The sequence below is a fragment of the Roseococcus thiosulfatophilus genome, from assembly GCF_017311575.1.
Classification (GTDB): domain Bacteria; phylum Pseudomonadota; class Alphaproteobacteria; order Acetobacterales; family Acetobacteraceae; genus Roseococcus; species Roseococcus thiosulfatophilus.
The window spans coordinates 1-105,614 of the sequence record NZ_JAFFQY010000006.1 but is presented as its reverse complement, the minus strand read 5'-3'; the positions used below and the strand labels follow the sequence as shown (position 1 = coordinate 105,614).

Sequence of the window (105,614 nt, the reverse complement as noted above, 5' to 3'; positions counted from 1 at the left end):
CAACAAGGAGGGAGGGGAGGATGCGCTTCAAGGACAAGGTGGCGGTGGTGACCGGGGCGGCCAATGGCCTCGGCCTCGACGCCGCGCAGGGCTTCGCGCGTGAGGGTGCGCGCGTGCTGCTGGTGGACCGTGACCCGCTGGTGCACGACGCCGCCGCCGCGCTGCGGGCGGAAGGCCATGACGCGCAGTCGCGCATCGCTGACGTCACGCGCGCGGCCGATGTCGCTTCCTATGTCGCCGCCGCCGTGGAGACCTGGGGCGGCATCCACTGCTTCTTCAACAATGCCGGCATCGAGGGCCATGTCCGCCCGCTTGTGGAGCAGGAGGAGGAGGTCTTCGACGCCGTCATGGCCGTGAACGTGAAGGGCGTCTTCCTCGGCCTGCGCGCGGTGCTGCCGGTGATGCTGCGCCAGGGCGCGGGCGCGGTGGTGAACACGGCCTCCACGGCGGCTCTGGCGGGCTCCATGGGCCTTGCCCCCTATGTGGGCTCCAAGCATGCGGTGCTGGGCATCACCCGCTCGGTGGCGGGCGAGGTGGCGCGGCAGGGTGTGCGGGTGAACGCCGTCTGCCCCGGCCCCACCGAGACGCGGATGATCCATTCCCTGGAAGAGCAGGCCGGGCTGCGCGGCGTGAACGACGCGGCCGAACGCTACAAGGCCAACATCCCGCTGGGCCGCTATTCCACGCCGGCCGAGGTCACGGCGGCGGTGCTGTTCCTGTGTTCGGACGCGGCCTCGGCCATCACGGGCGCGCATCTGCAGGTGGATGGCGGGCGCACCGCCTGCCCGGTGGCCAGCGCGCTACGGTAGCGCGGCCCCCCCGCGCAGCACGGCCTCGGCCGCGGGCGTGAAGGAGCCGTCCGCGGCGTGGAGGACGAGGCCGGGCAGAACCTCATCCCCGCCCCGCCCGCCCCGCCGCGCCCGGATCAGCACGCGCTTGGCCGTCACCCCCGCGCGCGGCCAGAGCGGCAGCAGCCGCACCGACCCGCAGCCCGCGCCGCGCAGCGCCGCCGCGGCGGCGGCGAAGCGGCTCGCGGGCAGCACCAGCGTCAGCGTGCCCAGGTGCCGCAGCGGTCGCGCGAGCATGGCCACCCAATCCTCCAGCGCCGCATCCTCATGCGCGGCGTCGCGCCGTCGCGGCTGGGGCGAGGGCGTGCCGCCTGGCCAATAGGGCGGGTTGGCGAAGGCGTGGTCGCAGCGGGGCAGGGGGGTGGGGGTGCGGATGTCGGCGACATGGATCTCCGCCGGCGCGCCATTGGCCTCCGCGTTGCGCCGCGCCAGGGCCGCCATCTCGGCGTCCCGCTCGATCGCGTGCATGGCCAGCCCCGGCACCCGGGCGTTCAGACACAGGAAGGCCGCCCCGCTGCCGCAGCCGGCCTCCAGCACCGTCTCGCCGGGCCGGGCGGGGATGAAGGCGGCCAGCAGCACGGGGTCGAGTGCCGCGCGAAACCCTTCGCGCGGCTGGGTCAGCCGCACCCGGCCGCCCAGCAGCGCATCCTCGGTGAAGGCCTCGTCGGGCGGGTCAGACCCCGGCATCGGCCAGGATGCGCCGGGCGCGCGGCCGATCCTCGCGCCGCACGGCCAGGCGCCGGGGGAAGACGGCCAGCCCCAGCCCCGCCAGGTTCGCGTCCAGCATCACGGGCTCGATGCCGGCGTCGCGCAGCAGGGCGGCCAGGAACTGCATGCGAACCGGGTCGCCATCCTCCGCCACCACCTCCATGCGCATCCCCTCCAGCGGTGCCAGACCCTTGCCAGGCCTTGCCTTGCCGCCATCTGTGCCGGGGCCTATCCTGCGGCGCGGCGCGGAACGGTCAAGCCGTGACATCCGGTTGAGCGGCCCTGGGCTGGCCGCGCCTTTTCTGACCATTGGCCATCGCGCGGGACAGGGCGCGTTTCGGGGGCATGACAGCGTGGGTGGTGTGATCGAGGCGAAGGACCATGGCGCGGCCGGGCATGGCGAGGACGCGCTGAAACGCCTCACCGCCCTCGTGGCCGAGGACCTAGCGCAGTGCAACCGCCTGATCATCGAGCGCATGCACAGCCCGGTGGCCCTCATCCCGCAGCTTGCCGCGCATCTGGTCGGCTCGGGCGGGAAGCGGCTGCGGCCGGTGCTGACCCTCGCGGCGTCGCGCATGTGCGGCTATGAGGGGCCGCGCCATGTGGCGCTCGCCGCCTGCGTGGAGTTCATCCACACCGCCACCCTGCTGCATGACGATGTGGTGGACGAAAGCGCCCTGCGCCGCGGCCAGGCCTCTGCCAACGCCCTCTTCGGCAACAAGCCCTCGGTGCTGGTGGGTGACTTCCTGTTTGCCCGCGCCTTCCGCCTGATGGTGGAGGATGGGAATCTGGAGGTGATGCGGATCCTGTCCTCGGCCGCCGCCACGCTGGCGGAGGGGGAGGTGCTGCAACTCCTGATCCAGAACGACCTGGGCACCACCGAGGCGCAATACCTGGAAGTCATCGAGGGCAAGACCGCCTCCCTCTTCGCCGCCGCCACGCGCCTGGGCGCCGTCGTCGCCGACCGGTCCGAGGCAGAGGCCGAGGCGCTCGACGCCTATGGCCGCAACCTCGGCATCGCCTTCCAACTGGTGGATGACGCCCTCGACTACGCGGCCGAGCAGGAGAAGCTGGGCAAGACCGTCGGCGACGATTTCCGCGAGGGCAAGATCACCCTGCCCGTGCTCGCCGCCTTCCATGCCGGTGACGCGGCCGAGCAGCAGTTCTGGCGCCGCACCATCGAGGAACGCCAGCAGGACGACAGCGACTTCGCCGAAGCCCAGCGCCTGATGACCCGCCACGGCGCCGTCGCCAAGACCATCGCCCGCGCGGAAGCCTATGGCGAGGCCGCCCTGCAATCCCTGGCCGGCTTCCCGGACAACCCCTTCCGCCACGCGCTGGCCGAGGTGGTGCGGTTCTGCATCGCACGGGCGCGGTGAGGCCCGGCGGGGGCTGCCGCCCCCTCCCCGCGGCACCACCTCACCCCGTGAGTTGCAGTCCCCGCAGCACTGCCTCGCGCGCGGCGACGACGTTTGCGAAGGCGGCGGTGGCTTGATCGCGCGTGGCGGCGGGGGCGGTGCGGGGGTGGCCGGCCTGGAAGGGCGGGTGGGGGTCGTACTGCATGTAGAGCTGGATGAACTGGGCGGCCTCCGGCCCACGCAGCTTGGCGGCCACGTGCAGGGCGCCGTCGAAGCCCGAGGTGACGCCGGCCGCGGTCACGAACTTGCCGTCTTCGACCACGCGTTCGTCCACCGGCGTGGCACCGAGCAGGGGCAGCAGATGGTGGCTGGCCCAGTGGGTGGTGGCGCGGCGGCCGCGCAGCAGCCCGGTGGCGCCCAGCAGCAGGGAGCCGGTGCAGACGGTGAAGACCAGTTGCGCCCCTTCGGCCTGGCGCTTCAGCCAGTCCAGCAGACGCGGGTCACGCATGGCTGCATCCACGCCGAAGCCGCCCGGGACGTGCAGCACGTCGAGCTGCGGCGCGTCCTCCAGCACCGCGTCGGGCAGGATTCGCAGGCCCTTCATGTCGGTGACGGGGTCGAGGCTGGGCCCGTAGAGGCGCCAGGTCGAGTCGGGCAGGCGGGACAGGATCTCGTGCGGCCCGGTCAGGTCCACCTGGTCCAGGTCCGGGAAGATCACGCTGCCGATGGTCAGATGTGTCATGGAACGGGCCCCCTTTGTGGTTGTCCCGTCATTGTCGGGCTTTCCCGGGCGCCGTCCAGGCCGGAGGTCAGGAGGTGGTGAGCGCGACCTCGATGAGGCGTTGCAGCACCTCGCCCTCCTGGGCGCCGGCGATGGCGTGCTGCCCGTCCACCAGGAAGCAGGGCACCCCGTTGATGCCCAGGCGATGGGCGCGGAGGTTTTCCAGGTGGACCCACTCGGTCTCGGCGGGGCTGGCCAGGAACTGGCGGGCCTCGACGGGGTCGAGCCCCTCGGCGGCGGCCAACGCGGCCAGGACGCTGTGCTGGCCGATATCCTGCCCCTCGCTGAAATAGGCCTGGAAGATGCGCTCCACCAACCCGTCCAGCGGACCCTGGGGGGCGGCCCAGCGCAGCAGCCGGTGGCCGTCCAGGCTGGAGGGGATGCGGCGCATCAGCTCGAAGCGGAAGGCGATGCCCTCGGCCTGGCCCAGCTCGGCAATGGTGCCGTGCAGGCGCCGGGCCCGTTCCTCGCCGCCGAATTTCCGCGTCAGCCAGTCCTGGCGGGGGACGCCGCCGGGAGCGATGTCCGGGTTCAGCAGGAAGGGGCGCCAGAGCAGCTCGGCGTGGAGGTCCGGCCGCTCCGCCAGCACGCGCAGCAATCGGCGCACGCCCAGGTAGCACCAGGGGCAGACGAGATCGAAGACGATCTCGACGGAAAGCCGCGGCCGGGGTGGTGCGAGGACGTTCACGGGGCCATTCTACGCAGACCACCGCAAAACGATAGGGTTCCGTATGGAAAGCAAGGACTCAGTGGCCCGGCTGATCGGGCTGCTGGCGGCGGGCCTGCTGGCGCTGGCCTGCTTCCTGGTGCTGCGGCCCTTCATCTCGGCCCTGCTGGGGGCCGTCATCCTGGTCTTCTGCACCTGGCCCATCTTCCGCTTCCTCACCAACAGGCTGACCCTGCGCCCGGGCTATGCGGCCACGGTGATGGTGGTGCTGGAGTTCCTGCTGCTGGGCCTGCCCCTGCTGCTGGCAACGCCCGTGACGCGCGAGGATGTGGACGGCATCCGCGCCTGGATCGAACGGGTGCTGACCGACGGCCTGCCGGACCTCTCGGGCGTCCTTCTGCCCATTCCCCTGGTGGGGGAGCGGCTGAACGCCTTCTGGGATTCGCTGGCGGGCGACAGTTCGCAGCTCACGGCGCTGGTCGGCCCCTATGCCGGCACCATCGCGCAGCAGGCGCTGGGGCTTCTCCTGCTGCTGCTGTCGGGGCTGGTCGAGGTGCTGGTGGCCATCATCCTCGCCTTCTTCATCTACCGCGACGGGCCCGCCATCGCGGCGCATTGCTACCGGCTGCTGGAGCGCCTGGCGGGTGAGCGCGCCCTGCACCTGTGGGAGCTGACGGGCAATGTGACGCGCGGCGTGGTCTATGGGCTGCTGGGCACGGCCTTGGCCCAGGGCTTCCTCACGGCGCTGGGCCTCTGGATCTCGGGCGTGCCGCAGCCGGTGCTGCTGGGGGTGGTGGCGGGGGTGATCTCGATCTTCCCCGTGGGGGCGCCGCTGGTGTGGCTGCCGGCCTCAATCTGGCTTTTCGCCACCGATTCCTGGGGGTGGGGGCTGTTCATGCTGCTCTACGGGGCGCTGGGCATCTCCTCGGTGGACAATGTGATCCGCCCCTGGCTGATCGCCCGCGGGGCGGACCTGCCCCTGCTGCTGACCCTGCTGGGCGCCTTGGGGGGCGTCTTCGCCTTCGGTTTCCTGGGCCTCTTCCTGGGGCCGGTGGTGCTGGCGGTGGGCTATGCGCTGCTGCTGGACTGGGGCGGGGTGAAGCAGGCGCCCCCGCCGTGAACGAGGGCTTGCCTTTCGGCGCTTCCTGCCGGACACCCCGCCCAGGCCATGCCTGACCGCGCGGCCTCCCATCCGCAGCCCAGGAGACTTCCCATGAACGTCCCCCGTCGCGCCCTGCTCGGCGCGGCCCTCGCGGCACCGCTGGCCGCCCCTGGCCTCGCCCGCGCCCAGGCCGCCTGGCCCTCCCGCCCCATCCGCATCGTCGTCCCCTTCGCGCCCGGCGGCGCGGTGGACATCACGGGCCGCCTGCTGGCCGAGCGGATGCAGCCGCTGCTGAACGCCAGTGTGGTGGTCGAGAATCGCGGTGGCGCCGGCGGCAACCTGGGTGGCGACATGGTCGCGAAGGCCGAGCCCGATGGGCACACCATCCTTCTCGGCACCGCCTCCATGCTGGCGGCGAACAAGTTCCTCTATCGCCGCTCCATGCCCTTCGACCCCATCCGCGACCTCGCCCCCGTGACGCGGGTGGTGACGGGGACCGTGCTGCTGGTGGTCAACGCCCGCCGCCCCTGGCAGAACTTCAATGAGTTGGTGGCCGCCGCCCGCGCCAATCCCGGGCGGATCAGCATGGGCTCCTCCGGCACCGGCACGATCAGCCACCTGACGCTGTCCAGCATCAACCGCGCGGCGGGCATGGACATCACCCATGTGCCCTATCGCGGCGGCGGCCCGGCCATCGTGGACCTGGTGGCCGGTAACATCGACATGATGTTCGACGTGATCCCCGCCCTGATGCCCCATGTGCGCGAAGGCCGCTTCCGCGCGCTGGCCGTGGGCAGCGCCGAGCGCGTGACCTATGTGCCCGAGCTGCGCGACGTGCCCGGCATAGCGGAGCTGCTGCCGCAGGCGGGCATCGACATGCAGTCCTGGTATGCCGTGAACGTGCCGGCGCGCACGCCGGCCCCGGTGATCGCGCGGCTGCACCAGGTGCTGACGCAGATCGCCCGCTCGGACGAGTTCAAGGGCCGGATGGAGCCGCTGGGCTTCACCCCCGTGACCGACGAGAGTCCCGAGGCCTATGGCCGCTACCTCTCCGAGCAGGAGCGCGTGTGGCAGGGGCTGGTCGAGGCCTCGGGCGCCACGCTGGACTGATGCGATACCCCTGGAGCGGGCGGGTCAGCCCGCCCGCTCCAGGATGCTGACATAGTTGGCGACGGCCGCGCCGCCCATGTTGAACACGCCGGCCACGTCGGCGCGGGGCAGCTGCATGTCGCCCGCCTCGCCGCACAGCTGCATGGCGGCGAGCGCGTGCATGGAGACGCCCGTGGCGCCGATCGGATGGCCCTTGGCCTTCAGCCCGCCCGAGCGGTTGATGGGCAGCTTCCCGTCCTTCGTGGTCCAGCCCTCCAGGATGGCGCGATGGCCCTGGCCCTCCGGCGTCAGCCCCATCGCCTCGTATTCGATGAGTTCGGCGATGGTGAAGCAGTCATGCACCTCGGCGAAGGAGAGGTCCGACAAGCCCATCCCGGCGGCCTCGAAGGCGCGCGCCCAGGCCTCGCGCGGGCCCTCGAAGCGGGTGATGTCGCGGCGCGCGATGGGCAGGAAGTCCTGCACATGGGCGGTGGCGCGGAAACGGGCGGCGCGGGGCGCGGACTTCGCCACATCGCCCTCGGCGATGATGATCGCGGCCGCACCATCGCTCACCAGGCTGCAATCGGTGCGCTTCAGCGGGCGGGCGACGAAGGGGTTTTTCTCGCTCTCGGCGCGGCAGAACTCATACCCCAGGTCCTTCCGCATCTGCGCCCAGGGGTTGTCCACGCCATTCTTGTGATTCTTGGCGGCGATGGCGGCCAGCGCGTCCGACTGGTCGCCATGGCGCTGGAAATAGGCCTCCGCGATCCGGGCGAAGACGCCGGCGAAACCCGCCTCGATGCCGCCCTCGGTCTTGAGGTGGCTGGCCGAGAGCAGGATTTCGCCCACGCGGGGTCCGGGGGTGGCGGTCATCTTCTCGACGCCCACCACCAGCGTGACCCGGCCGCGCTTGGCACCCAGGAAATCCAGCGCGCCATGGATGGCGGCGCTGCCGGTGGCGCAGGCATTCTCGTAGCGGGTGGCGGGGCGGAAGCGGAGTTCCGGCACGGCTTGGAACATCAGCGATGCCGGGAATTCCTGGGGCGTGAAGCCGCCGTTGAACTGGCCGAGGAAGACCGCGTCCACATCGGCAGGCTCCAGCCCCGCATGCTCGATGGCCTGGCGGGCGACGAGGCCGATCAGCGCCTCGGCGTCCGGCGCGTCCTCGATCTTGCCGAAGCGGCTATGGGCCCAGCCGATGATGGCGGCGTCATGGGTGTGTCCGGTCATCGCATCCTCCGTGTTGGGGAGAGGATAGCGGTTGCGGGGCGGGCGCGAAATCACCGCCTGAGAATGGGTTGAAACTTCGTTGTCATGGAAATTTTGTTAGGCGATGCATTATCGAAAGGGTCTTGAAGAGGACCGGATTGGTCCCATCTCAGGTAGGTCGGTGGGGCCGAGGCCCTCCCGACAGCTTTGCCTTCCTCAACCTTGCCTTGGCCGCTCCCGAAAGGGGGCGGCTTTTTTTTTGGTCAGGCCGGCACCAGCAGGCTCACGGCGGTGTGGCAGGCAATCCCTTCGCCGCGGCCGGTGAAACCCAGCCGCTCGGTCGTCGTGGCCTTCACCCCGATGCGGCCGATGTCCACGCCCAGCAGCTCCGCCAGCCGCGCGCGCATGGCGGCGGCATGGGGGCCGATCTTGGGGCGCTCGCAGATCAGCGTCACGTCGGCATTGACCAGCATGCCCCCGCGCGCGGCGATCCTCCCCGCGGCATGGACCAGGAACTGGGCGCTGTCGGCGTCCTTCCACTTCATCTGGGAGGGCGGGAAGAAGGTGCCGATATCCCCCTCCGCCAGCGCGCCATAGATGGCGTCGCATAGGGCATGGATGCCCACATCGGCGTCCGAATGCCCGTCGAGGCCCATCTCATGCGGCACCACCACCCCGCACAGCACCAGCGGCCGCCCGGGCACGAGGCGGTGCACGTCGAAGCCCGTCCCCACGCGCGGCAGCATCCGGGCGGTCATGTCGTGTTCCATGCGGGGCAAATCCTCCGGGCGGGTGATCTTGATGTTGCGCTCCGACCCCTCGACCAGGGCGACGGGCAGCCCGGCCGCCTCCAGCAGGGCGGCGTCGTCGGTGGCGTCCTGGGTGGCGGCGCGGTGGGCGGCCAGGATCGCGGGGAAGCGGAAGGCCTGGGGCGTCTGGGCGCGGAACAGCCCCTCGCGCGGGACCGTGGCCGCGATCACGCCGCCCGCGCCGCGTTTCAGCGTATCGGCCACCGGCACGGCGGGGATGGCGCCGGGGTGGCTTTCCAGCGCCGCCAGCAGGGCCGGGATGATGCCGGGCGGCAAATAGGGCCGCGCGCCGTCATGGATCAGCACCGCGTCGGGCGCATGCGCGGTCAGTGCCTCCAGCCCCGCCCGCACGCTCGCCTGGCGGGTGGCGCCGCCGGCCACGACGGGCAGGTGCGGCAGGCCGGCCAGCACGGGGGCAATGGAATCGGCCTCGCCCACGGGTTGCAGCCAGGTCACCTCGCCGCCGGCCAGCAGCGCCTCGGCCGCGTGGCGCAGCACGGGCCGCCCGGCCAGGGGCGCGAACTGCTTGGGGATGGGGCCGCCGAAGCGTGAACCCGTCCCGGCGGCCAAGAGGAGAGCGGCGATCTTCATGGCGCCTCGCTACCCCGCTTTGCGCCACCTGCAAATCACCCGGGGACGGTGCAAAGGCGACATGGACGCCGCGCGCGGATTTGCGTATGGCTGCCCAAATGATGAGCAACCCCCCGCCGCGGCCCCTGGCGCCCATCACCCTGGCACCTGGCGTGTGCATCCAGACGCCCGTCATCCTCGCCCCCATGTCGGGCGTGACGGACCTGCCCTTTCGCCGGCTGGCTCGGGCCGAGGGCACGGGGCTGGTGGTGTCGGAGATGATCGCGTCCGCCGCGATGATCCGGGAGAACTGCCAAAGCCTGAAGATGGCGGAGGTCGAGGGCTTTGGCGCCCCCAGCTCCGTCCAGCTGGCCGGCTGCGAGCCTTCGGTGATGGCCGATGCCGCGCGCCTCGTGGTGGACCGGGGGGCGGCCATCGTGGACATCAATTTCGGCTGCCCGGTGAAGAAGGTGGCGGTGGGGCAGAGCGCGGGCTCGGCCCTCATGCGCGACGAGGTGCGGGCGGCCGCCATCCTGGAGGCCGTGGTGCGCGCGGTGCCCGTGCCCGTCACGCTGAAGATGCGGATGGGCTGGGACCACAACAGCCTGAACGCGCCGCGCCTCGCCCGCATCGCCCAGGAATGCGGCATCCGCCTCGTCACCATCCATGGGCGCACGCGGCAGCAGCTCTACACCGGCACGGCCAACTGGGCCTTCATCGCGGAGGTGAAGGCGGCGGTGGACATCCCCGTCATCGCCAATGGCGACATCCTCACCGTGGACGACGCGGCCGAGGCGCGGCGGCTGTCAGGTGCGGATGGCGTGATGATCGGGCGCGGCTGCTACGGGCGGCCCTGGTTCCCACGCCAGGTGGCGGCCTTCCTGAACGAAGGGCTGCGCCTGCCCGACCCCACGCTGGCCGAGCAGCACGAGATCCTGCTGCGGCATTACCGCGCCATCCTGTCGCACCATGGCGTGAACACGGGGGTCCGCATGGCGCGCAAGCACATCGCCTGGTATTCGCGCGGCCTGCCCGGCAGCGCCGAGTTCCGCGCCCAGGTGAACCGCGTGGACACGCCGGAGGAGGCCGAGGCGCTGATGGAGGGCTTCTATCGCCCCCTGATCGAGCGGGGCGTCGAGGCCTGCCGCGACGCCTTCCGCGAGGCGGCATGAGCAGGCGGGCCCTGGCCATGCCCCGCGCCGGCTCCGGCGGCGACATGCCTGACGCGGTGACCATCCTCTCCGCCTTGCCCATGCCGGCCGTGGTGCTCGATGGCGCCGACAATTTCCGCTTCGCCAACCCGGCGGCCGAGCTGTTCTTCCAGCACTCCCAGGCCACGCTGGCGAGCCTGCCGCTGGGTGAGCTGCTGCCGCCCGACAACCGTCTTTTCGCCCTGCTCCAGCAGGTGCGCCGGACCGACAGCCCGGTGGCCGACCACGACCTGACGCTGGAAAGCCCGCGCCTGCACCGCTCCGGCGTCTCGGCCTATGGCGCGCCCATGCCGGAGATGCCGGGCGGCGTGGTGCTGATGCTGCAGGATGGCTCGACGGCGGCCATGCTGGACCGGCAGCTGCACTTCCTGGGCGCGGCGCGCGGCGCCACCGCCATGGCGGCGATGCTGGCGCATGAGGTGAAGAACCCGCTCTCCGGCATCCGCGGTGCCGCGCAGCTGCTCGAACAGGGTGCCTCGCAGGGCGACCGGGACCTCTGCATCCTCATCCAGGAGGAGGCGGACCGCATCCGCACCCTGGTGGACCGGATGGAGATGTTCTCCGACCGGCCCATCACGCCGCGGCCCGTGAACATCCATTCCGTGCTGGACCATGTGCGCCGCGTGGCGCAGTCGGGCTTCGCCTGCCACCTGCGGATCACGGAGGACTACGACCCCTCGCTGCCCGCCGTCTGGGGCGACCGCGACCAGCTCATCCAGATCATGCTGAACCTGGTGAAGAACGCGGCCGAGGCGGTGGACCCCCGCGAGGGCGAGATCCAGCTCGGCACCGCCTATCACCATGGCGTGCGCATCGCCGTGCCCGGCTCCACCGAGCGCGTGCACCTGCCGCTGACCGTCACTGTGCGGGACAATGGCCCGGGCATTCCGGAGCCGCTGCGCGCCACCCTCTTCGAACCCTTCGTCACCACCAAGCGGGGCGGGCAGGGGCTGGGTCTTGCCATCGTCGCCAAGCTCGTCGCCAACCAGGGGGGGCTGATCGAATGCGACAGCCGCCCCGGCCGCACCACCTTCCGCCTTTCCCTTCCCGCGCCCCCGCCAGGCGAAGACATGACCGAGACCGATGAATGACCGAGACGCGCACCATCCTGATCGCCGATGACGACCGGGCGATCCGCACCGTGCTGTCCCAGGCGCTGTCGCGCGCGGGCTACAATGTGCGCGCCACCTCCTCCGCCGCCACGCTCTGGCGCTGGGTGGAGGATGGGGAAGGGGACCTCGTCATCACCGATGTCGTCATGCCCGACGAGAACGGCCTGGACCTGCTGCCGCGCATGAAGCGCGTGCGGCCGGATCTGCGCGTGGTGGTGATGTCCGCGCAGTCCACCTTCACCACGGCGGTGAAGGCGGCCCAGCGCGGCGCCTTCGAGTACCTGCCCAAGCCCTTCGACCTGAAGGAATTGCTGGCGGTGGTGGAACGCGCCCTCGCCCAGCCCGCCACGGCGCTTCCGCCCGAGGACGGGCAGGAGGCGGGCGAACGGCTGCCCCTGGTGGGCCGGTCGCCCGCCATGCAGGAGATCTACCGGACGGTGGCGCGCCTCACCACCGCCGACCTGACAGTGATGGTCACGGGCGAGAGCGGCACGGGCAAGGAACTCATCGCCCGCGCCCTGCACGACTACGGCAAGCGGCGCACCGGGCCCTTCGTCGCCATCAACATGGCCGCCATTCCGCGCGAACTCATCGAGAGTGAGTTGTTCGGCCATGAGCGTGGCGCCTTCACCGGCGCGCTCACCCGCGGCATCGGCCGCTTCGAGCAGGCGGCCGGCGGCACGCTCTTCCTCGACGAGATCGGCGACATGCCGCCCGAGGCCCAGACCCGCCTGCTGCGCGTGCTGCAGGAGGGCGAGTTCACCACGGTGGGCGGCCGCAGCCCGGTGAAGGCCAATGTCCGCATCGTGGCCGCGACCCATCGCGACCTGCGCGCCGCCATCCGCGCCGGTCTGTTCCGCGAGGACCTGTTCTACCGCCTGAACGTGGTGCCCATCCGTCTGCCCCCCCTGCGCGAGCGCACCGAGGACATTCCCCTCCTGGCCCGGCACTTCCTGGAGCGCGCCCGTGCCTCCGGCCTGCCCGCCAAGTCGCTCAGCCCCGAGGCGCTGGAACGCCTCAAGCGCCATGCCTGGCCCGGCAATGCGCGAGAGCTGGAGAACCTGATGCGGCGCCTGGCCGCCCTCTACCCCCAGGAGATGATCGGGGAGGAGGCCGTCTCGGCCGAACTGGCGGAGGCCGACACCCCCGCCGATGGCGCGCCCCGCAGCGCCGAGACCCTGGAACAGGCGGTCGAGCGCCACCTCAAGCTGTTCATGGCGGCCCACAAGGACGGGATGCCCGTGCGCGACCTGCATGAGCGCGTCATCAGCGAGGTGGAGCGACCGCTGCTGCGCCTCGCCCTCAGCGCCACGCGGGGCAACCAGATCAAGGCGGCGGCGCTGCTCGGCCTCAACCGTAACACGTTGCGCAAGAAGCTGAAGGACCTGGATCTGCCCGTGGTGCGTGGGCTGACCTGATGGCCGTGGCGGCCCGCCCCCGCGTGCCCCTGCTGCGGCGGCTGGCCGACATGCTGCTGGGCCGCGGCGTGACGCTGGGCCTGGCGCTGGCCGCGCTGGTCATGGGGGTGGCGACCTTCGTCGTGCTCTCCGACGGTTCGCCCTTCGGGCCGACCAGCCCGGGGCAGCTCGCGGCCATCTTCCTGGGCAACACCGCGGTCGTGCTGCTGCTGCTGGCCTCGCTGGCGGGGCGGCTCGTGCGGGTCTGGGCGGAGCGGCGGCGCGGCTCGGCCGGGTCGCGGCTGCACACGCGGCTTGTGCTGCTGTTCTCGGTGGTGGCCGTGGTGCCGGCCATGCTGGTGGCGGGCTTCTCCGTCACCTTCTTCAACCTGGGCATCCAGGCCTGGTTCAACGACCGGGTGCGGACGGCGCTGGAGGCCTCGCTGGTCGCCTCGCGCGCCTATCTCCAGGAACACCAGAACGCCATCCGCGCCGATGCGCTGGCCATGGTGAATGACCTCAACCGCGCCGTCGTGCTGCTGCCCGAACAGAACCTGGCCTTCGCCCGCGTGCTGGGCGGGCAGGCCAGCCAGCGCGGCCTGACCGAGGCCGTGGTCTTCGAGCCGCTGCTGGGGCGCATCGTCGCCCATGCCGGCATCACCTCCGCCTTCATGCTGGCGCCCCCGCCCGGCTGGGCCATCGACATCGCCCGCAATGGCGAGGTGGCGGTGGTGGCGGGCGAGGAGGAGGGGCGGGTGCGCGCCGTTCTCACCCTGGCGCCGCAGACCGGACTGATGCTCATGATCGGCCGGCCGCTCGATGGCACGGTGCTGGAGCATATCAGCCGCACCGAGGCCGCGGTCACCGCCTACCAGGCGCTGGACCGCAACCGCGACGGCCTGCAGATCACCTTCATCATGATCTTCGCGGCCGGCGCGCTGCTGGTGCTGCTGGCGGCGGTGCTGATCGGCCTCGTGCTGGCGAACCAGCTGGCGCGGCCCATCTCGCGCCTCATCACCGCGGCCGAGCGGGTGCGGGCGGGGGACCTCTCGGTGCGGGTGGAGGAGGGTGATGCGGATGACGAGGTCGGCAGCCTGAGCCGCGCCTTCAACCGCATGACCAACCAGCTTGCCGCCCAGCGCAGCGAGCTGATGGAGGCCTACCGCCAGATCGCGGACCGGCAGAGCTTCACCGAGGCGGTGCTGGGCGGGGTTTCGGCGGGCGTCATCGGCCTTGATGCCGATCTCAGCATCAACCTGCCCAACCGCGGCGCCAGCAAGCTCCTGGGCCTCGACCTGGAGCGCGAGATCGGGCGGCGCTTGGCCGAGGTGGTGCCCGAATTCGCGCCCCTGCTCGCCGGCCCCGCCGGGCGCACGGCGGAAATCAAGCTGGGCTCGCCCTCGGAGCGCCGGACCCTGCTGGCCCGCCTCTCGCCGGAGATGGAGGGGCAGGGCTTCGTCGTCACCTTCGACGACATCTCGGCCCTGCTGACCGCCCAGCGGCAGGCGGCCTGGGCCGATGTGGCGCGCCGCATCGCACATGAGATCAAGAACCCGCTGACGCCCATCCAGCTCAGCGCCGAGCGCCTCAAGCGCCGCTACCTTAAGCAGATCACGAACGATCCCGAGACCTTCACCGCCTGCACCGACACCATCGTGCGCCAGGTGGGCGACATCGGCCGCATGGTGGATGAGTTCAGCGCCTTCGCCCGCATGCCCCAGCCCGTGATTCGCGAGGAGGAATTGTCGCGCATCGTGGAGGAGGCGCTGGTGCTGCCGCGCACCGGCAGCCCCGAAATCGCCTATGAATGGTCGCCGCCCGGCATGCCCGTCCATGCCGCCTGTGACCGGCGGTTGATCCAACAGGCCCTGGCCAACCTGATCCAGAACGCGGCGGACTCCATCCGTCTGCGCGCCCAGGCGGAGGCGCCGGCCGAGGGGGAGACCCCCATCACGCCCTCGCGGTCCCAGCCGCTCGGCCATATCCGGGTCAGCCTGGCCCCCGCGCCCGGTGGGGCGGGCATGGTCGCGATCCGTGTCGAGGATGACGGTCTCGGCCTGCCCGATGGCGAGGAGCGCGAGCGTCTCACGGAACCCTACGTCACCCACAAGGCGAAGGGCACCGGCCTTGGTCTTGCCATCGTGAAGAAGATCATGGAGGACCACGGCGGTCGCGTCCTGCTGGGGGATGCGGCGACCGGGCGCGGCGCGCGGGCGGAGCTGTTGCTGCCGCTCCGGCCCGCCGAAGGCAGCCCCGCGGAGGTCCGTGGGGCCGAGGCAGGCGGGGATGTGGTGATGGAGCGCGGCCATGGCGCATGACATCCTGATCGTGGATGACGAGCCGGACATCCGTGCCGTGATCGAGGGGATTCTCTCAGACGAGGGCTATGACACGCGCCAGGCCCACAACAGCGACACCGCCTTGCAGCAGTTCCGCGCGCGCAAGCCCTCGCTCGTGATCCTGGACATCTGGCTGCAGAATTCGCGGCTGGACGGGTTGGGCATCCTGGAGGCCATGCACCGCGAGGAGCCGCAGGTGCCCTGCGTGATGATCTCGGGCCATGGCACCATCGAGACGGCGGTGCAGGCCATCCAGCAAGGCGCCTATGATTTCATCGAGAAGCCCTTCAAGTCCGACCGCCTGCTGCTGATCGTCGAGCGCGCGCTGGAGGCCGCCCGGCTGCGGCGCGAGGTGAATGAGCTGCGCCTGCGCGCCGGCCCCGAGACGGAGCTTCTGGGCGTCTCGCCCCACATCGCGCAGCTGCGCGGCGCCATTGACAAGGTGGCGCCCACCAATTCGCGCGTGCTGATCACGGGCCCTGCCGGCTCGGGCAAGGAGGTGGCGGCGCGGATGCTGCACGCCCGTTCGCGCCGCGCGGGTGAGCCCTTCGTCGCGCTGAACTGCGCCACGCTGAACCCCGCCCGCATCGAAGAGGAGCTGTTCGGCGTCGAGGCCCAGGGCGAGGCCCCGCGCCGCATCGGCACGCTGGAACGCGCCCATGGCGGCACCCTGCTGCTGGACGAGGTGGCGGACATGCCGCTGGAGACCCAGGGCAAGATCGTGCGCGCCCTGCAGGAGCAGGGGTTTGAGCGGGTGGGGGGTGCCACGCGCATCAAGGTGGATGCGCGCGTCATCGCCACCACCAATCGCGACCTCCAGGCCGAGATCGCGGCGGGACGTTTCCGCGAGGATCTGTTCTACCGCCTCTCCGTCGTGCCGCTGCGCGTGCCCGCCCTGCGCGAGCGGCGCGAGGATGTGCCCGTGCTGGCGCGGCATTTCGTGGCGCGTTCGGTGGAGGCGTCGGGCCTGCAACCGCGCGAGTTGGCCGAGGACACGATTGCCGCGTTGCAGACCTACGAATGGCCCGGCAATGTGCGCCAGCTTCGCAACCTGATCGACTGGCTGCTCATCATGGCGCCGGGCGAGGCGCAGGCGCCCATCCGCGCCGAGGCCCTGCCGCCCGAGATCGTCTCCGCCGCGCCCGCCATGTTGCGCTTGGATCGCTCCAGCGAGATCATGACCCTGCCGCTGCGCGAGGCGCGCGAGATGTTCGAGCGGCAATATCTCGAAGCGCAGCTCATGCGCTTCGGCGGCAATATCAGCCGCACCGCCAATTTCGTGGGCATGGAGCGCAGCGCGCTGCACCGGAAGCTGAAATTCCTGAACGTGCAGGCGGAGGACAAGGCGGGCGGAACCGCCTAGACTGCGCCCACCATTTGCGGAAAGCCCTGCATGTCCCGGATTGCCTATGTGAACGGCGCCTACCTGCCGCAGCGCGACGCCAGCGTGAACATCGAGGACCGCGGCTACCAGTTCGGCGACGGCATCTACGAGGTGGTGCACCTCCACGCCAACCGCTTCATTGACGAGGACCGGCATCTGGACCGGCTGGAGCGCAGCCTCAAGGAAATCGCGCTGCCCATGCCGATGCCGCGCGCGGCACTCCGCATGGTGCTGGTGGAGGTGGCGCGGCGCAACCGCGTGACAGAGGGGCTGCTCTACATGCAGGTGACGCGCGGCGTGGCGCGGCGCGACCATGCCTTTCCCACCAAGCCCGTGCCGCCGGCGCTGGTGGTCACCATCCGCCGCATCCCGCCCTATCCGCGTGACATCGCGCGCTGGACCATCAAGGCCATCACCGCGCCCGACCTGCGCTGGGCGCGGCGCGACATCAAGAGCGTGAACCTGCTGCCCAATTGCCTGGCCCGCCAGGCGGCGCGCGAGCAGGGCGCGGGCGAGGCCATCCTCTACGACCCAGTGACCGGCATGGTGACCGAGGGGGCGGCCACCACCATCTGGATCGTGGATGCGGAGGGCGTGCTACGGACCCGCCATCTCGATTCCGTGATCCTGCCCGGCTGCACCCGCGGCGCGCTGATTGCGGAGCTGGACGCGGCGCGCATTCCCTACAGCCTGGAGGAATTCCACCGCGACGCGCTCGCCTCCGCGCGAGAAGTGTTTCTCACCTCCGCCACCTCCTTCGTGAAGCCCATCGTGGCGGTGGATGGCGTGACCGTGGGCGATGGTACGCCGGGACCGATGACGCGGCGGCTGTTCGACCTGTTCGCGCGCCATGTCCACCAGCAGGCGGGCAACGCGGCATGACGCCGCGCGCGCTGCTGTTCGACTGGGACAACACGCTGGTGGATGGCTGGGCCGCGATCCAGTACGCGCTCAACACGACCTTCGCGGCCTTCGGCAAACCCGCCTGGTCGCGCGAGGAGGTGCTGGCGAATGTCCGCAAATCCCTGCGTGACTCTTTCCCCATCCATTTCGGGGATGAGTGGGAGCGCGCGCGGGACATTTTCTACGACGCGATCCATGCCACGCACCTCGACGCCGTGCGGCCGCTGCCCGGCACGGCGGTGATGCTGGAAGCGGCCTCATCCTGGCCGCTGGGCGTCGTCTCCAACAAGCAGGGCGCGCTGCTGCGCGAGGAGGCCGCGCATCTCGGCCTTGCCCAGCATTTCAAGGTGCTTGTGGGCGCGGGTGACGCGGTGGCGGACAAGCCCAGCGCGGCCCCGTTGCTGATGGCGTTGCGCGCGCTGGACCTGCCGCCGGGCCCCGACATCTGGTATGTCGGAGACACCGCGATCGACATGGAGGCGGCACGTGCGGCGGGGTGCCGCGCGGTGCTGCTCGGTGATGCGGCACATGACGGCGGCGTCACGCATTGTGCCCCAGATATGGCATTTGCGGATGGCGCCGCGCTGGCGGCGCATCTCTCAGCCCTGGACAAGCCTGCCGCAACCCGCGAGACTCAACCCGGTTGAGCGACGAGCGGGCCTGCCCGCCATGAACAAGAGGAAGGAGGCCGCTATGGCCGAGAAGTCCCAGAACGTGCAGGACGTGTTCCTGAATCACGTGCGGAAGAGCAAGACGCCGGTGACGGTGTTTCTCGTCAATGGCGTGAAGCTTCAGGGAATCATCACCTGGTTCGACAATTTCTCCGTCCTGCTGCGGCGGGATGGGCATACGCAACTGGTCTATAAGCACGCCATCAGCACCGTGATGCCCGGCGCGCCCATCATGCTGTTCGACCCGCAGGCGGCCGCCCAGGCGGCGCCCGCGGCCGGCGGCGCCGCGCCCGTGCGCGAGACCACATTGACCATGAACCGGGAGCCCGCCACTGCCCGCGACGAGTGAGGAGACCGCGGCGCCCCCGACCCGCGCCGCCGTCATCCTGCCCTATGGCCGCACGGCACGCGGCTCCGTCACCGAATTCGCACCGCCCGGCGCCATGCCGCGCGCGGCCGAGGCACGTCTTGCCGAAGCCGTGGGCCTTGCCGCCTCCATCGGCGTGACCATCGTCCACCAGGCCATCCATCCGCTGCGCGCGCGCCGGCCCTCCACCCTGCTGGGCGAGGGCCAGGTGGAGATGGTGCGCGCCGCGCTGGAGGAGCAGGAGGCCGGCCTCGTTGTCGTGGACGCGGCGCTGACCCCCGTTCAGCAGCGCAACCTCGAGCGCGCCTGGAAGGCCAAGGTCATTGATCGCACCGGCCTGATTCTGGAAATCTTCGGCGAGCGCGCGCGTACGCGCGAGGGCACCTTGCAGGTGGAGCTCGCGCATCTGGAATACCAGCGCACACGTCTTGTTCGGTCGTGGACCCACCTCGAGCGCCAGCGCGGCGGCTTCGGCTTCCTGGGCGGCCCCGGCGAATCGCAGATCGAGATCGACCGCCGCCTGATCGGCGAGCGCATCGTGCGCCTCAAGAAGGAGCTGGAGCAGGTCCGCCGCACCCGCGGCCTGCACCGCAAGTCGCGTGAGCGCGTGCCTTACCCGGTCATCGCGCTGGTGGGCTACACCAATGCCGGAAAATCCACGCTGTTCAACGCGCTGACTGGCGCGGGCGTCATGGCGCAAGACCAGCTCTTTGCGACGCTCGACCCGACCATGCGGCAGATCACGCTGCCCTCCGGCCGGCCGGCCATCCTGTCGGACACGGTGGGCTTCATCAGCGAGTTGCCCACCCAGCTTGTCGAGGCCTTCCGCGCCACGCTGGAGGAGGTCGCCTCGGCCGACATCATCCTGCACGTGCGCGACGTGGCCCATCCCGACAGCGCGGCCCAGCGTGCCGATGTCCACGCCGTGCTGGACGGCATGGCGAGCGGCGAGCACCCGTCCATGGGCGATGACTGGCGCGCGCGCACCATCGAGGTGCTGAACAAGGCCGACCTTCTGGGCGGGCCCGAGGCGGTGGCCGCGCGCATCAAGGGCGGCCTCGCGGTCTCGGCCATGACGGGCGAGGGGCTCGACCAGCTTCGCGCCGCGCTGGACGAACGGCTTTCCGCCGGCATGGTGACGGCGGAACTGACCCTCGCGCCCTCCGATGGCGCGCGCCTCGCCTGGCTCTACCGCCATGGCGAGGTGCTGGAGCGCGTGGAGGAGGAGGGTGCCGTGCGCCTGACCGTCCGCCTCTCGCCCGCCGACCGCGCGCGCTTCGGGCAGCTCCCGTGAGGATTTCCGCGACCGCGGCGCGGGAGGTGGCGCAGCTTCTGCGCGCGGCCGCGCGCGCCGAGATCCTGCCGCGCTTCCGCCGGCTGGCTTCCGGCGATGTGCGGACCAAGTCCGGCCCGCTCGATCTTGTCACCGAGGCCGATGAGGCGGCGGAGCGGCATATCGAGGCGGGCCTGCGCCGCCTCTTCCCCGAGGCCGTCATCCTGGGCGAGGAGGCCGCGGCCGCCGACCCCACCAAGCTCGCCAACATGGCCGAGGCGCGGCTGTGCATCGTCGTGGACCCTGTGGATGGCACGGCCAATTTCGCCGCCGGCGTGCCGCTCTTCGGCGTGATGGCGGCCGCGATCTACCAGGGCGAGACGATCGCCGCCTGGATCCATGATCCCATGGGTGACGACACGCTGATCGCCCTCAGGGGCGAGGGGGCCTGGGTGGAGGGGCAGGAAGGCCACCTGCATGACTGCCGGGTCTCCGTCCCCGCGCCGCTCGCGCGCATGGTGGGCGCCATTTCCTGGGGCTTCATGCCGCGCGACCGGAAGGCGGCGGTGCTGCCCAAGCTCGCGGGCTTTGCCGCGGTCATGAATTTCCGCTGCGCGGCCCATGAATACCGCCTTGTGAACACGGGCGGCGCGCATGTGCTGGTCTACAACAGGCTGCTGCCCTGGGATCATGCAGCGGGCGTATTGATCCATGCGGAGGCCGGCGGATACTCCGCCCAGTTCGACGGCGCCCCGTACTCTCCGCTTCGGCACACGGGCGGCTTGATCTGCGCGCCCGACCAGACCGGCTGGGAGGAAGTGCAGGCCTGGCTGCTGGGTTGAGGCTTTCCACGTTACGGTGATGGACAAGCGCCGCCCAGCGCTTATTCTGCGCCGCAACACGGCGCGTGGCGAAAGAACCGGCGCCCCTTGTTCTCAGGAAGGTAGCAGCATGAGCGGCAGCAACGGCTCCATCACGATCACCCTGGACGGCACCAACCGGAGCACGACGCTGCCCCTGCTGTCCGGCACCGAAGGCCCGGATGTCGCGGACATCCGCAAGCTCTACGCCAATCTGGGGATCTTCACCTTCGACCCCGGCTATGGCGAGACGGCCAGCTGCGAGAGCAAGATCACCTATATCGACGGCGATGCCGGGGTGCTCATGTACCGCGGCTACCCGATCGAGCAGCTGGCCGAGCAGAGCGACTTCACCGAGGTCTGCTACCTGCTGATGAATGGCGAACTGCCGACGGCCGCCCAGCTGAAGGAATTCAGCAATGGTGTGACCTATCACACCATGGTCCATGAGCAGATCCGTAACTTCTTCAACGGCTTCCGCCGCGACGCGCACCCCATGGCCATCCTGTGTGGGGTGGTGGGCGCGCTGGCGGCCTTCTACCACGACAACCTCGACATCAATGACCCCGAGCAGCGGCGCATCGCGGCCTTCCGCCTGATCGCGAAGGTGCCCACCATCGCCGCCATGGCCTACAAGTATTCGCTGGGCCAGCCCTTCGTGTATCCGAAGAACGCGCTGTCGAGCGGCCCGCAGGGCTATGCGCGCAACTTCCTGCACATGCTGAAGTCCGTGCCGGCCGAGGAATATGACGTCCCCGACGTGCTGGCGAAGGCGATGGACCGCATCCTGGTCCTGCACGCGGATCATGAGCAGAACGCCTCCACCTCCACGGTGCGCCTGGCGGGTTCGACGGGCGCCAACCCCTTCGCCTGCATCGCGGCGGGCATCGCGGCGCTCTGGGGCCCCGCGCATGGCGGCGCGAACGAGGCCGTGCTGAAGATGCTGGCCGAGATCGGCGATGTGAAGAACATCCCGGCCTTCATCGAGGGCGTGAAGGACAAGAACAGCAACGTCAAGCTGATGGGCTTCGGCCACCGGGTCTACAAGAACTTCGACCCGCGCGCGAAGATCATGAAGGAAAGCTGCGACGAAGTGCTGGCCGCACTCGGCGTCGAGCATGAGCCGCTGCTGGAAATCGCCCGCGAACTGGAGCGGATTGCGCTCAGCGACGAGTATTTCATCTCGCGGAAGCTGTATCCGAACGTGGACTTCTACTCGGGCATCATCCTCAAGGCGATGGACATTCCGACCAGCATGTTCACCGTGATCTTCGCCGTCGCCCGCACCGTGGGCTGGGTGAGCCAGTGGAAGGAACTGGTGGAGGACCCCGCGCAGCGCATCGGCCGCCCCCGGCAGATCTACACGGGCGCCTCCAAGCGCGACTACAAGCCGATGTCCGAGCGCGGCTGACCCTCCATGTCCGACCAGTTCCAGCCCGTCATCGGGATCATCGGCGGTTCCGGCATCTATGACATTGACGGGCTGGAGGGGCGCGAATGGAAGCGCGTCTTCACCCCCTGGGGCGAGCCGTCCGACGAGATGCTCTTCGGCACGCTGGGCGGCGTGCGCTGCGTCTTCCTGCCGCGCCATGGCAAGGGGCACCCGCTGCCGCCCTCCGCGCTGAACTACCGGGCGAACATTGACGCGCTGAAGCGTTCGGGCGTGACGGACGTGATCTCGCTCTCGGCCGTGGGTTCGCTGCGGGCGCAGCTGCCGCCCGGGCATTTCGTGGTGGTGGACCAGTTCATCGACCGGACCTTCGCCCGCGAGAAATCCTTCTTCGGACCGGGTTGCGTGGCCCATGTGTCCGTGGCGCACCCGACCTGCCCGCGACTGTCCGACGCGGCCGAGGCGGCCGGCGCGGAGATCGGCCTGCCCATGACCCGCGGCGCCACCTACCTGGTCATGGAAGGCCCGCAATTCAGCACCAAGGCCGAGAGCGAACTCTACCGCGCCTGGGGCTGCGACGTGATCGGCATGACCAACATGCCCGAGGCCAAGCTCGCCCGCGAGGCGGAGCTTTGCTACGCCTCCGTCGCCATGGTGACGGATTTTGACTGCTGGCACCCCGACCACGACCATGTGACGGTGGACCAGGTGGTGAAGGTGCTGCAGGGCAATGCCGAAAAGGCCCGCGCTTTGGTCAAGGCGCTGATCCCGCGCATCGGCGCGCCACGCGGCGCCTGCCCTGCCGGCTGCGACCGCGCGTTGGAGTATGCGCTGATCACCGCGCCGGACAAGCGTGACCCGGCGCTTCTGGCCAAGCTCGACGCCGTCGCGGGCCGGGTGCTGAACGCGGCCTGATCCGGTGCAGGCCGCCTTTGGGTTGATGTGCAAGGCGCCGCGGCCGGGCGTCAGCAAGACGAGGCTCGCGGCGATGGTGGGGCCGGCGCGCGCGGCGCAGCTGGCGCGTGCCTTCCTGCTGGACAGTGCCGATCTCCTGCGCTTCCTCGCCCCGCGCTACGCCGCCACGCTCACCGCCTTCCACGCGCCGGCCGACGCGCAGGCAGAGATGGCCGCGCTGTTGCCCGGCTGGGCGTTCATGCCGCAGCCGGAGGGGGACCTGGGCGAGCGTATGGGCGCGGCTTTCGGCACCCTCTTTCGTCCCGGCATCGGCTGCGCCCTGCTGACCGGCACCGACGCCCCGACCTTGCCGCCCGCCCTTCTGGAATTGCTGCCCGCCGCCATCGCGGGGGGTGCGGATGCGGCGCTGATCCCCGCCCTGGACGGCGGCTATTGCGCCATTGCCATGGCGCGGCCGTTGCCCGCCCTGCTGGAGAACATGCCCTGGAGCGCGCCTGGCCTGCTCGACGCCACCCGTGCCCGCGCGGCGGCGGAGGGGCTGCGCCTCGACGTGCTCCAGCCCTGGCATGATGTGGACGCCGCGGCGGATCTGGACCTTCTGCGCCTCAGCCTTGCTGCCGCGCAGCCGCCCGGCTGTTCGCCCCTGCCGCCCTATCGCGCCAACCACAGCCGGGTGGCGCTGCAAGCCGGTTGATCAGGCCTTGGTGGCTCCGCGCCGGCAGAGGCCGCCTTCCTTCGCGGCACGGCGCAGCGCGCAGAGGCCGACCACGCCCGCCGTGCCAGCGACGGCGCCCAGGGTGAAGGCGCCGCGTACCGCCATCTTGGTCAGCACGACCTGCGCGCAGAGCAGCTTCAGGACCATTTTCGCCTCCTCTCGGAAGGCCTGGAGATGGGCCTGAAGCGCCAGGGTCGCAAGCGTCAGCCACGCACCAGCGGGCAGCCGCCATCGGCGAGGGGGCGGAAGGCCTCCTCGGCGGGGACGGTCGCGCGCAGCTTGTAGAAATCCCACATGCCGCGGCTCTCGGCGGGCGACTTCACCTCGAAGAGGTAGGCCGGGTGGATCTTGCGGCCATCCTCGCGCACGCGGCCGGGGCCGAAGGCGTCGTCATCCGTGGGCATGCGCTTCATCACGTTGATGACCTCGATGCCCGAGGCCTTGGCGCGGGCGGCCCCCACCTCGGCCACGGCCTTGAGGTAGTGGATGGCGCAGGAATAGGTGCCGGCGTGTTCCTGGCTGGGCATGTTGTCCGGCGTGCGGCGCAGGATGCGCTGCGCGAGGCCGCGCGTGCGGTCGTTCAGGTCGTGGTAGAAGACCTCGCTCATCACCATGCCCTGGGCGGATTCCAGCCCGATGGTGCGGATGTCCTGTACGAACATGATCATGCCGGCCAATTGCTGGCCGCGCCGCGTCAGGCCGAATTCATGCGCCTGCTTCACGCAGTTCTGCATGTCGCCGGCCGCCATGGCGAGGCCCACCACCTTGGCGCGGCTGGCCTGGGCCTGGAGCAGGAAGCTGCTGAAATCGGTGGTGCCGGGGAAGGGGTAGCGCGCACTGCCCATCACCCGGCCGCCCGCGCGCGTCACGAACTGCCCTGCGTCGCGCTCCAGCTGGTGGCCGAAGGCGTAGTCGGCGGTGATGAAGTACCAGGAATCCCCGCCGGAGCGCACCGTGGCGCCCCCCACCACATTGGCGAACATCCAGGTGTCATAGGTCCACTGCAGGGTGTGGGTGCTGCATTGCGGCCCCGTCAGCGCGGAGGATGCGGCGCCGGAGGCGAGTTGCACCTTGTCGCGCTCCCGCACCAGGTTGGCGACGGCGAGCGCGATGGCGGAGTTGTTCACCTCGCAGATCATGTCCACGCCCTGCGTGTCGATCCAGCGGCGGGCCAGGGCGAGGGCGGCATCGGGGCGGTTCAGGTGGTCGCCCTGGATGACTTCAACGTTGATGCCGCGCTGGGTGATGCCCAGGTCCTCGATGGCCTGCTGCACGGCGGCGACGGAGGTGGGGCCCGAGGTGTCGCGGTAGGGGCCCGAGAAATCGGCCAGCACGCCGATGCGGATGGTGTTGTCGCGGCTCTGGGCGCGGGCGGCGACGGGGAGGGCGGCGACGCCCAGCGCGCCGCCCATGGCGGTGCGGCGGGTGATGCTTGTCATGGTTCGTTTCCTCGGCACTGATGGCCAAGGGATGCTGCGCGGCGCCGCGACGCCGCGCAAGGGGAGGCTTTGAGGCCGGTTGAAAACGCTGGCGTGTCGGCTGCGCGGATCTTTTCCGCCCCCGATGCGTTGCCGGGCTTGCCGATGCTGCCAGCATCGGCCGCGCCCGGCGCCTTTCAGGGACGAAAAATCCCGCGCGCATCCTCCGCCGCCAGCATTCCCAAACGGCCTCTCACCGAAACACGAGGTGCGGCAGGAACAGCACCAGCGTCGGCACATAGGTGATGACCATGAGGCAGGCGAAGACCACGCCGATGAACACCACCAGGTAGCGCATCATCTGGTCCACGCCGCACCCCGCCACCTGGGCGGCGGCGAAGAGGTTCACGCCGAAGGGCGGGGTGATCATGCCCAAGGCCAGGTTCACCACCATGATGGTGCCGAAATGCACCGCGTCCACGCCCAGCCGCCCCGCCGCCTCCTGCAGGATGGGCGCGAGCACGATGATGGAGGCCGAGGTCTCGACGAACATGCCCACCAGGAACAGGAACAGGTTCACCACCAGCAGGAATTGCGCCGGGCTGTCGAAGGAGGTGGCGAGCCAGGCCGCCGCCGCGTCGGGCACGCCCTGGCGGTTCAGCAGCCAGGAGAACAGCCCCGCGCAGGCGATGATGAAGAGGATGACCGCCGAGGTGATCACGCTCTTGCGGAAGATGGGAAACAGGTCCGGCAGGCGGATCTCGCGGTGGATCACCACGCCCACGATCAGCGCGTAGACGACCGCGATGACCGAGGCCTCGGTCGGCGTGGTGATGCCGCCATAAATGCCGCCCAGCACCACCACGGGCATGAGCAGCGCCCAGCCCGCCTGGCGGGTGGCGGTGAGGAAGGGCAGCCGCCCCTCGCCATCCTGCTTGCCCCAGCCCTTGAGGCGGCACCAGACCAGCACCGTCACGATCAGCGCGCCCGCGATCAGGATGCCAGGGCCGATGCCGGCGATGAACATCTCCGGGATGGAGGTCTGGGTGGTGACGCCGTAGAGGATCATGGGAATGGAGGGCGGGATGACCACGCCCAGCTCCGCCGCCGTGGCCTGGAGGGCGGCCGCGAAGCCCACCGGATAGCCCGCCCGCACGAGTGCGGGGATCATGATGGCGCCGATGGCGAAGGTGGTGGCGACCGAGCTGCCCGAGATGGCCGCGAAGATCATGCAGGTGACGACGCATGTGGCCGGCAGCCCGCCCTGGATGCCACCGACGATGGACCGTGCGAATTCCACGAGGCGCCGCGAGATCCCGCCCATCTCCATCAAGGCCCCCGCCAGGATGAAGAAGGGGATGGCCGCCAGCGGGAACTTGTCCAGCGCCACGAACAACTGCTGCGCCGCCACGATCAGCGGGAAGGAGGTGAAGCCCGCGATCCCCACCACGGCCGCGATGCCGATGGCCACCGCCACCGGCACGGCGGCGGCGAAGAGCACCAGCATCACGGTCAGCATCATGCCGCTCATAGGGCGGTCTCCAGCTCGTCGGCGGGTTGTCGGTCGAGGAAATGCGCCACCGCGCCGATCATCGCGAAGCAGGCGCCGATGGGAATCGCCGCATAGCCCCAGGACATCGAAACCTCCAGCCCCGCCATCTCCTGGAACTTCACACGCTCGGCCATCATCCAGCCGAACCAGAACATCACGCCCAGGATGGAGAGGATGGAGGCCAGCGAGGCCGCCTCCAGCGCGCGGCGCACCGCGCCCCGGGTGAGGCGGCGGGCCACGTCAATGGAGACGAGCGCCCCGGCTCGCAGCGCCACGGCGACGCCGATGAAGGCCATCCAGATCACGGCGGTACGGACCAGCGCCTCGGACCAGACCGAGGGTGTCTCGGTGGCGAAGCGTGCCACCACCTGCCAGGCCCCCGCGGCCACGGCCACGGCCATGGCCAGGGCGGCCAGGATGGCCGCTGCCCCGCTGGTGAGGCGATCCACCCCCAGGAAGGCGCGACGCACCTGCGCGCGTGCGCCCGTCTCGCCCGAGCCGGCCCAGAGGGCCAGCGCCACGGTCAGCACCGTGGCCACCCCCATGATCTGGAGCGGCAGGACATTCATCGCATTCATGAAAAACCCCCGGCGGGCAGACGAAAGGGGCGCGGCGGAACCGCGCCCCCGGACAGTTGAGGCTCAGCCCTGGCTCAGTTCGGGCGCCAGTCGCGGATGCGGCGCAGCAGGGCCGCGTCCAGTGTGCGTTCCCATTCGGCGAAGGCCGGCGCCAAGGCCTCCTGGAAGGCCGCGGTGTTGACCGTGGTCACCACGGTCATGCCGCGGCTGCGCAGCAGTTCCACGCCGTTCGCGTCATCCTGCGACACGCGGTCGCGGTTGGCGCGCTGCGCGGCGCGGGCCGCGGTCATGAAATGCTCACGGTCGGCCGGGGTCATGCGCTGCATCAGGGCCGGGTTGCAGATCATGACGGAGGGCGAATAGACGTGATTGGTCAGCGTCATGTAGCGCTGCACCTGGTTCAGGTTGTTCGCCACGATCACCGAGATCGGGTTTTCCTGCCCATCCACCGTGCCCTGTTGCAGCGCGGGCACCAGTTCGCTGAAGGCCATCGGCGTGGGCAGGGCCCCCAGCACGGTGAAGGCCCGCATATGCACCTGGTTCTCCATGGTGCGGACCTTGAGGCCGCGCAGGTCGGCCGGCAGGTTCACCTCGCGGCGGGAATTGGTGAGGTGGCGGAAGCCATTCTCGGTCCAGATCACGCCGTGCAGGCCGCGCGCGCTGAAGCGGGACAGCACCTGCTGGCCGATCTCGCTGTCCAGCACGCCGCGGGCATGGGCGGTGTCGCGGAACAGGAAGGGCACGTCGAAGATGCGGACCTCGGGCACGAAGTTGCCGACGGGGCCGGTGGAGGTGAAGGTGCAGTCGATGGTGCCGATCTGCACGCTCTCGACCATCTCGCGCTCATTGTCGTTGCGCTGGGCGACGACGCGATAGCGGCCATTGGTCAGGCGCTCGAACACCTCCTTGATGGCGGCGGGGCCCACGCCGGTGTGGCTGTTGGCCGGAAGGGCGTGCTGGATGGTGATCTGCGTCTGGGCGATGGCGGGGCCGGCCAGGAAGGCGGCGATACCCGCCGCCAGCGCCGAACGTCGGAACATGGACATTTCGTTTTTTCTCTCCCTGAGTATCAATTGCATAGGGCATGTTCCGGCCCGGTTGCAATCGGACAATCAGCGAGGGGCGCGTGATGAAAAAGGGGGCACCGGTCGCCCGGCACCCCCCTTCGATTCGCGCCCGAACCAGGGCTCAGTTCGGCTGCCAGTCCCGGATGCGGCGCAGCAGGGCCGCGTTCAGCGTGCGCTCATATTCGGCGAAGGCGGGGGCCAGGGCTTCCTGGAAGGCGGCGGTGTTCACGGTCGTCACCACCGTCATGCCGCGCCGGCGCAGTTCCTCGACGCCCGATTCCTCATCGGCCGTCACGCGCGCCCGATTGGCGGCCACACCCGCGCGCGCCGCTTCCTGGAAAGCCGTCCGGTCGGCGGCCGACATGCGGGCCAGCATGGCCGGATTGCAGATCAGCACGGCCGGCGAATAGACGTGGCTGGTCAGCGTCAGGAAGCGCTGCACCTGGTTCAGGTTGTTGGCCACGATGACGGGGATGGGGTTCTCCTGCCCGTCCACCGTGCCCTGTTGCAGGGCGGGCACCAGCTCGCTGAAGGCCATCGGCGTGGGCAGCGCGCCCAGGGTGGAGAAGGCGCGCATATGCACCTGGTTCTCCATGGTCCGCACCTTCAGCCCGCGGATATCGGCGGGGTTGTTCACCTCGCGCCGGGAATTGGTCAGGTGGCGGAAGCCGTTCTCCATCCAGGCCACGCCCGCCAGGCCCCGGGCGTTGAAGCGGCCCAGCATTTCCTGGCCAATCGGCCCGTCCAGCACGCCGCGGGCATGGGCGCTGTCGCGGAACAGGAAGGGCACGTCCAGGTTCCGGGTGTCGGGCACGAAGTTGCCGACCGGACCGGTGGAGGTGATGACGCATTCGATCGTGCCGATCTGCACGCTCTCGATCGCCTCGCGCTCATTGTCGTTGCGCTGGATGACGACGCGGTAGCGGTTGCCGGCCGCGCGTTCGAAGGCCTCCTTCAGCGCGGTCGCGCCGGCGCCGTAATGGCTGTTCAGCGGCAGGGGGTGCTGGATGGTGATCTGGGTCTGGGCGGCGGCGGGGCCGGCCAGCAGGGCGGTGAGCCCGGCGGCCAGGGCGGTGCGGCGGAACATGGGCATTTCCTGATTTCTCCCTCTTCTGGGGCATGGATTAAGTAGCATCCGGTGCCTTTGCAATCGGGCCGGCGGGTGGTTGGCGCGGGCCGGTCCCGGGTTCATCCTGGGGGCCGATTCCGCTTCAGATGAGGTTCCGCCCATGCCCCTGCGTTGTGATCTGGTGATCCGGGACGCCACGGTGCTGGATGGCACCGGCGCCCCCCGCTTCACCGCCGATGTGGCGGTGGAGGGCGACCGTGTGGTGGCCGTGGGCGACCTGGGCTCGGCCTCGGGCCAGGCGGAGCTGGACGCCAAGGGCCTGGCCCTCGCCCCCGGCTTCATTGACGCCCACACCCATGACGACCGCGCCGTGCTCTGCGGCCCGAACTGCCTGCACTGCAAGTCGAGCCAGGGCGTGACCACCGTGGTGGTGGGCAATTGCGGCGTCAGCCTTGCCCCCACCCGGATGTCCAAGCGCCCGCCGCCGCCGCTGGACCTGCTGGGCGATGAGAGCTGGTTCACCCTGGGCAGCTTCGGCGAATACGCGGAGGCGCTGGCCAAGAACCCGCCCGCCGTGAACACGCTGGCCTTCTGCGGCGCGCAGTCGCTTCGCGTCGAGGCCATGGAGGGCGATGTCTACCGCGCCGCGAAGGACCATGAGATCGCCCGCATGCAGGACCGCCTGCGCGAGAGCCTGCGCCAGGGCGCCTGCGGCTTCACCACCGGCCTCTACTACGCCCCCAACGCCCAGGCGACGACGGAGGAATGCATCGCCATCGCCTCCGTGCTGGCGGAGGAGGGCGGCCTCTACGCCACCCATATGCGCGACGAGGCGGACCATGTGCTGGACAGCATCCGCGAAACGCTGCGGGTGGGCCGCGAGGCAGGGCGTGAGGGGGCGCCGCTCGAGGTCGTCATCAGCCACCACAAATGCTCGATGAGCGAGAATTTCGGCCGTTCGCGCGAAACCCTCGCCCTGATGGACACGCTGGGCCAGGACCAGCCAGTGGCCTTCGACGTCTATCCCTATCCGGCCGGCTCCACCGTGCTGATGCCCGACAAGCTGCGCCAGGATGTGAAGGTGCAGATCACCTGGTCGGTGCCGCATCCGGACCAGGCGGGACGGGACCTGGACGACATCGCGCAGGACTGGGGCATGACGCGCCGCGCGGCGGCCGAGAAGCTGCAGCCCGCCGGCGCCATCAGCTTCATGATGGACGAGGCCGATGTGCAGCGCATCATGGCCCACCCGCGCAGCATGATCGGCAGCGATGGCATCCCGCATGACGAGAAGCCGCATCCGCGCCTCTGGGGCACCTTCCCGCGCGTGCTGGGCCGCTATGTGCGCGACTTGCAGCTGTTCAGCCTGGAGACCGCCATCCACAAGATGACGGGCCGCACCGCGCAGATCTTCGGCATCCCCGACCGCGGCGTGATCCGCGCCGGCGCCTTCGCGGACCTGGTGCTGTTCGACCCCGCGCGGGTGCGTGACCACGCCACCTACAAGAACCCCACCGCGCTGTCGGAAGGTGTTGTGAAGGTGTGGTGCAACGGCATCCCGACCTTCGAGGAAGGTGCCGAGACCACCACCGCCGCCGCCGGCCGCTTCCTCGGCAACCCGAGGCTGAAGGCCGCCTGATGGGCGTCGAGCCCGAGGTCGCGCGCGGGCGCATGTGGCAGTCCGGCACGCTGCCCAGGGCGGGGGCGATGGCGCTGCTGCTGGGCGCCATGCTGCTCTTCCTGTCCTGGCTCTCGCCCGACCGTGCGCCACCCACCGATGTGGACCGCTACCTCCGCCGTGGCGAGGTGGCGGGGGCCGAGGCGCTGCGCGCCGATCTGGTGCGGCTGTCCCCGCAGGGCACGGATTCCGGGCCGGCCGTGCAGCACCTCATCGCGCTTGGGTTCAACTGCGTGGCGCCCATGCTGCCCAATGGCAGTTGGAGCTGCCTGCACCGCCGACCGGCGGAAGGGCGGGTGCTGCGGAGTTTCGAGGCGCGTGTGCGCCTCGATCGCGGCAGCACGGCCGAGATCACGACCCGGATCTGGGACGAGCCGATCCGCTGACATAGCCCTCCCAGCCGGCGGCGCGCAGTTCGCAGGCCGGGCACTCCCCGCAGCCATGGCCCCAGGGGTGCAGCACCTCGCGCACGCCCTTGTAGCAGGAATGGCTTTCGCGCCGGATCAGTTCCACCAGCGCTGTGCCGCCCAGGCTTTTCGCCAGCCGCCAGGTGGCCGGCTTGTCGCGCCACATCAGCGGCGTGTGCAGCACGAAACGCGACGCCATGCCGAGATTGATCGCCACCTGCAGCGCCTTGATGGTGTCGTCGCGGCAGTCGGGATAGCCGGAGTAATCCGTCTCGCATACGCCGGTGACGATGTGGCGCAGGCCCCGCCGTGCCGCCAGCGCGGCGGCGAAGGTCAGGAAAATCAGGTTGCGGCCGGGGACGAAGGTGGTGGGCAGCCCGTCCGCCCGCAGCGCGATCTCGGCCTCGCGCGTCAGCGCCGTGTCGGAGAGGGCACCCAGCACGCCAAGGTCCATCAGGTGGTCCTCGCCCAGGCGGGGGCTGGCCATGCCTTCGCGCAGAGCGCCGCGGCAGTCGAGTTCGATGCGGTGGCGCTGGCCATAGTCGAAGCCCAGCGTCTCCACATGGGCGAAGCGGTCCAGCGCCCAGGCGAGACAGGTGGCGCTGTCCTGCCCGCCGGAGAACAGGACAAGCGCGGCATCGTCTCTCATGCGGGAAGCCTCTCCAAAGCCCAGCTGGCGGCCTCGGCCAGCACGGGGTCGGGGTCATGCGCCAGGGCCTGCGCGGCCGGGCGCAGCGCCGCATCGCCGCTGTTGCCGATGGCGATGGCCACGTTGCGGAGGAACCGGTTGCGGCCGATGCGCTTGATGGGGCTGCCCGCGAAGCGCGCGCGGAAGCCGGCGTCGTCCAGGGCCGCCAGCTCGGCCAGCGGCGGCGCCACTTCGCCGCGCGGGTGCAGCGCGATTTCGGCGGCGCCGCGGGCGAATTTGTTCCAGGGGCACGCCGCCAAGCAATCGTCGCAGCCATAGATGCGGTTGCCCATGGCGGCGCGGAACTCCCGCGGGATGGGGCCGCGGTGCTCGATGGTGAGGTAGGAGATGCAGCGCCGCGCATCCAGCACATAGGGCGCGGGGAAGGCCGCGGTCGGGCAGGCGTCCAGGCAGGCGCGGCAGGTGCCGCAATGGTCCCGCTCCGATGCATCGGGCGGCAGGTCGAGCGTGGTGTAGATCTCGCCCAGGAACAGCCAGGAACCCCATTCCCGGCTCACCAGGTTGCTGTGCTTGCCCTGCCAGCCCAGCCCGGCCTGCTGCGCCAGTGGCTTTTCCATCACCGGCGCCGTGTCCACGAAGACCTTCAGCGGTTCGCCCTTGAAGCGTTGCGCCATCCATTGCCCCAGCGCCTTGAGGCGCTTCTTCACCACGTCGTGATAGTCGCGCCCCTGGGCGTAGCAGGAGATCGTGGCGCGGGAGGGCCGCGCGAGGCTCGCCAGCGGGTCGTAGCCGGGGCCGTAGTTCTGGCCGAGGCTGATCACGCTGACCGCCTCGGGCCAAAGGGCGCGGGGATGGGCGCGCTGTTCCACGCGGCGTTCCATCCATTCCATGCTGCCATGTTGGCCGGCGGCGAGGCTGGCATCGAGCCGCGCGCGCGCCTCCTCCGGCAAATGGGCGCGGGTGAAGCCCACCGCGTCGAAGCCCAGCCGCAAGGCTTCGGCGCGGATTTCCGCCGCGGAGTTCACGGCGCGTCGGCGAGGATGGCGGTGGCCTCGATTTCCAGCAGCGCCTCGGGCTCCACCAGCCGCGCCACCTGCACGAAGGTCATGGCGGGGAAATGCGGACCCATGACCTCGCGCCAGGCATCGCCCAGCGCGGGCAGGTTCGCCTGATAGTCGCGCAGGCTCAGCACGAACCAGGTCATGCGCGCAATGTCCGGCGCGCCGCCGCCGGCTTCGGCCAGGACGGCGAGCACGTTCGACAGAGCCAGCCGCGCCTGGGCCACGAAGCCCTCGGCGAAGCGGCCCTCCGCATCGCTGCCCACCTGGCCGCCCAGCACCACGAGGCGCCCGGACCCGGCCCAGCCATGGGTGTGGCCGCGCGGGCGGGGCCAGCCTTGCGGGTGGAGCTTGGTGAGAGCCATGGCCCCGGGCTTTCGCAGCGCCGGCGCCTCCTGTCCAGCGTGATCTGTGCGGGGCGCCCGGCGCGTGGCATCTTGCGCCGCAAGCACGAGGAGGGGAGGGCATGACGGCACCGGTGCTGATCGCGGGCGGGGGCGTGGGCGGGCTGACGCTGGCCCTCTCCCTGCATGAGCGCGGCATTCCCTGCGAGGTGTTCGAGGCCGCGCCTGAGGTGAAGCAGCTCGGCGTGGGCATCAACACCCTGCCGCACGCCATCCGGGAATTGTCCGCGCTGGGATTGCTGGAGGCGCTGGACGCCATCGCCATCCGCACGCGCGAACTGCGCTACCTCGACCGCTTCGGCAACCGCATCTGGACCGAGGCGCGCGGGCTGCATGCGGGGCATGAGGCGCCGCAATTCTCCATCCATCGCGGGCGGCTGCATGGCGTGTTGTGGCAGGCGGCCATGGAACGCCTTGGCCCCGCGCGCATCCACACCAACAAGCGGCTGCAGGGCTATATGCAGGACAGCCGCTCGGTCACGGTGCGCTTCACCGATGGCAGCACGCGGCGCGGCAAGGCGCTGGTGGGGGCGGATGGCATCCATTCGGCGCTGCGCGCGCTGATGCACCCGCAGGATGGCGGCATCCGCTGGAATGGAATCCAGATGTGGCGGGGCGCGGTGGACTGGCCCGTCTTCGAGGGCGGCGACGTGATGACGGTGGCTGGCGACATGCGGGAGAAGCTGGTGCTCTACCCCATCGCCGCCGGCGCCACGCCGCAGACGCGGCTGACCAACTGGGTGGTCTGCGCCCAGATCGGCGATGCCACGCAACCGCCCCCGCGCCGCGAGGATTGGTCGCGCCCCGGCCGGCTGGAGGACGTGCTGCCCCATGTGCAGCGCTTCCGCGTGCCCTGGCTGGATGTGGAGGCGCTGGTCCGGGCCACGCCCGAATTCTGGGAATACCCCATGTGTGACCGCGACCCCTTGCCGCATTGGACCGAGGGGCGCGTGACGCTGCTGGGCGATGCCGCGCACCCTATGTATCCAGTGGGCTCGAACGGCGCTTCCCAGGCCATATTGGATGCGCGGCTGCTGGCGCGGCTGCTGGCGGAGATGAACGTGCCATGGGCGCTCGCCGCCTATGAGGCCGAGCGCCTGCCCGCCACCCGTGAGATCGTGCTGGCCAATCGCCGTGGCGGCCCGGAGCGCGTGGTGGATGTGGTGAGCGAACGCGCGCCGGAGGGTTTTTCCGACATCACGCAGGTGATCGCGCAGGACGAACTTGCCGCCATCGCGCGCGGCTATGCGCAAATGACAGGAGCGCGCCGATGAGCCGCATCGAGATCGAGGAACGCGGCGATGTGCGCCACGTCATCGTGGCCAATGACGCCAAGCTGAACACGCTGAACTCGCCGCTGCTGGAGGCGCTGGCCGAGGCTTTCGCGGTAAGGCCGGACACGCGCGCCGTGGTGCTGGCGGGGGAGGGGCCGCGCGCCTTCATCGGCGGTGCCGATATCCGCGAGATGGGCGCCATCACCACGCCCGAGGGCGGGCGCCAATTCATCACCCGCGTCCATCGCGTGAGTGCCGCCATCCGCGCCTGCCGCGTGCCCGTCATCGCGCGCATCCAGGGCTGGTGCCTGGGCGCGGGGATGGAGATCGCGGCGGCCTGTGACATGCGGCTCGCCTCGACGGCGGCGAAGTTCGGCATGCCGGAGGTGCGCGTGGGTATTCCTTCGGTGGTCGAGGCCGCGCTCCTGCCGGGCCTGATCGGCTGGGGCCGCACCCGCCGCCTGCTGCTGCTGGCCGAGACCATTGATGCCGCCACCGCCGAATCCTGGGGCTTCTGCGAGCGGGTGGTGGAACCGGACGCGCTGGACGGCGCCCTGGACGAATGGCTGCACCTGCTGCGCGAGGCCGGCCCCCGTGCCATCGCTGACCAGAAAGCGCTGATCCGCGCCTGGGAGGATCTGCCGCTGAGCCAGGCCATCGCCGCCGGCATCCCCGCCTTTGCCCGCGCCTTCGAGACGGATGAACCACGGCGGATGATGGGGCATTTCCTGAATAGAAGGCGCTGACCCGCAGGACACATGCCCGGAGGGGTGAATCGCGCGCCAAGATATCAGCCCCGCAGCGCCTTGATCTGCGCCGGATAGCTGGACGGGTCCGTCCGCACGTCAATCAGGCGGGGCCCGGGCGTCGCCTCGGCCTCGGCCAGCGCGGCGCGAAGCCCCGCCGCATCGGTCACGCGCCAGGCGGCGCCGCCCATGCCCCGCATGACCTGCGCGAAATCGGCCTCGGGCCAGTCGAGCGCGCCGTCCGGCAGGTCGCGCGCGCCTTTCTTGATATCAATGAGCGAGAGCAGCGCGTCATTGAACACCACCACGGTCAGGTTCAGCTTCATGGCGGCGGCGGTCGCCAATTCGCCCAGGCACATCATCAGCCCGCCATCGCCCGTAAAGGCCAGCGCGCCGCGCGCGGGGTCATGCCAGGCCGCGGCGATGGCGGCGGGCAGCGCATAGCCCATGGTGGCGAGGCCGTTGGAGATCAGCAGGTCACCCGGCGCGAAGCATTCCCAGAAGCTGGTGCAGGGGAACATATGCGCCCCCGCATCCACCGCGACGCGCGGATGGCCGGACAGCGCCGCCTGGGTGGTGGTCACGATCTCGGATGGCGCCATGCCGCGATTGCCGCCTGCCGTGTTGCGCAGCGAATCCGCCCAGACCTGGCGGCGCCGGGCCACCTCGCCCGCGGGCCAGGGGCGGGCGGGGCAGGTGCCGGCCAACTCTTCCGCCGCCGCCTCCCAGGCGCCGTGCAGGGCGAGGGCGGGCGGCGTATAGTCCAGCCGGCGCGGGGCGGTGGCGAAGTCCAGCACCGGGGCGGCATAGCGCCAGGCCTGGCCGATGAACTCCACGGGGTCGGCGCCCAGAAGAATGATCAGGTCCGCCTCGTGCAGCAGCGGCGCCTCGGCCTCGCCGCCCGTGAAGACGCCGCCAAACAGGGGGTGGCGGTCCGGCACCACGCCCTTGGCCTTGTAGGTGACCAGCGCCGGCGCCCCCAGCGCCTCCACCAGCGCCCTGGTGGCGGCCGCGCGGGCGGGGAGGGTGGCCTCCAGCCCGATGACGACGGCGGGGCGCTGTGCCTGCGCGATCATCCGGCGCGCGGCGGCGATGGTCGCGGCGTCGGGGGGGGGCAGTTCGGGCCAGCGGAATTCCGGCGCGGGCGCGGCCGCCCCTCCGGCCACATCGCCCGGCAGTTCGAGATAGGCGGGACCGCACGGGGCGGCCAGCGCGGCTTGAAGGGCGGCGCAGGTGGCCTCGCCGGCCGGCACTTCCTGCGTGAGCAGCCGGGCGGAGGTGACGGGCGCCATCATCGCCGCCTGGTCGAACCATTGGTGGGTGGTGAAGCGCGCCTCGGCCGCGGGGAAGCCATCCGCGAAGAGGATCACGGGCGCCCGTTCCAGCGCCGCATTGGCCATGGCATTGGCGGCGTTGGACACGCCCGGGCCCCGCGTGGTCAGCAGGCCGACGGGCCGGTGGGTGAGTTCCGCCAGGGCCGCCGCCATGATGCCCGCCCCACCTTCCGTGCGGGCCAGCACGAAGGGGATGCCCTGACGCTTGGCGGCGGCGATGAGGTCGAGGCTCGATCCACCCCCCGGAACGCCGAAGATGGCCGGCATGCCCGCCGCCGCGCAGCAGGCCATGACGGTCTCTGCGCCCGTGAGGCGCTGTGGCGTCTGGTCCATGGATGTCGTTCCCCCCGAGGCGTGTCGTCCATCATACGCCCCGTGCTGCCACGGCCCAGCCCGGCGCTGCCTGTCCGCGCGGCAACTCCGTGCCGCTGCCCCGCTTTTTGCGGCGGGCTGGCTTGCGCCGGGCGCAAGGCCTTGGTCAATTCGGCGTTATGAGTCAAAGCCAGTCCCAGGGCGCCCCCCGCACCCCCCCCGCCGCCTTCGACGAGCTGGGCCAGGGCGCCGAGATCCGCGCCGCCTATGCCGCCGTCGCCGCCTGGCTGGAGCGCACCCCGCCCTCCGAGCTCGAAGCCAAGCGCGCGGAGGCCGAGCTGCTGTTCCGCCGCGTCGGCATCACCTTCGCCGTCTATGGCGAGGGCGGCGACCCGGAGCGGCTGATCCCCTTCGACATCATCCCCCGCGTGCTGGCCCGCAGCGAATGGGACCGGCTGAGCGCCGGCCTCTCGCAGCGCGTCCGCGCGCTGAACGCCTTCCTGGCCGATGCCTATGGCAAGCAGGAGATTCTCAAGGCAGGCGTGATCCCGGCAAGCCTCGTCACGGGCAATGAGCAGTTCCGGCCCGAAATGCAGGGCTTCCAGCCCCCCGGCGGCGTCTACACCCATATCGCGGGCATTGACCTGGTCCGCACCGGACCGGACCAGTTCTATGTGCTGGAGGACAATGCGCGCACGCCGTCGGGCGTTTCCTACATGCTGGAGAACCGGGAGGCCATGCTGCGGCTCTTCCCGCGCCTGCTGGCCCGCCACCGCCTGGCCCCGGTGAACCGCTACCCTGAGGATCTGCTGACCACGCTGAAGGCCGCGGCACCTGACCGCGCCGGGCCGAACCCCACCGTCGTGATCCTGACGCCGGGCGCCTTCAACAGCGCCTATTACGAACACTGCTTCCTGGCCGACGAGATGGGCGTGGAGGTGGTGGAGGGCGCCGACCTCTTCGTAGACGAGAACGTCGTCTTCATGCGCACCACGGCCGGCCCGCGCCGGGTGGACGTGATCTACCGCCGCATTGACGACGATTACCTCGACCCGCGCGCCTTCCGCCCCGACTCCATGCTGGGCGTGCCGGGCCTGATGGCGGCCTACCGCGCGGGCAATGTCGCGCTGTGCAACGCGCCCGGCTGCGGCATCGCGGATGACAAGGCCATCTACCCCTTCGTGCCGCAGATGATCCGCTTTTACCTGGGCGAGGACCCCAAGCTGGCCAATGTCCCCACCTATCTCTGCGAGCGCGACGCCGACCGCGCCTATGTGCTGGACAATCTGGACCAGCTTGTCGTGAAGCTGGCCCAGGGCTCGGGCGGCTACGGCATGATGATCGGGCCGCACGCGACGGCGGCCGAGCGCGCGGAGTTCGCCGCCCGCATCAAGGCGCGGCCTGCGGACTACATCGCCCAGCCCACGCTGGCGCTGTCCACCGTGCCCACCCTCTGCGCGAACGGGGTGGCGCCGCGGCATGTGGACCTCAGGCCCTTCGTGCTCTCCACGAAGGATGAGGTGCGGATCGTCCCCGGCGGGCTGACACGCGTGGCGCTGCGCGAGGGGTCGCTGGTGGTGAATTCCTCCCAGGGCGGCGGCACCAAGGACACCTGGGTGCTGGACACCGATCCGCAGGACGGAGCCGTCGCATGCTGAGCCGTTCCGCCGACAGTCTCTTCTGGCTCGGTCGCTACACGGAGCGCGCGGCCAATGTGGCGCGCGGCCTGTCCGTGGCCCTACGTATGGCGGGGCTTTCCGCGCAGCTCGGCGCGGAGGGCGATGAATGGCGCTCCCTGCTGATCGCGACGGGCTGCGAACCCGCCTTCTTCGCCAAGCATGAGGAAGCCAGCCAGGAAAACGTCGTGGACTTCCTGGTGCGCGATCCGGACAACCCCACCGGCATCATCTCCTGCTTCGCCGCCGCCCGGCACAATGCGCGCAGCGTGCGCACGGCGCTGACGGTGGACATGTGGGGCGCGCTGAACGACAGCTGGAACGCGCTGCGCCACGCCGAATTCCAGGGCGAGCGGCTGCCCGGCTTCCTCGAATGGGTGCGCGAGCGCGTGCTGCTGTTCAACGGTGCCGCGCAGGACACCATGCTGCGCGGCGAGCCCTGGCTTTTCGTGCAGCTCGGCACCGCGCTGGAACGCGCGGACAACACGGCGCGGCTGCTGGACGTGAAGCACCACCTGCTGGCCCCCGCGCAGCAGGCAACGGTGGAATACGCGCAGTGGCAGGCTATCCTGCAATCCGTCTCGGCGCTGCGCGCCTACCACTGGGTCTACAAGGACCGGCTGGAGCCGGCCAAGATCGCCGAGCTGCTCATCCTGCGGCCCGAATTGCCGCGCAGCCTGACGGCCTGCCATGGCCGCGTGCTGGAGGTGCTGGACCGCATCGCGGCCGGCCAGGCGGGCCGGCGGGGCGAATGCCACCGCATGGCGGGCGAGCTGCACGCGCGGCTGCGCTACGGCCGGATCGAGGAAATCCTCTCGGCCGGGCTGCATGAATACCTGACGGACATGATCATGCGCACGGCCGAGCTGGGGAACGAGATCGAGGCCTTCTACATCCGGGCCTGAGGGCGCGAACCCTTCAGGTTTGCGCGCCGCCGTTCACCTGCAGCATCTGCCCGTTCACATAGGCGCCGCCCGGCGCCACCAGCAGGCGCAGCACCGCGGCGACCTCGACGGGCGTGCCCTCCCGGCCCACCGGCACCTTCGCCACGGCCGCGGCGCGGTAGGCCGCGCCCTCGCCCGTGGCCGGGTCATCGGCCGCGATCGGGCCAGGGGAGATGGCGTTCACCGTGACGCCCCGCGGCCCGAATTCCTTCGCCAGCGCCTTCGTCAGCCCCCAGACCCCATGCTTGGCCACCGAGACGGGCGCCCGCCCGGCATAGCCATGGATGGCATTCATCCCGGTGAAGTTCACGATCCGCCCCCAGCCGCGTTCCAGCATGCCCGGCAGGCAGGCGCGCGAGAGCCACACCGCCGCATCCATGTCCACGGCGATGACCCGGCGCCACTCCTCCTCGCCCATCTCCAGGAAGGGCTTGGCGGGGCGCAGGGCGGCGTTGTTCACCAGCACATCCACCCCGCGCGAGAGCGCCATCGCCTCCTGCGCGATGCGGGCGCATTCCGGGGCGCTGCCCACATCGCCCATCACGACCTGGGCGCGCACGCCATGCGCGCGGGCCGCTTCGGCCACCGCCTCGCAGGCCGCGCGGTCGCGCGAGCCGTTGATGACCACGTCGAAGCCATCCTGCGCCAGGCCCAGCGCCACGGCGCGGCCGATGTTGCGGCCGGCGCCGGTGACGAGGGCGGTCTTGCGCGTCGCGGACATGGGCATCCTCCTGATTTCTTGAGGTTGCCATCCAGCCATGGGCGGGCGGGGCGCGCCAGCCCCGGCCCGTCAGTGCATCAGGGCCGGTCGCGCGGGGCCGGGCAGGCGCAGCCCCTGCGCGGCCAGGATGGCGGCGAAGCGTTGCGCGCTGGCCAGCGCAGGCGTCACCTGGCCTGCCGGCAGCCAGTCCGTGAGAATCCGCACCGGCATGAAGGCATCGCCCTGCTGCAAGGCGCCCATGAGGGAGAGCATATGCACCTCATCCTCGCCAAGGGCGGGGCAATGGCAGCAACGCACCTCGATCAGGCGCCGGGCATGGCCGGCCACCACCTCCATCAGCCGGTTGAAGCCCTGCGCGCCTTCGCCGGGCACGCCGGCCAGGCGCAGGATCTCGCGCCAGTTCGGGTGCTCCTGGCCGGGCTTGACCAGGGGCGCCACCCAGGCGCGCATCGCGCCCACCACCAGCAGGGCGGGGACGTCCAGCGCGTTCACGGGCTGGTCGGTGCCGGGATGGCCGTCCGGGCAGGGAGGGGTCGGGGACATGGGGCCTTCCTTCAAGCTATCTCTTTCGGAGCGCGCGGAGGCTATGCTAAATGAGAATGCGTCGCAATTACATTCAATCCAGCCCGGAGCCCCCATGCCTGACCACAACCCCCCCAACACCGCGTTGGCCATGCTGCTGGGCCGGGCCTCCATCTCGCCCTCGCAGCTCCGCCCCCCCGCGCCCGATGCGGCCGCGCTGGAATTGTCGGTGGCGGCGGCCTTGCGCGCGCCCGACCATGGCGGGCTGCGCCCCTGGCGCTTCCGCATGATCGCGGGGGAGGCAAGGGCGCGCTGGGGCCACATGCTGGCGGACTCACTGGCCCGCCGCATCCCCGAAACCCCGCCCGAGCGGCTGGAACTGGAAGCACGCAAGCCGCTGCGCGCGCCGCTGGTCATCGCGGCGGGGGCCGCGCTGCGGCACAACCACCGCATCCCGGTGTGGGAGCAGGAGGCGACGGCGGCGGCCGGCGTCATGAACGTGATGAACGCGCTGCACGCCCAGGGCTATGGCGCCATCTGGCTCTCCTCCGGCGCGCTGGAGGACCCGGTGGTCAAGCGCGCCCTGGGTCTCGGTGAGGCGGACCTGCTGCTGGGCTGGATCTATGCCGGCACGCCGGCGGGCCCCGTCGCGCCCGTGCCGCGCCCGGACCCCTCCGCGTTCTGGTCGGCATGGGAATGAGGTTCCGGATTTCGCGACGGGCCCTGCCGGCCTTCGGAGTGGCCCTGGCCGCCCCCGCCGCCGCCGAGGACTGGCGGCTGGAGGCGCCTGGGGGTGCCCTCCACGGCACCCTTCTGCTGCCGGCGGGCGAGGCTCGGGTGCCGGCCGCGCTGCTGCTGGCCGGCTCTGGCCCCAGCGAACGGGATGGCGACGCACCCCAGATGCGCCACGCGGCGCTGCGGCGCCTGGCCGAGGATCTCGCCGTCCAGGGCATCGCGACGCTGCGCGTGGACAAGCGCGGCGTGGGCGAGAGCGCCGCCGCCGGTCCGGATGAGGCCGCGCTCACGCCCGACATCTATGCGCGGGATGCAGGCCTCTGGCTTGCGCGGCTCGCCGCGCATCCGCGCGTAGAGGGCGTCTCGGTCATCGGGCATAGCGAGGGCGGGCTGATCGGCGCGCTGCTGGCCCAGCCCCCCGCACCCGAGGCCATGCGCGGCCTGGTGCTCCTGGCGACACCGGGGCGCAGGCTGGGCGTGATCCTGCGCGAACAGCTCGCACCCCTGCTGCCCGCGGACACCCTGCCCATGGCCCTCGACATCCTCGCCCGGCTGGAGGCGGGCGAGAGCGTGGCCGAGGTCCCCCCCGTGCTCGCGCCGCTGTTCCGGCCCTCCGTCCAGCCCTACATGCGCGCCGCCCTGGCACTCGACCCGCCCGGCCTGCTCGCGCGGGTGCAACTGCCGGTGCTGATCGTGCAGGGCGGACGGGACATCCAGGTGCGCGAGGCGGACGCACGGGCCCTGGCGGGCGCGCTTCCCGCTGCGCGAAGCTTGATCCTGCCGCAGATGAACCATGTCTTGCGCGACGCGCCGGCCGACCCGGCCGGGCAGATCGCCCTCTACAATGACGCCGCGGCGCCCTTGGCCCAAGGCCTCATCCCCGCCATCGCCGCTTTCCTGCGTGGCCTGACCTGAGGAGAGAGTGACCATGTATGTCGCCTGCAACCGCTTCCGGGTGATCCCGGCCACGACCGCCGAGTTCGAGGCCATGTGGCTCAACCGTGAGAGCCACCTGCACGAGGTGGACGGTTTCATGACCTTCCACCTGCTGCGCGGCCCGGCGGCGGAGGACCATGTGCTCTATTCCTCCTTCACGCTCTGGGCATCGCGCGAGGCCTTCGAGGGCTGGACGCGCTCCGAGCAGTTCCGCCGCGCCCATGCCGGCGCGGGTGGCTCCAAGCCCACCACCATCGGCCCGCCGCAGTTCGAGGGGTTCGAGGTGCTTCAGACCATCGGCGCCACGGCCCCCGCGGGCTGAGGGCGCTCAGGCCGGGCGCCACCCGTAGGTGTCCAAGGCGATGCCGCGCGGGCGCGGGTCATGCGGCGGGTGCGCCATGGCCTCGCCCGTGTCGAGCTCCAGTCGCACGAAGGCGCGCGCGGGCCGGTGCGGGATGACCAGCCGCTCGGCATGGCCGCGCAGCGGTTCGAAGAGGTGCGGGGCGGGGGCGCCGTCCACCCGCACCGCCAGGCGCCCGCGCTGCGCCGGGTCGGCATAGCCGCGCACCCAGACCAGCAGCTCGATGGGCTGCCCCCGCGGCACCGGCATGTAGAGCGTCAGGACCGGCCCCGGTCCCGACCAGAGCGAGCGCCTGGGCGTCCCCGCGCCATCGCGCGGGTGGAAACCGCGGCCGATCAGCGGGCCTCGCACGCTGAAGCACACCGCCTCTCCGTCGAAGTCGCCGCGCAGCAGGGAGGTGGTGGTGGCGGCGTCGCGCGCTTCGAAGGCCTCGTCCGTCCAGGCCTCGGCGGTGGCGCGGTGGCGCGCCTCGAACAATTCCCGCGCGCGGGCGTAGAGCTTGGCGTCGAAGCGGGTCAGCGCCGCCAGGTGCTCGGCGGCCGCTTTCCCCTCGGCCGACATCACGCGGGCGGAGGCGCTGTCGTTCAGCCGGGGAAAATGCGGGATCGGCGGCAGGCCCAGCCGCTCGGCGACGGCATTGCGCGTGAGGTCCAGTTCCTCCGTCAGGCCCACCACCTCCGCGTCCTGGTCGAGGCAGTCCAGTGCGGCGCCCAGCAGAAGGGAGGGGTCCGCCGCCTCGCAGAAGCCCTTGTCGAGCCGGCTGGAGGCGAGCATCCGCGTCATCGTATTGTCCAGATAGTACCGATAGGGGCCGCGCCAGTGGCGCTGCAGGAACTCCAGCAGCGGCAGGCTCTGGGCGTCGGCCACCATCTCGCGCAGGTCGGCCGGCGAGGTTCGCGTGGCCATGTCGTCGAGCCGGCGCCAGTCGGAGATCTGGGAGACAAGCCGCGCCACCGGTTCGCGCAGCACGGTCATCCGCAGCGTGCCCGGGGGGGCATGGGCCATGAGGTTGCGGTGGCCATGCAGCACCGCCGCCCCCTGGAAGGCCAGGCGCGTGCGGGCTAGGCTGCCTTGCATGCGCGCATCCCAGACGCGCTGGTCGCCGGCGAGCGTGTTGAGCCAATTGTTCAGCGACGTCCCGGCGCATTTCTGGATGTGGGTGTGCAGCACCCGCTGCCAGCGCGGGCTCGGCAGCCCCGATGCGGCCTGGAAACCGCCCGGCTGCAGTCCGGCCTCGCCCTCCGGGCCGATTCCGGGCGCGTCAGGGCGGCCAATTTCCAGCAGGGTGGCCACATGGCTCAGGCTGGTGGCGACGGCGAGCGCGGGCGCGGCCGGGATGGCGCCCTCCAGCATGTCCTCGCGGGTGGGCCCGCCATGGCTCGCGATGTGGTCCAGGTGGGGAATGATCTCGGGCGCGCGCGCCAGCGTCGGCAGGGCCCGTCCGAGTGCGGCGAAGCATTCGGCCAACCCCTGCGCCGCTTCGGCCTCGCCAAGGGCCATGGCGATGCGGCTGATGGCGCGGGCCAGGGGCGGATAGGCCTGGACCGCGATCGTCGCGGGCAGGAAGGGCCGGTGCGCCGCCACCAGCGCGATCCAGTCGGCCAGCGCGGCCTCGTCCGAAGCGCCGTCGCCCGTCGCCATGATGCGGGCCGTGGCGGGCCCGAGCGCCTCGGCGAGCGCCGTGGCCCCTTCCGCGGCGAGCCGCGCCTGGGCCGCGCGCGCCGCCGCGCAGAAGCCGGGCATGTCTCGTGGCGGGACTTCCAGGTCGGCCAGCGTCGCCGCGTGCATCGCGGCCTCGCCGAACAGGGCGAGCCAATCGGGTCCGTGACGTTCCATGTGCGTCAATGCATGTGGTCGCGCACGGTGCGGGCCAGCAGCAGGCCGAGCAGCGCGCCCAGCAAGGCGAGCGCGGCCGCCGTGCCCAGATGCTCCAGCCGGCGCGGATGGGCGGCGGAGCGGGGCAGGGTGGGGCGCACGACCTCGGCCAGATAGAGCTGCTGGCGGCTCGCATCGCTGCGCGCGCGTTCGAGCGAGCCCAGCAGCGCCTCATAGGACCGCAGCGCGAGCATGGCCTCGGTCTCCAACGTCTCATAGCCGCGCAGGGCGCCGACCAGCGCTTCGGCGTTCTGGCCGGTGGCGCGCTGCGCGATCTCGCGCAACTGCCCCTCCAGCGCCGCGATGCGCTGCCGCAATTGCACGATGGCCGGCGCGTTGTCGGCGGTGAAGCGGCGCATCTGCGTGAGGCGCGCGCGTTCCTGCGCGATCTCGGCCTCCAGCCGGGCGCGCAGCTCGTCGCTCGCCTCGGCGGTGCGGCGGGGGTCCAGGATTTCGTTGGCCTCGCGGAAGCGGCGCAACTCGTCCCGGGCGCGGGCGAGGCGGTTTTCGGCATCTGCCACCTCCGCCTCCACCGCGTCCAACAGGCCGCGCCGGGCGGCGAGCGACATGCGGTTCACCAATTCTTCGGCAAGGGCGCGGGTGGCCTGGGCCAGCGCCAGCGCGTCCTCGGCCGAGAAGGCGCGCGCCTCCACCGCCACGATGCCGTTGGTGTGGTCGAAATACGGGCGGAGCTGGCTGGAGAGGTAGCGCCGCAACCGCTCGGGCGAGGCATCGGCGGGCAGCCGCGCCAGCGGATCAATCGAGGGCGCGCCGAACATCCGCCGCAGGTCGAGCCGCGCCTCCAGCGCCTGCAAGGCGTCATGGCTGCGGAGGAACTGCACCACGGCGTTGCTTTCGGTGACGGTGGCGAGCATGGGCGTGCCCATCATCGGCATGGCCCCCTGCACCCGCGGCTGGTCGGCCTGGCGGACGGCGAAGCGGACCTCGCTGACATAGACATCGGAGGCCCAGAGGAAGAGGTAGGCGGCGTAGGCCATGAAGCCCGCCAGCGCCGCGAGCAGCCACCAGCGCGTGCCGCCGCGTGGCCGGGCACGCCCCAGGGAGGGCACGGCGAGCGGCGGTGGCGCCGCGGGCGCGGGCGGGGCCGGCGCCTCGCGCCGGGCAGGGGTGCGTGCGCGTTCCTCAAGCATGGGAGACCCCCATCAACGCCGCATAGGCGGCCATGGCCTCGTCCACCGTGTCATAGGGGGTGAGGGAACCGCCATCCAGAATGGCGCAGCAATCGCACAGCGCGCGGATCGTGGCGCTGCTGTGGGAGACGAGAATGAGCGAGGAGCGCGTCAGCCGCTCGCGGAAGGCCTGGGAGGATTTGGCGCGGAAGCGCGCATCGCCCACCTCCGTGATCTCGTCCACCAGGTAGACGTCGAAATCTATGGCGAGCGACAGCCCGAAGGCGAGCTTGGCGACCATGCCGGAGGAATAGGTCTCGATCGGCATGTCCAGCCAGGGGCCGAGTTCCGCAAAGTCCGCCACGAAATCCAGCACCTCCCGCGGGGAGGCGCCGTAGAGGCGGGAGAGGAAGAGCAGGTTCTCCCGCCCCGACAGCCCGCCATGGAAGGTGCCCGAGAAGCCCATGCTGAAGGAGACGCGGCAGCGGCGCTCGATCCGCCCGGCATCGGGCGCCTCGCTGCCGGCGATGAGACGCAGCAGGGTGGACTTGCCCGCGCCGTTCCCGCCCAGGATTCCCACATTGCGACCGGGCGGGAAGGCGATGCTGACATCGCGCAGGATGGGCTTGCGGCTGCCATCGCGCGCCCGGTAGGCCTTGCTGACACCATCCAACACGATCATGTCGCCCCCCGCAGCCGGCGATGGAAGGCCGCCACCAGCAGCCCCCCCAGCAGCAGCGATGCCAGCGCCCAGCGCAGCAGGTAGCCGGTGTCGAGATAGGGCGAGACATAGAGCGGGTAATAGGCCTGCCGCACCCATTCGAGCGCGTGGATCAGCGGGTTCCACAGCACCCATTCGCGGATGCCGGCCGGCATCATGTTCGGGTGGTAGAAGATGCCCGAGACGAAATAGAGGCCGCGCAGCGACACGGTCCAGACCCGCTCCGGCAATTCGCTCAGTTCGCTCAGCACCATGTTGGCGAGCGCGATCCCGCTTGCCAGCAGGAACAGCACGACATAGGCCGCGACCAGCGAGAGCGGATCATGCGGCAGCTGCGCGAAGCCCATGGCCATGAAAGCCGTCAGCGTCACCAGGAAGACCAAGACATCGGTCGCGGCGCGCAGCAGCAGGCGCGCGGCCGCGATGTCGCCCAGCGTCACGACCGGCACCGAGAGCAGCACCCGGCTGTCGCGCGCCATGTGCATGCCGCGCTCGGTGACATGGCAGAAGAAGAGGTAGGGCAGCACGCCCGTCATGTAGAAGACGGGCAGGCTGTCGCCGATGGGCGCGCGGCCGCCGCCCATGATGCCGATGGCCACGAACAGGATGAAGACGTGGGTGATGGGCTCGAAGAGGGACCAGGCATAGCCCAGCCGGCTGTGGGTGAACTGCGTGCGCGCCTCGCGCAGCATCAGCGCGTCCACGATGCGCGCGCGCGTCCGCAGCAGCGGGCCCAGGGCGATGCGGGGCGGCGGCGGCAGGCTGGCGGGCAAGCGCGCCCAGGCGGGGGTTTCGCGGCCCGGCCTCTCGATCTGGGCGGGCGGGGGCGCGTGTTCGCGGTTGAGCGCCTCGGCGCCGCTGGAGACCAGCACCTCCTCCGCGAAGCCCACCTGGTCCGACGAGAGAGCGGCCGCGCGGCGGCTGGCGGCGATGGCCTCCTCCACCTGGCCCAGCGCCAGGTGGGCGGCCGAGGCCATGCGCCAGGCCACGGCATGCTCCGGTGCCAGGCCGATGGCGCGCCCCGCCGCCAGCAGCGCCGCGCCGGGTGCCCCCTGTTGCAGGCGCAGCCCGGCCAGGTGGATGAGATACTCCTCCGCGCGCGGGTCCAGCCGCACCGCCGCCTCCGCCGCCTCCACCGCCTGGCGCTGCCGGCCCAGCACGGCCCAGATGCCGCTGAGCACGCGGGCGAAGAGCGGGCCGGTGCCCGCCTCGGGCCAGAGCGGCAGCATGGCCTGCTCGGCCCAATGCGGTTCCTCGGCCTGGAGCAGCAGGCAGGCCGCCTCGATGCGGGGGAACTCCGCGCCCGGGGCCTCCGCCATGCGGTCGAGGGCGCCAGCGAGACGCCCGGTGGGCTCGGCGGGGAAGGGGGTACGCAGCAGGGGCGCCAGCGCCTCGGGCGTCCAGGCCTCGTCCTGCGGCACGGCGGCGCCCAGCAGCAGCGCGACGAGGCGCAGGGCGGGCGTGTCCTCGCCCCGCGCCCGCGCCGCCGCGATGCGCGCGCGCGCCTCGTCAGCACGGTCCTCCCGCACCAGGGATGCGAGTGCGGCGGGGTCCTCCTGGCCGGTGCCGTCGCGGATCACACGGGAAGTCTCATCGGGGGAAGGCCCGCACCAGCCCGCCCGGCTTGCCGTCGAACTGCGCCGGCGCCTCGGGGCCATAGTCGTGCCAGCCGGGTGGGGCGCCGGGGACGTTGTACTGGACGTGGTACAGGTCGCGCGGGATGGCGGCGAAGAGGTCGGCGGCACTCTGGCCGAACTGGGGCAGGAATTGCGGGTGGACCTCGATGAAGATGCGCGGCCGGCATTCGCGCAGCAGCCGCTGCGCGCCCATCAGCGCCCCCGCCTCAGCGCCCTCCACGTCGAGCTTGAGGAAGGATGGGCGCGCATCCAGGTAGTCGTCCAGCGGCTCGATCGCGAGCGGGAAGGAGCTGGCCGCACGCTGGATGGGCTTGGCGCCGCTGGTGATCTGGGCTTCCAGCTCGGTCATCACCGTCTCGTGCTTCACGCCCACGCCGGTGCGCGTGGAGGTGAGCCAGGGCGTGTCGTTCAGGATGGCCTGGGCCTCCACCTGCAGGTAGTTCTGCGGGAAGGGGTCGAAGGCGATGACGCGGCCGGCGGGGCCGGTGGCCTTGGCGAAGAGCAGCGCGATCTCGCCCGCATGGGCGCCGCAGTCGAGGATGGTCTCGCCCGGCCGGGCATATCCCTCGGTCAGGTAGAAGCCGCCGTGATGCTGCGTGCTCTGCGCGTACCAGGACAGCGAATTGGGCGTCCCGATCAGCATGGGGAAGCGCGGGTCCACCCCGCGCTCGACGAAGCAGGGCTTGAGGAAGCATTGCCCGCCCCGGTAGTCGTGCTGCGCCATGGCGGCCTCGGCCGTCCGCAGGAATTCGGCCCGCGCCTCCCGCATGCGGCCAAGGTCGGGCGGGCCGGTCAGCGCGGCAAGCTTCTCGTAGTAGGGGTTGAAGCTGTAGGGCGCGTAGTCCTGCCCGGCGAAGCCGCGGGCGAAGCGCAGCGTGACCTCGCCCTCGAAGGGCTTGACCACCGCGACCAGCTGCAGGCTGGGGGATTGCGGCCGGGCGGCGATGCGCGAGGCCACGGAAAGGTGGCTCACGGCCCGCACCGGCATATGGCCCGCGAAGAGGAAGTCCTGCCCCTCGGCGATGCCCAGCGCCAGCCCTTCCACCGCGGCGATGCGCCCGCATTTGAGCGAGAGTGCGGCGATGGTGCCGTAGCGCGGGTCTTCCACCGCCTCGGGCAGGAAGGGCAGGCGCAGGATGAGGTGGCCGTTCTTCGTGGCCGTCCCGGCGCGGCGCAGGGTGATGGAGAGGTCCACCACATCGCCCCGCGCGCGCCGCGCGGCAGAGACCGCGTGGAAGGTGACGCTGGCCGAGGGCCGTTCCTCCTCGCCCAACCCGTTCCAGGTGAGGTCCATCAGCAGCGGGTGGCAGCCCGGCTCATGCGTGACACCCGTGAGGTCGAGGCCGCTTGCGTTCACCTCCGGGCCGCTCAGGAGGAAGACGTCGTCATGCCGCACCAGGAAGCGGGCGGCGACGGCGTCGGGGACGCCCTCGGGCAGGGGATGTTCCATGGGGTCAGCCTTTCACGCGCGCGGCGCGCGCCGGACAAGTGAGGAGGGCATCAGTGGTCATGGCGGCGATAGACGGCGCAGATGTTCTGCGGGGCCTCGGTCTGGTGCAGGATGTCCACGCATTCGGCCATCTCATCCAGCAGCTCACGCGCGGCGGTGGTGGTCTTCCACTGTGCGTCGTCGAACAGGATGATCCCGCCCGGCCGCACCCGGCGGCCATAGCGCAGCACATCCTCGGCGGCGGCGAGCCGCGCGTGGGAGCCATCTATGTGCAGGTAGTCTATGCGGGGAAAGAGGTGGTCCACCGCGGCCGAGGGGGCCTCCAGGATGCCCACCTCGCGCACCAGGTCGTGGTCGGCCAGGAAGCGCAGGAAGGCGCGCTTGATGGGCCCGAAATCGAGCCCGCCCCACCATGCGTCATTGGCGTCGGTGGTGCGGTCGTGCACCGCCAGGGTGCCGGACCAGCCCTCCACGCCCCAGATCCGCCCCTGGCCCAGATGTCGCAGTGCCGCGGCGCAGGGGATGAGGGAGCGTCCGCCATAGACCCCCACCTCGACGCAGACGAGGGGCCGTTCCTCCAGCACCAGCCGCGCGATGAAGAGGGACTTCTCGCGGTAGCACCAGCCTTCCAGCTGCGCCTCCGACGCCTCGATGAGCGCCAGCACCGAAGGAGGGACGCCGGCGCGTATGGCCGGCCCGGTCAGCGCCGCGGCGTCGCGCAGGACCGAGGCGGTGTTGCGCACGAAATCGGCCAGCACGAGCGGGGTGTCGGGCAAGGTGATGCCCCGCTCATGCGCCTCGTAGGCCTCGTGCGCCAGGAGATAGGCGTGGTGGCGCGCCAGCTCCTGGCACAGGGCGGGCGGCAGGGCGGGCGTGGCGCGCGCGAGGGCGTCCGGCAGCGACTTGACCAGCGAAGCGAAGTCCTGGGGCGGCTCGGTGCCCAGCAAGTCTCGCCAAAGCCCCGCCAACTCGTCCGGCAGGGGAGGGAGGGCGGCAAGGGGGAGAGATGCGTCGTCGGCCATGGGCTTCGGCTCAGCGCCCGGCCTGCGCCGCGGCGGGGGCCGCGTGCAGGCGGACATACATCTCGGCATTCGTACGGGTGTTGAAGGGCATTTCGACCCCGCGTCGGTCCCGCATCGGCTCGGCCATCACGCGCTGGGCGAGTTCGGCGTAGTTGCCGATGTCGAAGAACTCGATCTCGTCCGGGAAATAGCGGGCGAGCTGGAGGAAGGCGCGCGTGCGGCTGGCCACCACCCGGCAGCCCATGTTCAGCGCCAGCGCGATGGCGCCGCTGCTGGTCTGGCCCACCTCCAGATAGGGCATCACCACCGTGTCGCAGATCGCCATGGCGCGCGCGAAGCCCGCATCGTCCAGCACGCCCATAAAGTGGATGCGCGGGCCGAGATCCTGGGGGTGCGCCTCCATCACGCGCGCGGCATCGGCCTCCAGCCGCAGCCCGCCCGCGCCCTCCTCGCGCAGCACGTCCAGCACGGAACGCCCGACGCGCCCCTCGCGCAGCAGCTGTTCCAGATAGGGGTCAATGGCGGCGTACCGCTTGATGGCCTGCGGATGCACGCCGCCGAAGACCAGCAGGTGGTGGTCGGGCGGCAGCAGGCGCAGGGCGTGGACCGCCGTCTCGAATCCCTTGTAGGGCGAGAGGAAGCCGAAGGTCCCGATCAGCTTCGCATCCTCAGGCAGGTGGCGCAGCTGCGGGAAGTCATGCCGGCGTGCCACGGCGCGGATCGCCTCGCTCTCCGCGGCGCTGACGAAGCTGAGCGGGTGGTGCGAGACATCGCCAAAGCCCAGCACCTCTCGCAGCAGGCGCGCATCCCGCCGGTTGTGGGCGATGAGGCGCAGCGTCTTGCGCCGTTCCGTGCGTCGCAGCAGCGCATAGGCGCGGCGGGCCAGAAGGTCGTCGCGGAACCCGCCCACCATGGCCGCCACGGCGCGGTGCGGCAGCAGTCGGGCCAGCGCCGCGCCGGCCTCGCCCCAGCGCAGGCCGGTGTTCACTTCCAGCATGGTGTGGAAGGTGATGCTGACCGCCGGCGCCGCGTCCAGCAGCCAGCCCAGCCGGCGCAGGATGCGTTCCGCGGTCAGTCCCAGCGTGCCGTATTCCAGCTGGATGTTCACGAAGTCGAAGGCCGGCAGGGCGCGCGCGATGTCCTGGATGTGCCGGTCCGCCTGCTGGCGCACGCGGCGGTGCGGGCTGCGCAGCAGGAACTGGTCGAGGTCGAACACCGTCACGTCCATGTGCGGCGAGAGCTGCTTCTCCAGCGCGCGGGTATAGCCCGCGATGCCGCAAAGCTCGTCGAAGGTGCTGATGATGGCGAGCCTGGTGCGCCGGGGCGTGATCTGCGGCAGGTCCATCCGTGCACTCCCCGAAGTCGGTGGCCAGCCATGTGCCGGGCCGAGAAACGACTGATCTTCCTTTGCATGCAACTTGAACGGGAAAAAGACTTTACGCAAGAGGATACGGAACTTAGAGTTCAACTCGTCAGGGAGCTTTTCGCTTTTGAGCACGCAGTCGAAAGCGCCAGAAGAGCGGGTAGGGAGGATGAATTGACCGTCGTGAGCTCCGTTGACGGAATATTAACGACACCTTCGCAGCATGTGTCGATGCTTGCGCTGGAATCGTTGCCACCGGTTCTCCGACGCCAGGTCAACCCAGGATCGCCTCCGGTGGTCTGGCTCGACGTCTCGCGGCTTCTCTGGCGCGTCTTCCGTGGAAATCTTACGGGTATTGATCGGGTCGAACTCGCCTATGCCGAGCATCTGCTGGATGCGGAGGGCGAGGTGGAGACCCATCTCGTGGGCTTCGACTACCGGGGCGGATTCCGGCTTCTTCCGGGCGCCCAGGCGCGCCGTCTGGTTCGCGCCGTCCGCCCGGCCCTGGCCGCCGGCCGCCTGTCGGAGCTTCGACGGCAAGCCTTGGGGCTGCTGACGGCGGGCGTGACGGGCGTGCTGCCGCATCCTTCGGCGGGGGGGCGGGCCGCCGTCTACCTGAATGTCTCGCACCACCCCCTGCACCATGGCGGGGCCATCGCGCGGCTGCTGCGCCGCACGGGCGCGCGCTTCGTGCCCCTGGTGCATGACCTGATCCCGCTGGACTGGCCCGAGTTCTCGCCGCCCGCCGAGGTGGCGCGGCATCGGCGCCGCCTGGACACGGTGAACACCCTCGCCGATGCGGTGCTGACCAATTCCGCCGCCACCGCGGCCGTGCTTCGGCCGCGACTGCGGCCAGGGCTGCCGGTCGTCGCGGCGCCGCTTGGAGTGACCCCGGTGGTGCCCGAAGCTGGCGCGGCCGGGATGGCGCAGGGGCGGCCCTACTTCCTGGCGGTCGGCACCATCGAGCCGCGCAAGAACCACCTCTTGCTGCTCCATGCCTGGCGGCGGATGGCGGCGGCGGCGCGCGGGCCCACGCCGCTGCTGGTGCTGGTGGGGCGGCGCGGCTGGGAGAACGAACAGGTCCTCGACGTGCTGGAGCGCGGGCCGCTCGCGGGGCGGGAGGTGCGTGAGCTGGGCGGGCTGAACGACGGGGAACTGACCGGCCTGATGAAGGGCGCGCGCGCCCTCCTCATGCCGAGCTTCGCCGAGGGATTTGGTCTGCCGGTCGCCGAGGCGCTGGCGCAGGGCGTGCCCGTGATCGCCAGCGCCATCCCCGCGCACCGTGAGGTGGGTGCCGGCGTGCCGGAATTCCTCGATCCCGGTGACCTGCCGGCTTGGCAGGCGATGATCGAGAACTACGCTGCCCCGAGCAGCCCCTTCCGCGAAGCACAGATGCTGCGGCTGCGCGGCTGGTCGGCCCCGCGCTGGGAGACGCACATGCGAACGGCGATCACCCTGCTGCGCGAGGTGGCGGAGGAAGGGCCGCGCCTGCCCGCGCCGTCAGTGGCGGGCCTTCGCCTGCACGGCGGCGGCTAAAACGGGCCGGGGCAGGCCGCCTGGACGCGGCATGCGTCACGCGGCTCACGAGAGGGCGCCCGTGGCCTTGGTCAGCCCTTGGCCTCGGGCATATGGCCCAGCGTGCCCTCGTATTTCTCCGCGGCCTCCGCGGGCAGGAACTCGGCCTCCAGCTCGCGGATGCGGTCGAAGCCCGCGAAGCCGTGCAGATTGCCCATCGGGTGCTGCTTGAATCGGGCGTCCAGCGCCGCCTCCGCCATGGTGCCATGTTCGTGGATGCTGGTCGCGAAATCGTGCACGGCCATGATGGTCGCGCGCATGGCCGCGCCCGGCAGGATGCACAGGCCGATGCCCATGCGTCCCATGTCGGCCTCGGAGAGGCGGGGCGAGATGCCGGTCATGTTGTAGAAGATGGGCCCCTTCACCTCCCGGCCGATGCGCGACACCTCCTCGACATTGGCCGGACCTTCCACGAAGGCCATGTCTGCGCCGGCATCGAGGAAGGCATTGGCGCGCCAGATGGCCTCCTCCAGGGAACCGCCATGCGCGCCGCGCGCATCGGTGCGCGCGATCAGCACGAAGTCGGGGTCCAGCGCGTCACGCGTGGCGGCGGCGGCACGGATCTTCTGGATGGCCTCCTCGCGCTGCAGCACCTCGCGCCCCGCGACATGGCCGCAGCGCTTGGGCGCCACCTGGTCTTCCAGATGGATGCCGGCGACGCCCGCGCGCAGGAATTCCTCCACCGTGCGGACCACGTTGATGGCATTGCCATGGCCCGTATCGGCATCCGCGATCACGGGCACGCGCACCGCGCCCGCGATGCACTTCGCGTTGAAGACCATCTCGGTGAGCGTGGCGAGGCCCGCGTCGGGCAGGCCCAGCAGCGAAAGCGAGGTGCCATAGCCCGACATGTAGACGGCCGGAAAACCCGCGTGCTCCAGCACGCGGGCGGAGAGCGCATTGTAGCAGCCCGGCACGATGAGCGGCTTGTTGGCCTGCATCAGCGCGCGCAGGCGCGTGGTCGGGCGTTGGGATTCCGCAGTGCCGAGGCGCATCAGAGGGGTGCCCCTTCACGGGGTTTGCACGGCGCCATGTCACTCTCCCGAACCCGTTGATTGGGCAGGATGGTAGTCACGCGGCGGCCGCGCGAGTCAACCCGGCGGGGGCCTCACCCGGCGCGGCGCAGCGCGGTGGGGTAGAGGCGTCCACCTTCCTCCGCGCGCATCGCCTCCAGCACGAAGCCGCCCGGCGCTTCGAGCGTCTCGCGCCGTGGCGGCGCATCATCGGCGGCACGGAAGGCGGCGCGCAGCGCGCGTCCCTCCATGCCCTCGCCCGATAGGCCCATGCCGTGCAGCAGGGTGGGCGCGATGTCGGTGAGGTCCGCGGGCTCCTCGGCCACCACGCCCGCACCAAAGGCGCCGCCCTGCATCACCAGCACGGTGGCGAGTTCTGCGCGGTGCAGGCCGCCATGCATGCCGCCGCCATCGGGCACATCGGGCGCGTCGAAGGGCGCGCGGCCAGGCAGGCCCCAATGGTCGGGGCCTTCATCGCCCGCGAAGGTGACGACGAGGTCGGCGCTGCGCGCATGCGCGCTGCCGAGCAGCGAGAGCGGCAGGGCGCGGCCCGGGGCCAGGATGCCAGAGTCGCGCGCCAGCAGCGGCCCGGCCCAGGACTGGGTCGCAAGGTAATCCGCGATCTGCGGGGCGAGCGCCGCGTCCCGCAGCCACAGCCCGGGGGCCGAGGCGGGGGCCACCACCACATCCACATCCGCCGCCATGCCCGTGCCGGCGCGGAAGCCCGCGCGGCGGAGTTCCTCGCGCAGCGACATCTTCCCGTGGCCGGTGACATGGCCGTGGTCGGACAGCACGATGAGGCCGATCTCCGCCGCATCGGGCTGCACATCGCGCCAGGCGATGATGCGACCCAGCACGGCATCCGCCGCGCGCAGGGCCTCCAGCGTCGCTTCGGAACCCAGGCCGGCCCAGTGAAACGCCACATCCGGTTCGGAGAGCCAGATCAGCGCCACATCCGGCCGGTGGCGCGGCAGGACGTGTTCGAGCAACACGCGGCCCGCGAATTCCACCCGAGCCGTGTTGGGCGTGCCGTGCGGGGGCGTGGCGCCCAGCGCGTCGCGCACCTCGGCGGCGGTGGCGCCTTCCGTGTCCTCGACATTCCAGCGGAAGCTGCGCAGGCGCTCGGCCGCGGGGTGCAGCAGCCGCGCGGCCCCGGCCGTGCCGGCACTGACCAGGGCGAAGGTCTTGCCCTGCCGGGCCAGGCGCTCGCCCAGGCTCGGGCGTTGCAGCGGCGTCTCGCCGCCCGCGGCCATGGCCAGCACGTCCTCGACCAGCTTGGTCCGCAGCAGCCGGTCCGGCGCCACGGAGGCGTCGAACAGCGTGTTCGCCACCATGCCATGCCCGCCCGGCCGGCAGCCGGTGATGAGGGAAGGCGTGGCCACCCGCGTCTCCGAGGGGAAGACGCTGCGCGCATTGGCGAAGCGCGTGCCGCGCGCCGCCAGGGCCGCGAGGTGGGGCGTATTGGCGGCATTGACCATGTCCGGCCGCAGCCCATCCAGGGCGACCATGAGGCAGCGTTTCATCAGGCGTTCCTCGCGCATCTTCTCAGCGCAGTGTGGGGTCCAGCCGGTCGCGCAGCCAATCCCCGATCAGGGAGACGGAGAGCGTGGTCAGCACGATGACGACGGCCGGCGCCAGCAGGATCCAGGGCGCGCGGGTCAGATACTCGCGTCCGAAGCCCACCATGTTGCCGAGCGAGGTGGCCGGCGGCTGCACGCCGAGGCCCAGGAAGGAGAGGCCGCTTTCCAGCAGGATCACCTCCGGGAAGGCCAGTGTCATGGAGACGATGAGCGTGGAGGCGATGTTGGGCAGGATGTGCCGCCCATAGACGCGCAGCGGCCGCGCCCCCAATTGCCGCACCGCCCCCGCATAGCCCTGCGCCGAGGCCGAGATGGCGAGGCCCCGCGCGATGCGCGCATAGCGTTCCCACGCATGCAGCCCCAGCAGCAGGACGAAGAGCAGCATGGAGTTTCCGAAGAAGGCCAGCACCGCCAGCGCCAGGATCAGGAAAGGGATGGAGGCGGAAAAATCCACCAATGCCATCACCGCATTCTCCACGATCCCACGGAAATGCGCGGCCAGGAAGCCCAGCGTGGTTCCCAGCACCGCGCCCACGATGGTGGCGCCGAAGGCAATGATGAGGCTGGTGCGGATGGAGTAGATCAGCCGCGAGAGGACGTCGCGGCCCAGCTCATCGGTCCCGAGCGGATGCAGCCAGTCGCCACCCATGAAGACGGGCGGGGAGAGGCGGTTGCGAAGGTCCAGCGCCGTGTAGGCGAAGGGGCTGATAAGGTCGGCTGCCAGCGCCACCACCAGCATCAGCCCGATCCAGATCAGGCCGAACATGACCAGCGGCGGGGGCAGTTCGCGCTTGCGGGCAGGCGGCGCGCCGAGGGCGACTTCGCTCATGGGGGCTTCGGGCATGGCTCAGGCCTCCGCCTTGCGCGCGCCGCCGCGCAGCCGCGGGTCCAGCACGCCGTAGAGCAGGTCCACCACCAGGTTGGCGGTGATCATGGTCATCGCCACGAGCAGCAGGATGCACTGCACCACCGCGAGGTCGCGGTTGGCGACGGCCGTCACCAGCAGCCGGCCCACGCCGGGCCAGGAAAAGACGCTCTCCACCACCACCGCGCCCGCGATCAGCGAACCGAACATGAAGCCGATGATGGTGACAGTCGGGATGGCGGCGTTGGGCAGGGCGTGGTTGGCGACCACGCGCCGCCAGGCCACGCCCTTGGCCGAGGCCGTGCGGATATAGGGCTGGCCCAGCACCTCCAGCATCGCGCTGCGGGTGAAGCGGGCCAGCGCCGCCGCCCCGCCGATGCCCAGCGTGATCACCGGCAGGATGGCATGGCGCCAGCTCTCCTGCCCGCCCGAGGGCAGCCAGCCCAGTTGCACGGCGAAGAGCAGCACCAGCAGCAGCCCCAGCACGAAGGAGGGGATGGTGAAGCCCGCCACCGCGAACATCATCACCGCCCGGTCCAGCGCCGAGTTGCGATAGAGGGCCGCCAGGATGCCCGCCGGGATGCCCAGCGCCAGCTTGATGACCAGCGCCGGCACGGTCAGCGCCAGCGTGGCCGGGATGCGCTCCAGCACCAGCACGATGGCCTCGCGCCCGTCGCGCATGGAGCGCCCGAGATCGCCCGAGAAGATGGCGCCGAAATAGGAGATGTATTGCACCCAGAGCGGCTCATCGAGACCCCAGGCGGTGCGGAAGGCATCCACCGCCTCGGGCGGCGCATCGGCGCCCATGATGATCTGCGCCGGGTCGCCCGAGAGGCGCAGCACGACAAAGGCGAAGGTGACGACCATCACGATGGTGATGGCCGCGCGCACCAGGCGCGTGGCGGTGAAGCGCAGCATTCAGGCGACCCTTTCGAGGGGCGTGGTCCAGGCCTCGGCCGGGAGGTCGTCATCCGCGCGGTGGCAGGCGACGGTGCGGCCATCGCTGGCGCGTGGGGCGAGTTCCGGCACCACGGCGCGGCAGATGTCGGTGGCGAAGGCGCAGCGGGGATGGAAGGCGCAGCCGGAGGGCCGGTCCGCCGGGTTGGGCGGGTCGCCCTGCAGCACGATGCGCGGCGCGAACCTCGCCCCCGCCCGCCGCGGCTGCGGAATGGCCGAGACGAGGGCCCGGCTGTAGGGGTGGGCGGGACGGTGCAGCACGGCATCCGGCTCGCCCTCCTCCACGATGCGGCCGAGATACATCACGGCGACGCGGTGGCTCACCTGGCGCACGGCGCGAAGGTCATGGCTGATGAACAGCATGCCCACCCCGCGCTCGGCCTGGATGTCGGTGAGCAGGTTCATCACCTGCGCCTGGATGGAGACGTCCAGCGCGCTGATCGGTTCGTCGCAGACCAGGAAGGCCGGATCGGTGGCGAGCGCGCGGGCCAACACGGCGCGCTGCCGCTGCCCGCCGGAGAGTTCATGCGGGTAGCGGGCCGCATGGTCACGCCGCAGCCCCACGCTTTCCAGCAGCGGGATCACGCGCGCGTTGTCGAGGCCATGGATTTCCAGCGGCTCGGCCACCTGCGCGCCGATGGGCAGGCGGCGGTCGAGCGCGCCCAGCGGGTCCTGGAACACCATCTGCATGCGCGCGCGGCTGCGGCGCCATTCGGCGGAGTTGGGGCTGGGCATGGGCGTGCCGTCGAAGCGGACCTCGCCGCTGTCAGGGCGTTCGAGCCCGAGTGCCAGCCGCCCGGTGGTGGACTTGCCGCAACCCGACTCACCAACAAGGCCAAGCGTGCGGCCGCGTTCAATGGTCAGGGAGACATGGTCCACCGCGCGGACCTCCACGCTCCCGCCCAATATGCCGCGCCGCAGCCGGTAGCTGCGCGAGACGCCGCGGGCTTCGAGCAGGGCGCTCATGCGTGCTGCATCGCGGTCATCCGCGCCGGTGCCACGCGCAGGCAGGCCGCCCGGTGCGCGGGGCCCACGGGGACATCACTTGGCATCTCCGCCTCGCAGGCGCCCATGCGGGCGGGGCAGCGCGGGGCGAAGGCGCAACCCTTGGGCATGGCCCAGGGCTCCGGCACGCCGCCCGGAATGGCCGAGAGGCGCCGGCGCGCGCCATCCAGCGGCGGCAGCGCACCCAGCAGCCCCTGGGCATAGGGGTGGGCGGGGCCGTCGAAGAGGCGCTCGACGGGTGCTTCCTCCACGATACGGCCGGCATACATGACCGCCACGCGCTCGCAGCTGTCCGCGACCACGCCAAGGTCATGGCTGATCAGCACCAGGGCCATGTTCCGCTCGCGCCGCAGCGCGCGCAGCAGTTCCAGGATCTGCGCCTGGATGGTGACGTCCAGCGCCGTGGTAGGTTCGTCGGCCACCAGCATCTCGGGGTCGCCGGCCAGCGCCATCGCGATCATCGCGCGCTGGTTCTGCCCGCCGGAAAATTCGTGCGGGTAGGCATCAATGCGGCGCGCGGCGTCAGGGATGCCTACCAGGTCGAGCAGGCGCCGCGCCTCGGCCCGCGCCGCCGCGCCCGTGATGCCCCGGTGCAGCGCCAGGGCCTCCATGATCTGCGTGCCCACGCGGTGCACGGGGTTGAGGCTGCTGGCCGGGTCCTGGAAGATCATGGCCACACGGCCGCCGCGCACGCGCTCCAGCGTGGCGGGCGGCGCGCCAAGCAGTTCCTGCCCGTCCAGCTTTACGCTGCCGGTGACGCGGGCCTTGCCGGGCAAAAGGCCCAGCGCGGCAAGCCAGGTCACGGACTTCCCGCAGCCGGACTCGCCCACCAGCCCCAGCGCCTCGCCGCGCGCCAGGTCGAGGTCAATGCCGCGCAGCGCGGGCTGCCCGTCGAAGCTGACATGCAGGTCGCGGAGCGAAACCAGCGGCGCCGTCATGCCGGGAAGGCCAGGTTGCCGGCGCGGAAGTCGAGCGGCCAGCCGCGCGACGCCTTCCATTGGATGTCGCGCCGCTTGGCCACGAAGGTGGCTGCCGTGTGCAGCACCATGTAGCCGGGGTCCTCGCGCTCGATGATCGCCAGCATGCGCTGGAACACCACGCGGCGACGGGCGCGGTCGGTGCTGCCCTCCAGCTCGACCGAGAGGCGGTTGAACTCCTCATTCGTCCATTCGCGGTTGCGCTGGAGCGGCCCGCCGGGGCCCATGGCGCGCGCCAGCGAACCCACGGGGTCGCTGAAGACATGGGTGTTGGACCAGTCGCGCACGCCACGCGTGGGGCCCGGCTCCTGGATCTGCGACCAGTTCTCCATCATCTGGAGCTGGACGTTCAGGCCCGCGGCCCGCCACATCTCCACCATCACCTGCGCGGTGGCGGTCTGGTTGATGTAGTAGTTGTTCAGGCAGCGATAGGGGATGGGCTCGCCGCGATAGTTGGCCTCGCGCAGCAGGCGCCGCGCCTCGGCCAGGTCGAAGCGGGGGTTGTCCCACTCGCGCAGATACATGTCGCCAAAGAACTCAAGCTGCATGCCGCGCGGGATCTCGGTGCGGCCGGCCCAGAGCGCCTCCACGATGGCGCGGCGGTCAATGGCGTGCGTCATGGCGCGGCGCACCAGCGGGTTGCGCAACATCGCGTGGTTCTGGTCGAAGACGATCAGGCGGATATTGTTGATGGGGCTGCCCAGCACCTCGAAGCGCGCGTTGCGCTCGACGGCCGCAACCTGGTCGGGCGGGATGTCGGTGGCGAAATCCACCTCACCCGAGATCAGCGCGTTGATGCGCGAGGAGACCTCCGGCACCTCCAGGATGCGGACGCGCCGCGCCGGCGGGCGCCCGCCCCAATAATCGTCATGCGCTTCGAAGGTCAATGACTGGTCGGGGCGGAACTCCACCACGCGATAGGGGCCGGTGCCCACCGGCTGCCGCGCCCAGGCGAGCCAGTTGCCCGCCGCCTCGAAGGCCGCGCGCGAGAGGATCACGCCCACATTCTGCGCCACCCGCCCTTCGATCGTGACATCGGGCGTGCGGTTGATGAAGCGCACCACGCCCTCGCGCACGATCTCGACGCGCTCCAGGCCGGGGAAGGTACGGCGGGCGGTGGCGATGACCTCGGGCTGGGGTTCGAGGCCGTCCTGGCCGGCCGTGATGCCGCCGCGCGTGCGGCCCTCGCCGCTGCCGAAGAGGCGCGCACCCGCCAGCGAGAACTGCACATCCTCGGCCGACATGGTGCGGCCGTCATGCATCTTGACGCCCTGGCGCAGGTCGAACTCAACCGTGCGATCATCCACGCGGCGCCAGGCGGAGGCGAGTTCGGGCACCTGGCCCATGTCGCCCGTCCAGTTCGTGCCGATCAGGCTTTCGGCGTAGAGGGTGGAGATGCGGAAGCCCACATTGGACTGCTCCCGCGGTGTCTCCAGCGTGTTGGAGTTGGAGATCTTCTGCACGGCCACCGTCACGGTGGGGCGCTGGTCGGACTGCGCCAGCGCGGGGGCGGCGAGGCCGATTGCGGGCAGCAGGGCAAGGTCGCGACGGCGCATGGGGTCAGGCCCTCCAGTTCGTGGCGCGGAAATCCATGAAGAAGCTCTGCGAGGCGCGCCATTCGATGTCGCGGCGCTTGGCGGTGAAGCTCGCATTGCGGTGAAGCACGACGTAGCCGGGGTCCTCGCGCTCGATGATTTCGAGCATGCGGCGCCACACCACGCGGCGGCGTTGCTGGTCCATGCTGGTTTCCAGCTCCGCGGCCAGGTCGCCGAATTCCTCGTTGCGCCACTGGTTGCGCAGCCAGGGGGCGCCGGTGCGGCCCCAGCTGCCCGACATCTGCACCGAGGGGTCCGGTACCACGGCCGAGGCCGACCAGTCGTGCACCCCGCGCGTCTCGGGTTCGCCCGCCAGGATCTGGCTCCAGTTCTCGACCATCTGCATCTGGATGTTGAGGCCCAGCGCGCGCCAGCCCTCGGTCATGATCTGCGCGGTGGCGGTCTGGTTGGTGTAGTAGTTGTTCAGCACGCGGTAGGGGATGGGCTGGCCGCGATAGCCGGCCTCGCGCAGCAGGCGGCGGGCCTCGGCGGGGTCAAAGCGTGGCACCTCGATGTCGCGCAGGTACATGTCGCCGTAGAATTCCCATTGCAGCCCGCGGGGCACGCTGGTGCGGCCGGACCAGAGGGCGGCGATGATGGCCTCGCGATCAATGGCGTGGGACATGGCGCGGCGCACCAGCGCATTGGCCAGTACCGGGTGCGACTTGTTGAACAACAGGTAGCGGCTGTTGTTGATGGGGCCTCCCACCACCTCGAAGCGCCTGTCACTCTCAACGGAGCTGATCTGGTCGGGGGGAATGTCGCTCGCGAACTGCACCTCGCCCGAGAAGAGCATGTTCAGGCGGGACGACACTTCCGGCACCTCGGCGAAGCGCAGGCGGCGGATGGGCGGGCGGCCCTGCCAATGCGCGTCATGGGCCTCCAGGGTCAGCATCTGGTCCGGGCGGTGCTCGGCCACGCGGTAGGGTCCGGTGCCGACCGGGTGGCGCGCCCAGTCCATCCAGCCGGACGAGGCCATGAAGGCGCCGCGCGGCGCGATGACGGCGATGCTGCGTGCCATCCGCCCTTCCAGGATGATGTCGGGCACGCTGCTGTGCAGGCGGATGCGGTGCGGGCCCAGCACCTCGATGCGCTCGAAGCCAGGGAAGGCGCGGCGGGCGTTCTGCACCACGGCGGGCGGCACCTCGCGCGCGCCACCGCCCCACATGCGCTCCGGGCCGAAGGAGAAGGCCACGTCATCGGCCGTGAACGGCTGGCCGTCGTGGAAGGTGACGCCCTCGCGCAGGTCGAACTCCACCACGCGGTTGCTGATGCGGCGCCAGCCGGTGGCAAGACCAGGAATGAGCGACATGTCGCCATTCCAGTCCGTGTCCACCAGCGGTTCCACGAAGTTGCGGAAGATGCGCGTGCCGACGTTGGACTGCTCACGCAGCATCTCCAGGGTGTTGGAGGTGCTGATGTTTTGCACCGCCACCGTTACCTGGGGCCGACTGTCGGACTGGGCCACGGCCGGGGCGGCGAGCCCCAGTGCGGGCAGCAGGGCGAGATCGCGGCGCCGCATGCTCAGGCCCCCCAATTGCCGGGACGGAAGTCCATGGCAAAGGCGGGGCTCGCCTTCCAGCGGATGTCGCGGCGCTTCGCGGTGAAGGTCGCGTTCTGGTGAAGCACGGTGAAGGCTGGGTCCTCGCGCTCCGCGATTTCCAGCATGCGGCGGAACACCACGCGCCGGCGGGCGCGGTCGGTGCTGGTCTCCAGCTCGCCCGAGAGGCGGTTGAACTCCTCATTCGTCCACTCGCCGACCTGCTGCTGCTGGCCGCGCGGTCCGTGCTGGTTCACCAGCGAGGAGACGGGGTCGTTGAACGGCGCCGAGTTGGACCAGTCGCGGATGGCGCGGGGCGTGCTGCGGTCGAAGATCTGCGCCCAGTTTTCCACCGTCTGGATCTGCACGTTCAGCCCGGCGGCGCGCCACATCTCGACCAGGATCTGCGCGGTGGCGTTCTGGTTCGTGTAATAGCCGGCCAGCAGGCGGTAGGGGATGGGATCGCCGCGGTAGTTGGCCTCGCGCAGCAGGCGGCGGGCCTCCGCCAGGTCGAAGCGCGGCACCGACCAGTCGGCGTGGAACATGTCGCCGTAGTATTCCCATTGCAGGCCCTTGGGCACCACGGTGCGGCCGGCCCAGAGGCTGTCCACGATGGCCTGGCGGTCAATGGAATGCGTCAGCGCGCGGCGCACGCGGGCATCGGCGAGCGTCGGGTGGTTCTTGTCGAACACCGTCAGGCGGTGGTTCAGGATGGTGCCGCCCTGCACCTCGAAGGTCCGGTTGCGCTCGATGCCCTGGATCTGGTCGGGCGGGATGTCGCAGGCGAAGTGGTACTCGCCGGAGAGCAGGCCGTTGATGCGCGAGGAGACCTCGGGCACCTCCACGAAGCGGATCTGCCGCAGCGGCGGGCGGCCGCCCCAGTAGTCGTCATGCGCCACCAGCGTCAGCGACACGTCGGGGCGGAATTCCGCGACCATGTAGGGACCGGTGGTGATGGGCTTGCGCGCCCAGTCGAGCCAGGTGGCGGCCTCGCTGAAGCCACGGCGCGAGATGATGTCGCTGCCATAGCGCGCGAGGCGCCCTTCCAGCGTCACGTCGGGCGTGCGGTTGACGAAGCGCACGCGGTGCGGGTTCACGATCTCCACGCGCTCCAGCGCGGGCCAGATGCGGCGTGCCACGGCGGGCACCTCCGGCGGCGGCTCACGCCCGCCACGGCCGGCGGCCGGGATCTGCTGGAACAGCGGCGTATTGGCGTTGGCCTCCCCGCCGAACATGCGTTCGCGGCCGAAGGTGAAGGCCACGTCCTCGGCCGTCATCACATCGCCATTGTGGAAGCGCACGCCCTCGCGCAGGTCGAGTTCCACCGTGCGGTCGTCAATGCGGCGCCATTCGGTGGCGAGGCCGGGCACGCTTTCGAGGTTGCCCATCCAGTTGCGCCCGATCAGCCCCTCCCACAGCGAGGAGTAGAAGACGCGCTCGCCCACATTGGACTGCTCGCGCAGCACCTCCAGCGTGTTGGAGTTCACGATCTTCTGGACCGCGATGGTGATGGAGGGGCGCTGGTCGGACTGGCCCAGCGCGGGGGCGGCCAGCAGCGCGGGCGGCGCGATCAGCAGCGAGCGGCGGTTCAGCATGGCGGTGTCTCTCCTGGTCACTGCGCGGCCAGCGGCAGCGCGGGGCGGGAAGGGGTGCCGCGTTCCTCGAGGCCCGAGGGGGTGGCGCGGAAATGGGTCAGCGTGCGTTCGGCGTGCCGCATGCGGTGGGAGAGGGCGCGCTGCGCCCAGTCGCGCACCTCGGCCGCGTATTCGGGCTTGTCGGCCAGGTTCTCGAACATGTGCGGGTCACGCTCGAGATCGAAGAAGAGCGGCGGCAGGCCCGAGAAGTGCACATACTTCCGCGTCCCATCCTGGATGGCGCAGAGCGCGCAATCATCCATGGCGAGGCCCAGCGAAGTCTCGGGGCGCGAGTAGAAGACGTCACGGAAGTCGTATTCGGTGAAGGCGAAGCGCCGCCAATCCTGCGGTGGCGCGCGGTGTATCAGCGGCATCAGGTCGTGGCCGTCCGAGGCGCGTGGGATCTCGCCGCCCAGTGCCGCGAGGATGGTGGGCATCACGTCCACGCTCTCGGTGAAGGCGGCCTCGACCTCGCCCGCGCGGGCGTTGTGGCCGGCGTCCTTGATGACCAGCGGGATGCGGAAGCTCTCGTCGTGATAGCCGATCTTGCCCAGCAGCCAGTGGTCGCCCAGTTGCTCGCCGTGGTCGGAGGTGAAGATCACCATCGTCTCCTCCCACTGGCCCGTCTCATCCAGATAGGCGAAGACCTGGCCCAGGCAGTCGTCGATCTCGGTGATGAGGCCGCAATAGGTGGCGCGCATCTGGCGGATGGCGGCTTCGTCGAGCTGGTTCGCCGCCCCCTCCGCACCGCGGAAGAAGGAGCCCTGCGCGACATGGCGCAGGTAGTGGTCGAGCAGCGGGTGCTGCGCCGCTTCCTCCTGCCAGGTTCCGCGTCGGATGGGCGCTGGCATCTCGTCCGGCGAATACATCGCGTTGTAGGGCGCGGGCGCGATGAAGGGCGGGTGCGGGCGATAGTAGCCCAGGTGCAGGAACCAGGGGCGCTTGCCGCGACCCTTCAGGTAGGTCAGGGCGCGTTCGGTGAAGTAGGCGCTGTCCGACAGCTCGCGCGGGATGCGGCAGGGCAGGGCGGTGACGCCGGGTTCGGCGTCCATTCCTTCAGGAAGCCAGATGTTCTCGCGCGGCTCGGGCAGGGTGTAGCCCTTGTGCGCCAGCCAGCCGAAGTAGCCGTCCATGGATGGCTCGAAGGCGCCCACGCTGCGGAACCCGTCCATCAGGTCGCCCAGCGTGGTGAAGCGTGGGTCGCGCGGACCCGTGGTGCGGGGGTCGGGCGTGGTGGTGGTGTAGCCGATCAGCGCCGGATCATAGCCGATGAGGCGCAGCGCCTTGCCCAGGTTGAAGTGGCGCGCATCGAGCGGCACGGTGTTTTGCACCGCGCGGTGGTTCATCAAATAGAGGCCTGTCAGCAGCGACGCGCGCGCCGGGCCGCAGGGCACGGTGTTGGTGACGTGGTTGCGGAAGGTGACGCCCTCGCGGCACAGACGGTCCAGGTTGGGCGTTCGCAGGAAGCCCGCGCCCAGGTGGGGAATGAAGTCCGCCCGCCACTGGTCCACCACGATGAGCAACACATTCTTCCGCCGCGCCATGCTTCGTCATTCCCCGTTCGTCGGGGCGGAGCGTTAGCCGCTGTCTGGCCACAGCTGCGTGACGGAGCGACGGAGGTTCCGTGACAATGCGCGGCGGTGCCGAATGCACTCAAACTCAATCTTGGCAATGGCCTGGCCTGCGCGACGACGCATCGGCACGGATGTCATGGCGCAGTGGTCCAGCTGAATGTTGCAATGGGACGACGCGGCCGTGGGCGTGGCGTGACACTGTCCCACCAGCCACAGGGGCACCCATGCCGCGGCGCCGCCGAGTGGAGGCGCTGGTTCGACAGCCTGGCCTGAGGCAGGACGCCGGCTTGCCAGCCCTGGGCGGCTGCGCCATATCTGGTCGTCCGGGAGAGACGCAGGGCACAAGCCCGCGGGAGATGAGATTGCAAGCAAGGCTGTTGTGCGGCCCCCTGCCTGGAGGGGCCGGCCAGTGACGCCTGTCCTGGATGTGGCGGGCCTCTCCATCCGCTTCCCCAATGGGTTGAAGGCGGTGGACGGGCTCTCGCTCCGTGTCGGCGCGGGACAGACCCTGGCCGTGGTGGGCGAGTCCGGCTGCGGCAAGTCGGCCACCGCGCTTGCGATCATCGGGCTGCTGGCCGAGGGCACGCAGGTGGGTGGCGCGGTGCGCCTCTCCGGACAGGAATTGCTGGGCCTCGCCGCGGACGAGATGCGCCGGCTGCGCGGCGGCGACGTCGCCATGATCTTCCAGGAACCCATGACCAGCCTGAACCCCGCCTTCACCGCGGGTGACCAGGTGGCGGAGGCCATCCGCGCCCACCGCGCCATTTCCAAAGCCGAGGCGGCGCGTGAGGCGGTGGCCATGCTGGAGCGCGTGCGCATCCCCGACGCCGCGCGCCGCGCCCGGCAATACCCGCATGAAATGAGCGGCGGCATGCGCCAGCGGGTCATGATCGCCATGGCGCTGGCCTGCCGCCCCAAGCTGCTGATCGCGGACGAGCCCACCACCGCGCTGGACGTCACGGTGCAGGCGCAGATCCTGGCCCTGCTGGACGAGTTGAAGCGCGAGACGGGCACGGCCGTGCTGCTCATCACCCATGACCTCGGCGTGGTGGCCGACCATGCGGACCACGTGGCGGTCATGTATGCCGGGCGGGTGGTGGAGCACGCGCCCGCCGCGCAGCTCTTCGCCCGACCGGAGCATCCCTACACCATCGGCCTGCTGGGGGCCCGGCCTTCGGCAGCCTCGCCCACGGCGCTGCTCGCTTCCATCGAGGGCACGGTGCCCGACCTCCGCACCCCACCGCCGGGCTGCCGCTTCGCGCCCCGCTGCCCCTTCCGCATCGCACGCTGCGAGACCGAGGCGCCGGCGCTGACCGCCCTCGGCGCGGAGCATGGCGTGGCCTGCCACCGCGCGCCGCTGGAAGCGAGCCTCGCGGCATGAGCGACCTGCTGACCCTTTCCAGCGTCGTGAAGCACTTCCCCGTGCGCGACGGCATGGGCCGTTCCCGCGGCGCGGTCCGCGCGGTGGATGGCGTGACGCTTTCGGTCGCGGCGGGCGAGGTGCTGGCCATCGTGGGCGAGAGCGGCTGCGGCAAGTCCACGCTGGGCCGCGTCATGCTGCGCCTCATCACGCCCGACAGCGGCCAGGTGCGCTTCTCGGGCGAGGACCTCGGCACCCTCTCGCCACGCGCGTTGCGCGCGCGGCGGCGAGAGATGCAGATCATCTTCCAGGACCCCTTCGGCAGCCTCGACCCGCGCATGACGGTGGAGGCGGCGGTGGCCGAACCCCTGCGCCTGCATGGCATCGTCCCGCCATCGCAGGAACGCGCGGAGGTGGCATCGTTGCTGGAGCGGGTCGGCCTGCGCCCCGAGCACGCGCGCCGCTGGCCGCACGAGTTCAGCGGCGGCCAGCGCCAGCGGATCGCCATCGCGCGCGCGCTGGCCTCGCGCCCGCGCCTCATCATCGGCGACGAACCAGTGTCCGCGCTGGATGTCTCGGTGCAGGCGCAGGTGGTGAACCTGCTCTCCGATCTGATCCGCGACCTCGGCCTCACCTTCGTGCTCATCAGCCATGACCTCGGCGTGGTGCGTCACCTCGCGAACCGGGTGGCGGTGATGTATCTCGGCCAGATCGTGGAGGAGGGTAGCGTGGCGGAGATCTTCGCCAACCCGCGCCACCCCTATACCCGCGCGCTGCTCGCGGCCATTCCGGGCCATGGCGGCGGCGCGCCCATCGCGGGCGATGTGCCGAGCCCCATCGCCCCCCCCTCCGGCTGCCGTTTCCGCACGCGTTGCCCGCATGCCGAGGCGCGCTGCGCGGCCGAGATGCCGGCGCTGGTGGGTGGCGTCGCCTGCCATTTCGCCGACAGCCTGCCGCCCGTGCCCGTGCCCGCGCCCGCCCCCCGCATGGCGCCCGATGCACGGCTGCTGCACCTGCAATCCTTTTTCCAGCCGGCCTCATCACAGGGAGAAACAGCATGAGACGCCATTTCGTCGCCGCGGCCTTGGCCGTGGGGGTCGCGCTCGGCACCGGGCTCGCGGCCCAGCCCGCCGCCGCCCAGCAGCACCTCCGCATCGCCCTGCGCGAGGACCCGGACATCCTCGACCCGACGTTGGCCCGCACCTATGTCGGGCGCATCGTCTTTGCCTCGCTCTGCGACAAGCTGTTCGACATCAATGAGCAGCTGGAGGTGGTGCCCCAGCTCGCCACTGGCTATCGCTGGGAGAACCCCACCACCCTCATCATCACGCTGCGCGACGGCGTGCGCTTCCATGACGGGGAGCGGATGGACGCGGAGGCCGTGGTCTATTCGCTGAACCGCCACGCCAATTTCCAGGGCAGCTTCCGCCGCAGTGAGCTGGCCGGCATGGAGAAGGCCGAGGCGGTGGACCCGCTGACGGTGCGCATCACGCTGCGCGCGCCCTCCGCGGCCTTTCTCTCGGTGCTGACCGACCGCTCGGGCATGATTCTGAGCCCGCGCGCCGCCGAGGCCGCCGGGCGCGACTTCGGCCTGCGCCCCGTCTGCGCCGGCCCCTTCCGCTTCGTGGAGCGGGTGGCGCAGAGCCGCATCGTGGTGGAGCGCTTCGCCGACTACTGGAACCCCTCCGTCATCCACCTCGACCGCATCACCTACCTGCCCATCCCGGATAACAACGCCCGCATCGCGAACGTGCAGTCGGGTGCCGTGGAATTCGCCGAGCGGATGGAGCCCGACCATGTCGAGATGGTGGCCCGCAACAACCGCCTGCGCGTGGTGCAGGTGCCGGAGCTCGGCTACCAGGGCATCACCTACAACCTGAACAACGGCGCCCGCGCCCAGACGCCCTTCGGTCAGAACCCCCGCGTGCGCGAGGCCTTCGAACTGGCCATTGATCGCGCGGCCATCAATCAGGTGGTCTACAGCGGCGCCTATACGCCGACCGCCCAGGCCGTGCCGCCCGCCAACCCCTTCCACATCCGCGACTTCCAGCCGGAGGCGCGCAACGTTGCCCGCGCCCGCCAGCTGCTGCGCGAGGCCGGCGTGCAGACGCCCGTGCGCGTGGAACTCACGGTCCCCAACAACCCGGACCTTCGCCAGGTGGGCGAGGTGATCCAGGCCATGGTGCGCGAGGCGGGCTTCGAGCTGCGCATCAACGCCATGGAATTCGCCTCCTCCCTCCAGGCGGCGACGCGGGGCGAGTTCGAGACCTATCTGCTCGGCTGGTCGGGCCGCGTGGACCCGGACGGCAACATCTACACCTTCGTCCACAGTCGCGGCCCGGCCAATGATGGCAAGTACAGCAACCCCGAGGCCGACCGCCTGCTCGACGCCGCCCGGGTGGAGCTGGACGCGGACCGCCGCCGCCAGCTCTACGCGCAGCTGAACCAGGTGGCGCTGCGGCAGGACCGTGCGCGCATGTATCTCTGGCACCGGAAGAACATCTTCATCCACTCCACGCGGCTGCAGGGCTATGTGCCGGTGCCGGATGGGATGATCCGGGTCCAGGGCCTGCGGCTGAACTGACCCATGGGCATCTGGCTGCTGCGGCGGGTGGGGCAGATCATCCCCACCCTGCTCATCCTCTCCGTGATGATCTTCGGGCTGCAGCAGCTGATGCCCGGCGACCCCGCGCTCATCCTCGCGGGCGAGGAGCGGGGCGACCCGCAGGTGCTGGCGCAGATCCGCGCCGAGCTGCTGCTGGACCGCCCCCTCCATGAACAATACCTGGCCTGGATGGGCCGGGTGCTGCAGGGCGATTTCGGCTTCTCCTGGCGTATCCGGGTGCCGGTCTCGGAACTCATTCTGGAGAAGCTGCCTGTCACCTTCCAACTGGGGCTGATGGCCTTCATCATCGCGGTGCTGATCGGTGTGCCGCTCGGCATCCTCTCCGCGGTGCGGAAGGACCAGCCGGCCGACTGGGCGGCCAATGGCGCGGCCTTGTTCGGGATTTCCATGCCGAACTTCTGGCTGGGCATCCTGATGATCCTGTTGTTCAGCGTGCAGCTCGGTTGGCTGCCGCCCTCGGGCTATGTGCCGATCACCGAGGATTTCTGGCAGTCCATCGCCACCACCATCATGCCGGCCTTCGTCCTCGGCACCGGTGTCGCCGGCGTGCTGATGCGCCACACCCGTGCCGCCATGCTGGGTGCGATGAGCCAGGACTACGTCCGCACCGCCCGCGCCAAGGGCCTGCGCGAGCGCGTGGTGGTGTGGAAGCACGCGCTGCGCAACGCGCTGATCCCGGTCGTGACGCTCGGCACGATCGAGTTCGGCCGCCTGCTCTCGGGCGCGGTCCTGACCGAGCAGATCTTCTCCATCCCGGGCTTCGGCAAGCTGGTGGTGGATGCGGTGTTCAACCGCGACTACCCGGTGGTGCAGGGGGTGGTGCTGGCCACCGCCCTCATCTTCGTCCTGCTGAGCCTGCTGGCGGACATCCTCTACATGGCCATCAACCCGAGGCTGCGCCGCGCATGAGTGCCGTGATCCAGGCGGGCGAAAGCCCCACGCAACGCGCCATCCGCCGCTTCCTGCGGCACCGCCTCGCCATGGCGGGCCTCGTCGTGGTGGTGCTCTTCGTGCTGGTGGCGGCCTTCGCGCCGCTGCTGGCGCCACAGGACCCGAACCAGACCTCCTGGTCCGCCATCCGCCAGGCACCCTCCGCCGCGCATTGGTTCGGCACGGACGAGAATGGGCGCGACGTGCTCTCGCGCGTCATCTGGGGCGCGCGCGCCTCGCTGATGGCGGGCGTGCTGGCGGTGCTGGGCGCGGTCATCATGGGCGTGCCGATCGGGCTGCTGGCGGGCATGGCGGGCGGCTGGGTGGACGCGGTGATCTCGCGCATCGCGGATGCCATGTTGTCCGTGCCTTTCCTCATCCTGGCCATCGCGCTCGCGGCCTTCCTGGGACCGGCGTTGGAGAATGCGATGCTCGCCATCGCCATCTCTGCCTCGCCGGTCTTTGTCCGACTGGCGCGCGGCATGGCGCTGGAGGCCATGTCCACCGACTGGGTGGAGGCCGCGCGCGCCCTGGGCAACCCGCCCTGGCGCACGGCCATCGTGCATGTGGCGCCCAACATCGTGCCGCCCCTGATGGTGCAGGCCACGCTCTCCATCGCGGAGGCCATCATCGCCGAGGCCTCGCTGTCCTTCCTGGGCCTCGGCATGCAGCCGCCGGACCCGTCCTGGGGCTCCATGCTGAACTCGGCGCAACGCTTCCTGACGCAGGCGCCCTGGCTCGCCATCTTCCCGGGGCTTGCCATCTTCCTGGTGGTGCTGGCCTTCAACCTGGCGGGGGATGGGCTGCGCGACGCGCTGGACCCGCGGTCGGATCGCAAGTAGCCGGCTCAGGCCGGCTCCCGCATGGCCTCCGGGTCGAAATGCGGGATGGCAGCCAGTAGTTCCCGCGTGTAGTCGGCCTGGGGTGCGGCGAAGAGGGCGGCGCTCGGTCCCTGTTCCACGATGCGGCCTTGGCGCAGGACGATGGTGCGCTCGCACATCATCCGCACCACGTTGAGATCGTGGCTGACGAAGAGATAGCCCAACCCATCCTCGCGCCGCAGGTCGTCCAGCAGCTTCAGGATCACCGCCTGCACCGAGACATCCAGCGCCGCCGTCGGCTCGTCCAGCACCAGCAGGCGCGGGCGCGTGGCGATGGCGCGCGCGATGCCCACCCGCGCCTTCTGCCCGCCCGAGAGCTGGTGCGGGAAACGGTCTAGCAGGTCACGCGGCAGGCCGCAGCGTTCGGCGCATTCCTCCACACGGGCGCGCAGCGCGGTCTCGGATGGCAGGCGGTCCAGCCGGCGCAGCGGGTGGGCGATGCTGTCGAAGGCGCTGAAGCGCGGGTTGAGGCTGTCCGTCGGGTCCTGGAAAACGATCTGGATGTCACGCCGCTGCGGCGCCTTGTGGAAATGCCGTGCGGGGGTGGCCGCGATGGAGTGGCCGTCGAAGATGATCTCGCCCGCCGAGGGGTCGATCAGCCGGCAGATCAGGCGCGAGATGGTGCTCTTGCCCGAGCCGCTTTCGCCCACCAGGCCGAGGCTCTCGCCGGGCTCCAGCGTGAAGGAGACATCATCCACCGCGCGGGTGCGGGCATATTGCTTGGACAGCCCCTGCACCTCCAGCAGCGGCGGCGTGCCGGGGGCGCGGGGCATGCGGCGCGGCGGGGGAGGGGAGTCGCCCTCCACCAGGTCGGCCACGGTGGAGGTGCGGGTGGGCGAGGCCGCGATCAGCCGGCGCGTGTAGGGATGGGACGGCGCCTGGAACAGCCGCGCCGCCGCGCCTTCCTCCACCACCAGGCCACGCTCCATCACCGCCACGCGGCGGCAATATTGCGCGGCGAGGCCGAGGTCATGCGTGATCAGGATCATGGCCATGCCGCGCTCGGCCGTGATGCGGGCCAGCAGGTCCATCACCGTCTTCTGCGTGGTGACGTCGAGGCCTGTGGTAGGCTCGTCCGCGATCATCAGCGCGGGTTCGCAGGCGATCGCCATGGCGATCATCACGCGCTGGCACATACCGCCCGAGAGTTCGTGCGGATAGGCGTCGAGATTGCCCTCCGGGTCACGGATCAGCACGGCGCGCAGCAGATCGAGCGCGCGCGCCCTGGCTTCGGCCGCGGACACTTGGTTGTGCGCACGTAGCACATCGCCGATCTGGCGTCCCACGGTGCGGATGGGGTTCAGCGCCCCGCGCGGGTTCTGGAAGATCATGGACATGGCACTGCCGCGCAGCTCGCGCAGTTCGTGCCGCCCGGCGCGGGTGATGTCGCGACCGCGGAAGCGGATGCGCCCCTGCGTGATGCTCCCCGCGCGGTCGAGCAGATGCGTGACCGCATAGGCCGTGACCGACTTGCCCGAGCCGCTCTCGCCCACCACGCCCAGCGTCTCGCCAGGCGCCAGTTGCAGGGAGACGCCGCGCACCGCGTCCACCGGCCCGCGCCTGGTGGAGAAGCGGATGTGAAGGTCCTCGACCTCGAGCAGCGGCGCGGTCATGTCCGCATCCTGGGGTCGAGGATGTCGCGCAAGCCATCGCCCAGCAGGTTGAAGCACAGCACCGACAGCATCAGCGCCAGGCCGGGAAAGACCACCAGCCACCATTGGCCGGAGGTGATGAAACGCGCGCCCTCGGCGACCATGATGCCCCATTCCGGCGTGGGCGGCGTGATGCCGAGCCCGATGAAGGAAAGCCCCGCCGCGTTCAATATCGCCCAGCCGAGGTTCAGCGAGATCTGCACCGCCATGGCCGGCAGCACATTGGGCAGCAGGAAGCGCAGCACCACCGAGAGGTCGCTGTCGCCCGAGGCGCGCGCGGCCTCCACCCAACCCAGGTTGCGGCGGACATTCACCTCCGCGCGGGCGAAGCGGATGTAGAAGGGCAGGTTGATGAAGGCGGTGGCGAGGATGATGTTCTCGATGGAATTGCCCAAAGCCGCCACCAGCGCCATCGCCAGCACGAAGAGCGGGAAGGCCATCAGCACGTCCACCAGCCGCCCCACCACGCGGTCCAGCGTGCCGCCCACATAGCCGCAGAAACTGCCCACCACCGCGCCGATCACGAAGGAAAGGCTGACCGCGGAAAACGCGATGGCGAGGTCCACGCGCGTCCCGTAGAGGATGCGGCTGAACACGTCCCGGCCCAGCTGGTCGGTGCCCGCCCAATGCGCCGCACTCGGCGGTTGCAGCGCGTTGGGCACGTTGGAGGCGATGGGGTCGTAGGGCGCAAGCCAGGGGGCCAGGAAGGCCACCAGGATCAGCAGCGTGGCCCCCGTGGCCGCCGCGGCCGTCACCAGGTTGCCGCGCAGCACCCAGCCCACATGGCGCAAGGTGGCGCTCATGCCACCGAAGCCCGGGGGTCAGCCACGCCATAGAGAATGTCGATCAACAGGTTCACCATGACGAAGATGGTCGCCATCAGCAGCACGAAGCCCTGCACCGGCGCGTAGTCCGAGGCCAGCAGCGCGTCGAGCGCGTAGGAGGCGACGCCCGGCCAGGAGAAGACCTTCTCCACCAGCACATTGGCGCCCAGCATGGTCGAGAAGACGATGCCCGAGATGGTCAGCACCGGCAGCAGCGCGTTCCGCAGCGCATAGACCACGATGATGCGCCAATGCGACAGCCCGAGGGACTTCGCCGTCCGCACGAAATCGCTGCCCAGCACCGCCAGCATGGAGGCCCGCGTCATCCGCGCCAGCGGCGCCAGCACGAAGAGCGCCATGGTGGACGCCGGCAGGATCAATTGCCCCGCCGCCGCCCGCCATCCTTCCCAGTCCCGCACCAGCGCGAAGTCCACCAGCAGGAAGCCCGTGATCTCGGGCGGCGTGGCCGCGAAAATGTCGAGCCGCCCCGTCGGGTCCGGCGCCCAGGCCAGCAAATAGTAGAAGACATAGATCAGCAGCAGGCCGGAGACGAAGGTCGGCACGCAGACGCCCAGCGTGCAGAGGAAGCGCACGACATGGTCCACCAGCGTGCCCGGCCGCAGCGCCGCCACGATGCCCAGCGGGAGTGCGAGGCTCAACGCCAGCAGCAACGCCGAGAAGGTGAGTTCCAGCGAGGCCGGCAGCCGCTCGACCAGATCCGTCCGCACGGGCTGCCCCGTGGTCATGGAATTGCCGAGGTTGCCCCGGGTGATGTCCCAGAGGTAGCGCACCAGCTGCTCATGCATGGGCCGGTCCAGGCCCATCTGCTCGCGCACAATGTCGATCTCGGCCTGGCCGGCGTTGGCGCCGGCGGCGAAGAAGACCGCCGGGTCTCCGGGCAGGACGCGCATCAGCAGGAAGGTGAAGACCAGCACGCCGAACAGCGCCGGCACGGCGGAGAGCAGGCGCACGCCCACCCGCCGCCCCACCGCGCCCCATTTTCCCCCGCGCGGCGCGGGTGCCGCGATCTCAGACACGCTTGAGGTCGCGGAAATCCGCCTGGCGGTAGAACCAGTAGGTGTAGCCGTCCACGTTGCGGGCCATCACCGCCTCATGCAGCGGCTGCCAGGCGAGGATGAGGGGCACCTCGGCGGCGAGGATCTCGATCATGCGCTTGCAGGCTGCGTCGTAGCGGGCGGCGTCCGTCTCGAACTGCGCCTCGCGTGTCAGCGCGTTGATTTCCTCGTTGTTGAAGCTGGCGAAGTTCCAGCGCTGCGGCCGCGTGAAGTAGAGGCGGAAGAAGTAGTCCGGCGCCGGCAGCCAGGCGGTGCCGCCCTCGGTGTAGAAGGGCAGGGTGCGCTCGGCCTGGCCGGTGTTGAACTGCGCGTCGGGCAGCTTGCGGATGTCCACGTTGATGTTGATCCGCGCGAGCGATTCCTTCATCAGCGCCGCCATCGGCTCCGCCCAGGCCGAGACGCCCGTGCCGATGGTGAAGGTGGTCGAGAACCCGTTCGGGTGCCCCGATTCGCGCAGCAATTCGCGCGCGCGCTCGAGGTTGGTGTGCAGCGGCATGGGCTGCGGGAAGTCGGAATTGGGCGGCGTCGTGGTCCAATCCGCGCCGAACAGCGCGCGGCCGCGGCTGAACAGCGCCGCCTGGAACATGTCCTGGTAGGGCAGGGCGGCGGCGATGGCCTGGCGCACCTTCACATCGTCGAAGGGCGCCATGGTGTTGTTCATGGAGATGTGCGTGAAGCCATTGGTCTGCGGCACCGAGACCACCTTCACCCGCCCGCGCTGCGCGAGTGCGGCCACATCGCTCGGCTGCAGATCAATGGAGAGGTCGGCATCGCCGCGTTCCACCAAGTTCGCGCGCGTCGCCACCTCGGGCACGGTCTGCACGATGACGCGGCGGAAGCCCGGCTGCTCGCCGCCGCGCCAGTTGTCGTTGCGGCGCAGGATGGTCTGGGTACCCGGCCGGTGCTGCTCGACGATATAGGCGCCGCCGGCGGCCGAGTTGTCCTTCAGCCAGTTCAGCGCCCAGGGGTCGTCCGTGGTGGCGTGGCGCTTGGCGAGCGTGGAATTGATCATGATGGCGTAGGGCACGCACATGTTGGACAGCGCCAAGCGGTCCGGCCGCTCCACCATCATCTCCACCACGCGCGGCCCCGCGATGCGGAACTGGTCGGGGCTGGTGATGGAGCCCGTGGACATCTGCGGCGGCGCCAGCGAACGCGCGGAGACGGCGCGGTCCAGCGACCACTTCACATCCTCGGCGGTGACGGGCGTGCCGTCATGCCATGTGGCCCCCTGCCGGATGTGGAAGGTGAAGGTGCGGCCATCGGGGCTGCGGTCAATGCGCTCGGCCAACTCGCCGCGGATCTCGTTGTGGTCGAAGACCCAGTTGTCGCCCAGCCGCTTGCGGCCGAAGGCGGCCAGACGGTCGTAGACGTTCATGCTGAGGCCGAAGCTCTCGCGCGTGGAGCCGGGCACGCTCGGGTCGAGCGAGTTGACGGTGTTGCCCGTCACATAGCGCAGCGTCTCGGCGCGCGTCTGGGCCGAGGCCTCGCCCGCGGGCAGGGTTGCGCCCATGGCAAGTCCGCCCGCGGCGGCGAGGCCCTGTCTCCGATTGAATTCCATGCTCGTCCACCTCCGGTGCGTGGCCGGTGCGTGGCGTCGAACTCCCGGTGCGGAGGTTAGGACGTTGTCGGGCGGAAGCACAAGCAAGGGCGGGGGCCCTCAGGCGTGGCCGACCGGCCCCAGGCTGTCGGTGCTGGTGGCCCGCACCACGGAGGCGAAGAGGCGCAGCGCATCCGGCCCGCCGCGGTCCTGCAACATGCCGCCCTCCATCTCGAAGGCCAGGAGCTCGGCATGTTCGGCCAGGGTTTCCGCGGCGCGGCGAAGGGCTTCGCGCGCGAGGACGAGCTGGAGTTCGTCGGGCAAATGCTTCCAGTCCGGCGAAGACATGGGGGGCTATTCCTGCTGCCCGCCCTTCTGGCGGCTGGTCACGCGGGCCGGTTCGGCCGATTGCGCCCTTATCCCCCGCAAAACCTTAACAGGGGGTAAATGCGCCTCAGGTGAGGCGCAGCGTCACCCGGCCCAGCAGGTCGAACTCCACCTCCACCGCGCAGGGCCCATCCAGCCAGATGGGCGGCGTGACCGAGCCCAGCCACACCACCTGGCCCGCCTTCAGCCCGCCGAATTCCCGTGCCGCGCCCGAGCCCGCGAGCCAGGCCAGCGCCTCCAGCGGATGGCCCAGCAGGTCCCGCCCGAAGCCCGACCCGCGCACCTGGCCGTCCACGCGCAGCTCGCCCCGCGCGGCGCCCAGGTCCAGCGCGCGCCAATCCCCGACCGGCGCGCCCAGCACGCCCGAGGCATGGAACACCTGGTCCGCGATCAGCGTGGGGGTGCCAAGCTGTCCCAGGTCGCCATAGCGCTTTTCCACGATCTCGATGGCGGCGAAGACCTCGGCCACCGCCTCGGCCGCGGCCTCGCGGGTGGTGGGGCGGGCGGGCATGTCGCGGCCGAGTCGCACCGCCACCTCGCACTCCACGCCGGCATTCAGGAAATCGGCGTAGGCGACGCTCAGCCCATCGGCGTTGATGGAGCTGGCCGGGACGAAGCCCGCGGCCGGCCCGCCCAGACCCAGGATCTCCTGCATCTGCCGCGTGGTGGCGCCGATCTTGAAGCCGGCGGGCGGAATGGCGCCCTGGGCCTCGGCCACGCGACGCTGCACGGCATAGCCCTCGGCCTCCGTGCGGGGGGCGGCGCTTCCCAGCGGGGCCAACACCCGCTTGGCGCGCCAGGCGTCGAGGATCATGGCGGCGGCATCGCTCATTCGGTCATTCCCTCACCAGTTCATAAAGTGCCACGGCCGCGGCGGCCGAGACGTTCAGGCTTTCCATCGCGGGCATGATGGGCAGGCGGACCAGCTCGTCGCAATTCTCGCGTGTCAGGCGCCGCAGCCCCTCGCCCTCGGCCCCCAGCACCAGCGCGACGCGCCGCCCCTGCAAGCCCGATTGCGCGAGGGTGACGGGCCCCGCCGCCTCCAGCCCCACCACCCAGAGCCCGGCCTTCTTCAGGGCCTGCAGGGCGCGGGAGAGGTTCACCTCCCGCAGGATGGGCACGACCTCCAGCGCGCCCGAGGCGGCGCGGGCGAGCGAGCCCGTCTCCTGCGGGGCATGGCGGTCCTGCATCACCATCGCCGCCGCGCCGAAGGCGGCGGCTGAGCGCAGGATGGCGCCGACATTGCGCGGGTCGGTCACCTGGTCCAGCACCAGCACGGGCCCGGTCGAGCCTTCCAGCACCTTCTCCAGCGACAGCGTGGGCAGCGGTTCGACCAGCAGGGCCGCGCCCTGGTGGACGGATTCGGGCGGCAGCAGCGCCGCCAGCCGGTCCCGCTCCACCAGTTCGGGCGTGATGCGCCAGGGGTTGGGCACCCGCTCAGCCAATTCGCGCTCGGCCTCGCGCGTCACCAGCAGGCGGCGCAGGCGGCGGGCGGGGTTGGCCAGGGCGGCGGCGACCGGGTGCAGGCCGTGCAGCCAGACGCCCTCGGCCCCGCCCCTGGAACCCTCGGCCGCACGTTGGGGGGGCGGGCGATGGGCGGCGGGGCCGCGCGGGCGCGGCGATGGGCGGTTGGGGCGCATGACCCCCATGAAGCCCGCCCGTCGCCTGCTGACAACCCATGGCCCCCTGCCGTAGAAGGACGCGCCTGGCCGGGTTAGCTCAGCGGTAGAGCAACCGCCTTGTAAGCGGTAGGTCGTCGGTTCAATCCCGACACCCGGCAGGGCACGGTCACATTTCCTCACCTCCCTGGGCCGGCTTCGCCACGCGGGCGTTACAATGGGGGTGCATGGTCTGCTCATCGGACGGAACATTCCGCCCGGATTTGAGGAGACCACCATGGCCCAGTTTCGCATTCCCTCCCTGTTCGGTGCCGCCATCCTGGGCGCCGGCCTGCTCGCGGGTGGCGTCGCCTTCGCCCAGCCCGCCCCCGGCGCGGGTCCGGGCGGTGGTCCGGGCGCCCGCATGTTCCAGCAGCTCGACACCAACAATGACGGCCGCATCACCTGGGACGAGGCCTGGGGCGTCGTCACGCAGCGCTTCCAGGCCGCGGATGCCGACCGCAGCGGCGGGCTGACGCCGGAGGAGTTCGCCAACATGTATCCGCAGCGTCAGGGCCGCCAGCAGCAGGAAGGCCGGGGCCAGGCCACCGGCCCGCGCGCCGAGCGGATGCAGCAGCACCGCGCCGCCATGTTCCGCGGCCTCGACGCCAACCGCGACGGCGTCGTGACGCTGGAGGAGATGCGCGCCCCCGCCGAGATGCGCTTCCGCATGGCGGATGCGAATGGCGATGGCGCCATCACCCGTGACGAACTGCCCCAGCGGCGCGCGCGCGGCGAGGGCCGCGGCCCCGGCCAGCCGGGGGCGCCGACCGCCCCCGCCACGCGGTAAGGCAGCTACCCGCCGAGCGCCAGGCGCTCGGCGATCAGGAAGGGGGCGCCGGGGCCGGCCTGGGTGAACAGGCAGACCTCGCGCACCCGCCGCGCCCGGCCGGCCACGGTTGCGAAATGCGCCGCGGCCGCCGGGCGCACCACTGCGGTTTCCTCGGGCGTGAGGCGGCGCGTCAGCGTCACGTGGAACTGCCAATCCTCTTCCAGATAGGGGTAGCCCCAGCGCGCCAGCATCGCCTCCTGCCGGGCGGAGAGCCCGGCCTTGCGGCGCCGTGCAAGCTCCTCCTCCGTGGGCGGGGCGCGATGGGCGTCCAGCGCGGCCACCGCGCCATCGGTCAGCGCGCGCAGCGCCGGGCAGGGGGCGATCTCCCGCAGGGCCAGGAAGCCCTTCAAATCCATCACCGCCAGCGGCGGCAGCTCGAAGGGCGCCATGCGGGCCGCGAAGGCGGCCGCATCCTCGCGCAGCGCGGCATAGGAGGTGGCGAGGCGGAAGGGCGGCTTCAGCGTCGCGTGCAGCCCATAGCCCCGCGCATCGGCCGTGATGGCATGCAGGTCGGGGACGGGAGGCTGGGGCAGGGTGGCCCCCGTCTCGGCATCGCGCCCCAGCCAGGTGCTGCCGGCCGCGTGCAGAGGGTCGTCCAGCTCGGGCGCCCAGTAGAGGGCGGCGCGCATCGTCACGCCACCCGCTCCCCGCCGCGCCACACCGCGCGGATGACGGGAATGCCCTGGTGCGGCAGCACGCGGACGATGTCGGCGCGTTGCCCGGCCGCCAGCCGCCCGCGATCCTGCAGGCGGCACATGTCGGCGGCGTTGGCGGTGATGGTGGCGATGGCGGCGGGCAGGCCCGTGACCTCCGCCATGGCGAAGGCGGCCTCGATCAGCGCGGGGGGCACGTAGTCGCTGGCCAGCACGTCCACGGCGCCGGCACGGACCAGGTCCATGGCGGCCACATTGCCCGAATGGCTACCGCCGCGCACGATGTTGGGCGCGCCGGCGATGACGGCGACGCCCAGCCGCGCGGCCTCGGCCGCCGCTTCCATCGTCACCGGGAATTCGCTGACCATGATGCCGTCGGCCGCATTGCGCGCGACTTCGGCCGGCATTTCGTCGTCATGGCTGGCCAGCGGCACGCCACGGCCGGCGAAGCGGTCCAGCACCATGCGGCGCTGGGGTTCGCGCAGCCGGGCCCGTTGCTCCAGCAGTTCGGCGATGCGCGCCTCGATCTGCGCCTCGTTCATCCGCGTGGTCCTGAGGCGCATCGCACGATAGCGCACCAGGTCGCGGTATTGGCCCACACCCGGCGAATGGTCCATCAGGCTGACCATGGCGACCAGCGGGTGCTCGGCCACCGGGTCGAGCAGCACGGGCATGTCAGCCGCGGGCAATTCGCAGCGCAGGTGCAGCAGGTGCTCCACCTTCAGCACGCCCTCAGCGGTCAGCGCGGTGATGTCGCGCACCCCGTCCTCGAAGGTCTTGCCGCGCTCCACGTCGAAGCCGAGATCGCCCAGGCAGAGCGCGTCCAGCACCGTCGTCACGCCCGCCACCGCGCATTGCGCGTCATGGCTGAGGAAGGCCGAGCGCGAGGGCCAGCGGGCGTTGCTGCGCGGCATCACCTGGCGTTCCAGGTTGTCGGTGTGCACGTCCACGACGCCGGGCATCAGCACCTCGCCGCCGCAATCCACGGCGGAGGGGTGGTGGGCGCGGCCGGGCTGCACATCGGCGATGAGGCCATCGCGCAGCACCAGCGTGCCGTCCAACTCCTGGTCGGGCAGGATGAGGCGCGCATGGGTCAGGATGGTCTCGCGCGCGGCGGGGGCGCGGTGAAGGATGGCGCTCATCGGGCCTCGCTGTGGGATGTATGGTGGATGTGGGCGCTCATGCCGCGTCTTCTAGCGGCCGCACCTCATGCAGGCGATCCGCGACGCGGGCGCGCACCTCGCTGTCATGGAAAATTCCCAGAATGGCCGCGCCCCGGGCCTTTGCCTCCGCGATGAGGGCGATCACCACCTCCCGGTTGGCGGGGTCGAGGCTGGCCGTGGGCTCGTCCAGCAGCATCAGCGGGTAATGGGCCACGAAGCCGCGGGCGATGTTCACCCGCTGCTGCTCGCCGCCCGAGAAGGTGGCGGGCGGCAGGCCGTGCAGGCGTTCGGGAAGGTTCAGGCGCGCCAGCAGGGCGGCGGCCTGGGCTTCGGCCTCGGCGCGCGGGACGCCGCGGAGGCGCAGGGGTTCGGCCACCACCTCCAGCGCTGGCACGCGCGGGATCACGCGCAGGAACTGCGAGACATGGCCGAGGCTCTCGGCCCGGATTTCCCGCATCAATCGCGCATCGGCGGTGACGAGGTCCACCATGGCGCCGCGATGCCGCAGCCGGATATGGCCGGAATCCGCGCCGTAATTGCCCGCGATGCAGCGCATCAGCGTGGATTTCCCCGCGCCCGAGGGCCCGGTCAGCGCCACGCATTCGCCCGGCCGCAGCACCAGCGCCGCATCCTCCAGCACGGGAAAGCTCACGCCGCCGCGCAGGTGCAGGGTGAAGCGCTTGGACAGCGCCCCGACGTCCAATGCCATGTCGCTCATGCCGCCAGCACCGAGGCCACGAGAAGCTGCGTGTAGGGGTGCTGCGGGTCATCCAGCACGCGGTCGGCGAGGCCCTCCTCCACGATCCGCCCATGGCGCATCACCACGATGCGGTGCGCCAGCAGCCGGGCGGCGGCGATGTCATGCGTGACGAACAGCACGGCGAGGCCAAGCTCCGCCACCAGCGAGCGGATCAGGTCCAGCAGCCGCGCCTGCACGCTGACATCGAGCCCACCCGTGGGTTCGTCCATGAAGACGAGGCGCGGGCGCGTCACCAGGCAGCGCGCGATCTGCAGGCGCTGCTGCATGCCGCCCGAGAAGTTGCGCGGGGCCTCGTCCATGCGGGCGGGGTCCATCTCGACGCGTGCCATCCATTCGGCGGCGGCCGTGCGGATATTGCCGTAGTGCCGGCCGCCGGCCGCCATCAACCGTTCACCGATATTGCCGCCGGCCGAGACGCCCATCCGCAGCCCGTCGCGGGCATTCTGGTGGACGAAGCCCCAGTCGCGGCGCATCAGCGTGCGGCGCTCGGCCTCGCGCAGGGCGTGGACATCCTGCGCCGCGCCGTCCGCGTCGTGGTAGAGAACCCGGCCGGCCTGGGGTGCCGCGAGCCCCGCCAGCACGCGCAGCAAGGTGGACTTGCCCGATCCGCTCTCACCCACGATGGCCACCACCTCGCCGGGCCAGAGGGCAAGCGACACATCATCCAGCGCCCGCACCGCGACGAAGCGCAGCGCGAGGTTCTGGCCTTCCAGGATCGGGCTCATTCCGCGGCCTTCCGCGCCATCTGGTTCTCGGCGCAATGGTCGGTGTCGGAGCAGACGAACATCCGCCCGCCCCGGTCATCGGTGACGATCTCGTCCAGGTAGCTGGTCGTGCTGCCGCAGGCCGCGCAGGCATGGGGCGCGCGCACGGGCCGGAAGGGGTGGTCGTCGAAGTCGAGGCTGACCACGCTCGTATAGGGCGGGACGGCGTAGATCTTCTTCTCGCGCCCCGCGCCGAACAGCATCAGCGCCGGCGACATGTGCAGCTTCGGGTTGTCGAAGCCCGGGATGGGCGAGGGCGACATGAGGTAGCGGTGGTTCACCATGACCGGGTGGCTGTAGGCGGACCCGCCCTCGCCCTGGCGCGCGATGTCCTCGTAGAGCTTCACCTGCGCGAGGGAGTAGTCGCCCAGCGCGTGCAGGCGCCGGGTTTCGGCGAGGCGCGGTTCCAGCTTGAACAGCGGCTCGGGCATCGGCACCTGGAAGACCATCACCTGGCCCTCGGTCAGCGGGCGTTCGGGAATGCGGTGGCGGGTCTGGATGATGGTCGCCTCGGCCGTGCGCGTCGTGACCTGCACGCCCGCCACGCGATGGAAGAAGCGACGGATGGAGACGGCATTCGTCGTGTCATCCGCGCCCTGGTCAATGACCTTCAGCGTGTCGTCCGGGCCAAGGATGCTGGCCGTGACCTGGATGCCGCCCGTGCCCCAGCCATAGGGCAGCGGCATCTCGCGCGCGCCGAAGGGAATCTGGTGGCCAGGTATGGCGATGGCCTTGAGCAGCGCGCGACGGATCATGCGCTTCGTCGCCTCGTCCAGGTAGGCGAAGTTATATCCTGGATCGGTCATTCCGCGGCCTCCGGCACGCCATCCCGCGCCGCTTCCCACCGCGCGCGGATGCTCCGCAGCTTCTCCAGCTCGCTCTGGAAATCCACGTGGTGCGGCAGCTTGAGATGTTCCACGAAGCCCGTCGCCTCCACATTGTCCGCGTGCAGCAGCACGAATTCCTGGTCCTGCGCGGGGGCGGTGACCTCCTCGCCGAGGTCGCGCGCCATCAGGGCGCGGTCCACCAGCGCCATGGCCATCGCCTTGCGCTCACTGTGGCCGAGCGAGAGCCCGTAGCCGCGGGTGAATTGCGGCGGCGTGTCGGCCCGGCCCGCGAACTGGTTCACCATCTGGCATTCGGTGACGGTGATCTCGCCCAGGCTGATGGGAAAGCCCAGCTCCGGCGGGGTGATCAGCACCTCCACCTCGCCCATCCGCAGCTCCGCAACGAAGGGGTGGGCGTTGCCGTAGCCGCGCTGGGTGGAATAGCCGAGGCCGAGCAGGAAACCCTCGTCCCCGCGCGCGAGGGATTGCAGGCGCAGGGCGCGCGGGGCGGGAAAGGGCAGGGGGTCGCGCGTCAGGTCGGGCGGCGGGGCGCCGTCGCCGGGCGGTTCGCGGCGCATCAACCCCTCCTGCGCCAGGATTTCGCTGACGCGCGGCATGGGGGCGCCCGTGGCCTCGGCCTCCTCGGGTGCCAGGGGCGCCTCGCCCTCGGCCAGCAGGGCGAAGTCCAGCAGGCGGTGGGTGTAGTCGAAGGTCGGGCCCAGCACCTGGCCGCCCGGCATGTCCTTGTAGGTCGCGCTGATGCGCCGGCGCACGCGCATGGCGCCCGTGTCCACCGGCTCCGCCGCCGGGAAGCGGGTCAGCGTGTTGCGGTAGGCGCGCAGCAGGAAGGCGGCCTCGATCAGGTCGCCACGCGCCTGCTTGATGGCGAGCGCGGCCAGTTCCCGGTCGTGGCAGCTGCCCTCGGCCATCACCCGGTCCACCGCGAGGCCCAGCTGTTCCTGCAACTGCGCGGCGGACAGTTCAGGCAGGGCCTTGTCGCCCCGCCGCTGCTCGGCCAGCCAGGCATGGGCGGCGGCGATGGCCGCATCGCCGCCCTTGACCGCGACATACATCAGCCACCCTCCCTGAGCGCCACGCTGCGCGGCAGCGCGGCCAGGGCCGCACCCGCGCAGAGCACCACATCCACCCCGCAGGGAAAGCGCGCCGCATTGGCGCGCCATTGCGCGGGGAAATCCGCGGGCATGCCCGTGGCGCAGAGGCGGTGCTCATGCGCGATGCCCGGCCCCGTCAGCCGCCAGCCCGACCCTTCCGAAAGCCCCGCCACCTGGCGAATGAGCGTGGCGCCGTCCTGCGGCGTCTCATCCTCGCCCGCTTGCAGCGTGGCCAGTTCGGGCATGGTGGCCCCGGTGTTCAGCAGCAGCATCGCGGAAGCCGGTTCCGCCACCAGCGGCGCCCCGGTGTGGAAGGCGATCCAGCCGCGCGCCTCCTCGCCCGCATCGGTCCAGAGCGGCGTCTCCGCATCGGCCAGCGTCAGGATGGCGGCGGCGGCGGCGGGTTCCAGCCCTTCGGGCAGGTCGGGCGGCGAGATGACCTGCTGGACGCAGCCTGGCCGGGCCATGGCCTCCATCAGCGCGCGGAAGCCGGCCTGGGCGTCCAGCACGGGGTCGGTGAATGCAGGCTTCATCGCCCCCTCCTCATCGCATGGCCGCCAGGGTGGCGAAGCGCACCTCGGTCGCGGCGGCGCGGCGGGCGTCACGGGCGGCGGCGGCGCGCTGGGCCTCGGCCAGGGGCATCACCACCTGTGCCAGCCATGCGTCCCTTCGTGCCTCGTCCTGCAGCAGCGCGTCCAGCACCGCGGCCCATTCGGCGGCGCGCTTGCGGCGGCCCAACCGCCAGCCATGGCCGAGCGTGCCATCCTCCAGCGCCACGGTGCAGCGCGCGACGGTCGCCTCGCTCAGGTTGAAGGCTTCGCCATCGCCGCCGGCGCGGCCGCGCAGCATGGTCAGCCCCACCTCGGGGCCGCGCACGCGGCGGTGCGGGGGCAGGGGCGGGGCGCCGGCGAGGGCGGCCTCGATCTCGGCTTCGGTAGCCCGTGCCAGCACGGCCATCCAGGAAGGGCGGTCCATCATTGGTCTAGACAGCTACACATCTTTCCGGCAGGGTCAATGCCAATGACGCCATGCAGACATCCATGGGGCTTGAAGCTTCCGTGACACTTGATCCCTATCCCCTCCAGCGCGGCGCGGGGCTCGCGCTGTGGCGGCAGATCGCGGCCAGCCTCGAAGCCACCATCCGCGACGGCACGCACCGCCCGGGCGCGCGCCTGCCCACGGAGGCCGAGCTTTCCACCCGCTTCGCCGTGAACCGCCACACCATCCGCCGCGCCATGGAGGAGCTGGAGGGCAGGGGCCTCGTCCGCATCGAACAGGGGCGCGGCAGCTTCGTGGCCGAGGATGTGCTGGACTACCCGCTCGGCCCCCGCACCCGCTTCAGCGAGATCATCCGCGCGCAGAACCGCGAGCCGGCGGGGCGGGTGCTGCGCATGGCGGAGGTGCCGCCCGAGGGACGGATCGCGGAATTGTTGGGCCTGCGCCGCGGCCGCACCGTGCTGCAGGTGGAGCGCCTGGCCCTGGCCGATGGAAGGCCGCTGGCCATCGGCCTGCACCACTTCCCCGCCCAGCGCTTCCCGCAGATGGCGGCCCTGCTGCGCGAGGATGCCTCCATCACCCGCGCGCTCGCCGCCTGTGGCGTGCCGGACTACCGCCGCAAATCCACCCGCATCACCGCCCGCATGCCCACCGCCGAGGAGGCCGCCCTGCTCCAGCAATCCCGTGCCCGCCCGCTCCTGGTCAGCGAGGCGCTCAACATCGACCGCGAGGGCGAGCCCGTGGACGCCACCATCACCCGATATGCCGCCGGCCGCGCCCAGCTGGTGGTCGAGCCATGAGCTGGCGCATCACGGGCGGCGAGGTGCTGCGCGAGGGCCGGCTCGTCCCGGGCGAGGTCCATCTGTCCGGGGGCGTCATCGCCGAGGGCGGGGCGGGGCGGGGCTTCGACGCCACGGGCCTGTGCGTCATGCCGGGCCTGGTGGACATCCATGGCGACGCGCATGAGCGCGCGATCCAGCCGCGGCCCGGCGTGGCCTTCCCCACGGACTTCGCGCTGCGTGACGCCGCCGCGCAATGCCTGGCCTCGGGCATCACCACGGCGTGCCTGGGGGTGACGCTCTCCTGGGAGCCCGGGCTGCGCTCGGTCGAGACCTTCCGCGCCACGCTGGATGCCCTGGCCGCGCCGCCCCCTGGCGCCGACCTGCGCGTGCATCTGCGCTTCGAGGCCGACAACCTGGACGCCGAGCCTGATGCGCTCGGCGCCATCTCCGCCGGCCGCGTGCATGTGCTGGGTTTCAACGACCACACACCCGGCATCGTGAAGAAGCTCTCCAACCCCAAGGAGCTCGGCAAGTATGCGGGCCGCGCCGGGGTGGGCGAGGCGGAGTTCGAGGCGCTGGCGCTGCGCGCCAAGTCCCGCCGCGGCGAAGTGCCCGAAAGCCGCGCCCGCATGGCCGCCGCCTGCCGCGCGGCGGGGGTGCCCATGCTGAGCCACGACGACGCCACGCTCGACCAACGCGCCAAGTTCCGCGCCCTCGGCGCCCATATCTGCGAATTCCCCATGGCCGAGGCCGTGGCGGAAGACGCGCGCGCCCATGCCGAGCCCGTGGTGATGGGCGCGCCCAATGTGGTGCGCGGCGGCAGCCATCTGGGCTGGGCGAGTGCCGCGCCGCTGGCCGAGCGCGGCCTCGTGACGGTGCTGGCCTCCGACTACCACTGGCCCGCGCTGCTGGCGGCACCCTTCCGGATGGCGGCCCGCGGCGCGATGACGCTGGCGCAGGCCTGGGCGCTGGTGTCGGAAAACCCGGCCCGAGCCCTGGGCCTGACCGACCGTGGGCGGATCGCGCCCGGCCTGCGGGGCGACCTGGCCCTCGTCACGCCGGAGGGTTCACTCGCGGCCGTCTTCCTGGGGGGCGAGCCTGCCTGGATCGCGCCTTCCGCCTCGGCGCGCCTCGGCTGAGGCCTAACGCCGCGCGGGCTGCGCCATCTCGATGATGCTGGCCAGCGAGGCGGTGAAGGCCAGCTGGATGCCCGCCACCAGCACCGTCATCGAGGCGAGGAAGAGGCGGGGGGAACGTGGATCCTCCAGGGGCCCGAAGCCGCGGCCCACCCAGTCCGTCAGCGTGTCGGCCATGCCCGCGCCACCCAGCAGCACCAGGAAGGCGGCCAGGATCAGCCCGCGCTCGAAGTTCAGCAGGCCGAGCAGCCGCGCATCCAGCCCGGTGGGTGGCGGCAGGTAGCCGCGCCGCACCCCCACCTGCTTCGAGATCACGGCGAAGGTGACCACCTGCAGCCCCACCAGAACGGCGAGGCAACCTGCCATGAAGGAGTGCATGTCGAAGGTGACGCCCGCGACCCGGAGCGGGCCTGGGAAGAGCAGCCCCGAGACCAGCGCGCCAAACCCCAGCAGCGCCAGCCCCGGATAGAGGAACAGCCAGCGCGGCGAATAGAACAGCAGGAAGCGCAGATGCCGCCAGCCATCGCGCCAGGTCCGCAGGTGCGGCGGGCGCGAGCGCCCATCGGGGCGCAGCCGGGTGGGCACCTCGACGATCCGGTAGCGGGCGAGGGCGGCGCGCACCACCATCTCGGAGGCGAACTCCATGCCCGGCGTCGTCAGGCCTAGCTCCATGATGCGCGCACGGGAGAAGCCGCGCAGCCCGCAATGGAAGTCGCCCGCCGGCACGCGGAACAGCAACCTTCCGATGAAGCTCAGCACTGGGTTGCCCAGGTAGCGGTGCAGGAAGGGCATCGCGCCCTTCTCGATGCCACCGCGAAAGCGGTTGCCCATGACGAGGTCCGCGCCTGCGCGCAGTTCCGCCACGAAGCCGTCGAGGTTCGCGAAGTCATAGGAGTTGTCGCTGTCGCCCATGATGACGAAGCGGCCGCGCGCCGCCGCGATTCCGCCGCGCAGCGCCGCGCCATAGCCGCGCTCCGTGATGGGGACCACGCGGGCCCCCAGCCGCTGCGCGATCTCCTGCGAACCGTCGGTGCTGCCATTGTCGGCCACCAGCACTTCGCCCGCGATGCCGCTGCGTGCCAGGAAATCCTGCGCCTCGCGAATGCACATCGCCAAAGTCTCCGCCTCGTTGAGGCAGGGCATGAGAATGGTCAGTTCCAGGCCGGGCGCTTCGGTGTCGCCGCCTGGGGCGGGGTGGGTGGCGGTATCCATCCGGCCCCATATGGGGCTGCGGTCCGGCAATGTGAGGGCAAGCGAGACAGCGCTTTCACGCCGTGGTCACGCAGGGGCAGGCATGCCGCGCGCATGGCCTGCGTCACCTCGGGGTGAATGAACCCGTGATTGAAGGCCATGCCGATGCCGGCACGCTTGATGCGTCAGGCTTGGGCGAGGGCGCACGCGACGCCGATGCGGCGTTTGTCGCGACGCATGCGCGACGACCGCGCGGGAACAGCGAGTTCCGGACCAGCCTCACGGCCGTCCGATCGAATGATAGGTGAAGCCTGCCTCGCGCATCGCCGGCGGGTCGTAGACATTGCGGAGATCCAGCAGCAGGTTTCCGCGCATCATGTTGCGCAGCTTGCCGGGGGCGATGTTGCGGTACTCGTTCCACTCGGTCAGCAGCACGACGGCGTCTGCCCCCTGGGCCGCGTTGAGCGCGCCCGAGGCATATTCCACCGTGGCGGGCAGAAGGCGGCGGGCAGCATCCATGCCCTCCGGATCATGCGCGCGGATATGCGCGCCGGCGGCCACCAGGCGCGGGATGATTTCGAGCGAGGGGGCGTCGCGCATGTCATCCGTCTCGGGCTTGAAGGTCAGGCCCAGGATGGCGATGACCTTGCCGTCCACATCGCCGCCGCAGGCGCGGATGACGCGGTCGGCCATCGCCATCTTGCGCGAATCATTCACCGCGATGGTGGTCTCGATCAGGCGCAGCGGCGTTCCGAGGTCCTGTGCCGAACGCGCGAAGGCCAGCGTGTCCTTGGGAAAGCAGGAACCGCCATAGCCCGGCCCCGCATGCAGGAATTTCCGCCCGATGCGGCCATCGAGGCCGATGCCGCGCGCCACGTCATGCACGTCGCCGCCCGCCGCCTCGCACAGATCCGCCACCTCGTTGATGAAGCTGATCTTCATGGCGAGGAAGGCGTTGGCGGCGTATTTGATGATCTCGGCCGTCTCGAGGCGCGTGGCCACCATGGGCGTCTCGATGAGAAAGAGCGGGCGGTAGAGCCGCCGCAGCACCGCCTCGGCCCGCGCCCCCGCCTCACCGTCCTCCACGCCGATCACGACGCGGTCCGGGCGCATGAAGTCGCCGATCGCGGCGCCTTCGCGCAGGAATTCGGGGTTGGAGGCGACGGCGATGTCGAGGTCGGGCCGCACCGCCTGGACGCGCCGCTTCACCTCGCGCCCCGTGCCCACGGGCACCGTGGACTTCGTCACCAGCACGAGCGGCTTGGTGGCGGTGCGGGCCACCTCCTCGGCGGCCGCGAAGACGTAGGTGAGGTCGGCATGGCCATCCCCGCGGCGTGTGGGCGTGCCGACGGCCAGGAACACGGCCTCTGCCCCCTGCATGGCCGCGGCCAGGTCCTGGGTGAAGGAGAGGCGTCCCTCGCGCACATTGTCCGCGACCAGCGCCTCCAGCCCGGGCTCGTAGATGGGCATGCGCCCCTCGTGCAGCATGCCGATCCGGCCGGCATCCGTGTCCACCAGCGTGACCTCCGTGCCGAATTCGGCGAAACAGGCCGCCGACACGAGGCCGACATAGCCGGCACCGAGGATCGCGATACGCATATCTTAACCTTCCGGTTATTCGGTGTCTGCACGCTGTAAAGCAGAGCGGGCGATGGCGTCGCCACGACTCCCATTATCGGCAGTTGCGTATATTGCACAACACTTGGCCAGCCGGCAGAAACACCCTGCGTCCCACGGGTGGCTGGCATGGTCGGCGGCGCAGGGAGTGGGTCATGGGCAGGGTTCTCGTCACGGGGGCGGCCGGGTTCATCGGGGCGCATCTCTGCCAGGCGCTGCTCGCGCGCGGCGAGGTGGTGCTCGGCCTCGACAACTTCAACGCCTATTACGATCCGGCGCTGAAGCAGGCGCGCCTCACCGCGCTGACCGGCGACGCGCCGGCGGACCAGTTCGCGATGGTCCGGCTCGACCTCGCCGACCATGAGGCGGTGCTGGCGCTGCTGCGCGCCAACCCCGACATTGACCGCGTGGCCCATCTGGGCGCGCAGGCGGGCGTGCGCTGGTCGCTGGAGGCGCCCTTCGCCTACACCGCCTCCAACGTCACGGGGCATTTGTCGGTGCTGGAGGCGGTGCGCCGGTCCGAGGGGCGCATCGGCCATGTCGTCTATGCCTCGACCAGCTCGGTCTATGGGCGCCGCACGGATGGCGCCTTCCGCGAGACCGACCGCGTGGACCGTCCCGCCTCGCTCTACGCCGCGACGAAGCTGGCGGATGAGGCGATGAGCAGCGCCTATGCGGACCTGTTCGGCCTGTCGCTCACCGGTTTGCGCTTCTTCACCGTCTACGGCCCCTGGGGGCGGCCCGACATGGCCTATTGGCTGTTCACGGAGGCCATGCTGGCCGGACGGCCCATCCAGCTCTTCAACGAGGGGCGGATGCTGCGTGACTTCACCTATGTGGACGACATCGTCCAGGGCGTGATGGCGGCGCTCGATCACCCTATGCCGGGCGGCGGGCACCGGATCTACAACATCGGGAACAACCGGCCGGAGCAGCTGCTCGACCTCGTCGCCATCCTGGAGGAGCTGCTGGGCGTGCCGGCGAAGCGTGTGCTGAAGCCCATGCAGCCGGGGGATGTGCCCACGACCTTCGCCGACATCTCGGCCATGCGGCGAGACTTCGGCTGGACCCCCACCACCGACCTCCGCGCCGGGCTGACCCACTTCGTGACGTGGTGGCGCGCCTACTTCGGCGATACGCTAGAGTAAGCGCAATTTTCATATTGCAGCAAAACGCGGCGCCTTGGCGCGGAAATGCCATTGGCTTCGGCAATTTTGCTGGATTGCAATCACTTGATGACCCTTTGGCTTGATTGACGGCCAAGAGGTTAATGCTAGTTTGCGGCACCCTTCGGGGGAATGTTTCTGGGACAAGGCGTGTGCGGCATGCCCATGCGACTGGCCCGGGGAAACGGTTTGATACGGCCCAGACGCGCCGGGGTTCCCAGTCTCGGGTGCCTCCGCGACCTACGAGGATACCTTCATGCAGCCCGTCCAGACCCACAGCCTCAGCCCTCACCTGCGACGGCTCGAGGCCGAAGGGATCGCCATCATTCGGGAGACGGCTGCCAGCTTCCGCAACCCGGTGCTGCTCTACTCGATCGGCAAGGACAGCTCGGTGGTGCTGCACCTGGCCATGAAGGCCTTCGCGCCCGGCCGCATTCCCTTCCCCCTGCTGCACATCGCGACCGGCTGGGATTTCCGCGACATGCTGGAGTTCCGCGACCGCCGCGCGGCGGAGCTGGGCGCCAGGCTGATCGTCCACACCAATCCCGACGGCCTTGCGCGCGGCATCGGCCCGCTGACCCATGGCAGCCAGGTCCATATGGACGTGATGGGCACCCAGGCGCTGAAGCAGGCGCTGGACATCGGCGGCTATGACGCGGCCCTCGGCGGCGCGCGGCGCGACGAGGAAAAGGCCCGCGCGAAGGAGCGTGTCTTCTCCCACCGCGCCCCCGGCCATGTGTGGGAACCGCGCGGCCAGCGGCCGGAGCTGTGGGGCCTCTACAACACGCGCATCGCGCCCGGCGAGACCATGCGCGTCTTCCCCATCTCGAACTGGACCGAGTTCGACGTGTGGGACTACATCGCGGCGGAGCAGATCCCTGTCGTGCCCCTTTATTTCGCGGCCGAGCGGCCTGTGCTTCGGCGCGGCGGCGCGCTGATCATGCGCGATGATGACCGGATGCCGCTGAACGAGGGCGAGCAGATCGAGAACATGTGGGTGCGCTTCCGCACCATGGGCGACTGGCCGCTGACCGGCGCGCATGAAAGCCGCGCCCAGACGATGGAAGAGGTGCTGGAGGAGCTGCGCCTCTCCCGCGTCTCCGAACGCCACGGCCGCCTGATCGACAATGACCAGGAAGCCTCGATGGAACGCAAGAAGCGCGAGGGGTATTTCTGAGATGGACGGCAGCACCATGTCGCGCGGCCTGCTGCGCGTTCTCACCTGCGGCTCCGTGGATGACGGCAAGTCCACGCTGATCGGCCGGCTTCTCTACGACAGCCAGATGATCATGGAGGACACCCTCGCCGCCATCACCCGCGACAGCCGCAAGCACGGCACCGTGGGGGAGGAGGTGGACCTCGCCCTCCTCGTGGACGGGCTGGAGGCCGAGCGCCAGCAGGGCATCACCATCGACGTCGCCTACCGCTTCTTCACCACCCCGCGGCGCAGCTTCATCGTGGCCGATTGCCCGGGCCATGAGCAGTACACGCGCAACATGGCGACCGGCGCCTCCAACTCGGAACTCGCCATCATCCTCGTGGATGCGCGCAAGGGGCTGCTGACGCAGACGCGGCGCCATTCCTACATCTGCTCGCTGCTCGGCATCCGGCATGTCGTGCTGGCGGTGAACAAGATCGACCTGGTGAATTTCGACCAGCAGGTCTTCGACCGCATCGTGGGCGAATACGCCACCTTCGCGGCGGGGTTCGGCTTCCACACCATGGTGCCGATCCCCGTGTCCGGCCGCTTCGGCGACAATGTCAGCACCCGCTCCGGCAACACGCCCTGGTACCGCGGCGAGACGCTGCTGGAGCACCTGGAAAGCGTGAGCGTGGAGGAGGAACTGACCCAGATCCCCTTCCGCTTCCCGGTGCAGTGGGTGAACCGCCCCAACCAGGATTTCCGCGGCTTCTCCGGCACGGTGGCGAGCGGCGCGGTCGCGGTGGGCGAGAACATCGTGGTCGCGGCCTCGGGGGTTTCCAGCCATGTGACGCGAATCCTGGGCCCGGCGGGCGACCAGGAGCGCGCGTCGGCCGGCGAATCCATCACCATCTGCCTGGCCGACGAGGTGGACGTGGCGCGCGGCGACGTGCTGGCCCCCATAGCGGACCGCCCGGCGGTGGCCGACCAGTTCGCCGCGCACCTGCTCTGGATGGACGAGGAAGCGATGCTTCCCGGCCGCCAGTACATGATGCGAGTCGGCAATGTGTGGACCTCGGCCTCGGTCACCTCCATCAAGCACCGGGTGGATGTGGCGACGCTGGACCACCAGTCGGCCACGCGGCTTTCGCTGAACGAGATCGGGCTGTGCAACCTCAGCACGGCGCAGCGCGTGGCGATGGACCCCTACGCGCAGAACCGCCTGACCGGCGCCTTCATCCTGGTGGACCGCTTCACCAACCGCACGGCCGGCTGCGGCATGATCAACTTCGCGCTGCGCCGCGCGACGAATGTGCACCACGAACACTTCCTGGTGGACAAGGCGGCGCGTGCCACGGCCCTGCGGCAGAAGCCCATGCTGCTGTGGTTCACGGGCCTCTCCGGCTCGGGGAAGTCCACGGTGGCGAAGCTGGTGGAGCAGGCGCTGCACCGGGCCGGGCGGCACACCTACTCGCTGGATGGCGACAACCTGCGCCATGGGCTGAACCGGGACCTGGGCTTCACCGACCAGGATCGCGTGGAGAACATCCGCCGCGTGGGCGAGGTGGCGAAGCTGATGGTGGATGCGGGGCTGATCGTGCTCGCCTCCTTCATCTCGCCCTTCCGCGCCGAGCGTCAGATGGTGCGCGAGATGCTGGGCGAGCGCGAATTCCTCGAGGTCTTCGTGGACACCCCCATCGAGATCTGCATGCAGCGCGACGTGAAGGGGCTCTACGCCAAGGCCAAGCGCGGCGAGATCGCGAACTTCACCGGCGTGACCAGCCCCTACGAGCCGCCCGAGGCCGCCGACCTGGTGCTGGATGGCAGCGGCCCCGCGGCCGATGCGCTGGCGCAGCAGGTGCTGGACATGATCGAACGCCGAATGGCCGACGGCTGAGCCGGCCCGGACCCGCCACATGGAAATGCTGATTGACGTCGTGCTGGTGGTGGGCCTGCTGGCAGCGCTGATCAGCGGCCGCGTGCCCATGGCCGCGGCCTTCCTGGCCTTCATCCTGGCGGTGCTGCTTCTGCAGCGCCTGCCCACCCGCAGCGTGTTGCAGCAGCTGGGTGAGCCTGCCCTGATCGCGGTGCTGTGCCTCGTGGTGTTCTCGAGCGTCCTGGGGCGGCTGACTTGGTTGCGAAACCTGCTCTTCAGCCGCAAGCCGGAGCCGCCCGGGGCCATCCGACGCCGCTTCCTGGGCGTGGCGGTCCTGGTCTCCTCGGTCATGCCCAATACGGCGGTCGTCGGCGCGCTGATGGGCCCCGCCGCCCGCAACCCGCGCATCCCGCCGCGGCAATTGCTGCTGCCGCTTTCCTATGTGGCGCTGGCGGGCGGGATGGTGACGCATTTCGGCACCTCGCCCAATCTCATCACGGTGGGTCTCGCGGCGCGGCAGGGCGTGGAGATCGGCTTCTTCGACTTCGTCCTGCCCGGGGCGGTGACGGCCCTTTGCGTCTATCTCGTGTTGCTGGTGGCGACGCCGCGCGTCCTGCGCGCGCCGAAGGGCGTCGAGGCCCCCACGGTTCCCGAGCTCTTTCACGTGGAAGGCAGGATCGAGCCCGGCTCGGCGCTCGTGGGCCGTTCGCTGGCCGAGAACCATTTGCGCAGCCTCGGCCATTTCTACGTCGCCGAGCTGATCCGCGGCGATGCGCTGCTCTCTCCGGTGCGGCCCGACGAAGTCCTGCAGGATGGCGATGTGCTCATCTTCGTGGGCGATGTGCGCTTCGTGGATGAGCTGATGGCCATTCCGGGCATCGAGGTCATGGAGGAGGTGCGGCAGCGCTCCGGCCTGCAGGTCCACCATGCCGTGGTCGCGCAGGATTCGGCCCTGGTGGGTCAGACCCTGAAGTCGAGCAATTTCCGCGCGGCCTTCAGTGCCTCGGTCTTCGCCATCCGCCGCGGCGATGAACGGCTTTCCGGCAAGCTCGGCGAGACGGAGCTGAAGGCGGGCGACATGCTGGCCATCGCCGGCGGCAGCGACTTCTTCGCCCACCCCGAGGTCCGGTCGAACTTCCACCTGATCGTGCGCGAAGGCACGCCCAGCACCGCCCTGTCGCGGCGCGAGGCCATCCTGGCCACCGCCATGTTCGGCTTCTTCGTGTTCTTCGCCATCTTCGACCTGGTGGAATTCGCGCTGCTGACCCTGCTGCTGGTGGGCGGCGCCATGGCTTTCGGGCTGCTGGGGGGGCGCGACTTCCGTGCGCTCTTTCCGTTCGAGCTGATGATGGCGCTGTGGGGGTCGCTCACGCTCGCGCTGCTGGTCACGCAGGCGGGTTTCGACGGGGTGGTGGCGACCGGCGTCGTGGAGCTGTTCGGGGTCACGGGCAATTTCGCGGCCCTGCTGTCCATCTTCCTGCTGGCCTGGCTGCTGACCGAGTTGCTGTCGAATGTGGCCGCCGCCGTGACGGCGTTGCCCATCGCGCTTCAGTTCTCCGCATTGACTGGCCTGCCGCCGGAGGCGGCCGTGCTGATGTCGGCCTTTGGTGCCTCGGCCTCGTTCCTCGTTCCCTATGGCTATCAAACCCATCTGATGGTGATGTCGCCGGGGAATTACCGCTTCAGTGACTTCCTCAAGCTCGGCAGCGTAGTTCTGCTGACCTACGGCGTGGCCTGCACGACCATGCTGTGGGTGTTGAGCGGGCCATTGTCATGGTGGAGCTGACCTGGAATCCACCAAGGGAAGAAAATTTCTACCCGGCTTTTTGCATTTTTTTGCAAATCACACCGAAAAAATGCCGCACTGCACACAAATACGCTGGTTCAATGCATCTGATGCACGCTCCATACGCAAACCATCATCGAAACTCCACTTTCGTTTCGAAGGAGGGCGTGGACAACTCAAGGGTGATCCATTAATCCGCTGAACTGGTGCAATTATTATTTGAGGAGGCTACATATGAGCGAAGCACGCAAGAAGCTCCGGCCTGACGCCTCGAGCGTTTGGCCTGAATTTCAAGCCACTCCCTATTTCGAACTTCTTAAGGATAAAAGAATTATTGACGTCGAGGGAGATGTGGCGACAGTCAGCCGCACCTTCCTGGTGGATCTGCTGGCGCCCATGCTGCGTCGGATCAAGTTTGATGCTGCTTTCTACCGCCAGCGCTACCAGGATGTGACGGAAGCCGAGGCCAAGGGGCTGATCGTTGATCCCCAACAGCACTACCTGAAGTTTGGCTTCTTCGAGAACCGCATGCCGTGCCTGATCGAGGTCGATGGCTCTTTCTACGCGCGGGAATACCCTGACGTCGCGGTGGCCATCCTCGAGAATCGGGTCGCTTCGGCGCAAATGCACTTCGAAACTTCCGGCTTCGTCGAGGGCAGGCTCCCGCGCAAGGGCTGGAGCTTCGCCGATCTGATCGAGAACTGAGGCATCCTGGCGCCGTGCTGCGGTTCAGCCCGGCGCCTCGCTGTGCTAACGGGCGCAATGTCTGTGTTGGAGTGAAGCATGCTGGATGGCACCCCCGAGGAGGGAGACCCCGTCGAGGTTAAGCTCGACGCCGAGCCCTTCGTGGCGATGTTCACCGAGCCCGCACTGCGCTCCAGCACCCATCTCAATTTCTACCGGGATGGTCAGATTGCGCTGCACGTGAAGTACATCCCCATGCGCGGCGCCTTCGTGCTGAATGATTTTCAGCAAGGCCATTGGGGCGAGCAGATGTTCGTGGATTGCCTGCTGACGCCTGGTGCCGCCGGGCTCAGCATGACCCTGGCGTTGCACGAGGACGGACCGCAGATCCGCTTCATGGGCGTGCCACCCGTGAGCCTGGCTGAACGGTTCGACCTGTCGGGCGCGCTCATGGCCCGTGTGCCACCCAATATCCGTCCCAACGGGCCGGAAGCGGCGCCCGGTGAGCGGGCGCGCACCCCGGACATCCAGGTGGTCCGGATGACGACCCTGGAGGGGTCCGGAATTCAGCTTGGCCTGGATGCCACGGTCACCAGCGGCAATGCCTTCTTCCTGGAAGGCTGGATCGACGATCGGCGTTCCCCGCTGGTCGGCATCTCCATGGTGGACTTCGCGACGGGCCTGCGCGCAAGCCTGCCTGTCGGCCGGGTGCGCCGGCCCGACGTGGACAGTCACCTGCAGGTGGCCCGCCCCGGCCAGTTCGGCTTCTGGGTGGCCGGCCTCGGCGGTGCGCAGCAGCTCGAAGCCGCGGCGCTGTCACTGGTCTTCGAGGACGGCTCGGGCGTGCCGCTCGAACTTGGCGCGAAGTTCCGCCAGGGTGAAAGGGAGTTCTTTGAATTCCTGCTGGCCACCTTCGGTCGCCGTTCGGTCATCGGCAACATCACGGCCCAGTCCTTCGCGGACCTGGAGGCCGGCTACGGCAACCTGTTGAGCAAGCTCTACCGGCAGATCGCGGCCGAGCGGCGGGTCATGAGCCATGGCCGCTTCGGCCGGCGCGCGCAGCCCCCCGCGATCAGCCTGGTCTGCGTCCTCTACGGCTATCCGGACTTCCTCTACATGCTGATCGCGCAGTTCGCGCGCTTCGGCAGCCTGGACGGGCTTGAATTCATCTTCGTCAACAACAGCCCCGAACTGGAAGAGGTTCTGCTGCGCGACGCCGAGCTCGCCTCCTTCGTGTTCCGGGCGGAGATCCAGGTCCTTACGCTGAACCAGAACAGCGGCTTCAGCCACGCGAACAACGTGGGTGTCGCGGCCGCGCGCAGCAAGAAGATCGCCATCATCAACCCCGACGTCTTCCCGCGCGACCCGGCGGCGGTGGGGCATCTGCGCCTCCTGTGCGACCGGCCCCTCGGTCCCGACATCTATGGCGGCAAACTCTACTACGCCGATGGCAGCGTGATGCACGAAGGCATGTTCTTCAAGCAGGACCGCAGGCTGTCACTGCTGTGCAATGCGCCGATCTGGACGGTGGAGCATTTCCGCAAGGGCTTCGCCGACACCAGCAGCCTGGAGCCGCGCGAGGTGCCGGCCATCACCGGCGCGCTGATGGTGCTGGAGCGCTCGCTCTACGAGAAGCTCAATGGCTTCAACGTGGACTTCGTCTTCGGCCATTACGAGGATGCCGATCTCTGCCTGCGGGTCCAGCAAGCAGGTGGGCGCGTGATCCTCGACCCGGGCCTGGCCTACTGGCACTATGAAGGCATGGGTTCGACCAAGCGGCCCGAGCACATTGGCTCCAACATGTACAATCGCTGGTTCTTCTCCCGTCTCTGGGGGCACCGGATCACGGAGCACGAGAATGGCTGACAGCCCCCGCATCCTCTTCGTCAGCGTCTTCCATCCGGAGCTGGTGCGCGGCGGCGCGCAGCAGACCGCCTACGAGCTGTTCCTCGGCGCGCGCAAGGCCGGGCTGGATGCCATCTTCCTGGCCTCCTGCGAGCCGAACATCGCGCCCGCGCTGTTCAAGCCCGGCGCCATCGTCACCGGCTTCGACGGGCGCCCGAACGAATACCTCTTCCTGTCGGACAGCTTCGAACACGGCTGGTATCGCAACGTAAACATCCGCGCGCTGACATGGTTCGCGGAGTTCCTGCGCGACATGAAGCCCGACGTGGTGCATTTCCACCACTTCATGACCATCGGGCTCGACATGTTCCTGCTGGCGCGCCGCGTGCTGCCCGACGCGAAGCTCGTGCTGACGCTCCATGAGTTCCTGGCCATCTGCAAGGCGGATGGCCACATGGTCCGGCGCAACGACCGCACGCTGTGCCAGAAGGCCTCGCCCGTGCGTTGCCACCAGTGCTTCCCCGACATCTCACCCGAGATGTTCCAGCTGCGCGAGGACTGGGTGCGGCACGCCATGTCGGTGTTCGACGCCTTCATCGCGCCCACCGACTTCGTGCGTCGCCGCTACCTCTCCTGGGGGCTGCCGGACGAGAAGCTGCACGTCGTCACGAACGCGCAGGCCGACTACTCCCACCAGGATTTCCGGGTGCCCTTCCTGCGCCAGACGCAGAGCCACGTGCCCAACCGCTTCGGCTTCTTCGGCCAGCTGGTGGACAACAAGGGGCTCGGCGTGGTGTTCGACGCGCTCGAGCTCTACGCCAAGACCTACACCGACCCGATCACCCTTGACATCAGCGGCGCCAACCTGAACTACGCGTCCGAGAAGTTCCGCGAACGCTTCAACAGCTTCCTCGCCGAGGCGAAGTCCCTCGAGCCGCTGATCAAGATCACCTACCACGGCAGCTACTCGATGGCCGACCTGCCGACGCGCATGTCGCGCATCGACTGGGTGATCGTTCCCTCGGTCTGGTGGGAAATCTTCGCGCTCGTGCTGTCCGAGGCCTACATGTTCCGCCGGCCTCCCGTGGTCAGCAATATCGGTGGCGTGGGCGAGCGTGTGCGTCACGACATTGACGGCCTGCTCTTCGACGTGGGCGATGCCACCAGTCTGATGCAGACCTTCCACCGCTGCGTGACGGAGGAGGGGCTGCACGCCCGTCTCGCCGCGGCCTCGCCCGGGGTGCCGCCCGTGCTGGACGTGGTCGAGGCGCATTGCGCCGTCTATGGGGTGCCGATGCCGGGCGCAGAGCCGGTGGAGGAGCCGTCCGCGCCATCCGCGGCGCCCGCCGCCCCCCGCGCCAAGCGAAAGGCGGCCGCGCCGGCGTCCTGAGCGTCGCCGCGGCGTCCCCCTGGCCCGCGCTCCGCCGTGCGGCCGCTGCCTGCAGGAGGCTTCCATGCCGCCCGACCGTGAGTGCTTTGTCCATATCGGTCACACCAAGACCGGCTCGACCTCCATCCAGAACGCCATGGGCGCGCACCGCCAGGCGCTGGCACGGCATGGCGTCTGCTATCCGCTGAGCCCGGGCTGGGGCAATCACGCCCTCTTGCCCGCCGCCATGGCTCCGCCGGGGCTGCGGGAAAATGGCGTGCACCCGGCGTTCTGGAACGGGCTGCCCCCCGAGGAGCGGATCGCCCGCTTCCAGGATGAGTTTCCGGCCGAAATGGCGGCCCTCCCGCCCGAGACGCGCCTTGTGGTGCTGTCTTCGGAGCAGTGCATCCACATGCAGCCGGACGTCGCCTCGGTGACCCGCCTGCGTGACTTCCTGATGCCGCACTTCCGGCGGGTGCGTATCGTCGTCTATCTCCGCCGGCAGGATGACCACTTCGCCAGCGCCTATACCCAATTGCTGCGCGACGGCGTGATCAAGCCGCCACGCCTGCCCGAAGGTGGGCCGCGGCAGCTCCCGCATTACGACTATGCGGGCCTGCTTTGGCGCTGGGCCAGGGCCTTCGGCCAGGATGCCATCATCCCCAGGCTGTTCGAGCGCAAGCTGCTCGTGAATGGCGATGCGATCGACGATTTCCTGGCACTCTGCGGCGCCGAGGGCAGCGTGCCGCCGGAAGACGCCAATCGCAGTTCCAACCCCTCGGCCGATGCGCGCGGGCAGGCACTGATGGTCGCGGTGGGGGAGGCAATGGAACGCGCCCTGCCGGGCCATCGCGCGGCGCTGTCGGACCCGGTCTGGCGGCACTTCACGGACCTGGTCACGGAGGCCATGCCCGGCCGCGGCTGGCGTCCCGCCCGCGACGAGGCACGCGAGTTCCTCGACCGCTTCCGCGAGGGCAATGAATGGATCCGCCAGCGCTGGTTCCCGGAGCGGACAAGTCTCTTCACCGAGGACCTCGACAAGTTGCCGGAAACCTCGGCCTTCCCCGTCGGTTCCGCCTTGCTGGACGGGGCGGCGGAACTGCTGGCGCATTTCTCCGGAATGAGCCTCGAGGCCGCGCGGGACCATCATGTCGCCATGGCGCGGCTCGAAATGAGGTTGGAGCGCATACCCAATGCGCTGCGGCATCTGAACATGGCCGTTCAGGCCGACGAACACGCACCCGAGCCACGGCTGCTGCTGGCGGAGTTGCTGGCCCGGCGCGGCCAGCTTGTGCCCGCGCGGCTGCACCTGGCGGCAGCGGCGCAGAAGCTTCCGCCAGAGGATCAGCGCCTGGCGCGTGTGCGCGGCCTGCTTCAAGGATCCACGGCGCCAGCCGCCTGACGATCGGGGGCGTCGCTATCGCCTGGCGACGCGACTGGCCCATGCGGTGGTGCCCCGGCGCTTCGCAAAGCGCGGGGCGACCACGATCCGACCCGCGCGATCCAACCTCATGGATCGCGCGGTGAAGCCCAGCCTCGCCTCAGGCCACGCCGGCGCGCAGCACATCATGGATGTGCAGGATGCCGACCGGAACACCATCGGTGAGCACGAAGATGCTCGTGATCCGCTTCTCGTTGAACAGGGCCAGCAGGTCGGCGGCGGGGGTGTCCGGCGCCGTCGCGGAGGGTGAACGCGTCATGGCGCTGGTGACGGGGGTTTGCAGCGCCATGCCACCGCGCAGCGCCCGCCGCAGATCGCCATCGGTCATGATGCCCGAAAGCCGCCCCGCGGCATCCACGACGGCCGTGACGCCGAAGCGGCGCGAGGTCATCTCGATGATGGCGGCTTCCAGCGTCGCATCCTCGGTGACCACGGGCAGCTCGTCAGGACCATGCATCAGGTCGCGGGCCCGCTTCAGCCGCGCGCCCAGCTTGCCGCCCGGGTGGACGTTGCGGAAATCCTGCGGGGAGAAGCCGCGGGCCTCGAGCAGGCACATGGCCAGGGCATCGCCCAGCGCCATCTGCATGGTGGTGCTGGTGGTCGGCGCCAGCCCGTTCGGACAGGCCTCGGGCATGCGGGGCAACAGCAGCGGGATATCGGCCGCTTGGCCCAGCGCGCTGTCCGCGCGCGAGGTGATGGCGATCAAGGGCACGGAGAAGCGCGCGCAATAGGCGATCAGGTCCGCGAGTTCCGGCGCCTCCCCCGACCAGGAGAGCGCGAGCACCGTGTCCTGCTCGCCGATCATGCCCAGGTCGCCGTGGCTGGCCTCGGCCGGATGGACGAAGTGCGCCGGCGAGCCGGTGGAGGCCAGCGTGGCCGCGATCTTGCGTCCGACATGGCCCGACTTGCCCATGCCACTGACGATGATGCGGCCGCTGCGCGCCAGGATCGAGCGGACCGCCTCCAGCACGCGGGGGCCGAGATCGGACTCCAGGGCGGATTGGAGGGCCCGCAGCCCATCGACTTCCAGCGCCAGTGTCCGGACCAGCGTCTCGTGTCGCGCGGTCTCGCTCATGCGCGGGCCTCCCAAAGGGCGCGGGCGCGCGCCAGGTCCTCGGGCGTGTCCACGCCGAGGGGGATGTCGTCCACCACCGCGGCGTCCACCCGCATGCCATCTTCCAAGGCGCGGAGCTGCTCCAGCTTCTCGCGCTGTTCGAGGGGGGAGGGGGGCAGGCCCACGAAGCGCGAGAGGGCCTCACGCCGCCAGGCATAGAGGCCGATGTGATGCCAAAGCGGCCCTTCGCCCCAGGGGGCGGTGGCGCGGGTGAAATAGAGGCAGCGGAAGCGGCCCGGCGCGTGCTCGGTGCCCACCATCTTCACGACGGAGGCGGCGGTGCGCTCCTCCTCGCGCGTGATGGGTGCCACCAGCGTGCCGAGTGCCACCTCGAGCGGGTCCATCACCTCCAGCACGGCGCGGATGGCCCGCGGGGCGATGAGGGGCAGGTCGCCCTGGACGTTCACGATCAGGTCGTGGCGGCCATCGGGGTCGAGGCGCGTCACGGCCTCATGGATGCGGTCGGAGCCGGAAGGGTGGTGGGCGGCCGTCATCTGCGCCGTGCCGCCGGCCGCGCGCACCGCCTCCGCGACATCCTGGCTGTCGGTCGCCACCACAACGGGGCCGAGATCGGCCTCCCGCGCGCGGTGCAGCACCTGGACGATCATGGGCAGGCCGCCGATCTCGGCGAGGGGCTTTCCGGGCAGGCGGGTGGCGCTCATGCGCGCGGGGATGAGAACGAGCGGGCGGCTCACGCGGCCCAGCCCTTCACCACGGCATCAAGCGCCTGGAGGCGGGTGATGAGGGCCTCAAACTCCGCGAGTGGAACCATGTTGGGGCCATCGGAGGGCGCGCGGTCCGGGTCCTCATGGGTCTCGATGAACAGGCCCGCGACGCCCACGGCCACCGCCGCGCGGGCCAGGGTTTCGACGAATTGCCGCTGTCCGCCCGACGAACCGCCCTGGCCGCCTGGCTGCTGCACCGAATGGGTGGCGTCGAAGATCACCGGCAGGCCGCTTTCTTCGGCCATCACGGGCAGGCCGCGCATGTCCGAGACGAGGGTGTTGTAGCCGAAGGAGGTGCCGCGCTCGGTCAGCAGGACGCGGGGGTTGCCGGCGCCGGTGATCTTGGCCGCGACATGCTTCATGTCCCAGGGCGCCAGGAACTGGCCCTTTTTCACGTTCACCGCGCGGCCCGTGGCGGCGGCGGCCAGCAGCAGGTCGGTTTGGCGGCAGAGGAAGGCCGGGATCTGCAGCACATCCACCACGGGCGCCACGGCCGCGCATTGGCTGGCCTCATGCACATCGGTGAGGCAAGGAAGGCCCAGCCGGTCACGAATTTCAGCGAAAACGGGCAGAGCGGCTTCAAGCCCCATGCCGCGCGCGGCCTTGCCGGAGGTGCGGTTCGCCTTGTCGAAGCTGGTCTTGTAGATGAGCCCGATGCCGCGCCGCGTGGCGATGTCCTTCAACGCCGAGGCCATTTCGAGCGCATGTTCCCGGCTTTCCATCTGGCAGGGGCCGGCGATGAGCGCGATGGGCAGATGCGAGGCAACGGTGACGGGGCCAATGGCCACCCCGGGCCTGGATACGGTCTGAACCGACATATTGCCTCGCTTTTCTGCAAAAACCGTCTTCACCTAACGGCTTCGGGCCATTTCCGCAAGTATGGCAAAGGGAAGCCATGGCACGGGTGATGTGTTCGCCGAGATTGCGGCAGGTGGATATTTGATGCTTGCGCTAAAGAAAAGGACGGGATGTTCCGATTCGGTGACAGGGACGCCCAGGCTGGGAGGGCTGAGCTCGCGGCGCACTTGGTGACAAATTCCATGTGAACCAACGCCGCGGGATACAAAT

Annotated in this window: 98 protein-coding genes and 1 tRNA gene; 44 read left to right on the top strand and 55 right to left on the bottom strand. The window is 70.4% G+C overall.

Features of this window, described 5'->3' with window-relative positions; genetic code table 11:
- A partial coding sequence (locus JTN19_RS04215) for an SDR family NAD(P)-dependent oxidoreductase (RefSeq protein ID WP_206930654.1) occupies positions 1 to 809 on the top strand: 809 nt, incomplete at its 5' end.
- Here JTN19_RS04215 and JTN19_RS04210 read toward each other — a convergent pair.
- On the bottom strand, positions 801 to 1,535 hold the full coding sequence (locus tag JTN19_RS04210) for a tRNA1(Val) (adenine(37)-N6)-methyltransferase (RefSeq protein ID WP_206930653.1): 735 nt from the start codon (positions 1,533 to 1,535) through the stop codon (positions 801 to 803). The two genes, JTN19_RS04215 and JTN19_RS04210, sit on opposite strands and share 9 nt — an antisense overlap.
- Positions 1,522 to 1,725 carry a putative signal transducing protein gene (locus JTN19_RS04205; RefSeq protein WP_242530848.1) on the bottom strand — a complete coding sequence of 68 codons (204 nt, stop codon included), beginning with the start codon at positions 1,723 to 1,725 and terminating at the stop codon, positions 1,522 to 1,524. The genes JTN19_RS04210 and JTN19_RS04205 overlap by 14 nt, the downstream gene beginning before the upstream one ends.
- A 193-nt stretch (positions 1,726 to 1,918) precedes the next feature.
- Between JTN19_RS04205 and JTN19_RS04200 the strand changes: the two genes are divergently transcribed.
- Complete coding sequence (locus tag JTN19_RS04200; RefSeq protein ID WP_340643271.1) at positions 1,919 to 2,935, top strand: polyprenyl synthetase family protein; 1,017 nt, start codon at positions 1,919 to 1,921, stop codon at positions 2,933 to 2,935.
- A 40-nt stretch (positions 2,936 to 2,975) separates the two neighbouring features.
- On the opposite strand, the gene JTN19_RS04195 is transcribed toward JTN19_RS04200, so the two are convergent.
- Both JTN19_RS04195 and JTN19_RS04190 read right to left on the bottom strand, forming a co-directional pair.
- Positions 2,976 to 3,656, bottom strand: a complete 681-nt coding sequence (locus tag JTN19_RS04195; RefSeq protein ID WP_206930651.1) for a DJ-1/PfpI family protein — start codon at positions 3,654 to 3,656, stop codon at positions 2,976 to 2,978.
- Between the two features lie 67 nt (positions 3,657 to 3,723).
- Positions 3,724 to 4,383: a DsbA family protein gene (locus tag JTN19_RS04190; protein ID WP_206930650.1), complete on the bottom strand. Its 660-nt coding sequence runs from the start codon at positions 4,381 to 4,383 to the stop codon at positions 3,724 to 3,726.
- Between the two features lie 43 nt (positions 4,384 to 4,426).
- On the opposite strand from JTN19_RS04190, the gene JTN19_RS04185 reads away from it, so the two are divergent.
- Entirely contained in the window at positions 4,427 to 5,482 is a 1,056-nt protein-coding gene (locus JTN19_RS04185; protein ID WP_206930649.1) for an AI-2E family transporter, read from the top strand.
- A gap of 93 nt (positions 5,483 to 5,575) precedes the next feature.
- Positions 5,576 to 6,574 (top strand): Bug family tripartite tricarboxylate transporter substrate binding protein, encoded by a 999-nt coding sequence (locus tag JTN19_RS04180; protein ID WP_206930648.1) that lies wholly within the window; start codon positions 5,576 to 5,578, stop codon positions 6,572 to 6,574.
- A gap of 24 nt (positions 6,575 to 6,598) precedes the next feature.
- Here the strand turns inward: JTN19_RS04180 and JTN19_RS04175 are convergent, their stop codons facing one another.
- Together JTN19_RS04175 and JTN19_RS04170 are read right to left on the bottom strand one after the other, a co-directional pair.
- On the bottom strand, positions 6,599 to 7,783 hold the full coding sequence (locus tag JTN19_RS04175) for an acetyl-CoA acetyltransferase (protein WP_206930647.1): 1,185 nt from the start codon (positions 7,781 to 7,783) through the stop codon (positions 6,599 to 6,601).
- Between the two features lie 242 nt (positions 7,784 to 8,025).
- Positions 8,026 to 9,162, bottom strand: coding sequence for a bifunctional 2-C-methyl-D-erythritol 4-phosphate cytidylyltransferase/2-C-methyl-D-erythritol 2,4-cyclodiphosphate synthase (locus JTN19_RS04170; protein WP_206930646.1), 1,137 nt, complete (start codon positions 9,160 to 9,162; stop codon positions 8,026 to 8,028).
- An 86-nt stretch (positions 9,163 to 9,248) separates the two neighbouring features.
- On the opposite strand from JTN19_RS04170, the gene dusB reads away from it, so the two are divergent.
- The 13 genes from dusB (at position 9,249) to JTN19_RS04105 (ending at position 23,657) form a co-directional block, all read left to right on the top strand.
- Entirely contained in the window at positions 9,249 to 10,313 is a 1,065-nt protein-coding gene (dusB, locus tag JTN19_RS04165; protein WP_408901848.1) for a tRNA dihydrouridine synthase DusB, read from the top strand.
- Positions 10,310 to 11,443 carry a two-component system sensor histidine kinase NtrB gene (locus JTN19_RS04160; RefSeq protein ID WP_242530847.1) on the top strand — a complete coding sequence of 378 codons (1,134 nt, stop codon included), beginning with the start codon at positions 10,310 to 10,312 and terminating at the stop codon, positions 11,441 to 11,443. Before dusB ends, JTN19_RS04160 begins: the two co-directional genes overlap by 4 nt.
- Positions 11,440 to 12,882 (top strand): nitrogen regulation protein NR(I), encoded by a 1,443-nt coding sequence (ntrC, locus tag JTN19_RS04155; protein WP_206930645.1) that lies wholly within the window; start codon positions 11,440 to 11,442, stop codon positions 12,880 to 12,882. Before JTN19_RS04160 ends, ntrC begins: the two co-directional genes overlap by 4 nt.
- Entirely contained in the window at positions 12,882 to 15,179 is a 2,298-nt protein-coding gene (locus tag JTN19_RS04150; RefSeq protein WP_206930644.1) for a sensor histidine kinase NtrY-like, read from the top strand. Before ntrC ends, JTN19_RS04150 begins: the two co-directional genes overlap by 1 nt.
- Positions 15,169 to 16,563 (top strand): nitrogen assimilation response regulator NtrX, encoded by a 1,395-nt coding sequence (gene ntrX, locus JTN19_RS04145; protein ID WP_206930643.1) that lies wholly within the window; start codon positions 15,169 to 15,171, stop codon positions 16,561 to 16,563. The genes JTN19_RS04150 and ntrX overlap by 11 nt, the downstream gene beginning before the upstream one ends.
- Before the next feature lie 30 nt (positions 16,564 to 16,593).
- The gene (locus JTN19_RS04140) at positions 16,594 to 17,466 is read left to right on the top strand and encodes a D-amino-acid transaminase (RefSeq protein ID WP_206930642.1); all 873 of its coding nucleotides are present in this window, start codon (positions 16,594 to 16,596) and stop codon (positions 17,464 to 17,466) included.
- Complete coding sequence (locus JTN19_RS04135) at positions 17,463 to 18,134, top strand: HAD family hydrolase (protein ID WP_206930641.1); 672 nt, start codon at positions 17,463 to 17,465, stop codon at positions 18,132 to 18,134. Before JTN19_RS04140 ends, JTN19_RS04135 begins: the two co-directional genes overlap by 4 nt.
- 46 nt (positions 18,135 to 18,180) lie before the next feature.
- Positions 18,181 to 18,507, top strand: a complete 327-nt coding sequence (gene hfq / locus JTN19_RS04130) for an RNA chaperone Hfq (protein WP_184383625.1) — start codon at positions 18,181 to 18,183, stop codon at positions 18,505 to 18,507.
- 94 nt (positions 18,508 to 18,601) lie between these two features.
- Positions 18,602 to 19,819, top strand: coding sequence for a GTPase HflX (gene hflX, locus JTN19_RS04125; protein ID WP_340643270.1), 1,218 nt, complete (start codon positions 18,602 to 18,604; stop codon positions 19,817 to 19,819).
- Positions 19,816 to 20,640: an inositol monophosphatase family protein gene (locus tag JTN19_RS04120; protein WP_206930640.1), complete on the top strand. Its 825-nt coding sequence runs from the start codon at positions 19,816 to 19,818 to the stop codon at positions 20,638 to 20,640. The genes hflX and JTN19_RS04120 overlap by 4 nt, the downstream gene beginning before the upstream one ends.
- A 109-nt stretch (positions 20,641 to 20,749) precedes the next feature.
- A complete protein-coding gene (locus JTN19_RS04115; RefSeq protein ID WP_206930639.1) occupies positions 20,750 to 22,069 on the top strand; it encodes a citrate synthase in 1,320 nt (439 codons plus the stop codon).
- A 6-nt stretch (positions 22,070 to 22,075) separates the two neighbouring features.
- Complete coding sequence (locus JTN19_RS04110; protein ID WP_206930638.1) at positions 22,076 to 22,963, top strand: S-methyl-5'-thioadenosine phosphorylase; 888 nt, start codon at positions 22,076 to 22,078, stop codon at positions 22,961 to 22,963.
- A gap of 25 nt (positions 22,964 to 22,988) precedes the next feature.
- Complete coding sequence (locus JTN19_RS04105) at positions 22,989 to 23,657, top strand: TIGR04282 family arsenosugar biosynthesis glycosyltransferase (RefSeq protein ID WP_206930637.1); 669 nt, start codon at positions 22,989 to 22,991, stop codon at positions 23,655 to 23,657.
- On the opposite strand, the gene JTN19_RS04100 is transcribed toward JTN19_RS04105, so the two are convergent.
- The 6 genes from JTN19_RS04100 to dctP (JTN19_RS04075) all read right to left on the bottom strand — a co-directional run bounded on the left by JTN19_RS04100 (position 23,658) and on the right by dctP (JTN19_RS04075) (position 29,380).
- Positions 23,658 to 23,825: a hypothetical protein gene (locus JTN19_RS04100; protein WP_206930636.1), complete on the bottom strand. Its 168-nt coding sequence runs from the start codon at positions 23,823 to 23,825 to the stop codon at positions 23,658 to 23,660.
- 56 nt (positions 23,826 to 23,881) lie between these two features.
- Entirely contained in the window at positions 23,882 to 25,117 is a 1,236-nt protein-coding gene (locus JTN19_RS04095) for an ABC transporter substrate-binding protein (protein ID WP_206930635.1), read from the bottom strand.
- 232 nt (positions 25,118 to 25,349) lie between these two features.
- Positions 25,350 to 26,627, bottom strand: coding sequence for a TRAP transporter large permease (locus JTN19_RS04090; protein ID WP_206930634.1), 1,278 nt, complete (start codon positions 26,625 to 26,627; stop codon positions 25,350 to 25,352).
- Positions 26,624 to 27,217 (bottom strand): TRAP transporter small permease, encoded by a 594-nt coding sequence (locus tag JTN19_RS04085; RefSeq protein ID WP_206930633.1) that lies wholly within the window; start codon positions 27,215 to 27,217, stop codon positions 26,624 to 26,626. The genes JTN19_RS04090 and JTN19_RS04085 overlap by 4 nt, the downstream gene beginning before the upstream one ends.
- Positions 27,218 to 27,300: 83 nt before the next feature.
- Positions 27,301 to 28,266 carry a TRAP transporter substrate-binding protein DctP gene (dctP, locus tag JTN19_RS04080; RefSeq protein WP_242530846.1) on the bottom strand — a complete coding sequence of 322 codons (966 nt, stop codon included), beginning with the start codon at positions 28,264 to 28,266 and terminating at the stop codon, positions 27,301 to 27,303.
- A gap of 148 nt (positions 28,267 to 28,414) precedes the next feature.
- Positions 28,415 to 29,380: a TRAP transporter substrate-binding protein DctP gene (dctP, locus tag JTN19_RS04075; protein ID WP_242530845.1), complete on the bottom strand. Its 966-nt coding sequence runs from the start codon at positions 29,378 to 29,380 to the stop codon at positions 28,415 to 28,417.
- 142 nt (positions 29,381 to 29,522) lie between these two features.
- On the opposite strand from dctP (JTN19_RS04075), the gene JTN19_RS04070 reads away from it, so the two are divergent.
- Both JTN19_RS04070 and JTN19_RS04065 read left to right on the top strand, forming a co-directional pair.
- Complete coding sequence (locus JTN19_RS04070; protein ID WP_206930630.1) at positions 29,523 to 31,001, top strand: N-acyl-D-amino-acid deacylase family protein; 1,479 nt, start codon at positions 29,523 to 29,525, stop codon at positions 30,999 to 31,001.
- The gene (locus tag JTN19_RS04065; protein ID WP_206930629.1) at positions 31,001 to 31,426 is read left to right on the top strand and encodes a hypothetical protein; all 426 of its coding nucleotides are present in this window, start codon (positions 31,001 to 31,003) and stop codon (positions 31,424 to 31,426) included. The genes JTN19_RS04070 and JTN19_RS04065 overlap by 1 nt, the downstream gene beginning before the upstream one ends.
- Here the strand turns inward: JTN19_RS04065 and queC are convergent.
- Genes queC through JTN19_RS04050 form a run of 3 tightly spaced genes read right to left on the bottom strand, consistent with a single transcriptional unit; the run spans position 31,392 to position 33,519 of the window.
- Entirely contained in the window at positions 31,392 to 32,096 is a 705-nt protein-coding gene (gene queC, locus JTN19_RS04060; protein WP_206930628.1) for a 7-cyano-7-deazaguanine synthase QueC, read from the bottom strand. The two genes, JTN19_RS04065 and queC, sit on opposite strands and share 35 nt — an antisense overlap.
- Positions 32,093 to 33,121, bottom strand: a complete 1,029-nt coding sequence (gene queG / locus JTN19_RS04055) for a tRNA epoxyqueuosine(34) reductase QueG (RefSeq protein ID WP_206930627.1) — start codon at positions 33,119 to 33,121, stop codon at positions 32,093 to 32,095. Before queG ends, queC begins: the two co-directional genes overlap by 4 nt.
- Positions 33,118 to 33,519: a RidA family protein gene (locus tag JTN19_RS04050; RefSeq protein WP_206930626.1), complete on the bottom strand. Its 402-nt coding sequence runs from the start codon at positions 33,517 to 33,519 to the stop codon at positions 33,118 to 33,120. The genes queG and JTN19_RS04050 overlap by 4 nt, the downstream gene beginning before the upstream one ends.
- 101 nt (positions 33,520 to 33,620) lie before the next feature.
- Here JTN19_RS04050 and JTN19_RS04045 point away from each other — a divergent pair, with 101 nt between their 5' ends.
- Together JTN19_RS04045 and JTN19_RS04040 are read left to right on the top strand one after the other, a co-directional pair.
- Positions 33,621 to 34,832 carry a flavin-dependent oxidoreductase gene (locus JTN19_RS04045; RefSeq protein ID WP_206930625.1) on the top strand — a complete coding sequence of 404 codons (1,212 nt, stop codon included), beginning with the start codon at positions 33,621 to 33,623 and terminating at the stop codon, positions 34,830 to 34,832.
- Positions 34,829 to 35,578, top strand: coding sequence for an enoyl-CoA hydratase (locus JTN19_RS04040; protein ID WP_206930624.1), 750 nt, complete (start codon positions 34,829 to 34,831; stop codon positions 35,576 to 35,578). The genes JTN19_RS04045 and JTN19_RS04040 overlap by 4 nt, the downstream gene beginning before the upstream one ends.
- A gap of 44 nt (positions 35,579 to 35,622) precedes the next feature.
- Here JTN19_RS04040 and JTN19_RS04035 read toward each other — a convergent pair whose 3' ends face one another.
- Positions 35,623 to 37,245, bottom strand: coding sequence for a thiamine pyrophosphate-binding protein (locus JTN19_RS04035; protein ID WP_206930623.1), 1,623 nt, complete (start codon positions 37,243 to 37,245; stop codon positions 35,623 to 35,625).
- 158 nt (positions 37,246 to 37,403) lie between these two features.
- Between JTN19_RS04035 and JTN19_RS04030 the strand changes: the two genes are divergently transcribed.
- Together JTN19_RS04030 and JTN19_RS04025 are read left to right on the top strand one after the other, a co-directional pair.
- Positions 37,404 to 38,882, top strand: coding sequence for a circularly permuted type 2 ATP-grasp protein (locus JTN19_RS04030; protein WP_206930622.1), 1,479 nt, complete (start codon positions 37,404 to 37,406; stop codon positions 38,880 to 38,882).
- Positions 38,876 to 39,805: an alpha-E domain-containing protein gene (locus JTN19_RS04025; RefSeq protein ID WP_206930621.1), complete on the top strand. Its 930-nt coding sequence runs from the start codon at positions 38,876 to 38,878 to the stop codon at positions 39,803 to 39,805. Before JTN19_RS04030 ends, JTN19_RS04025 begins: the two co-directional genes overlap by 7 nt.
- A 13-nt stretch (positions 39,806 to 39,818) precedes the next feature.
- On the opposite strand, the gene JTN19_RS04020 is transcribed toward JTN19_RS04025, so the two are convergent.
- Entirely contained in the window at positions 39,819 to 40,565 is a 747-nt protein-coding gene (locus tag JTN19_RS04020) for an SDR family NAD(P)-dependent oxidoreductase (protein ID WP_206930620.1), read from the bottom strand.
- A 69-nt stretch (positions 40,566 to 40,634) separates the two neighbouring features.
- Entirely contained in the window at positions 40,635 to 41,108 is a 474-nt protein-coding gene (locus JTN19_RS04015) for a hypothetical protein (protein ID WP_206930619.1), read from the bottom strand.
- 94 nt (positions 41,109 to 41,202) lie between these two features.
- On the opposite strand from JTN19_RS04015, the gene JTN19_RS04010 reads away from it, so the two are divergent.
- The 3 genes from JTN19_RS04010 to JTN19_RS04000 are packed head-to-tail and all read left to right on the top strand — an operon-like array spanning position 41,203 to position 43,080.
- Complete coding sequence (locus JTN19_RS04010; protein WP_206930618.1) at positions 41,203 to 41,787, top strand: nitroreductase family protein; 585 nt, start codon at positions 41,203 to 41,205, stop codon at positions 41,785 to 41,787.
- 38 nt (positions 41,788 to 41,825) lie between these two features.
- Positions 41,826 to 42,737, top strand: a complete 912-nt coding sequence (locus JTN19_RS04005) for an alpha/beta fold hydrolase (RefSeq protein ID WP_206930617.1) — start codon at positions 41,826 to 41,828, stop codon at positions 42,735 to 42,737.
- Positions 42,738 to 42,750: 13 nt separating this feature from the next.
- Entirely contained in the window at positions 42,751 to 43,080 is a 330-nt protein-coding gene (locus JTN19_RS04000) for an antibiotic biosynthesis monooxygenase family protein (protein ID WP_206930658.1), read from the top strand.
- A 6-nt stretch (positions 43,081 to 43,086) separates the two neighbouring features.
- On the opposite strand, the gene JTN19_RS03995 is transcribed toward JTN19_RS04000, so the two are convergent.
- The 7 genes from JTN19_RS03995 to JTN19_RS03965 are packed head-to-tail and all read right to left on the bottom strand — an operon-like array spanning position 43,087 to position 52,299.
- Positions 43,087 to 44,955 carry a sulfotransferase family 2 domain-containing protein gene (locus JTN19_RS03995; protein ID WP_206930616.1) on the bottom strand — a complete coding sequence of 623 codons (1,869 nt, stop codon included), beginning with the start codon at positions 44,953 to 44,955 and terminating at the stop codon, positions 43,087 to 43,089.
- A 5-nt stretch (positions 44,956 to 44,960) separates the two neighbouring features.
- Complete coding sequence (locus JTN19_RS03990) at positions 44,961 to 46,145, bottom strand: hypothetical protein (protein WP_206930615.1); 1,185 nt, start codon at positions 46,143 to 46,145, stop codon at positions 44,961 to 44,963.
- Positions 46,138 to 46,806: an ABC transporter ATP-binding protein gene (locus JTN19_RS03985; RefSeq protein WP_191084926.1), complete on the bottom strand. Its 669-nt coding sequence runs from the start codon at positions 46,804 to 46,806 to the stop codon at positions 46,138 to 46,140. Before JTN19_RS03985 ends, JTN19_RS03990 begins: the two co-directional genes overlap by 8 nt.
- The gene (locus JTN19_RS20485) at positions 46,803 to 48,425 is read right to left on the bottom strand and encodes an ABC transporter permease (RefSeq protein WP_206930614.1); all 1,623 of its coding nucleotides are present in this window, start codon (positions 48,423 to 48,425) and stop codon (positions 46,803 to 46,805) included. Before JTN19_RS20485 ends, JTN19_RS03985 begins: the two co-directional genes overlap by 4 nt.
- Before the next feature lie 10 nt (positions 48,426 to 48,435).
- Positions 48,436 to 49,932, bottom strand: a complete 1,497-nt coding sequence (locus tag JTN19_RS03975; RefSeq protein ID WP_206930613.1) for an FkbM family methyltransferase — start codon at positions 49,930 to 49,932, stop codon at positions 48,436 to 48,438.
- A gap of 50 nt (positions 49,933 to 49,982) precedes the next feature.
- Positions 49,983 to 50,954 carry a class I SAM-dependent methyltransferase gene (locus JTN19_RS03970; RefSeq protein ID WP_206930612.1) on the bottom strand — a complete coding sequence of 324 codons (972 nt, stop codon included), beginning with the start codon at positions 50,952 to 50,954 and terminating at the stop codon, positions 49,983 to 49,985.
- Between the two features lie 10 nt (positions 50,955 to 50,964).
- Positions 50,965 to 52,299, bottom strand: a complete 1,335-nt coding sequence (locus JTN19_RS03965) for a glycosyltransferase family protein (protein WP_206930611.1) — start codon at positions 52,297 to 52,299, stop codon at positions 50,965 to 50,967.
- A gap of 312 nt (positions 52,300 to 52,611) precedes the next feature.
- On the opposite strand from JTN19_RS03965, the gene JTN19_RS20480 reads away from it, so the two are divergent.
- Entirely contained in the window at positions 52,612 to 53,853 is a 1,242-nt protein-coding gene (locus JTN19_RS20480) for a glycosyltransferase (protein WP_206930610.1), read from the top strand.
- 71 nt (positions 53,854 to 53,924) lie between these two features.
- On the opposite strand, the gene JTN19_RS03955 is transcribed toward JTN19_RS20480, so the two are convergent.
- The 10 genes from JTN19_RS03955 to pehA all read right to left on the bottom strand — a co-directional run bounded on the left by JTN19_RS03955 (position 53,925) and on the right by pehA (position 66,602).
- Positions 53,925 to 54,887 carry an isocitrate lyase/PEP mutase family protein gene (locus JTN19_RS03955; protein WP_206930609.1) on the bottom strand — a complete coding sequence of 321 codons (963 nt, stop codon included), beginning with the start codon at positions 54,885 to 54,887 and terminating at the stop codon, positions 53,925 to 53,927.
- Positions 54,888 to 55,000: 113 nt separating this feature from the next.
- On the bottom strand, positions 55,001 to 56,428 hold the full coding sequence (locus JTN19_RS03950) for an alkaline phosphatase family protein (RefSeq protein ID WP_206930608.1): 1,428 nt from the start codon (positions 56,426 to 56,428) through the stop codon (positions 55,001 to 55,003).
- Positions 56,429 to 56,450: 22 nt separating this feature from the next.
- Positions 56,451 to 57,314, bottom strand: a complete 864-nt coding sequence (locus JTN19_RS03945; RefSeq protein ID WP_242530844.1) for an ABC transporter permease — start codon at positions 57,312 to 57,314, stop codon at positions 56,451 to 56,453.
- Between the two features lie 18 nt (positions 57,315 to 57,332).
- Positions 57,333 to 58,268: an ABC transporter permease gene (locus JTN19_RS03940; protein ID WP_206930606.1), complete on the bottom strand. Its 936-nt coding sequence runs from the start codon at positions 58,266 to 58,268 to the stop codon at positions 57,333 to 57,335.
- On the bottom strand, positions 58,269 to 59,273 hold the full coding sequence (locus JTN19_RS03935; protein WP_206930605.1) for an ABC transporter ATP-binding protein: 1,005 nt from the start codon (positions 59,271 to 59,273) through the stop codon (positions 58,269 to 58,271).
- Complete coding sequence (locus tag JTN19_RS03930; protein WP_206930604.1) at positions 59,270 to 60,250, bottom strand: ABC transporter ATP-binding protein; 981 nt, start codon at positions 60,248 to 60,250, stop codon at positions 59,270 to 59,272. The genes JTN19_RS03935 and JTN19_RS03930 overlap by 4 nt, the downstream gene beginning before the upstream one ends.
- Entirely contained in the window at positions 60,247 to 61,845 is a 1,599-nt protein-coding gene (locus tag JTN19_RS03925; protein ID WP_206930603.1) for an ABC transporter substrate-binding protein, read from the bottom strand. The genes JTN19_RS03930 and JTN19_RS03925 overlap by 4 nt, the downstream gene beginning before the upstream one ends.
- Before the next feature lie 4 nt (positions 61,846 to 61,849).
- Positions 61,850 to 63,406, bottom strand: coding sequence for an ABC transporter substrate-binding protein (locus JTN19_RS03920; protein WP_206930602.1), 1,557 nt, complete (start codon positions 63,404 to 63,406; stop codon positions 61,850 to 61,852).
- A 2-nt stretch (positions 63,407 to 63,408) separates the two neighbouring features.
- Positions 63,409 to 65,019 (bottom strand): ABC transporter substrate-binding protein, encoded by a 1,611-nt coding sequence (locus JTN19_RS03915; protein WP_206930601.1) that lies wholly within the window; start codon positions 65,017 to 65,019, stop codon positions 63,409 to 63,411.
- Positions 65,020 to 65,036: 17 nt separating this feature from the next.
- Entirely contained in the window at positions 65,037 to 66,602 is a 1,566-nt protein-coding gene (pehA, locus tag JTN19_RS03910; RefSeq protein WP_206930600.1) for a phosphoric/sulfuric ester hydrolase PehA, read from the bottom strand.
- 439 nt (positions 66,603 to 67,041) lie between these two features.
- On the opposite strand from pehA, the gene JTN19_RS03905 reads away from it, so the two are divergent.
- The 5 genes from JTN19_RS03905 to JTN19_RS03885 are packed head-to-tail and all read left to right on the top strand — an operon-like array spanning position 67,042 to position 72,390.
- Positions 67,042 to 68,013 (top strand): oligopeptide/dipeptide ABC transporter ATP-binding protein, encoded by a 972-nt coding sequence (locus JTN19_RS03905; protein ID WP_206930599.1) that lies wholly within the window; start codon positions 67,042 to 67,044, stop codon positions 68,011 to 68,013.
- Positions 68,010 to 69,053 (top strand): ABC transporter ATP-binding protein, encoded by a 1,044-nt coding sequence (locus tag JTN19_RS03900; RefSeq protein ID WP_206930598.1) that lies wholly within the window; start codon positions 68,010 to 68,012, stop codon positions 69,051 to 69,053. Before JTN19_RS03905 ends, JTN19_RS03900 begins: the two co-directional genes overlap by 4 nt.
- The gene (locus tag JTN19_RS03895; RefSeq protein WP_206930597.1) at positions 69,050 to 70,576 is read left to right on the top strand and encodes an ABC transporter substrate-binding protein; all 1,527 of its coding nucleotides are present in this window, start codon (positions 69,050 to 69,052) and stop codon (positions 70,574 to 70,576) included. Before JTN19_RS03900 ends, JTN19_RS03895 begins: the two co-directional genes overlap by 4 nt.
- A 3-nt stretch (positions 70,577 to 70,579) precedes the next feature.
- A complete protein-coding gene (locus JTN19_RS03890) occupies positions 70,580 to 71,527 on the top strand; it encodes an ABC transporter permease (RefSeq protein WP_206930596.1) in 948 nt (315 codons plus the stop codon).
- Positions 71,524 to 72,390 carry an ABC transporter permease gene (locus tag JTN19_RS03885; RefSeq protein ID WP_206930595.1) on the top strand — a complete coding sequence of 289 codons (867 nt, stop codon included), beginning with the start codon at positions 71,524 to 71,526 and terminating at the stop codon, positions 72,388 to 72,390. The genes JTN19_RS03890 and JTN19_RS03885 overlap by 4 nt, the downstream gene beginning before the upstream one ends.
- 5 nt (positions 72,391 to 72,395) lie before the next feature.
- Here JTN19_RS03885 and JTN19_RS03880 read toward each other — a convergent pair whose 3' ends face one another.
- The 7 genes from JTN19_RS03880 to rlmB all read right to left on the bottom strand — a co-directional run bounded on the left by JTN19_RS03880 (position 72,396) and on the right by rlmB (position 79,557).
- The gene (locus JTN19_RS03880; RefSeq protein WP_206930594.1) at positions 72,396 to 74,042 is read right to left on the bottom strand and encodes a dipeptide ABC transporter ATP-binding protein; all 1,647 of its coding nucleotides are present in this window, start codon (positions 74,040 to 74,042) and stop codon (positions 72,396 to 72,398) included.
- Positions 74,039 to 74,884, bottom strand: a complete 846-nt coding sequence (locus tag JTN19_RS03875; protein ID WP_206930593.1) for an ABC transporter permease — start codon at positions 74,882 to 74,884, stop codon at positions 74,039 to 74,041. Before JTN19_RS03875 ends, JTN19_RS03880 begins: the two co-directional genes overlap by 4 nt.
- Positions 74,881 to 75,942, bottom strand: a complete 1,062-nt coding sequence (locus JTN19_RS03870; RefSeq protein WP_340643269.1) for an ABC transporter permease — start codon at positions 75,940 to 75,942, stop codon at positions 74,881 to 74,883. The genes JTN19_RS03875 and JTN19_RS03870 overlap by 4 nt, the downstream gene beginning before the upstream one ends.
- Positions 75,935 to 77,494, bottom strand: coding sequence for an ABC transporter substrate-binding protein (locus tag JTN19_RS03865; RefSeq protein WP_242530843.1), 1,560 nt, complete (start codon positions 77,492 to 77,494; stop codon positions 75,935 to 75,937). The genes JTN19_RS03870 and JTN19_RS03865 overlap by 8 nt, the downstream gene beginning before the upstream one ends.
- Before the next feature lie 147 nt (positions 77,495 to 77,641).
- Positions 77,642 to 77,869, bottom strand: a complete 228-nt coding sequence (locus JTN19_RS03860; protein ID WP_184383012.1) for a hypothetical protein — start codon at positions 77,867 to 77,869, stop codon at positions 77,642 to 77,644.
- A 106-nt stretch (positions 77,870 to 77,975) separates the two neighbouring features.
- Positions 77,976 to 78,740, bottom strand: a complete 765-nt coding sequence (locus JTN19_RS03855) for a 2-keto-4-pentenoate hydratase (RefSeq protein ID WP_206930591.1) — start codon at positions 78,738 to 78,740, stop codon at positions 77,976 to 77,978.
- A gap of 4 nt (positions 78,741 to 78,744) precedes the next feature.
- Positions 78,745 to 79,557 (bottom strand): 23S rRNA (guanosine(2251)-2'-O)-methyltransferase RlmB, encoded by an 813-nt coding sequence (rlmB, locus tag JTN19_RS03850; protein WP_206930590.1) that lies wholly within the window; start codon positions 79,555 to 79,557, stop codon positions 78,745 to 78,747.
- Between the two features lie 59 nt (positions 79,558 to 79,616).
- Between rlmB and JTN19_RS03845 the strand changes: the two genes are divergently transcribed.
- Both JTN19_RS03845 and JTN19_RS03840 read left to right on the top strand, forming a co-directional pair.
- Positions 79,617 to 79,688, top strand: a tRNA-Thr gene (locus tag JTN19_RS03845).
- A 116-nt stretch (positions 79,689 to 79,804) separates the two neighbouring features.
- Positions 79,805 to 80,356 carry an EF-hand domain-containing protein gene (locus JTN19_RS03840; RefSeq protein ID WP_206930589.1) on the top strand — a complete coding sequence of 184 codons (552 nt, stop codon included), beginning with the start codon at positions 79,805 to 79,807 and terminating at the stop codon, positions 80,354 to 80,356.
- A gap of 5 nt (positions 80,357 to 80,361) precedes the next feature.
- On the opposite strand, the gene JTN19_RS03835 is transcribed toward JTN19_RS03840, so the two are convergent.
- From JTN19_RS03835 to phnG, 8 genes are read right to left on the bottom strand one after another with little or no spacing between them, the layout of a single operon-like run.
- A complete protein-coding gene (locus JTN19_RS03835) occupies positions 80,362 to 81,027 on the bottom strand; it encodes a DUF1045 domain-containing protein (RefSeq protein ID WP_206930656.1) in 666 nt (221 codons plus the stop codon).
- Between the two features lie 2 nt (positions 81,028 to 81,029).
- The gene (locus tag JTN19_RS03830) at positions 81,030 to 82,193 is read right to left on the bottom strand and encodes an alpha-D-ribose 1-methylphosphonate 5-triphosphate diphosphatase (RefSeq protein ID WP_206930588.1); all 1,164 of its coding nucleotides are present in this window, start codon (positions 82,191 to 82,193) and stop codon (positions 81,030 to 81,032) included.
- Positions 82,194 to 82,230: 37 nt separating this feature from the next.
- Positions 82,231 to 82,923: a phosphonate C-P lyase system protein PhnL gene (phnL, locus tag JTN19_RS03825; protein WP_456315789.1), complete on the bottom strand. Its 693-nt coding sequence runs from the start codon at positions 82,921 to 82,923 to the stop codon at positions 82,231 to 82,233.
- 5 nt (positions 82,924 to 82,928) lie between these two features.
- A complete protein-coding gene (gene phnK / locus JTN19_RS03820; RefSeq protein WP_206930586.1) occupies positions 82,929 to 83,699 on the bottom strand; it encodes a phosphonate C-P lyase system protein PhnK in 771 nt (256 codons plus the stop codon).
- Positions 83,696 to 84,544: an alpha-D-ribose 1-methylphosphonate 5-phosphate C-P-lyase PhnJ gene (locus JTN19_RS03815; protein ID WP_206930585.1), complete on the bottom strand. Its 849-nt coding sequence runs from the start codon at positions 84,542 to 84,544 to the stop codon at positions 83,696 to 83,698. The genes phnK and JTN19_RS03815 overlap by 4 nt, the downstream gene beginning before the upstream one ends.
- Positions 84,541 to 85,638, bottom strand: coding sequence for a carbon-phosphorus lyase complex subunit PhnI (locus tag JTN19_RS03810; RefSeq protein ID WP_206930584.1), 1,098 nt, complete (start codon positions 85,636 to 85,638; stop codon positions 84,541 to 84,543). The genes JTN19_RS03815 and JTN19_RS03810 overlap by 4 nt, the downstream gene beginning before the upstream one ends.
- Entirely contained in the window at positions 85,638 to 86,210 is a 573-nt protein-coding gene (phnH, locus tag JTN19_RS03805; RefSeq protein ID WP_206930583.1) for a phosphonate C-P lyase system protein PhnH, read from the bottom strand. The genes JTN19_RS03810 and phnH overlap by 1 nt, the downstream gene beginning before the upstream one ends.
- A 10-nt stretch (positions 86,211 to 86,220) precedes the next feature.
- Entirely contained in the window at positions 86,221 to 86,655 is a 435-nt protein-coding gene (gene phnG / locus JTN19_RS03800; RefSeq protein ID WP_242530841.1) for a phosphonate C-P lyase system protein PhnG, read from the bottom strand.
- A gap of 62 nt (positions 86,656 to 86,717) precedes the next feature.
- Here phnG and phnF point away from each other — a divergent pair, with 62 nt between their 5' ends.
- Positions 86,718 to 87,473 (top strand): phosphonate metabolism transcriptional regulator PhnF, encoded by a 756-nt coding sequence (gene phnF, locus JTN19_RS03795; RefSeq protein WP_206930582.1) that lies wholly within the window; start codon positions 86,718 to 86,720, stop codon positions 87,471 to 87,473.
- On the top strand, positions 87,470 to 88,594 hold the full coding sequence (locus JTN19_RS03790; protein ID WP_206930581.1) for an alpha-D-ribose 1-methylphosphonate 5-triphosphate diphosphatase: 1,125 nt from the start codon (positions 87,470 to 87,472) through the stop codon (positions 88,592 to 88,594). The genes phnF and JTN19_RS03790 overlap by 4 nt, the downstream gene beginning before the upstream one ends.
- Before the next feature lie 3 nt (positions 88,595 to 88,597).
- Here the strand turns inward: JTN19_RS03790 and JTN19_RS03785 are convergent, their stop codons facing one another.
- Entirely contained in the window at positions 88,598 to 89,803 is a 1,206-nt protein-coding gene (locus JTN19_RS03785) for a glycosyltransferase family 2 protein (RefSeq protein ID WP_206930580.1), read from the bottom strand.
- Positions 89,804 to 90,061: 258 nt separating this feature from the next.
- A complete protein-coding gene (locus JTN19_RS03780; RefSeq protein WP_206930579.1) occupies positions 90,062 to 91,381 on the bottom strand; it encodes a UDP-glucose dehydrogenase family protein in 1,320 nt (439 codons plus the stop codon).
- 173 nt (positions 91,382 to 91,554) lie between these two features.
- Between JTN19_RS03780 and JTN19_RS03775 the strand changes: the two genes are divergently transcribed.
- The 8 genes from JTN19_RS03775 (at position 91,555) to JTN19_RS03740 (ending at position 102,668) form a co-directional block, all read left to right on the top strand.
- On the top strand, positions 91,555 to 92,547 hold the full coding sequence (locus JTN19_RS03775; RefSeq protein ID WP_206930578.1) for an NAD-dependent epimerase/dehydratase family protein: 993 nt from the start codon (positions 91,555 to 91,557) through the stop codon (positions 92,545 to 92,547).
- A 274-nt stretch (positions 92,548 to 92,821) separates the two neighbouring features.
- On the top strand, positions 92,822 to 93,742 hold the full coding sequence (cysD, locus tag JTN19_RS03770; protein ID WP_206930577.1) for a sulfate adenylyltransferase subunit CysD: 921 nt from the start codon (positions 92,822 to 92,824) through the stop codon (positions 93,740 to 93,742).
- A 1-nt stretch (position 93,743) separates the two neighbouring features.
- Positions 93,744 to 95,603 carry a sulfate adenylyltransferase subunit CysN gene (gene cysN / locus JTN19_RS03765; protein WP_206930576.1) on the top strand — a complete coding sequence of 620 codons (1,860 nt, stop codon included), beginning with the start codon at positions 93,744 to 93,746 and terminating at the stop codon, positions 95,601 to 95,603.
- 19 nt (positions 95,604 to 95,622) lie between these two features.
- Positions 95,623 to 97,368: an SLC13 family permease gene (locus tag JTN19_RS03760; RefSeq protein ID WP_206930575.1), complete on the top strand. Its 1,746-nt coding sequence runs from the start codon at positions 95,623 to 95,625 to the stop codon at positions 97,366 to 97,368.
- Between the two features lie 234 nt (positions 97,369 to 97,602).
- A complete protein-coding gene (locus JTN19_RS03755; protein ID WP_206930574.1) occupies positions 97,603 to 98,073 on the top strand; it encodes a hypothetical protein in 471 nt (156 codons plus the stop codon).
- Between the two features lie 78 nt (positions 98,074 to 98,151).
- Entirely contained in the window at positions 98,152 to 99,918 is a 1,767-nt protein-coding gene (locus JTN19_RS03750) for a glycosyltransferase (RefSeq protein WP_206930573.1), read from the top strand.
- Entirely contained in the window at positions 99,911 to 101,287 is a 1,377-nt protein-coding gene (locus JTN19_RS03745) for a glycosyltransferase (protein WP_206930572.1), read from the top strand. The genes JTN19_RS03750 and JTN19_RS03745 overlap by 8 nt, the downstream gene beginning before the upstream one ends.
- A 64-nt stretch (positions 101,288 to 101,351) precedes the next feature.
- Positions 101,352 to 102,668, top strand: coding sequence for a hypothetical protein (locus JTN19_RS03740; protein WP_206930571.1), 1,317 nt, complete (start codon positions 101,352 to 101,354; stop codon positions 102,666 to 102,668).
- Positions 102,669 to 102,807: 139 nt separating this feature from the next.
- Here JTN19_RS03740 and JTN19_RS03735 read toward each other — a convergent pair whose 3' ends face one another.
- The 3 genes from JTN19_RS03735 to kdsA are packed head-to-tail and all read right to left on the bottom strand — an operon-like array spanning position 102,808 to position 105,364.
- A complete protein-coding gene (locus JTN19_RS03735) occupies positions 102,808 to 103,782 on the bottom strand; it encodes a KpsF/GutQ family sugar-phosphate isomerase (protein WP_206930570.1) in 975 nt (324 codons plus the stop codon).
- Positions 103,779 to 104,516 carry a 3-deoxy-manno-octulosonate cytidylyltransferase gene (locus tag JTN19_RS03730; protein ID WP_456315788.1) on the bottom strand — a complete coding sequence of 246 codons (738 nt, stop codon included), beginning with the start codon at positions 104,514 to 104,516 and terminating at the stop codon, positions 103,779 to 103,781. Before JTN19_RS03730 ends, JTN19_RS03735 begins: the two co-directional genes overlap by 4 nt.
- Entirely contained in the window at positions 104,513 to 105,364 is an 852-nt protein-coding gene (kdsA, locus tag JTN19_RS03725) for a 3-deoxy-8-phosphooctulonate synthase (protein WP_206930568.1), read from the bottom strand. Before kdsA ends, JTN19_RS03730 begins: the two co-directional genes overlap by 4 nt.
- Positions 105,365 to 105,614 lie beyond the last annotated feature (250 nt).

Bases quoted from the DNA above. Each gene is read 5' to 3' on its own strand.
- JTN19_RS04210 (WP_206930653.1), bottom strand. From the start codon at position 1,535: ATGCCGGGGTCTGACCCGCCCGACGAGGCCTTCACCGAGGATGCGCTG.
- JTN19_RS04205 (WP_242530848.1), bottom strand. From the start codon at position 1,725: ATGCGCATGGAGGTGGTGGCGGAGGATGGCGACCCGGTTCGCATGCAG.
- JTN19_RS04195 (WP_206930651.1), bottom strand. From the start codon at position 3,656: ATGACACATCTGACCATCGGCAGCGTGATCTTCCCGGACCTGGACCAG.
- JTN19_RS04185 (WP_206930649.1), top strand. From the start codon at position 4,427: ATGGAAAGCAAGGACTCAGTGGCCCGGCTGATCGGGCTGCTGGCGGCG.
- JTN19_RS04180 (WP_206930648.1), top strand. From the start codon at position 5,576: ATGAACGTCCCCCGTCGCGCCCTGCTCGGCGCGGCCCTCGCGGCACCG.
- JTN19_RS04175 (WP_206930647.1), bottom strand. From the start codon at position 7,783: ATGACCGGACACACCCATGACGCCGCCATCATCGGCTGGGCCCATAGC.
- JTN19_RS04170 (WP_206930646.1), bottom strand. From the start codon at position 9,162: ATGAAGATCGCCGCTCTCCTCTTGGCCGCCGGGACGGGTTCACGCTTC.
- dusB (WP_408901848.1), top strand. From the start codon at position 9,249: ATGGCTGCCCAAATGATGAGCAACCCCCCGCCGCGGCCCCTGGCGCCC.
- JTN19_RS04160 (WP_242530847.1), top strand. From the start codon at position 10,310: ATGAGCAGGCGGGCCCTGGCCATGCCCCGCGCCGGCTCCGGCGGCGAC.
- ntrC (WP_206930645.1), top strand. From the start codon at position 11,440: ATGACCGAGACGCGCACCATCCTGATCGCCGATGACGACCGGGCGATC.
- JTN19_RS04150 (WP_206930644.1), top strand. From the start codon at position 12,882: ATGGCCGTGGCGGCCCGCCCCCGCGTGCCCCTGCTGCGGCGGCTGGCC.
- ntrX (WP_206930643.1), top strand. From the start codon at position 15,169: ATGGCGCATGACATCCTGATCGTGGATGACGAGCCGGACATCCGTGCC.
- JTN19_RS04140 (WP_206930642.1), top strand. From the start codon at position 16,594: ATGTCCCGGATTGCCTATGTGAACGGCGCCTACCTGCCGCAGCGCGAC.
- JTN19_RS04135 (WP_206930641.1), top strand. From the start codon at position 17,463: ATGACGCCGCGCGCGCTGCTGTTCGACTGGGACAACACGCTGGTGGAT.
- hfq (WP_184383625.1), top strand. From the start codon at position 18,181: ATGGCCGAGAAGTCCCAGAACGTGCAGGACGTGTTCCTGAATCACGTG.
- hflX (WP_340643270.1), top strand. From the start codon at position 18,602: ATGCCGCGCGCGGCCGAGGCACGTCTTGCCGAAGCCGTGGGCCTTGCC.
- JTN19_RS04115 (WP_206930639.1), top strand. From the start codon at position 20,750: ATGAGCGGCAGCAACGGCTCCATCACGATCACCCTGGACGGCACCAAC.
- JTN19_RS04110 (WP_206930638.1), top strand. From the start codon at position 22,076: ATGTCCGACCAGTTCCAGCCCGTCATCGGGATCATCGGCGGTTCCGGC.
- JTN19_RS04105 (WP_206930637.1), top strand. From the start codon at position 22,989: ATGTGCAAGGCGCCGCGGCCGGGCGTCAGCAAGACGAGGCTCGCGGCG.
- JTN19_RS04100 (WP_206930636.1), bottom strand. From the start codon at position 23,825: ATGGTCCTGAAGCTGCTCTGCGCGCAGGTCGTGCTGACCAAGATGGCG.
- JTN19_RS04095 (WP_206930635.1), bottom strand. From the start codon at position 25,117: ATGACAAGCATCACCCGCCGCACCGCCATGGGCGGCGCGCTGGGCGTC.
- JTN19_RS04090 (WP_206930634.1), bottom strand. From the start codon at position 26,627: ATGAGCGGCATGATGCTGACCGTGATGCTGGTGCTCTTCGCCGCCGCC.
- JTN19_RS04085 (WP_206930633.1), bottom strand. From the start codon at position 27,217: ATGAATGTCCTGCCGCTCCAGATCATGGGGGTGGCCACGGTGCTGACC.
- dctP (WP_242530846.1), bottom strand. From the start codon at position 28,266: ATGTTCCGACGTTCGGCGCTGGCGGCGGGTATCGCCGCCTTCCTGGCC.
- dctP (WP_242530845.1), bottom strand. From the start codon at position 29,380: ATGTTCCGCCGCACCGCCCTGGCCGCCGGGCTCACCGCCCTGCTGGCC.
- JTN19_RS04070 (WP_206930630.1), top strand. From the start codon at position 29,523: ATGCCCCTGCGTTGTGATCTGGTGATCCGGGACGCCACGGTGCTGGAT.
- JTN19_RS04065 (WP_206930629.1), top strand. From the start codon at position 31,001: ATGGGCGTCGAGCCCGAGGTCGCGCGCGGGCGCATGTGGCAGTCCGGC.
- queC (WP_206930628.1), bottom strand. From the start codon at position 32,096: ATGAGAGACGATGCCGCGCTTGTCCTGTTCTCCGGCGGGCAGGACAGC.
- JTN19_RS04050 (WP_206930626.1), bottom strand. From the start codon at position 33,519: ATGGCTCTCACCAAGCTCCACCCGCAAGGCTGGCCCCGCCCGCGCGGC.
- JTN19_RS04045 (WP_206930625.1), top strand. From the start codon at position 33,621: ATGACGGCACCGGTGCTGATCGCGGGCGGGGGCGTGGGCGGGCTGACG.
- JTN19_RS04040 (WP_206930624.1), top strand. From the start codon at position 34,829: ATGAGCCGCATCGAGATCGAGGAACGCGGCGATGTGCGCCACGTCATC.
- JTN19_RS04035 (WP_206930623.1), bottom strand. From the start codon at position 37,245: ATGGACCAGACGCCACAGCGCCTCACGGGCGCAGAGACCGTCATGGCC.
- JTN19_RS04030 (WP_206930622.1), top strand. From the start codon at position 37,404: ATGAGTCAAAGCCAGTCCCAGGGCGCCCCCCGCACCCCCCCCGCCGCC.
- JTN19_RS04025 (WP_206930621.1), top strand. From the start codon at position 38,876: ATGCTGAGCCGTTCCGCCGACAGTCTCTTCTGGCTCGGTCGCTACACG.
- JTN19_RS04020 (WP_206930620.1), bottom strand. From the start codon at position 40,565: ATGTCCGCGACGCGCAAGACCGCCCTCGTCACCGGCGCCGGCCGCAAC.
- JTN19_RS04015 (WP_206930619.1), bottom strand. From the start codon at position 41,108: ATGTCCCCGACCCCTCCCTGCCCGGACGGCCATCCCGGCACCGACCAG.
- JTN19_RS04010 (WP_206930618.1), top strand. From the start codon at position 41,203: ATGCCTGACCACAACCCCCCCAACACCGCGTTGGCCATGCTGCTGGGC.
- JTN19_RS04000 (WP_206930658.1), top strand. From the start codon at position 42,751: ATGTATGTCGCCTGCAACCGCTTCCGGGTGATCCCGGCCACGACCGCC.
- JTN19_RS03995 (WP_206930616.1), bottom strand. From the start codon at position 44,955: ATGGAACGTCACGGACCCGATTGGCTCGCCCTGTTCGGCGAGGCCGCG.
- JTN19_RS03990 (WP_206930615.1), bottom strand. From the start codon at position 46,145: ATGCTTGAGGAACGCGCACGCACCCCTGCCCGGCGCGAGGCGCCGGCC.
- JTN19_RS03985 (WP_191084926.1), bottom strand. From the start codon at position 46,806: ATGATCGTGTTGGATGGTGTCAGCAAGGCCTACCGGGCGCGCGATGGC.
- JTN19_RS03975 (WP_206930613.1), bottom strand. From the start codon at position 49,932: ATGGAACATCCCCTGCCCGAGGGCGTCCCCGACGCCGTCGCCGCCCGC.
- JTN19_RS03970 (WP_206930612.1), bottom strand. From the start codon at position 50,954: ATGGCCGACGACGCATCTCTCCCCCTTGCCGCCCTCCCTCCCCTGCCG.
- JTN19_RS03965 (WP_206930611.1), bottom strand. From the start codon at position 52,299: ATGGACCTGCCGCAGATCACGCCCCGGCGCACCAGGCTCGCCATCATC.
- JTN19_RS03955 (WP_206930609.1), bottom strand. From the start codon at position 54,887: ATGCGCCTCGGCACTGCGGAATCCCAACGCCCGACCACGCGCCTGCGC.
- JTN19_RS03950 (WP_206930608.1), bottom strand. From the start codon at position 56,428: ATGAAACGCTGCCTCATGGTCGCCCTGGATGGGCTGCGGCCGGACATG.
- JTN19_RS03945 (WP_242530844.1), bottom strand. From the start codon at position 57,314: ATGAGCGAAGTCGCCCTCGGCGCGCCGCCTGCCCGCAAGCGCGAACTG.
- JTN19_RS03940 (WP_206930606.1), bottom strand. From the start codon at position 58,268: ATGCTGCGCTTCACCGCCACGCGCCTGGTGCGCGCGGCCATCACCATC.
- JTN19_RS03935 (WP_206930605.1), bottom strand. From the start codon at position 59,273: ATGAGCGCCCTGCTCGAAGCCCGCGGCGTCTCGCGCAGCTACCGGCTG.
- JTN19_RS03930 (WP_206930604.1), bottom strand. From the start codon at position 60,250: ATGACGGCGCCGCTGGTTTCGCTCCGCGACCTGCATGTCAGCTTCGAC.
- JTN19_RS03925 (WP_206930603.1), bottom strand. From the start codon at position 61,845: ATGCGCCGTCGCGACCTTGCCCTGCTGCCCGCAATCGGCCTCGCCGCC.
- JTN19_RS03920 (WP_206930602.1), bottom strand. From the start codon at position 63,406: ATGCGGCGCCGCGATCTCGCCCTGCTGCCCGCACTGGGGCTCGCCGCC.
- JTN19_RS03915 (WP_206930601.1), bottom strand. From the start codon at position 65,019: ATGCTGAACCGCCGCTCGCTGCTGATCGCGCCGCCCGCGCTGCTGGCC.
- pehA (WP_206930600.1), bottom strand. From the start codon at position 66,602: ATGGCGCGGCGGAAGAATGTGTTGCTCATCGTGGTGGACCAGTGGCGG.
- JTN19_RS03900 (WP_206930598.1), top strand. From the start codon at position 68,010: ATGAGCGACCTGCTGACCCTTTCCAGCGTCGTGAAGCACTTCCCCGTG.
- JTN19_RS03895 (WP_206930597.1), top strand. From the start codon at position 69,050: ATGAGACGCCATTTCGTCGCCGCGGCCTTGGCCGTGGGGGTCGCGCTC.
- JTN19_RS03890 (WP_206930596.1), top strand. From the start codon at position 70,580: ATGGGCATCTGGCTGCTGCGGCGGGTGGGGCAGATCATCCCCACCCTG.
- JTN19_RS03885 (WP_206930595.1), top strand. From the start codon at position 71,524: ATGAGTGCCGTGATCCAGGCGGGCGAAAGCCCCACGCAACGCGCCATC.
- JTN19_RS03880 (WP_206930594.1), bottom strand. From the start codon at position 74,042: ATGACCGCGCCGCTGCTCGAGGTCGAGGACCTTCACATCCGCTTCTCC.
- JTN19_RS03875 (WP_206930593.1), bottom strand. From the start codon at position 74,884: ATGAGCGCCACCTTGCGCCATGTGGGCTGGGTGCTGCGCGGCAACCTG.
- JTN19_RS03865 (WP_242530843.1), bottom strand. From the start codon at position 77,494: ATGGGCGCAACCCTGCCCGCGGGCGAGGCCTCGGCCCAGACGCGCGCC.
- JTN19_RS03860 (WP_184383012.1), bottom strand. From the start codon at position 77,869: ATGTCTTCGCCGGACTGGAAGCATTTGCCCGACGAACTCCAGCTCGTC.
- JTN19_RS03855 (WP_206930591.1), bottom strand. From the start codon at position 78,740: ATGAGCGATGCCGCCGCCATGATCCTCGACGCCTGGCGCGCCAAGCGG.
- rlmB (WP_206930590.1), bottom strand. From the start codon at position 79,557: ATGGGGGTCATGCGCCCCAACCGCCCATCGCCGCGCCCGCGCGGCCCC.
- JTN19_RS03840 (WP_206930589.1), top strand. From the start codon at position 79,805: ATGGCCCAGTTTCGCATTCCCTCCCTGTTCGGTGCCGCCATCCTGGGC.
- JTN19_RS03835 (WP_206930656.1), bottom strand. From the start codon at position 81,027: ATGCGCGCCGCCCTCTACTGGGCGCCCGAGCTGGACGACCCTCTGCAC.
- JTN19_RS03830 (WP_206930588.1), bottom strand. From the start codon at position 82,193: ATGAGCGCCATCCTTCACCGCGCCCCCGCCGCGCGCGAGACCATCCTG.
- phnL (WP_456315789.1), bottom strand. From the start codon at position 82,923: ATGGCATTGGACGTCGGGGCGCTGTCCAAGCGCTTCACCCTGCACCTG.
- phnK (WP_206930586.1), bottom strand. From the start codon at position 83,699: ATGAGCCCGATCCTGGAAGGCCAGAACCTCGCGCTGCGCTTCGTCGCG.
- JTN19_RS03815 (WP_206930585.1), bottom strand. From the start codon at position 84,544: ATGACCGATCCAGGATATAACTTCGCCTACCTGGACGAGGCGACGAAG.
- JTN19_RS03810 (WP_206930584.1), bottom strand. From the start codon at position 85,638: ATGTATGTCGCGGTCAAGGGCGGCGATGCGGCCATCGCCGCCGCCCAT.
- phnH (WP_206930583.1), bottom strand. From the start codon at position 86,210: ATGAAGCCTGCATTCACCGACCCCGTGCTGGACGCCCAGGCCGGCTTC.
- phnG (WP_242530841.1), bottom strand. From the start codon at position 86,655: ATGATGGACCGCCCTTCCTGGATGGCCGTGCTGGCACGGGCTACCGAA.
- phnF (WP_206930582.1), top strand. From the start codon at position 86,718: ATGGGGCTTGAAGCTTCCGTGACACTTGATCCCTATCCCCTCCAGCGC.
- JTN19_RS03790 (WP_206930581.1), top strand. From the start codon at position 87,470: ATGAGCTGGCGCATCACGGGCGGCGAGGTGCTGCGCGAGGGCCGGCTC.
- JTN19_RS03785 (WP_206930580.1), bottom strand. From the start codon at position 89,803: ATGGATACCGCCACCCACCCCGCCCCAGGCGGCGACACCGAAGCGCCC.
- JTN19_RS03780 (WP_206930579.1), bottom strand. From the start codon at position 91,381: ATGCGTATCGCGATCCTCGGTGCCGGCTATGTCGGCCTCGTGTCGGCG.
- JTN19_RS03775 (WP_206930578.1), top strand. From the start codon at position 91,555: ATGGGCAGGGTTCTCGTCACGGGGGCGGCCGGGTTCATCGGGGCGCAT.
- cysD (WP_206930577.1), top strand. From the start codon at position 92,822: ATGCAGCCCGTCCAGACCCACAGCCTCAGCCCTCACCTGCGACGGCTC.
- cysN (WP_206930576.1), top strand. From the start codon at position 93,744: ATGGACGGCAGCACCATGTCGCGCGGCCTGCTGCGCGTTCTCACCTGC.
- JTN19_RS03760 (WP_206930575.1), top strand. From the start codon at position 95,623: ATGGAAATGCTGATTGACGTCGTGCTGGTGGTGGGCCTGCTGGCAGCG.
- JTN19_RS03755 (WP_206930574.1), top strand. From the start codon at position 97,603: ATGAGCGAAGCACGCAAGAAGCTCCGGCCTGACGCCTCGAGCGTTTGG.
- JTN19_RS03750 (WP_206930573.1), top strand. From the start codon at position 98,152: ATGCTGGATGGCACCCCCGAGGAGGGAGACCCCGTCGAGGTTAAGCTC.
- JTN19_RS03745 (WP_206930572.1), top strand. From the start codon at position 99,911: ATGGCTGACAGCCCCCGCATCCTCTTCGTCAGCGTCTTCCATCCGGAG.
- JTN19_RS03740 (WP_206930571.1), top strand. From the start codon at position 101,352: ATGCCGCCCGACCGTGAGTGCTTTGTCCATATCGGTCACACCAAGACC.
- JTN19_RS03735 (WP_206930570.1), bottom strand. From the start codon at position 103,782: ATGAGCGAGACCGCGCGACACGAGACGCTGGTCCGGACACTGGCGCTG.
- kdsA (WP_206930568.1), bottom strand. From the start codon at position 105,364: ATGTCGGTTCAGACCGTATCCAGGCCCGGGGTGGCCATTGGCCCCGTC.